Here is a 97,919-nt window from a genome sequence, read left to right on the forward strand (position 1 = left end):
TCCAGGTCGATCAGCATCAGGGCGGAACGCGCACCGATGCGTTCGGCATCGTCCAGAGCCGTCCACGTACGTTCAAGCAGCCACTGCCGGTTGGGCAGCCCGGTCAGCGGGTCGCGCAGTTGCTCCTCGGCCCGTGCGCGGGCTATCCACAGCGTGGAGTCGAGAGCGATCAGCGGGATCGAGAAGAGCGGCAGCAGCATCGGCTGCGCGGTCGCGACCACGCAGATCAGTGGCGTGATACCGAGCAGCGCCACCGCTACGAGCCCCTGTCTGACCAGGGCCGTGCGGGCGACGGTCGGCAGACCGCCGGTGCGCGGCGCATGGACGTACCAGAGCAGAGTGCGGGTGGCGGCGAGATAGGCGGTGGCGACCAGCACCACCTCGGGTACCGCGGAGACGGTCCAGGTCTCGGGATTCCAGGGCGTCTCGACGGACGGGAACCGCCCGAACGCGGCCAGGACCAGCGCCCCGGCTCCGATGCCGAGGATGTCCACCGCGCCGTGCAGTATGCCCTGGCGCCAGCGGTTGCGGCGCGCGATACCGACCAGGACGACGACGGTCAGGCTGACCATTCCGGCGGGCACCCAGCCGTACAGCAGCAGGACCGCGAGGGTGAGCGCGGCGCCGGAGCCCGTGCCGCCCCACCAGCGGGAACGGCCGAGGGCGACCAGATGGCCGACGATGACGCCGGTCAGCAGGGCGAGCGACCAGCCGACGGCGCCGGAGGGGAAGAGTGCGTGGTCCCCGCTGAACGCCCGGTAGAAACCGGCGCCGAGGACGAACCCGGCTGTCGCGACGACCGCCGCGGGCAGCGCGGGCCAGGATATGGGCCGTTCGGGCTCGTGGCCCGCCATGCCGGGGCCGGGGCCGAGACCGCCGACACCCACACCGCCACCGACCGTGCGGGGCGCGGCGCCGGGGCGCTCCGCGGTCCGCGCCGTCCCCCGGCCTGCCCCAAGCCATGCGCCGGCCATCCGGCGCAGGCGCAGCCGTGAGTCAGGGGCGGCGCTCTCGGTCGGTTCCATTCCCGTCCCTCTCACAGCCGGCGGTGCCCACGCCACGCGACCCGAGCCCGAAGACAACTGGCCACGGACGCCGCGTCTGAAAACCATTCCCCGCACTCCCGAGGAGCAGGGGTTGCCCCAACCGCAGCTGGGCACGGCAGGCGCACACCTCAACAGTAGGCCGCAGAAGGCTTCCACGGGCAGCGGTCGTCCACGGTTGCCCGAATGCGACCCGGCCACCCGTATGCATCTGATATGCGCCGAACGGGTGGCCTTCAACCGCTAATCCTCGGTCGGAAGCTCCACCGGAAGCGCGACTTCCGCTGCCGCCTCCGGTCCCTGTTCGAGCAGGACAGCGAAGCCGTCCTCGTTCAGAACCGGAACCTTCAGCTGCATGGCCTTGTCGTACTTGGAACCGGGATTGTCTCCCACTACGACGAAAGATGTCTTCTTCGAAACAGAACCGGTCACTTTCGCTCCCCGGCTCTGCAGGGCCTCTTTCGCGCCATCCCGCGTGTGGTGTTCGAGCGTTCCGGTGACGACAACGGTGAGCCCTTCGAGCGGACGGGGCCCTTCGTCCTCTCCGGAACCCTCTTCCTCCAGGCGGACTCCAGCGGCCTTCCACTTCCGGATGATCTCGCGGTGCCAGTCCTCCGTGAACCACTGCTTGAGCGAGGCGGCGATGATGGCGCCGACGCCCTCGGTGGCGGCGAGCTCCTCCTCGGTGGCCGCCTCGATCCGGTCGATCGAGCGGAACTCGCGGGCCAGCGCCTCGGCCGCGACCGGCCCGACATGACGGATCGACAGCCCCGTCAGAATGCGGGCGAGCGGACGCTCCTTGGCCGCCGCGATGGTGTCCAGCATGGCGATCGCGTTCTTCTTCGGCTCGCCCTGCTGGTTGGCGAAGACCGTGGCGATCTTCTCCTCGCCCGTCTTCGGGTCGCGCTTGGGCAGTCCGCTGTCCTGGTCGAGGACGTACGCCTTGATGGGCAGCAGTCGCTCGATGGTGAGGTCGAAGAGGTCGCCCTCGTCCACGAGCGGTGGCTCGGCCGGCTCCAGCGGCTTGGTGAGCGCCGCGGCGGCGACGTACCCGAAGTGCTCGATGTCCAGCGCCTTGCGGCCCGCCAGGTAGAAGAGCCGCTCGCGCAACTGGGCCGGGCAGGTGCGGGCGTTCGGGCAGCGCAGGTCGATGTCGCCCTCCTTCATGGGCCGCAGCGGCGTACCGCACTCGGGGCACTCCGCGGGCATCACGAACTCCCGCTCGCTGCCGTCGCGCAGATCGGTCACCGGCCCGAGGATCTCCGGGATGACGTCACCGGCCTTGCGCAGCACGACCGTGTCCCCGATGAGGACGCCCTTGGCCTTCACCACGTCCTGGTTGTGCAGGGTCGCGAACTCGACCTCGGAGCCGGCCACCGTGACGGGTTCGACCTGCGCGTACGGCGTGACGCGGCCCGTGCGGCCCACACCCACCCGGATGTTGATCAGCTTGGTGTTGACCTCCTCGGGCGCGTACTTCCAGGCGATCGCCCAGCGCGGGGCACGGGCCGTGGAGCCCAGGCGGCCCTGGAGGCGGATTTCGTCGAGCTTGACGACCACCCCGTCGATCTCGTGCTCCACGGAGTGGCGGTTCTCCCCGTAGTACGCGATGAACTCCCGTACGCCGTCGAGGTCGTCGACCACCTTGGCGTACTGGGTGGTCGGCAGGCCCCACTCGCGCAGCAGGTCGTAGGCCTGGGAGAGGCGATCGATGTCGAAGCCCTCGCGGGCGCCGATGCCATGGACGACCATGTGCAGCGGACGGCTCGCGGTGACGCGGGGGTCCTTCTGGCGCAGGGAACCCGCCGCCGCGTTGCGGGGGTTGGCGAAGGGCTTGTCGCCGCCCTCCACCAGGCGGGCGTTGAGCTCCTCGAACTTCTCCATCGGGAAGTAGACCTCGCCGCGGATCTCCACGAGGTCCGGGACGCGGTCGCCCTTGAGACGGTCCGGGATCTCCGCGATCGTGCGGACGTTGGGCGTGATGTCCTCGCCCGTGCGGCCGTCGCCGCGGGTGGCCGCGCGCGTGAGGCGACCGTGCTCGTACGTGAGGTTGACCGCGAGGCCGTCGACCTTCAGCTCGCACAGGAGGTGGTAGTCGGTGGTCCCCACGTCTCTCGCGACACGCTCCGCCCAGGCCGCGAGCTCCAGGTCGTCGAAGGCGTTGTCGAGCGAGAGCATGCGTTCGCGGTGCTGGACGGACGTGAACTCGGTCTCGTACGCGCCCGAGACCTTCTGGGTCGGGGAGTCGGGGGTGCGCAGCTCGGGATACTCGTCCTCGATGGCCTCGAGGGAGCGCAGGAGTTTGTCGAACTCCGCGTCGCTGACGACCGGTTGGTCCTTCACGTAGTACCGGAAGCGGTGCTCCTCGATCTGCTCGGAGAGCAGCGCGTGCTTCTCCCGCGCCTCGGCGGGTACCGATGTGGGCTCTGCGTGCTTTTCGCCGGCCACCGTGTTGTCCTCCCGTTACTCAGGGTTGTCCGCGAGGGATCTCGCCGCCCGGACGCAGTGGGCGAGTGCCTTGCGCGCATGGTCGGGGGAAGCCCCCGCAAGCCCGCACGACGGAGTGATGGTGACCGCCTCCGCGAGAAGCCCCGGATGCAGCCCCAGCCTGCGCCACAGCGTCCTGACACCCATGACGCTACCGGCAGGGTCTGACAATGGACCGTCCACACCGGGGTCGACACCGGCGAAGAGCCGGGTCCCGCCTTCCACTGCTTCCCCGATCACATCGTCGTCACGCTCGGTGAGGAGCGAGAAGTCGAAGGAGACGGCCGCGACGCCCGTTCTGCGCAGGAGTGCGAACGGCACGTCGGGCGCGCACGAGTGCACCACGACCGGCCCGCCGCTGTGAACCCCGATGACGTCCCGCAGGGTGGCCTCGATCAGCTGCCGGTCGACGGCCCGGTGGGTCCGGTAGCCGCTCGCGCTCCTCACGTGCCCGCGCAGTACGGCGATGAGGGACGGCTCGTCGAGCTGGAGGACGAGCTGTGCTCCCGGAATGCGCCGCTGGACTTCTTCGAGGTGGACGCGCAGCCCCTCGGCGAGCGAACCGGCGAGATCCCGGCAGGCCCCGAGATCGGACAGCGCCACCTCGCCGTTCCTCAACTCCAGCGCGGCTGCCAGCGTCCAGGGGCCCACCGCCTGCACCTTCAGCGGCCCCTCGTACCCCTGGGTGAACTCCTCGATCGCGTCGAGGTCCTCGCCCAGCCACGACCTCGCCCTCCGGGTGTCCCGCCCCGGCCGGTCCCCGAGCCGCCATCCGCTGGGCTCCACGCGCGCGAACAGCTCGACGAGCATCCCGGCGGTCCGCCCGATCATGTCCGCGCCGGGCCCCCGCGCGGGCAGCTCGGGCAGATGGGGGAAGTCCTCGAAGGACCCGACGACCATCTTGGCCGCCTCCCGGGCATCCTCGCCCGGCATTGACCCGACCCCGGTGGCGGAACCGAACCTGAACTTGCTGTTTTCGCTCACTCCGGAAGCGTACGGAATGGTTCTCGGGAGGTCAGCGGCCCGGTCGCACCGTCAGGTCGTTGACCTCCGCGTCGCGCGGCAGGTCGAGGGCCATGAGGATCGTCGTCGCTACGGACTCGGGGTCGATCCACTTCGACGCGTCGTACTTCTTGCCCTCCTGCTGGTGGACCTTGGCCTGCATGGGGCTGGCTGTGCGGCCGGGGTACACGGAGGTGACGCGGACACCGTTGCCGTGCTCCTCGTGGCGCAGGGAGTCCGCGAGGGCCTTCAGGCCGTGCTTGGAGGCTGCGTAAGCGGACCAGTCGGCGTGGGCGTTGAGGCCGGCGCCCGAGTTGACGAACAGCACGTGGCCCTGGGCGACGCGGAGTTGGGGCAGGAAGTGGCGGGTCAGCTCGGCGGGGGCGATCAGGTTGACGTTGAGCTGGTGGCGCCAGGACTTGGGGGTCAGCTCGCCGACCGGACCGAGGTCGACCACGCCCGCGATGTGCAGGAGTGAGTCGATCCGGTCGGGCAGCGTCTGGTGCGAGAACGCCCAGGAGAGCTTGTCCGGGTCCGCGAGGTCGCCGACGAGCGTCATCGCTCCCGGGTACGCCGCGGCGAGCTCCTTCGCGCGGCCCGCGTCGCGCGCGTGCAGCACGATGTCGTCCCCGCGCGCGTGGAGGCGGCGGGCGACCGCCGCGCCGATGCCGGAGCCCGCCCCGGTGATCACATGTGTAGCCATGCGCGCCATGCTCGCATCACTGCTGGCCCCGGCTCTCCTCGAGGTAGGCCAGGGCGCCCACCGGCTCCTCCGCGAAGAACACCAGCTCAGTGAGCGGAAGCGGCAGGAAACCCTCGTCCTCCATACGCCGGAACTGCTCCTTGAGGCCGTCGTAGAAGCCCGCCGTGTTGAGCAGCACCACCGGCTTCCGCGTCTTCCCGTGCTTCTTCAGCTCCAGGATCTCGGTCGCCTCGTCGAGCGTCCCCGTTCCGCCGACCATGACCACCACCGCGTCGGCCTTCTCCAGGAGCAGCGCCTTGCGCTCGGCGAGGTCACCCGCGATGACCATCTCGTCGGCGTTCGGACGGACCTTGGCCGCCAGGAAGTCCACGGAGACGCCCAGCAGGCGCCCGCCCGCCTCCTGCACACCATCGGCGACCACCTTCATGAGACCGACGTCCGAACCGCCCCACACCAGGGTGTGACCGCCTTTGCCGAGCAGTTCCGCGAACTCCCGCGCGGGGCGCGTGTAGCGGTCGTCGAGGTCGGCGGCGGAGAGGAAGACGCAGATATTCATGCGTCCACGGTACGGGGGAAGAACTCCCGGCCCGCCGGTGCTGTCCAGGTATGGCTGAAGGACACACGATCACCATCGAGCAAGGCACGGAGCGCGTACGCGTCGTGCACGGCGACCAGGTCCTGGCGGAGAGCGACCGCCCCCTGTTGCTGCGCGAGACCGGCTGTCCCGTGCGCTACTACCTACCCCCCGAGGACGTCCGTCTCGATCTCCTGGCGGCTTCCGAGACCCACACGTACTGCCCGTTCAAGGGCACCGCGTCCTACTGGTCGCTCCCCGACACGGCGGACCTCGTCTGGGCCTACCCCGACCCCAAGGCCGAAGTCACCCAGATCAAGGACCACCTGTGCTTCTACGAAGTGGAAGTGGTGTGACCCGCAGGCGCCCCTAGACCGACGCCGTCGCGCGCGTGGTCGTCGCGATCGTCGCGGAGCCCACCACGCGCGTGCCGTCGTACAACACGACCGCCTGGCCGGGGGCGACCCCGCGGACCGGCTCGGTGAAGCTGACCTCGAGGGTGCCGTCGACGAGTTCCGCCGTGACCGTCGTCTCGCCGCCGTGGGCGCGGAGTTGGGCGGTGTAGGTGCCGGGGCCGGAGGGGGCCGTGCCGCACCAGCGGGGCTTGATCGCGGTCAGGCCGTTGACGTCAAGGGCGGCCGCCGGGCCGACCGTGACCGTGTTGTCGACCGGGGAGATGTCCAGGACGTAGCGCGGCTTGCCATCGGCGGCCGGGGTGCCGATGCGGAGCCCCTTGCGCTGGCCGATCGTGTAGCCGTACGCGCCCTCGTGGGTGCCCAGCTTGGTGCCGGACTCGTCGACGATGTCGCCCTCGGCCTTGCCGAGACGGTTCGCCAGGAAGCCCTGGGTGTCGCCGTCGGCGATGAAGCAGATGTCGTGGGAGTCCGGCTTCTTGGCGACGGCGAGGCCGCGGCGCTCGGCCTCCGCGCGGATTTCGTCCTTCGTGGTGACCGTGTCGCCGAGCGGGAACAGGGCGTGCGCGAGCTGGCGGTCGTCGAGGACACCGAGGACGTACGACTGGTCCTTGGCCATGTCGGAGGCGCGGTGCAGCTCGCGCGTGCCGTCCTCGCGGACGATCACCTGCGCATAGTGGCCCGTGCAGACCGCGTCGAAGCCGAGCGCGAGCGCCTTGTCGAGCAGCGCGGCGAACTTGATCTTCTCGTTGCAGCGCAGGCACGGGTTCGGGGTGCGCCCCGCCTCGTACTCGGCGACGAAGTCCTCGACCACGTCCTCGCGGAAGCGCTCGGCGAGGTCCCACACGTAGAAGGGGATGCCGATGACGTCGGCCGCGCGGCGGGCGTCGCGCGAGTCCTCGATGGTGCAACAGCCACGCGCGCCGGTGCGGAACGATTGCGGGTTGGCGGAGAGCGCGAGGTGCACGCCCGTCACGTCGTGGCCGGCTTCCGCCGCGCGGGCGGCGGCTACGGCGGAGTCCACTCCACCCGACATGGCGGCGAGTACGCGAAGGGTACGGGGGCGCTGCGAGGTCTCAGTCATAACCCCTCCAGGGTACGGGGCCCTGGGAACCGAAGCCCGCGAGTATCCGTTGAAGATCGCATGGGGGAGAAAAAGGCGGACGCGAAGGCCCGGACGAAGGGCCGCAGGGCCAAGGACGGCGACCGGCGGGTCGGGCGCCGGGCGCTGCTCATCGGCGGTGCGGCGGCCGCCGTGGGCAGTGTCGTGCTGGCGCGGGACGAGCTCGCGCGCCTGTGGTGGCGGCTGCCGAGCGTGGAGAAGCCGCGCAAGGAGGGCGAGGTCGACTTCACGGGCGCCCAGTGGGTGGCCGCGTCGTCGGCGAACTGGCGTCGGGCGGACCGGCCCGACGACTACGGGATAGACCGGGTGATCATCCATGTCACCCAGGGCAGCTTCGACAGCGCGGTGAAGGTCTTCCAGGACCCGGGGCACGGCGCGGCCGCGCACTACATCGTCCGCAAGGACGGTCACATCACCCAGATGATCCGCGAGCTGGACGTGGCGTACCACGCGGGGAACCGGCAGTTCAACGAACGGAGCGTCGGCATCGAGCACGAGGGCTTCGTGGACCGTCCGCAGGATTTCACGGACGCGATGTACGCGGCCTCGGCACGGCTGACGGCCCGGATATGCGCGCGGTACGACATCCCCGTCGACCGGGAGCACATCATCGGGCACGTGGAGGTGCCGGGAACCGATCACACGGACCCGGGGCCGCACTGGGACTGGGACCGGTACATACCGCTCGTACGGCAGGCGCTGTCCGCCCAGAAACAGACTCAGGCGGCCGGGACCCCCGCCGCCTGAGTCCCGTCGGCCGGGTCCCGCTAGCTGAGTCCCGCCGTACGCGCCCGTTCCACCGCCGGTCCGATCGCGCGGGCCACCGCCTCGACGTCCGCCTCCGTGGAGGTGTGGCCGAGGGAGAAGCGGAGGGTGCCGCGGGCCAGGTCGGGGTCGGTGCCGGTGGCGAGGAGGACATGGCTGGGCTGGGCCACTCCGGCAGTGCACGCGGAGCCGGTGGAGCACTCGATGCCCTGCGCGTCCAGGAGGAGGAGCAGGGAGTCGCCCTCGCAGCCGGGGAACGTGAAGTGCGCGTTGGCCGGCAGCCGCCCCCCGTCGGCCGGGTCGCCGCCGAGGATCGCGTCGGGCACGGCCTTGCGCACGGCCTCGACCAGTTCGTCGCGCAGGCCGCCGATCTCCCGGGCGAACCACTCGCGCTGCTCGGCGGCGAGCCGCCCGGCGACGGCGAACGACGCGATCGCGGGCACGTCGAGCGTGCCGGAGCGGACATGGCGTTCCTGGCCACCGCCGTGCAGGACGGGTACGGGGCTGTACTCGCGGCCCAGGAGCAGCGCGCCGATGCCGTACGGGCCGCCGATCTTGTGGCCCGAGACGGTCATGGCGGCGAGGCCCGAGGCGCCGAAGTCGACGGGGACCTGGCCGAAGGCCTGGACGGCGTCGGCGTGCAGCGGGATGCCGAACTCGGCGGCGGCGGCGGCCAGTTCGCGGACCGGCATCACGGTGCCGATCTCGTTGTTGGCCCACATCACTGTGGCGAGGGCGACGTCGTCGGGGTTGCGGGCGATGGCCTCGCGCAGGGCGTCCGGGTGGACACGGCCGTAGGGGTCCACCGGGAGGTACTCGACGGTGGCGCCCTCGTGTTCGCCGAGCCAGTGGACGGCGTCGAGGACGGCGTGGTGTTCGACGGGGCTCGCGAGGATGCGGGTGCGGGCGGGGTCGGCGTCGCGGCGGGCCCAGTACAGGCCCTTCACCGCGAGGTTGTCGGCCTCGGTGCCGCCGGAGGTGAAGACCACCTCACTGGGGCGTGCGGCGAGGGCGTCCGCCAGGGTTTCGCGGGCTTCCTCGACGGTACGCCTGGCTCGGCGGCCGGCGGCGTGGAGGGAGGAGGCGTTGCCCGTGACGCTGAGCTGGGCGGTCAGTGCCTCTACCGCCTCAGGGAGCATCGGGGTGGTCGCGGCGTGGTCGAGGTAAGCCATGGTGGGCCCGATTCTACGGGCCCTTCCTCCACTGCCTCGGCCCCCACCCGGGGGTGGGCCTCGTCCTGGCCGTCACCCGGGGGCATGTCGCGCCCTAGAAGCTCCAGGACACCGTGCTGTCGAACTGCATGAGTGTCACGAGCACGACCAGGTCCGCGATGCCCAGGCCGAGGCCCAGGAACGCGCGACCCTTGCGGGCCGTGCCGCGGTAGAGGGCGGCACAGGCGAGGACGATGGCCGTGGGGCCCAGGAGGATGTTGAGGACCAGGAGGCCGAGGAGGCCGAGGATGAAGGAGGCGACGGCCATGCCGTCGGCGTCCCGCCCGGCGGTCCTGCGGGTCGGCGCGGGCGTACGGGAATCGGCGGGCGTGAGTTCGGTGAGTTCCATGGTGTGAGTCCGCTCCCAACAGTTGAGTTGGTGGAGGTGTGGCGCGGTCAGTTGGTGGAGGTCGGGCGTCGGCGGGCGTGCCGCTCGCGTACCGCGAAGACGGCCAGCCAGATGCCGATGACGACGGCGGCGACGAGGCTGACGGGCAGCGGCGCGTGGGCCACGGAGCCCATCACGACACCCATCAGCAGGAGGGCGGCGACGAGGAAGAGCATGGGATGCCTCTCGTGAAGTCTCGAAGTCCGGTCCAGGAACCTGTCCGGGTCTCGACGGTGAGACCCGTTGCGTTTCCGGGACTTGACGACTCAGTGAACGGTTGTAGTAACACTTGTTCACTGACTCCAGAGTCTAGCGCGTCTCCCGGCTTTCCAATTACAGAGAACAGTTGTTAACTGCATGGCATGAGTCACACCCTCGGCATCCGACAGGCCCAGAAGCAGAAGACCCGACAGGCCCTCCTGGACGCGGCGTTGGGGCTGCTGGAGGAGCAGAGCCTGAGCAGTCTGGGTCTGCGTGAGGTCACCCGTGCCGTCGGTGTCGCTCCGACCGCCTTCTACCGGCACTTCCGCTCGACGGCGGATCTCGGTGTGGCGCTCGTCGAGGAGGCGCTGGGCAGTCTGCACCCGATGATCGGGGACACCGTGTCCGCGGCCGGTGACAGCGACGAACGCATCACACGCGCCGTCGATCTGATCGCCCATCATGTGGCGACCCACCCCGCGCACGTCCGCTTCATCGCGCGCGAGCGGCACAGCGGAGTCCAGCCGGTGCGGGAGGAGATCCGCGAGCAACTGGCCCGGTTCGCCGTGGAAGTGAAGGACGAGCTGGCCAAACAGCCCGAGTCGCAAGGGTGGAGCGACGACGACCTGCTGATGCTCGCGGGCCTGTACGTCGACCAGATGCTGATGACGGCCTCGCTCTTCCTGGAGGCGCTGGAGGCCTCCGAGGAGGAGCAGGACCGGGTGGCCCGCGTGGCGAGCCGCCAGATGCGGCTGATCAGCATCGGCCGCCGCAACTGGCTGGGGTGACGCCCTCGTTCACCGAGCACGTCACCCCACAAAGCCGTCGGCCGCCGGCCTTCGAGCGAAAGCGGCGGGAACAGTCAGCCCGCCTGCTGCGCCTGACCGCCCTGGCCCCCCTGACCACCGCCGAAGCCGCCACAGCCACCGCCGCCGGCCCCACCGGTCGGCATACCGGACGGCCTGCCCGAGCCGGCCGCACCCGAGGGCATCCCGGAAGGAGCACCGGAGGGAGCACCGGAGGGCCTGGCCGACCCCGCGGCATCGCTGGGCCGCCCGGACGGGCCTCCACTCGGCATTCCCGACGGCCGGGCGCATTCGGTCTGCCCGGTGCTGCCGCTGTCGGAGGACGACGAGTCGCCAGAGCCACAGGCCGCGAGCAGCGGCGCGAGTGCGAGCAGTGCGACGGCGGGGACGAGTCGTACGCGACGGTTCATGAGTCTTACTCCCAGTCAAGTCCCAGGCCCGGTTTATGAATGCCGGATGAGTACGGGATGAGTGGGGGCAAGAGCACCAGACGCAGGTAGGGCCGCGCTGTGCCGAAGCTGTGGCTAGCTGTGGATCACCGCCTCCGGCGGGGGACGCGTTCACCCTCGTACAACGCGCTGATGGCAGCCGCTGTACCGGCCAGCTCCTCCCGCACCTCGGGCGGCGTGAGCACCTCCACGGCCTCCCCGAAGGCCAGTAACGTGCGTGCTTCGCGGATGAAGCCGTACGACAGGTGAGCGGTCACCCACGCGCTCTCGCCGTCGTCCTCCGGCAGGGCCGTGAGCGAGGCGGCGTTGAGGCGGAGGAACAGGTCGAGGCGGGAGCGCTGTACCCGAACTGTGACATCGAGACCGCCGGGCCGCTCCTCCACCCGGCGCCGCAACACCTCCCAGACGTCGACGAGTTCGACGCCCGGCCGCCGCCGTACCGGATCGGGCAGGAGCGTGGCCGAGCTCACCCGGTCGACCCGGAACAGCCGCGGTCTGCCGCGCCGGTCGGCGACCAGGTACCAGACGCCCGCCTTGGAGACGAGCCCGTAGGGGTCGACGGTGTAGGTGCTCGGCTCGGCGGCGCCGCTGTGCCGGTAGCGCAGCCGCAGCCGGCGGTCGGCGAAGACGGCGTCCTGCAACACGTCCAGATCGACGGCCGGTTGGGGCCCGCCCTTCCAGCGCGTGGCGTCGACCAGGACGCGGCGGCTTGTCGCCTCGGCGGCCGGCCGGTGCGGGGCGGGTAGCGCGGCCATCACCTTGCGCAGTGCGGAGCCGAGCGCCGCGTCCAGACCGAGCGCGGCGTGCGCGCCCTGGGCGGCCAGGATGAAGAGCGCACGGGACTCGTCCGCGGTCAGCCCCGTGACGTCCGTACGGAATCCGGCGAGCAGTTCGATACCGCCATGCCGCCCGCGCTCGGCATACACCGGGACGCCGGAGGCGGACAGCGCCTCCACGTCCCGGTAGATGGTGCGCACCGACACCTCGAGCCGGTCGGCGAGTTCACGTGCGGGAACGCGGCCGCGGGTCTGGAGCAGCAGCAGGATCGAGAGCAGCCGGTCAGACTTCACAGGCCCCAGGGTCGCGTACGACTGGTTCGCCGACCGCGCGCGGTCGGCGATCCACCCGGACAGCCGGGCGTTCAGCCGATCCGCACCCGCGCGAGCTGCCGGGACTGCGCTACCAGCCGGTCCTCGCTGTCCCACACCTCGGCGTCCTCCTCCAGGAAGCCGCCGGCGAGGTTGCGGGTGGTGATCGACACCCGGAGCGGGCCGGGCGCCGGGCGGGCGCGGACGTGCACCGTCAGTTCGACGGTCGGCACCCAGCCGGACAGGCCGAGTTCGAAGGCGGTCGGCGGGAGCGCGTCGACCGCGAGGAGCAGCGAGAAGGGGTCCGCGTCGCGGCCGTCGGCGAGACCGAGCCAGGCCCTCATCTCGCCCTTCCCGGAGGGTGATCCGAGGGCCCAGCCCAGGGTCGCCGGGTCGAGCTTGAGCATCAGCCGGTCGGCGATCGCCGAGCTGCCGGGCACCGGAGCGGGCGCGTCCTGGGGGCCGAAGCACTGGTCCACGGGCGGGAGCGCGGGCGGTTTCGCCGTCGTACGGACGTCCTCGGGAAGGGCATCGAGATCGCCGTACGAGGCGAGGACGCGGATCCGCTCGACCTCGCGACCCTCGTCGTCGTACTGGAAGAGGGACGCCTGCCCGGTGGAGAGGGTCCGCCCTGTGCGTACGATGTCCGTGCGGACGACCGCCGGTCCCGGCTGGGAGGCGGTCAGGTAGTGCGCGGAGATCGTGAACGGGTCGGTGTGCGGCAGGGCGTCCGCGAGGGCGCGGCCCAGGACGGCGAGGAGATAGCCGCCGTTGACCGCGCTGATGATCGTCCACCCGGCGGACAGATCGATGTCGTAGACGCCGGGTTCGCGCAGGGTGACCGCCGTGTCGCGGTCGAACTCGCTGTCGCCGATCGTGGCCCGCAGGGCCCCTATCGAAGCTGCTTCTGACATGCCTGAACGGTACAACAGGAAATTACTAAGCGGTAGCTTTTACTGTTTCGGGCACATGAAGTCCGTTGAAACGTTCACGGCGTCTCCGGTTCCGTCGCCGTCGAGCGGCGGTGCCAGGCGCGCGGTGCCCGCCAGTGGAACCGCATCGCGAGCAGCCTCAGCACGAAGGCCGTGACGACCGCCAGCCCGCTGGTGAACGTGGTGAGCATGTCGTAGCGGATGCACACGACGACCATCGCGGCGCCGACCATCGCCGGCACCGCGTACAGGTCGCGGTCCCAGCGCAGCAGTGAGGGCACCTCGTTGGCGAGGACGTCGCGCAGCACACCGCCGCCGACCGCGGTGGCGAGGCCGAGGGCCGCCGACTGGGTCAGGCCGAGCCCGTACTCGTACGCCTTCATCGTGCCGGCGACGCAGAAGAGGCCGAGTCCGGCCGCGTCGAAGACGTTGACGGCGACCTGGGTCCGCTCCACCTCCGGGTGGAGGAAGAAGACGAGCAGGGCGGCGAGCAGCGGGGTGCTGAAGTAGCCGAGGTCGGTGAACGCGGCCGGGGGTACGGCCCCGATGACCACGTCCCGGAACAGCCCTCCGCCCAGCGCGGTGACCTCGGCGAGTACGGCGATGCCGAAGACGTCGAAGTTCTTGCGGACGGCCAGCAGGGCGCCGGAGATCGCGAAGACGAAGATCCCCACGAGGTCGAGGACATGCTGGACGGAGGGGGTGAACAGTTCCTGGAGCACCCGACATTTTTACCTACGCCGACGGGAGAGCGCGCATGCGCTCTCCCGTCGCTGGTCGTTCGGCCCGGCTCCCCGGTGACTACTCCTTCGACGGAGCATCCTCGGCGGGGACGTCCTTGGAGGCCTCTTCCGAAGCTACGGCCTCGACCGAAACCTCATCCGAAGTCGCGGCCTCAGCCGGAGCCTCAGCCTCATCGGCGACAGCCTCGGCCTCGACCGAAACCTCGGCCGGAGCCTCCCCCGACACCTCGGCCGCATCCACCGCGGGCACCAGCTCGACCGTCTCCAGGGCAACCTTCGCCGCCGACAGCAGCACCGTGTCCTGCGGCGCCTGATCCTCCGCGTTCTCCGGGTGGTGGCAGGCCACCTGCTGGCCGGGCTTCAGCTCGATGAGCGGCGGCTCGGCCGTCTTGCAGATCGCCGTGGCCTTCCAGCAGCGGGTGTGGAAGCGGCAGCCGCTGGGCGGCGAGATCGGCGAGGGCACGTCACCCTTGAGCAGGATGCGGTCGCTCTTGGCGCCCCGGCGCTTGGGGTCCGGGACCGGCACCGCGGACATCAGGGCCTTGGTGTACGGGTGCATCGGCGCCTCGTACAGCGAGGTGCGGTCGGCGAGTTCGACGATCTTGCCGAGGTACATCACCGCGATGCGGTCCGAGACATGGCGTACGACGGAGAGGTCGTGCGCGATGATCACGTACGTCAGGCCCAGTTCGGACTGGAGGTCGTCCATCAGGTTCACGACCTGCGCCTGGATCGACACGTCGAGCGCGGAGACCGGCTCGTCCGCCACGACCAGCTTCGGCTTCAGGGCGAGCGCGCGGGCGATGCCGATGCGCTGACGCTGGCCGCCGGAGAACTCGTGCGGGTAGCGGTTGAAGTGCTCGGGGCTCAGGCCCACCAGCTCGAGAAGGCGCTGGACCTCCTTCTTCACACCGCCCTCGGGCTCGACGCCCTGGAGCCGGAAGGGCGCCGAGACGATCGAGCCGATGGTGTGCCGCGGGTTCAGCGAACCGTACGGGTCCTGGAAGATCATCTGGATGTCCCGGCGCAGCGGGCGCATCTTCCCCGCGCCGAGCCGAGTGATGTCCTGGCCCTCGAACTCGATGGTGCCGCCGGTCGGGTCCTGGAGGCGGGTGATGACCCGGCCCATGGTCGACTTGCCGCAGCCGGACTCGCCGACCACGCCCAGCGTCTCGCCCTTGCGCACCTCGAAGTCGATGCCGTCGACCGCCTTGACGGCCGCGACCTGGCGCTGGAGGACGCCCTTCCGGATGGGGAAGTGCTTCTTCAGCCCCTGGACCCTGAGCAGCACCTCGCGGTCGTCGGGGGCCGTTGCCTGCTGCGGGATCACCGCCGCTTCGGTGGCGTCGCTCTTCTTCGTCTCACTCACAGCTTCGGCGCAATCTCTTCGGTCCAGATCCGCGTACGGTCCTCCTGCGAGAGGTGGCAGGCGGAGTAGTGCCCGCTGCCGACCAGTTGCAGTTCGGGGCGCACGGTACGGGTGACATCGCCCTTGGGGAGATCCGCGTACGGGCAGCGCGGGTGGAAGGCGCAGCCCGAGGGGACGTTGATGAGGCTCGGCGGCTGGCCCTTGACGGGGATGAGCCGCTCGGACGTCTCCCGGTCGATGCGCGGCATCGAGCCCAGCAAGCCCCAGGTGTAGGGGTGCTGCGGCCGCTCGAAGATCGTGTCGACCGGACCGCGCTCCGCGCACCGGCCGCCGTACATCACCAGGACGTCGTCGGCGATCTCGGCGACCACACCCAGGTCGTGGGTGATGAGGACGACGGCGGAGCCGAACTCCTTCTGCAGATCGCGGATGAGGTCGAGGATCTGCGCCTGGACGGTCACGTCCAGGGCGGTCGTCGGCTCGTCCGCGATGAGCAGTTCGGGGTTGTTGACGAGCGCCATGGCGATCATCGCGCGCTGGCGCATACCGCCGGAGAACTCGTGCGGGTAGCTGTCGACGCGCTTGCCGGGCTCGGGGATGCCGACCCGGTCGAGCATCTCGATGGCCCGCCTGCGCGCGGTCTTCTTGTCGACCTTGTGGTGGACGCGGTACGCCTCCACGATCTGGTTACCGATCGTGTAGTACGGGTGCATCGCCGAGAGCGGGTCCTGGAAGATCATCGCCATCTCGCGGCCGCGGAGCTTGCGCACCTCGTCCGGGTCGGCGCTCACCAGTTCCTGGCCGTCGAGCCAGATCTCGCCGGACATCCGGACGTGCTTGCCGCCCGCGCCCAGCCGGTGCAGGCCCATGATCGCCAGCGAGGTGACGGACTTCCCGGATCCCGACTCGCCCACGATGGAGAGGGTCTTGCCCTTCTCCAGCGAGAAGCTGAGCCCGTCGACGGACTTGACCACGCCGTCGTCGGTCGGGAAGTGCACCTTGAGGTCGCGTACTTCGAGGAAGGCGCTCGGTGCGTCCGAGCGCGCGGTGACGGGTTCGCCTACCGCGGCGCCGGTCTTGGACAGTTCGGTCACGAGAGCCTCACCCGAGGGTCGGCGGCCGCGTAGAGCAGGTCCACCAGAAGATTTGCGATCACGACGAAGAGTGCGGCGACCAGGGTGACACCGAGGATCTTGGGCAGGTCGTTGTCGGTGATGCCCTGTACCGCGTACTGGCCGATGCCGGGCAGCGAGAACACGTACTCGGTGATCACGGCTCCGCCGAGCAGCAGACCGAGGTCCATGCCGAAGATGGTGATGATCGGCGTCAGCGCGGCCCGCAGCCCGTGCCGCACCACGACCTTGCTCTCACGCAGGCCCTTGGCGCGGGCCGTACGGATGTAGTCCTCGTTCATCGTCTCCAGCATGCCCGAGCGGGTGAGCCGCGCGTAGATGGCGGAGTAGAGGAGTGCGAGCGAGCACCACGCGGGGAAGAGGGTGTTGGCCCACTCCGCGGGATTCTCGGTGAACGGGACGTACGTCTGGCCGAAGATCGGCCACTGGAAGGTGAAGAGCAGCAGCGCCAGGTTGCCCGTGAAGAACATGGGCAGCGAGACACCGGCGAGGGCGATGCCCATGAAGGTGCGGTCGAGGAACGAGCGCGGCTTGAGCGCGGAGACCACACCGGCCGTGACACCGGACACCAGCCAGAGCACGGCGGCACCGGCGGCCAGCGAGGCCGTCACCGGAATGCGGGAGGTCAGCTCCGGCCAGACCGCCTGGTGGGTCTTGAAGGAGTAGCCGAAGCAGGGCGCGTCGCAGTGCGCCGTGGTGGGGCCGAGGTCATAGGTGGATCCGACCACGATCCCCTTGATGAAGTGCCAGAACTGGAGATAGAGGGGCTGGTCCAGTCCGAGGTTTTGCTTGACCGCGGCGATGTCGGCCGCCGTCGGGCTCTTCCCGATGTACTGCTGGGCCAGCGAGTCGGCGGTCTGACCGGCGAACCGCGGCAGTACGAAGAAGATGGCGAAGGTGACCGCGGTGACGACCAGCAGCAGGATCACTGCCGCGGCCATCCGGCGGAGGATGTACGAGATCACGGGGATCGGCGCTGGTGCCCGCGGGCCGCGAAGCCCGCGGGCACCAATGCCTTCACCTGCCTTCCGGGGCTACTTCTTGGTCGTACCGATGTTGAGGTAGTCGTACTGACCGCTGAAGGCCGCCGTGGACACCAGGTTGGTGAAGCCGGCCGGGCGGTACAGCAGGACCTTGAAGTAGGTCAGCGGAACGAGGGCCGCCTCTTCCATGGTCTTCTTGTCGACCTCGGTGTACATGGCGTCACGCGTCGCCTTGTCCTCCGTGCCGATCGCCTTCTCCAGCGTGGTGTTGACGTCGGCGTTGTCGAACTGCGACAGGTTGGTGTTGCCGGACGCGCCGATCGCGTCACCGTGCAGGATCTGCTGCAGGAAGCCGTAGCCGGACGGCCAGTCGGAACCCCACTGCATCATCATCAGACCGATGTTGTTCTTCTTGTCGAACTCGGGGACACCCGCGTTGTCGGTGAAGTACTTGCCCGACGGGTACTGCTTCAGGCTGGCGTTGATCCCGGCGGCCTTCAGCGAGTTGATGATCGCGGTGGCCGCGTCGATCTCCGCCGGGCGGTCGCTGCGCGCGGAGATGTTCGTGGTGATCGACGTCTTGCCGCAGGCCGTCAGCTGCTCCTTGGCCTTGGCCACGTCGCCCTTGTTGCCGGCGGAGGCGTAGATGTCCGACTTCTCGTAGCCCGGGATGTCCGGCGGGAGGACGGTGGTGGCGATGTCACCGCGGATCGGGCCGCCCTCGGCGGTCTGCACCGAGACCTTGTCGATCGCGTACTCGACGGCCTTGCGGCAGGCGACGTTGTCGAACGGCGCGAGCTTGGTGTTGATCGCCATGTAGACGAGACGGCCACCGTAGGTGTTGTCGGTGTTGGCCTTCAGGTCGGCGGAGTTGACGACCTTCGCCTGCGTCGCGGCCTGGACACCCGTACCGCCCAGGTCTATGGCGTTACCGGCCAAGACGTCCTGGTCGATCGTCTCGGCGTTGACCTTCAGCTTGACGACGATCTTGTCCGGGTACTGCTTGCGCAGCGGGTCGGTCGACGCGTCCCAGTTCTCGTTGCGGACGAGGACGGCCTGCTTGCCATCCTCGTAGCTCTCGAACTTGTACGAGCCCGAGGACACGATGTTCTTGACGTAGTCGACGCCGGTGTCCTTGGCCTGCGGGACCGGAGCCGTCTGCGGCGTGGCGACCAGGTAGTCGAACTCCTGGAAGGCGCGGTTGAGCTTGAAGACGACCGTGGTGTCGTCCGGCGTCTCGATCGACGACAGACCCTCGGCGCTCTTGTCCTTGTAGGGACCCTTGTACTTGTCGCCGCCCTCGAGGAACTGCTGGAAGTAGTTCGGGCCGAGGGAGAGCACGTCACGCGCGAAGTTGGAGCGCTCCACGGCGTACTTCACGTCCTTCGACGTGATCGCCGTGCCGTCCTGGTACTTCAGGCCCGAACGCAGCTTGTACGTCCAGGTCTTGCCGCCGTCGCTCGGTACACCCGCGCTCGCGGCGAGGTCCGGGACCAGCTCGTTGCCCTTGTCGCCCGCAGCGGGCTTGAAGGTCATCAGCGGGCGGGCGTACAGCCGGCTGAAGTTGTACATGTACGCGTAGTACGTGTTGCCCGGGTCGAAGGAGTCCGGGACGTCGGAGTACTCGTAAGTGACCGTCCCGCCCTTCTGGGTGGAGGCGTTGACGACGTCCTTGGTCGCCGCGTTGGCGCCGGCCGACTTCGTTCCGTCATTGTTCTCGTTGTCATCGGCTTTGCTGCAACCCGCAAGTAGCAGGCTCACAGAGCCGATGGCCGCAACCGCGGCCAGCGCTGACCTTCGCATGATGGTCTGCTTCCTCCATTGTTGGAAACTTGATGGACTCTCGGCGCGGCCCATGTCAGCGGCTGCGCGGGTCGAGAGCGTCGCGGAGACCGTCGCCGAGCAGGTTGAACGCCAGCACGGTGACGAAGATCGCGAGGCCGGGCACGATCAGGAACTGCGGATCGACCTGGTAGTAGGTGACCGCCTCACTGATCATCCCGCCCCAGGACGCCTGCGGGGGCTGGATACCGACGCCCAGGAAGCTCAGGCTGGCCTCGAACAGGATGTTGGTCGGGATGAGCAGCGTCGAGTAGACGATGATCGGGCCGACCAGGTTGGGGAGCAGCTCCCGGAAGAGGATGTACGGCCCCTTCGCGCCCATCCCCCGGGAGGCGTCGACGAACTCGCGCTCCCGCAGGGCCAGGGTCTGGCCTCGGACGATGCGTCCCAGGTAGGGCCAGTTGAAGAAGCCGATGATGAAGATCAGCACGCTGATGTGGAGCGGCAGCCCTTCCAGGCCGAACGCGCCGCCCTGCAGCGTGGCGGAGATGGCGATCGCGAAGAGCAGGAGGGGAAAGGCGAGGAAGGTGTCCATCAGGCGGCTGATGATCGTGTCGACCCGCCCGCCGTAGTACCCGGCGACCACACCCAGGACCGTACCGATCACGTTCGAGAGGATCGTCGCCCCGAACGCGACGACCAGCGAGACCCAGGAGCCTTCGAGGATGCGGGTCGCGATGTCGCGCCCGAACTTCGGCTCCACGCCGAGCGGGTGCGCCCAGCTCATCCCGCCGAAGTCGCCCAGGGGCAGCGAGGTGTTGGGATCGATCAGATCCTGGTTGAAGGCGTTCGGGTCGAGGCCGAGCACCGCCTGGATAGGGCGCGAGAGCGCCGCCAGCAGGATGAGCAGCACCACGATGACACCGCCGGCGACCGCCACCTTGTCGCGCTTGAAGCGCGTCCAGGCGATCTGCCCCAGGGAACGGCCCTCGATCTGCCCCTTGTCGACTCCGGCCAGCACAGCTTCCGGCTGTGCTTCCGTTTCCGACCCGGTGGTCTCGATCGGTGCGGTCACAATGACCCGACCCCTCTGACCGGTGGTGACCGGCCTACGCCTGCCGCTGTCTGCGGCTTGGTTCACTTGCATGCCGGGAGCGGCCGCAGATGATGCGGCCTGGAATCCCGGGCTGATCCGACGACTTGCACTCGCTCACAGGATCGATGACCCCATGTCTGACACGGGAGTCTTCATGGCCGCCACGATCACGTGCCAGGTCTGATGGAGAAAGTATGCGCAACCGTGATGCGGTTAAGGGGATTCCGTTATCCGAACAGCGGGTAACGCCCGGCGGACAGGGGGCAGTTGGGGTGGAAGCGGCCATGCAGGGCCCTTTCGGCCAGTGTCAGCCTCAAAGGGGACATGCAGCCCTTACATCTCCTGATACGCAGGTCAGACGCGACGTTGCGACGGACAGAATCAGGGCGCGGCGGGGCGGAGACCAGGTCGTGATGATGGTGTGGAGATCAGTATGACCGGGACTGCGGGTAGCCGTAGCCACCCGCCACCGGGGCCTGCGCCTGTGCCGGGGCCGCGTGCGCCTCACGGTCGTAGAAGGGCCGCGCGTTCGACCGCAGCCACATCGCCACCGGGTCGTACTCGTCGGACATCGCGACGGTCGAGACGGGCAGCCCGTCCGGCACGGCGCCGATGGACTGCTGCATCATCGCCCGCACGGAGTCGACGGCGGGCGGCGAGGTGTCGTACACATCGAGGCCGATGGCCAGATAGGGCGCTCCGAGCGCGGGCTGCACCCAGGCGCGGCGCAGCGAGCGCACGGCGGACGTGCGGTGCGCGTTCTGCGTGAGCAGGGCGTAGAACTGCGGGATCTCGATGCCCGGCTCGGAGAGCCTGAGCGGACCCGCGGGCTGGCGCTCCAGGCCCGTGGCGATACGCCGCAGGTCGAGCCAGGGGATGCCGACGCCGCCGCCGGGGGCGTGCGGGTTCAGCCAGAGGCCGAACTGGTCGGGGTACAGGGTGCGGGCCACGTCGAGGCCGTCGACGACTTCGTAACTGCGGTTCCAGCCACTGGCCGAGAGCTCCTGGGCGGAGGTGACACAGGGGGCGTACCCGAAGCCGTCCACCTCCATGTTCCCGTACTGCGCGTCCGGGGAGCCGGACTGGCCGTGCCAGAGCAGCATCCAGACCTGGCCTGCCGACGGGGCCGCGAGCGCGCGCAGGAGCGCCTCGTAGGCGTCGTAACGCCCGGGCGTCACCTGGCGCAGCATGTGCTCGACCTGCCCAGCCGCGGCTGTGCCAGCGCTCACCTTTACAGCCCCTTCGTGTACAACACCTCGACCGACGTTATGAAACCAGCTTAAGCGGCGACCCTGACAGCGACGTGGACGCTCCGCTGGGAAAGCCGTGTGAGAGCTCGGGACTTGCTGTCGTTCTGTGGCCGCGGGCCCGTTGTGGTTGCTCGCGCCGTTCCCCGCGCCCCTGTCGGGGCGCCTTCAGTGGCCGTGCTGGTAGAAGGGCCGCACCCTCTGGCGCAGCCAGTCGCAGACCGGGTCCTGGGCCACGTCCAGGAGGACCAGGTTCACCGGCCACGGGGCCGGGACCCGGCCGAGCGCGCGGCCCAGGGCGTCCAGGGGGAGGGTGCGGGCCTCGCCCTCCCAGAGGGAGAGTTCGACGCCGATGAACATCACGGGGGCGCCGCCCTCGATGCTGGCCAGGCAGCGGCGGGCGGTCAGCACGACGCCGGTCCCGGCGAACTCGGCGGAGGCCGCGGACAGGAAGTCCACCGGGTCGTCCTGCCAGTCGGGCTCGAAGAGCCGCACCCGGCCGCCGCTCGCGGATCCGTCGAGAGGCGTACGCCCGGCACGGCACAGCTCGGCGACCGCGGGGGGCGGCAGCGGTACGCCGACCACACCGTCCGGGTTCACCGCGATGCCGATCTGCGGGGGCAGCCCGCGGGCGAACTCGACGGCGGGGGCGATCGTGTACGACATGTGCCCGCCGGTGACCTGGCGGAACTGCTCCTCGGAGCTGAAGACAGGGACGTACGCCTGACCGGCGATCTCCAGCGTGGGCAGGTCGAGCGGGCCGCTGTTCGGGCCGCCGCCGTTCGGCAGCGGGACCCAGACGAAGCTGCGGCCGAGGACCTCGACGATGCGGGCACCCGAGGAGGGGCCCGCGGGCACGCCGAGGGACGCGGCGAGCACCTCCTCCAGTTCGTTGCCCGGCCATCCGCCGTGCGGATGGGGGTACGCCTGCGCCGGGAGGCCAGGGAATTCGGGGAAGGCTGGGAAGTCCATCTGTCTACCGCCTGCTGTGAACCACTGTTCCGGTGTTCCGGTGTTCCGGTGTTCCGGCTGGCAAGGTTAGTGCGCTTGTACGGCATCCCGGCCGCTCTCGCCGCCCCCGGCCGCGCTCGATCGCGCTCGGCCACTCTCGGCCGCTCTCAGCCTCCGAAGTCGATCCGGCGCAGTACGTCGGCCGCGTCGCGGTCGATGAGCACCGCCGAGCCGCAGCCCTCCGGCAGGTCCCCCTTCTCGACGGAGCGCAGCAGCCGGGTGACCGCGCCGCGGTGGCGCGAGAACGCGTACCGCGAGACGCCGCGGCCGCGCTCGCGCTGGCCGTCGAGGGCCGTGCCCGGCGTGACGTCGAGCAGCAGCAGGTGCAGGGTGCCGCCCCGGCGGCGCGCCTCGCGGGCGAGCCAGCGGCGCACCCAGGCCTGGGTGCCGCAGTCGTGTACGACCACTCCGGCGCCGGAGCGCAGCGCGCGGTGCAGCCCCGTGTAGTGCGCGAGGCGGACGAGCGGGCGGTAGACCGCGTACGGCAGCCAGCGGGACACGTGTCCGTCCCAGCGGTCGCGGGTGTCCTGCGAGTCGATGCGCGGCCCCGAGACGGCGCGGCGCATCAGGGTCGACTTGCCGCTGCCGGGGAGTCCGGTGACCACGACGACGTCGGAGGTGCCGAAGTGCAGACCGTGCGGGCTGTGGCCCGCGCGGTCCCTGAGGTCGCGGACGACAGCCGTCGGGAACGGGTCGCACGCCTCCCGGGCCGGAGCGCCGGGCTGCTTGGGCAGCGCGAGGCCTGCGGTCGTCGCGTACGCCGTGGTCCTGTTCACCGTGATCGTCCTCCCCATGGGTCTGGAGTCCCATCCCCGCCGAGTGTAAAGAGAAGGTAATGCGCGGTGCTTCCTGTTTCCGTAATCGGTCTGCCACAAGGCGGTTACAGATGCGGACTGCCAGTATCGGACGGCGCGTGCAATGATGTGCCCGCCAACTGCATACCGGCCGCTTGAATCCGCGCGGGAGAGTCCCAGGTCATGTCACGTGACCCTGGGCGCCGAAGGAGCAAGTCCCTCCCTTGAATCTCTCAGGCCCCGTACCGCGCGGGCGAGGCACATCTGAAAAGCGGGCCGCTGACCAGTGGCTCCACCCAAGGTGCAAATCATGACCACCGTTTCGCGGGGTCGTGATGAACCTCTCAGGTTCCGATGACAGATGGGGAGGAACGACCTCGCCGTCATGCCTTGGGAGCCCCACCGATGAGCAGCAACGCACCCCGTCACACCGCGCTCGATGCCCTGCATCGCTCGCTCGGCGCGACGATGACCGACTTCGCGGGCTGGGACATGCCCCTTCGTTACGGCTCCGAACGCGACGAGCATCTCGCCGTCCGTACGAAGGCCGGCCTCTTCGACCTCTCCCACATGGGCGAGATCACGGTCACCGGGCCCCAGGCCGCCGTGCTCCTCAACTACGCGCTGGTCGGCAACATCGCCTCGGTGGGCGTCGGCCGCGCCCGCTACACCATGATCTGCCGGGCGGACGGCGGCATCCTCGACGACCTGATCGTCTACCGGCTGGCCGAGACCGAATACATGGTCGTCGCCAACGCCTCCAACGCCCAGGTGGTGCTGGACGCGCTCGTGGAGCGTGCGGCGGACTTCGACGCCGTCGTGCGCGACGACCGTGACGCGTACGCGCTGATCGCCGTGCAGGGTCCCGAGTCGCCCGGCATCCTCAAGTCCCTCACCGACGCCGACCTCGACGGCCTGAAGTACTACGCCGGTCTGCCCGGCACGGTCGCGGGCGTCCCGGCTCTCATCGCCCGCACCGGCTACACCGGTGAGGACGGCTTCGAGCTCTTCGTCTCCCCCGGCGACGCCGAGAAGGTGTGGCAGGCGCTGACCGAGGCGGGCGCCCCGGCCGGGCTCATCCCGTGCGGTCTGTCCTGCCGTGACACCCTGCGCCTGGAGGCGGGCATGCCGCTGTACGGGCATGAACTGAGCACCTCGCTCACCCCCTTCGATGCCGGCCTCGGCCGGGTCGTGAAGTTCGAGAAGGAGGGCGACTTCGTGGGGCGCGAGGCGCTCTCCGCGGCCGCCGAGCGTGCGCTCGAGAACCCCCCGCGGGTGCTCGTCGGCCTGATCGCCGAGGGCCGTCGCGTGCCGCGCGCCGGCTACTCCGTGGTCGCCGACGGCAAGGTGGTCGGCGAGGTCACGTCGGGCGCCCCGTCCCCGACGCTGGGCAAGCCGATCGCGATGGCGTACGTCGACGCCGCGCACTCCGCTCCGGGCAGCGCCGGAGTCGGTGTGGACATCCGGGGCAGCCACGAGCCGTACGAGGTCGTGGCGCTGCCGTTCTACAAGCGCCAGAAGTGAGACTGACCCGAAAGCCGGGCTTCGGGCTCCACGGTCACCAGTCGTGACACCGGGCACATCCGCCCTGCTCATCACCCCTCCCCCCGTCATCAGCACTCCCCCGCGTACAGGAGAATTCAGGCCATGAGCAACCCCCAGCAGCTGCGCTACAGCAAGGAGCACGAGTGGCTGTCGGTCGCCGAGGACGGCGTCTCGACGGTCGGCATCACCGAGTTCGCGGCCAACGCGCTCGGCGATGTCGTCTACGCCCAGCTTCCGGAGGTCGGTTCCACGGTCACCGCGGGTGAGTCCTGCGGTGAGCTGGAGTCGACCAAGTCGGTGAGCGACCTGTACGCGCCGGTCACCGGCGAGGTCGTGGAGTTCAACCAGGACGTGGTGGACGACCCGGCCCTGGTGAACTCGGCCCCCTTCGAGGGCGGCTGGCTGTTCAAGGTGCGCATCGCGGACGAGCCGGACGACCTGCTCTCCGCCGACGAGTACACCGCTTTCACCGCCGGCTGAGGAGTCGTAGCCCCTATGTCTGAATCCAAGTCGCTTCTCAACACACCCCTGCACGAGCTCGACCCGGACGTCGCCGCCGCCGTCGACGCCGAACTGCACCGCCAGCAGTCCACCCTCGAGATGATCGCCTCGGAGAACTTCGCTCCGGTCGCCGTCATGGAGGCCCAGGGCTCGGTCCTGACCAACAAGTACGCCGAGGGCTACCCCGGCCGCCGCTACTACGGCGGCTGTGAGCACGTCGACGTCGTCGAGCAGATCGCCATCGACCGTGTGAAGGCGCTCTTCGGTGCCGAGCACGCCAACGTGCAGCCCCACTCGGGCGCCCAGGCCAACGCGGCCGCGATGTTCGCGCTGATCAAGCCCGGCGACACGATCATGGGTCTGAACCTCGCGCACGGCGGGCACCTGACCCACGGCATGAAGATCAACTTCTCCGGCAAGCTCTACAACGTGGTCGCGTACCACGTGGACGACGCCACCGGCCAGGTCGACATGGCCGAGGTCGAGAAGCTCGCCAAGGAGTCGAAGCCGAAGCTGATCGTGGCCGGCTGGTCGGCGTACCCGCGTCAGCTGGACTTCGCCGAGTTCCGCCGGATCGCGGACGAGGTCGGCGCGTACCTGATGGTCGACATGGCGCACTTCGCCGGTCTGGTGGCGGCGGGCCTGCACCCGAACCCCGTACCGCACGCCCATGTCGTCACGACCACCACCCACAAGACGCTGGGCGGTCCGCGCGGTGGCGTGATCCTGTCCACGGCCGAGCTCGCCAAGAAGATCAACTCGGCGGTCTTCCCGGGCCAGCAGGGCGGTCCGCTGGAGCATGTGATCGCCGCCAAGGCCGTCTCCTTCAAGGTCGCCGCGACGGACGACTTCAAGGAGCGCCAGCAGCGGACCCTCGACGGTGCGCGGATCCTGGCGGAGCGCCTCGTCCAGGACGACGTCACCTCGGTCGGCGTCTCGGTGCTCTCCGGCGGTACGGACGTGCACCTCGTCCTGGTCGACCTGCGCAACTCCGAGCTGGACGGGCAGCAGGCCGAGGACCGCCTCCACGGGGTCGGCATCACGGTCAACCGCAACGCCATTCCGAACGACCCGCGCCCGCCGATGGTGACCTCGGGTCTCCGCATCGGTACGCCGGCCCTGGCGACCCGCGGCTTCACGACCGAGGACTTCACCGAGGTCGCGGACATCATCGCGGAGACGCTGAAGCCGTCGTACGACGCGGACTCGCTGAAGGCCCGGGTGTCCGCTCTGGCCGACAAGCACCCGCTGTACCCCGGCCTGAAGTAGTTCGTACGCTTCGCGCGCTTTCTGCGTTTCCTCATTGGATTCGCACGGAACGTACGATTCTTCGGGGCGCCGCGCACACTGGAACTCAGCCGTGTGCGGCGCCCGCCCCATGCACCACCCCTGTTTTGCCTGTTTTGAGGAGTTCCCGTGGCCATCTCGGTCTTCGACCTGTTCTCGATCGGCATCGGCCCGTCCAGCTCCCACACGGTCGGCCCGATGCGCGCGGCACGCATGTTCGCCCGGCGGCTGCGCAATGAGGAGCTGCTGGAGTCGGTGGCGTCGATACGCGCCGAGCTGTACGGCTCGCTGGGCGCGACCGGGCACGGGCACGGCACCCCCAAGGCGGTGCTGCTCGGCCTCGAGGGCGCCTCGCCGCGGACGGTGGATGTGGAAGGGGCCGACGCCCGGGTCGAGGAGATCAAGTCGGCGGGCCGCATCAAGCTGCTGGGCGAGCACGAGATCGACTTCTCCTTCTCCGACGACCTGATCCTGCACCGCCGCAAGACGCTGCCGTACCACGCGAACGGCATGACGGTCTTCGCGTACGACTCCTCCGGCGAGCTGGTCCTCGAGAAGACGTACTACTCGGTCGGCGGCGGCTTCGTGGTCGACGACGACGCGGTGGGCGAGGACCGCATCAAGCTGGACGACACGGTCCTGAAGTACCCCTTCCGCACGGGCGACGAGCTGCTCCGGCTGACCCGCGAGACCGGCCTGTCGATCTCCGCGCTGATGCTGGAGAACGAGCGCGCCTGGCGCACCGAGGAGGAGATCCGCGAGGGGCTCCTCGGCATCTGGCGGGTGATGCAGGCGTGCGTGTCGCGCGGCATGGCCCGCGAGGGCATCCTGCCCGGCGGCCTCAAGGTCCGCCGCCGCGCCGCCATGTCCGCGCGCCAACTCCGCGCCGAGGGCGACCCGTTGGCCCACGCGATGGAGTGGATCACCCTGTACGCGATGGCGGTGAACGAGGAGAACGCGGCGGGCGGCCGAGTGGTCACCGCCCCGACGAACGGCGCCGCCGGCATCATCCCGGCCGTCCTGCACTACTACATCAACTTCGTGCCGGGCGCCGACGAGGACGGGGTCGTACGCTTCCTGCTCGCCGCGGGCGCCATCGGCATGCTCTTCAAGGAGAACGCCTCCATCTCCGGCGCCGAGGTCGGCTGCCAGGGCGAGGTCGGCTCGGCCTGTTCGATGGCCGCCGGCGCCTTCGCCGAGGTCCTCGGCGGCAGCCCCGAACAGGTCGAGAACGCCGCCGAGATCGGCATGGAACACAACCTCGGCCTCACCTGCGACCCGGTCGGCGGCCTCGTCCAGATCCCCTGCATCGAGCGCAACGGCATGGCCGCGGTGAAGGCCGTCACGGCCGCGAAGATGGCCATGCGCGGCGACGGCTCCCACAAGGTCTCCCTCGACAAGGTCATCAAGACCATGAAGGAGACGGGCGCGGACATGAGCGTCAAGTACAAGGAGACGGCGCGGGGCGGGCTTGCGGTGAACATCATCGAGTGCTGAGGGGGCGGGTCCGGCCTCTGGTTTCCTCCGTTTCGCGGTCCGGTGCGGAGTAGACGCAACGTCAAGTCTCTGTGGACCCATGGGGAACGACATCCCCAGCAGCCCCTTCTATGGTGATCAGGCAGTTCCAGCGGAACCACACTGACCGGTGGGCCGCCTGGATGGACTCGACGACGCACTGGGGGATGCGTCTTCCCATGCTCATGGTTCGCTCGCGACGCCGTGCCTCGGCACGGCCGCGCTCGTAGCGCCATTCCATTTCACCGAAGGACGTCCGGCGCGCACTTTTTGACGCGCGCTCTTCCTCGTTCCTCGGTCGGCGCTGCGCGAATCGTTCTCCCCCGCTGACATCCGGATCCGTCAAGAGGTAGGGACACGCATGCGATTACGTACGAGGAACAACAAGGGCCCCGGGCGCAGGAGATCCCGGAGAACGACCGCGGCCACCGTACTTCTGACTCTCGGTCTCGCAGCGCTCGGCGGCGCTCCCGCTCAGGCGGAGGAGCAGCCTGCGGCGAAGCAACTCGTGTACCAGGGACACCGGTTCACGGTACCGAGCTCCTGGCAGGTCGTGGACCTCGCCGAGAACCCGACGGCCTGCGTGCGGTTCGACCGGCACGCGGTGTACCTCGGGCAGCCGGCCGCCGACCAGGACTGCCCCAGCCACGCGGTGGGACGCACCGAGGCCCTGCTGGTCGAGCCCGCGGCCAACCCGGCGGACCGGCGGGGCACCTTGGCCAGGCCCGAGGAGCGCGAGTACCGCGCCAAGTCGGCCGACGTGAGCATCACCGCGACCTACGACACGAACCCGGCGCTCGTCCGCTCCATCCTGACCGGCGCCGACATCCCGACGGCGGCGCCCCGCGTCCAGGAGCCGCAGGAGTCCCCGGGGCTCCTCACAGCGGCGGCCGCCCTGCCCGCGACCGCAACCAACTACACCGGCAAGGGCTTCGACACCTGTGCCGCTCCCTCGTCCGGGGCCATGAGCAGCTGGCAGGCGAGTTCGCCGTACAGCGCGGTCGGCATCTACATCGGCGGCTCGCAGCGTGCCTGCAGTCAGCCGAACCTTACGGCGAGCTGGGTGCAGCAACAGGCCGACGACGGCTGGCGGTTCGTGCCGATCTACGTCGGCACGCAGGCCTCCGGCATCACCTCGCCCGCGAGTCAGGGCATCAGCGCCGCGAACGACGCCATCAGCAACGCGACCGCGCTCGGATTCGGGCCCGGGTCAACGCTGTACTACGACATGGAGGCGTACTCCTCGTCGTACACCTCCAGGGTGCTGTCCTTCGAGTCGGCCTGGACCGAGCAGCTCCACGCCCGGGGTTACCACTCCGGGATCTACAGCAGCAGCAGTTCCGGCATCAAGGACCTGGTCGACAACTACAGCGGCTACACCATGCCGGACGTCATCTTCGACGCGCTGTGGAACGGGGTCGCGGACACCGCCGATCCGGTCGTGCCCAGCTCCCGCTGGAGCAACCACCAGCGGATCCACCAGTACTCGGGCGGCCACAACGAGACCTGGGGCGGTACGACGATCAACATCGACCAGGACTACCTGGACGTCCAGATCTCCACGGACACCGCCACTCCGCACGGGCGGGTGTGGGACCGTTCGCGTCCGGACGGCGGCCCGTGGGACGGGACCGCCGACCTGATCGACGAGGGCGGAGCCGTCAACGCGGTCGCCGCGGCCGGTCTCCCCAACGGCACGATGCACGTCCAGGCCCTGGTCAACGGCGAGATCTGGGACCGCACCCGCTCCGCCACCGGCACCTGGGGCGCCAGCACCATGATCGACGGCCAGGGTGCCATCACCGACGTCGCCGGCGCCGCGCTGCCCGACGGGACCCTGCACGTGCAGGCCGTCGTGAACGGTGAGATCTGGGACCGTACGCGGGCCGCCAACGGCACGTGGGGCAACAGCACGAAGATCGACGCGGGCGGAGCCGTCACGGACGTCGCCTCGGCCGCACTGCCCGACGGGACCCTGCACGTCCAGGCGCTCGTCAACGGCGAGATCTGGGACCGCACCCGCTCCGCCGCGGGCACCTGGGGCGCCAGCTCCATGATCGACGGCAATGGCGGCATCAAGGACCTCGCGTCGGCCGCGCTGCCCGACGGGTCCCTGCATGTGCAGGCGCTCGTCAACGGCGAGGTCTGGGACCGCACCCGCTCCGAGGGCGGCACGTGGGGCAACAGCACGAAGATCGACGCGGGCGGGGCCGTCACGCAGATCTCCTCGGCCGGTCTGCCCAACGGCGACCTCCACGTCGAGGCCGTCGTCAACGGCGACGTCTGGGACCGGGTCCGCAAGGGCACCACCGGCAACTGGAGCGTCAGCAGCCTGGTGGACGACAACGGCGCCATCTTCGGCACCTACGCCACGGCCACACCCGACGGCACCCTCCACGTCGGCACCAACGCCTGACCGGCGTCCGTCACTTCACCTCACTTCGTTCACCGACACCCGTAGGAGAACTGTGTCCTTCAGCATGCTCAAAACCCGCGGCAGACTCACCGCCGTCGGCTTGGCCGTCGTGACGGCCTGCCTCCTGGGCACCGTCCAGACCGCCGGCGCGGCAGGCGTTTCCGCCACCGCGGACTCCGACCACGGCAGCAGCGGGCAGGGCCCGGTCACGCCCGCGGCCGGCAGCACGTCCGGCGCGCTGGCCGCGGCCGTGGCCTCCCCGGCCATCACCCGTACCGAGGTCATCAGCCGGGCCAAGTCGTGGGTCGGGATAGGCCTGGACTACAACCAGGGCGGCTACTACCAGGGTTGGCGCACCGACTGCTCCGGCTATGTCTCGATGGCCTGGAACCTGGGCTCGTCGCTCACCACCAACACGTTCATCCCGGAGGGCGTGGCGGAGTGGAGCACCAAGGACAGCCTGCTCGCGGGTGACGTCCTGCTCAACGACGACACCGGCAACAGCGGCCATGTGGCCATCTTCTCGTCGTGGACGGACTCCTCCCACACCCAGTACATGGGCTACGAGTTCACCAGTTCCGGCGTCCACTACCGCCCGATCCCCTACCCGTACTTCGCGGGGTACGGGACCTTCAAGCCCGCGCGGCTGAAGAGCATCGTCGGTGAGACGAGCCGTCCCGCCGGGCGGGTCTGGGACCGCTCGCGACCGGACGGCGGCCCGTGGGACTCCACGGCCACCCTGATCGACGCGGGCGGCGCCGTCAACGCGGTCTCCGCGGCCGGTCTCCCCAACGGCACGACGCACGTCCAGGCGCTGGTCAACGGTGAGATCTGGGACCGTGCCCGGTCCGCCTCGGGCACCTGGGGCAACTCGGCCAGGATCGACGCCAACGGCAACATCAGCGATGTCGCGGCCGCCGCGCTGCCCGACGGCACCCTGCATGTGCAGGCCCTGGTGAACGGCGAGATCTGGGACCGTACGCGGGCCACCAACGGCACCTGGAGCAACTCCACGAAGATCGACGCGGGCGGCGCCATCACGGACATCGCGTCCAGCGCGCTGGCCGACGGGACGCTGCACGTGCAGGCGGTCGTGAACGGCGAGATCTGGAACCGCACCCGCTCCGCCGCCGGTACCTGGGGCGGCAGTTCCCGCATCGACGCGGGGGGTGCCATCACGGACCTCTCCTCGGCCGCGGGGCCGGACGGCACTCTGCACGTGCTGGCGCTGGTGAACGGTGAGATCTGGGACCGCGCGCGCTCCGAGGCCGGCACCTGGGGCGCCAGCACGAAGATCGACGCGGGCGGCGCCGTGAAGCAGCTCTCCGCCGCGGGTCTGCCCAACGGCGACCTCCACGTCGAGGCCGTCGTCAACGGCGACGTCTGGGACCGGGTCCGCAAGGGCACCACCGGCAACTGGAGCGTCAGCAGCCTGGTCGACAACAACGGCGCCATCTTCGGCACCTACGCGACCGCCACGCCTAACGGCACCCTCCACGTCGGCACCAACGCCTGACGGTTCGTCAACTCCCGGGTGCAGCAAGGTGCCTGAGCCATTCACGGCGGGCTTGAAGCATCCACAGGTCGTCCGAACCACCACCCCGGTGCCCGGCACCGTCCGGGCACCGGGGTTTCGCCTGCCCTTTTTCCCTTCATCTCCCCGGAGGCCTTCTTGTACATCCGCAGACTCACCGCCGCCCTCCTGGTGTCCGCGGCCGCCCTGGCCCTGACCACCGCGCTGCCGAGTCCGGCACAGGCCGCTTCGGTCGCGACCTGGGACAAGGTCGCCGAGTGCGAGAGCGGCGGCGACTGGAGCATCAACACCGGCAACGGCTACTACGGCGGGCTGCAGTTCAGCCTCAGCACCTGGAACGCGTACGGCGGCGGCACTTACGCGGTCTATCCGAACCAGGCCACCAAGAAGGAGCAGATCCTGATCGGCGAGAAGGTGCTCGCCGGGCAGGGCGAGGGCGCCTGGCCGGCGTGCGGGCCGCAGGCCGGGCTCGGCAGCGACCACGCGGATCCCTATCCGCCGGTCACCGTCCCGCAGGGCCGCGTGTGGGACCGGTCCCGTCCGGACGGCGGCCCCTGGGCCACGAACGCGACGCTGATAGACGACAATCCGGCCATTAATCAGGTCGCGGCGGCCGGGCTGCCGAGCGGCACGGTGCACGTCCAGACCCTGGTCGGCGGCGAGATCTGGGACCGTACCCGTGCCACCAACGGCACCTGGGGCAACGCCACCAGGATCGACGCGGGCGGCGCCGTCACCGAGGTCGCCTCGGCCGCACTGCCCGACGGCACCCTGCACGTACAGGCCCTCGTCAACGGCGAGATCTGGGACCGTACTCGCGCCACCAACGGCACCTGGAGCGCCAGTTCCCGCATCGACGCAGGCGGAGCGGTCACCGATGTCGCCTCGGCCGCACTGCCCGACGGCACCCTGCACGTACAGGCCCTGGTGAACGGCGAGATCTGGGACCGTACGCGGGCCACCAACGGCACCTGGAGCGCCAGTTCGCGCATCGACGCAGGCGGCGCCATCAAGGACGTCGCGGCCGGCGCCCTGCCCAACGGCACACTGCATGTGCAGGCCCTCGTCAACGGCGAGGTGTGGGACCGTACCCGCGCCGCCAACGGCACCTGGGGCGGCAGCAGTCGGATCGACGCGGGCGGGGCCGTCACGCAGATCTCCTCCGCCGGTCTGCCCAACGGCGACCTCCACGTCGAAGCCGTCGTCAACGGCGACGTCTGGGACCGGGTCCGCAAGGGCACCACCGGCAACTGGAGCGTCAGCAGCCTCGTCGACAACAACGGCGCCATCTTCGGCACTTACGCCACTTCCACGCCCGACGGCACCCTGCACGTCGGCACCAACGCCTGACAGGTCACCGCGGGGCACCCGTGCGACAGCGGTGCCCCGCGGGCTGCGGAGCGGGACCGTGGGGCGAGCCCTGTCGGGCACCTGTGGATCTCGCCGATGTGGCCATTGGCGGCAGGCGTTGTCGTACCCCTGTGAAATTATGAGGGCAATGGGGAAAGCGCCGTCGGCTCCGGTATTGTCCGCGACCATGGTGTGCCGGAAACGGGTACGGGGGTGCCGTCGTTTTGTCGCTGTTTTCGGAGGGGATCTTCACTCCGCACACACTTCTGGACGAACGAGCGATCGACATTCTCTCGGCGGCAACTCAGCGCTGCTCGGGGACAGTTCGGCCGAGTGACATCCTCTACGCCGCGATCGACTCCGGCGACCAGGGGGTTCTGTCGGTCCTCGCGCTCACGCTCGCCGAAGGCGCCCAGCCGCGGCATCTGCTGGAAACCATCGCGGTGTACAACCCGGGGAGCCAGGACGGGCAGGACTTCGACTTCGACGGACGGCGTGAGCGGTTCACACCGGAGACGCTGACCGCCCTCGACGGCTTTGCCGCGGAGTTCGCCCAGGACGAGGACCGGCTTCGCCCGGTCTGCCTCGAACTGCTCATCGCCTCCGTGCTGGACCATCCCGACCCCGGTGACCGGCAGTTCCTGCGGATTCTCGACACGGCGGCCGCCGCGCGGACCCTGCGGGACCAGGTGCGCGTCAGCACCGAGCCGCTTCCCGCCCTCCTCGACGACACCGGGCGGCTGCGCTCCGAGGAGTTCTCGGCGGACGCCTGGGCGGTTCTGGAGCAGGCGGCGGAGCGCGCGGGTGAGCTGGGGTACGACCGCCTGCTGCCACCGCACTGCTTCCTCGCCCTGCTCGGCGAGACGGAGGGGCTCACCGAGCGGCTGGTCCGGCTCCAGATCCCGCCCCAACTGGGCCTGGCGAAGGTCGCGGAGATGCTCAGCGGCGCCTTCCGGCTGTCACAGCACGGCAAGGACGCGCCGCCGCTGCACCGTGACGGTCTGGGCGAGCCACTGCTCGCCCTGCTCCGGCGGGCCCAGCGGGCAGCCGTCGTCTGGGGCGCCGAGCTGGTCGACACACCGCATCTGCTCGACGCCTTGCTGGAGGATCCACCGCCGAGGCTGGCGTCGGTGTTCGAGGCCGAGCCACTCCGGGTGGACCTCGCCCGCATGCGCGAGCTGCTCGCCCAGGCCGTCAGGGAGGCACGCACCACGGGACCCCGCGAGGTCTCCTTCCGCTTACCGCCGGAATTACCCCCCGCCGAGGACCTCACCTGGCTGGCGCGGACCCAGGGGATCACACCCGCCCGGCATCTGGAGCGCTACTTCGACGCGCTGGGCCGGGCCCTGCACCGTACGACCGACAACCATGTGCTGATCACCGGGCCCACCGGGGTCGGCACCACCACCCTGGTGCGCGAACTGGCCAGGCGCGCGGCGGCCGGAGAGCTGCCCTTCCTGCGCCGCAAGCGCCTGCTGCACGTCGACTGCCGTGACGTACCGGAAATCGAGAGCGGCGCCAAACTCGCCAGGATCATCGCCCATGTGGCCGGGCGCACCGATCTCATCGTGTGCCTGGACGGGCTCGGGGCCATGCTCCGCGGCCCCGGCGGCACCGATCACGTACCGGCCCTGCGCAGCGCGCTGAAGGAGCGCCGGATCCACCTCATCGGGGTGCTGTCCGGCCAGGAGTACGACGATCTGCTGGCCACCGACCACGCCCTGCGGGAACTCACCACCCGTATCGACATGACCGAGCCGGACCGTGCCTCCGCGCGGGACATGGTCCGTCAGGCGGCGGACGCGCTGGAGGCGGAGTTCAGGACCGAGGTGGAGGACCGTGCCGTCGACCGGGCGGTGGTGATGTCCGGGGACTACATCCTCAACCAGCGGCTGCCGCTCGCCGCCGTCAAGGTGCTCCGCCGGGCCTGCGAGGACCTGGACTACCGCCGTACGCAGCTCGGCGACACCCGGGCCGTGGTGGACACCGAGGACGTGGTGCGGGTCATCGCGGAGGTGTCGGGCGTGCCCGCCGGGCAGATCGCGGGCACGGGCGGTGAGCGGACCGACTACGAACAGGCGCTGGGCGGCTCGGTCTTCGGCCAGCAGGAAGCGGTCGAGGTGGTCGCGAGTGAGCTGCGGCGCATCAAGTCGGGCCTGGCCGGGGCGAGCAGCGGGCCCGCCTCGGTGATGCTCTTCGCCGGGCTGACCGGCACGGGCAAGACGGAACTGGCGAAGACCGTCGCGAGTTTCTACTCCTCGTCCAAGCGCCTGCAGACCTACCCCATGGAGAACTTCTCCGAGCCGCACAGCGTGTCGGGCATCATCGGCTCCCCACCGGGATACATCGGTTTCGAGCGCGGCGGCCGTCTCATCAACGAGCTGAACGCGGACCCGTACTGCGTCTTCCTGCTCGACGAGGCGGAGAAGGCGCACCCCGAGGTCTGGCGGCCCTTTCTCAACCTCTTCGACGAGGGCTGGATCGTCGACCAGCGTGGCGTCAAGGCCCATGGCGACCGGGCGATCTTCATCCTCACCAGCAACGCGGGCCAGGAGATCATTTCCCGGATGACCCGGGAGGGCCGGTCCGACGAGGAGATCGTCGCCGGCGTGAAGGAAGCATTGCCGCAGATCGGGAACCACGTGCGGGGCGGCCCTGTCTTCACTCCCGAGTTCGTGGCGCGTATCCGCCGGATCATCGTGTTCCGCCCGCTGGACCTGGACGCGATGACCGGCATCTGCCGCAAACTCGTCGGCCGGCAGCGCGAGTTCTGGCTGGACAAACGGGAGAAGGAACTCATCGTCCCCGAATCGTTGATCCTCTATGCCGCCGATCGCGGGCATCTGATGAACGAGAAGTCGGGCGGCAAGGAGGGCGGCCGCATCATCGCGAAGATCCTTTCGGACCTGATCGAGAATCCCATCCTCCTCGAACAGGAGCGCCGGGAGGAGGAGTTCAGGCAGTGCGCCCGCATCGAACTCGACTTCCGCCCCGTCGGACCCGGCGGGGGAGCACGGACGGACGTCCGCTTCACCCCGGCGGCGGAGGCGGGACCAGGCCATGAGTGACGGAGCCGGGACCGACCTGCGGTCGTTCGAGGGCCGGGTGATCAACGACCGCTATCTGCTCACCAAATGGATCGGCGGCGGTGCCTTCGGCGCGGTCTTCCTCAGCGAGCAGCGCATCCTCGGCCGCCCCGTCCGGCGGGTCGCCTGCAAGATCTCCCGGGACGCGGGGATGACCGAGGAGGACGCCCAGGAGAAGTTCGCCGACATCCTGCGGCTGGCCGAGGCGATGGACGGGATGACCGATTCCGAGGCACGTCGCCACCTCGTCCATGTGTACGACGGGGGGCTGGCCCACGACGCGGGCGGCCGGGCGTTCCTGGTGATGGAGTTCGTCCAGGGCACCACGCTCGCCGCCCAGTTCGCGACCCTGAAGACGGTCCCCGCCAAGCTGCTGTTCAACTGGGCGCGGCAGATCTGTGTGGCGCTGCGCGGACTGCACGCCCTGGACCAGCCGTTGCTGCACCGGGACCTCAAGCCGGACAACGTCCTGCTGGGCTCGGACCTGACCGTACGGCTGATCGACTTCGGCCTCGCCGCCAGGCTGCTGGAGTCCGGAACCGTCCCCGGAGTCGCCGGCACGCTCACGTACATGGCTCCCGAGACCTCCCAGGGCCAGAGCGTGCCCGCCTCCGACCTGTACTCGCTCGGGGTGCTGATGTACGAGGGGCTGACCGGCCGGCTCCCCTACGAGCACCTCATACCGCCGCCTGGCATGCCCGACACGCTGCACGGCGACTGGCTGTACCAGCAGAAGAAGGTGGGCCGCGCGGTGGCCCCGCCGTCACGGCTCAACAACACCGTGACGCGTGAGACCGACGCCGTCGTCCTGCGCTGCCTGGAGTTCGACCCCGCGAGGCGCTTCCGCAGCGCGGCGGAGCTCCTGGACGCGCTGGCCGTGGCCGAGGCCGGTGCCCATCGCCCACCGCCCGGCGAAAGCGCCCTCGAGCAGGCCCGCAAGCAGGCCGCCGACGGCGATCCGGCCGCCGCGTGCCACACCCTGCGCACCTGCCTGGACTCCCCCTCGGAGAAGCTCCCGCCCGCGGTCAGGCTCGCCCTGCTGAACGAACTCGCCCGCCTGCTCGACGCACAGGGCGACCCTGCCGACTCCGCGCGGCGGCTCGCCGAAGCCTGGCAGCTGGTGCGCAACAGCGCCCTGCTGCGGACCCGGAAGGAACGCTGCGCCCTGCTGTCGCGTGCGGCGGACGCCTACCGGCGGGCCGGGAACGTCTATCAGGCAACGCACTTCGAGGATCTCCTGCGGCGCGAGAGGGACAGGGGGTGAGCACAGCGGCATGAGTCCGCCATCATCCTTCGGCGACCTCCTCAGTCCTTCGGGGCGGCTGCGCAGGCAGTGGAAGGCGGCACTCGAAGACCCCGACCCGCACAGCGCCCTGGAGCGGCTGCGCGAAGTCCGCGTGCGGCTGGAGAAGCGCCCCGACGCGGCGGCCGAGATGTGGACCGAGTTCTTACGGTCCGTCGTCGGTCAGCCGTTCCGGCCGTTGCTCACCGAGCCCGACTTCGAAGCGCTGGAGAGGATCGGCGGGCTCGTCGCGGAGGCCGGTGCCCTCCCGCTCGACCAGGCGGTCCGGCCGCTGGCCACGGCGCGCTCCGGGCGCGGCGAGGGCCGGCAGGCCAACGAACTGCTGACCCGGCTGTACTGGGCGGAGTCGGTCCAGGACCAGGCCAGGGCCTCACTGGCGGACGACCTGGCCCGCTCCGGCGAGCGTGACGACGCCCGCCTCAAGGTCTACGCGGACCTGCTGGGCCGGTCCGGTCCGCGGCCCCCGGCGGTCGTCGAGCTCGCCACCGATGTGCTGCGGGTGGACTTCTCCTCGGACCCGGCACAGCTGCGGCAGGCGTTCGCGCTGGCGGCGGCCGGGCTGCCGGGGGCCGACCGCGCGGCCGGGCTCTACCGGTTGCTGGTCACCGCGGAACTCGACACGGCCCGGGACTGCTTCCTCGCCGCCTGCGCGGCGGACCCCCGCGACGAGACCGCCCTCCTCGGACTCCTGCTCGCGTACGTACGCGACGGTCGGGCCGCGAACATCCCGGAGTGGGCGTTGACCACCGCCCACAAATCCGCCCCCAACGTCGCCGCGACAGCCGAACTCGCCCTCGTGCTGGCCTGGTTCGACTCCGACACCGACACACCTCCCCCGTCCGCAGGCCGGCTTGTCGCACTCGACCTGACCCGCGAGGCGGGCCCCTGGCTCGCCTACGCCCTCGGCCGCCTGCATCTGCTGGACGGTGACGCCACGCGGGCCCGCGATCTCCTCGTACCCCTGGCGTCGGGCGACTCCTCCCTCCCGCAGTGGCGTTACCACGCCGCCTGGGCGCAGCTGCTGTCCGGCGACCGGGCCGGGCTCCGGGCGCTCACCGGCGCGATGACCCAGGGCCCGGACGACTGGGCGCTCGCCTGCCTGCTGCTGGACGCCGAGCCGGACGCGGTGCCCAGCAGCAACGCGGCGCACGCGGCAGCGGCCGTCCCGCCCGGCTACGAGCGGATCGCCGAGGTCCGCGGCGAGCTGGGCGGAGGCGGCCGACCGGCCGGCGCCCCGGACCGGACCGCGCTCGGGATGCCCGTGGGCGGCGGTGGCCCACCGGAGCGGCTGGAGGCGTTGCGTACGGCACTGGGCGAGGCGTACGGCCGGGCGGCGGGGACGGCGGACATGGCGGAGCTGCTGAGGGAGCCGCTGTACCGGCGGCTGCCGCGGGCCGACCGGCTGTTGTGGTCGGGGCTGCTGGCGCTGCGCGAGGAGCCGCAGGAGGGACGGCGGCTGCTCGAAGCGGCCCTGGCGCTCGGGCACGAGCGGGCGGCGCTGGTGCTGGCGGCGCACCACCTGGAGGAGCGCCGTCCGGCCAGGGCGCACCGGCTGCTCGCCGGGCGGACCGGCGCGAAGGCGGAGCTGCTGAGGGCGTGGGCCGAGGCCGCCGGGGGCGGGGCGGACGAGGCGATCGCGGACCTGCTGGAGCAGTTGAAGGACCGTCAGCTGCCGCAGGTGCCATACGTGTTGGGCGCGGTCTGGCTGCACCAACTGGCCGGGGAGGGTTCGACCCTGGACCCCGACGACGCCCCGTACCACGCGCGGCGGGCGGCCAGGGATCTCGGCAGAGCCCTCGCCGCCGGGCCGGACGCCCTGCCCCCGGACGCGGCCGAACTGCTGCTGGCCGCCCGGACGGTCGCCTACGGGACCGCCCCTGCGCCGGACGACGGGACGCCGCCCTCCGTACGGCAACACCCCTGGGCGGAATGGGTCCTGGGCCTGGCGCTGCTGGCCGAGCACCCGGAAGCCGCCGGCCTGGGGCTGTTCGGGCGGCTGATCGCCCTGGTCGAGGAGGCCGACGAGCCGCACCCGCCGACCGTGACCGCGCTGGCCGCCGCGCTCACCCGTGCGGGCATGCTCAGTCAGGACCCCGGCCGCCGGAACGCCCTCGCCCTGCTGGTGCGGGATCTGGCGGACCGGCACGCCTCGCCCGAAGTGCAGGCGCTGGCCGGTCGGATCACGGCCGCCGCGATGGCCCTGCCGGCCGCCGGACGTCCACCGGTCGAGGCAGCGCGACCGTCGGGCACCGTACCGCCGGTGCTGGCGCTGGCCTCCGCCGCCGGTGACCTCTCGCGGGGCGACCGGGCCGCCGCCGTACGGCAGTTGAGGGCCGCACCCGCGGACAGCGCCGTGTGCGCCCTGCTCGCCGACGTGCTGGACGGCCGTCCGCCCGCGACGCCCCCGCCCGACGGGGCCGGGGAGCAGGCCGCCCTGCTCCGGGTCATCCATGCGGCGGGGCTCGTCGAGAGCGATCCGAACCGGTGCCTGGGCCTGCTCTCCGCAGCCGCCGCCGACTGCGATCTGGCCGCCCTCACCGACATCAACAAGCTGCTGCCCGCGCTGCTTTCGGCCACCAACGGCAAGCCCGGCGGCAGCGGCAAGTCGGGCAAGTCCGCTGGTGCCAAACCCCGTTCCGGCCGGGGCCACCCGCTGGCCGTCCTCGTCAAGCGGCTGATCAGCAATGGCGGGTCCGGATTCGACCCGGTGATCCTGGCGGGCTGCGCGACCGCCATCGGGGAGTATGAACTGGCGGAGGAGCAGTGGATGCTCGCGTACTACGAGGCGGACCCGGAGGAGCGCGACTCCGGCCCCGTCCCCGCGCAGTACGCCCGGCTGCTCTGCTACAAGGCCGTGACCGCCCGCAACGCGGAGGATCCGCTGCGGAGCGCGAAGCTGCTGCGCCAGGCCGCCGACCTGCAACCGGCGGCGGGCCCCAAGCTGAAACGCGTCCCGTCCCGCGGCGGAGCCGAATCGCTCGCACGCGGCCTGGAACTCGACGTCCACATCGACCGCCTCCTTGGCCACCTCTTCCCCGAAGCCGAGCAGGAGCAGGTCCCCTGGGAGCGCCCCGGCCGTTACGCGGCCCTGGAAGCGGCCGTCGAGGCCCACCCCGGGCTGCACCGCGCCCTGGGGGCCGACGCGGCCGGCCGGGTCGAACAGAGCTGGGCGGACTGCCTGCACACCCTGGAATACGACGTCGGGCTCCACCACACCCTGGCCCTGCTGTACCGGGGGATGGCACTCGGCGCGCCCGCACCCACCGCGCGAGCGGGCCGGTACCTCGCCCGTGCGACCGTGCTGTGGACCCTGCTGCTGGCCTCGGAAGGATTCTGGGAGCAGCACGGCGAGGCGCCCGTCGGGCCCGAGGCGGAGACCCGGCTGCGCGGCACCGTGTGCCAGGAGCTGTTCGGCATGCACCGCAAGCTCGGTGCCGAGGCCCTCCAGGCGGGCGAGCGGGACACCGCCCGGCTGCATCTGAAGGTGCTGGACGCCGCCCGTCAGGGCGAGTCCGCCGTCCGCGAGCTCCTGCGGGGCTACGGCATCCCGTGGACCGTGGCGGTCGACGCGGAGCGCTGGGACGAGATCTCCGCCCTCGCCGGTTCGGTCACCGACGACTGGTGCGCCGAGGTCATCCAGACCGCCGAGAAGGCGGTCAGGGACCCGGCCGCCATCGCGCGACTGTCCGAGGGGATCGACAAGGACTACGAATCCGGCATCCGCAGGCTGGAACCGCTGATCGGTCTCGGCGTTCCACTGCCCCGTCTGCTGCAGACCGGACTCGACTGGTACAACGGGCTGCAGACCTGCCTCTACCAAATGCGCGAGACCGAGGAAATGCGGAAGGTGGTCGGCAGAGCGCGCAAGTTCGCCGACGCGCTCGCCCCGCTCTGCACCCCGGGCCAGGGGTATCTCCCGGCCAACAGTGCGCTCGGCGCGCATTTCGTGGACTGGGGACTGTACGTCGCGCAGAACAACCGCACCGCCGTCGTGGCGTACGAGACGGCGCTGAAGTGGGATCCGGGCAACGCCAGCGCTCCCCAACTGCTCGCCCGCACAAGGTTCGAGGACGCCCTGACATCGGTCAGACAGCTCATCGACGCGGCGCGCTATCCGGCCGCGTTGGCCGCGGCGAAGCAGGCGTACGAAGTGGCCGACAACGACCAGAACCGCTCGGTGGCCCTCGTCTACCAGGGCCTGAGTCACTTCGGTACCGGAAATCGCCCCGAAGCCCTCGCGTGTGCCACCCGGGCCATGAGCCTCGACCCTTCCTCCGACGCGGCCCGCACGCTCTACGACCGCTACCGCACTTGACCGTGAAAGGAGACCTATGAAGCCCAATCCCTTCCATGTCCTCGGACTTCCCGTGTCGGCGAGCGACGAGGAGGTGGCAGAGCGCTTCCGGGAACTCGCCGTGACCGGGGCGCAGGACGCGGGTGAGCTCGCCGAGTGGGCCAAGGACGAGTTGATGGGCCTCCCGGAGACCCGGGAGCTGCACGTACTCCTTGAGGCGCCGGGTGCGGACTACCGCGGCGAGCGGTGGGAGGACTTCGCCAGGCAGTACGGGCGCCCTCCCGCCGCGTTCGACGCGGCGGCCGGGCGGGCGGAGGCGCCGCAGGCGACGGACTTCGACCTCGCCGCCGTGGCCCGGCGGCTGCTGGACGGGATGCTGACTCCGCCCACCGTCGACATCCGGCCCGCCCTGGACAACGCGCCGGTGCCGCTGCGTCTCGAGCGGTCGCCGCTGGAGGTACGTGATGTCCTCTTCGGCTGATTCCACTTCCGCCGACTCGGCTTCGGCTGAACCGGCCTCGACTGACCCGACTTCTGTTGACTCGACCACGGCCGACTCGACTTCCGCTGACCCGGCTGCCGCTGACTCGCTTTCCGCTGAGGCCGGGGCCCTGGCTGGGGCCGGACCCGTCCAGCCAGCGACCGTCTCCGACTGGGACGCGTTCGAGGAGCGCCCGTTGCCGGAAGGTCTTGGCGGGCCCGAGCAGCCGGACCCCGTCAGTCCGGGCCGTGAGATGGCCGCCCTGCTCCAGCGGTACTGGGCCGACCTGCAGAGCGAGCGCAACAGGGTGCAGAAGGAGTCGGCGGCGGCGCGCAAGATCCTCACCGAACTCGCCGTCCACGTCGCCCGGTTGGACGGTCTGCTGGGTGAGGCGGCCGGCCCGCTGGAGGCTTCGGGCGCCAAGTCGCTGGGCCGCCGTCTGCACGTGGCCAGAAAACAGGTGCTCGAACCGCTGCACGCGATGGACATCACCACCCAGGACCCCACCGGCAAGCCCTACGAGTCGGTCGCGGACGAGGTCGACATCGCCGGATGGCGCTACGGGCCCGAGTTCACCGCCGAGGTGGTGGCGGAGACCCTGGAGCCGATCGTCCTCGACCGCGGCACGGTCGTACGGCTCGGACAAGTGATCATGGGCGCCCCGTTGAGCGCCGGAACGGAGAACGACGCATGACGCAGTACGTGAGCAAGGCCGTCGGGATCGACCTGGGGACCACCAACAGCGCGGTGGCGGTGATGAATCCGACCGACACCGACATCGTGATCCACAAGGGCGGCATGAACGCCCGCACGACGCCGAGCTGCGTGTGGCGCAACCCGGGCAACGGCGAACTGGTCGTCGGGCGTAAGGCGTTCGCGAGGGTGGGCAGCGAGCCGGAGCCGATCACCTCCGTCAAACGCCTCATGGGATCCCGCAGGACGGTGACCCTGGCGGGCGAGGAGCGCACCCCCGTGGAGATCTCGGCCGAGATCCTGCGGGAGATGAAGCGGCAGATCGAGGAGGACGTCGCGGAGTTCGACACCCCGGACGTGACCTGGGTGGTGGACCGGGCCGTCGTGACCGTACCCGCGTACTTCGACCAGCCGCAGATCGACGCCACCCGCAAGGCTGCGGAGGCCGCCGGTCTGCGGGTGGTGGACCTGCTGCACGAGCCGACGGCCGCCGCGAGCTACTACTGCTGGCGGACCGGCACCCGGGACGGCACCTTCCTGGTCTACGACCTCGGCGGCGGCACCTTCGACGTGAGCGTGGTGCGCTGCAAGGCGGCCGACTTCAGGGTGCTCGGCATCAGCGGCAACACGATGCTCGGCGGGGACGACATCGACACAGCGCTCGCCCGCCACCTCCAGCAGCTGATCCAGGGCGACGACTGGGCGATGGACCTGGACCTGGAGAACGACGCGGAGGACCGGCTGCGGTTCCGGCGGCTGAAGTCCCTCGCGGAGTCCGTGAAGAAGGGCTTGTCGAACAGCGAGGAGTTCATGCTCCGCGACTCCGGTGGGCTGACCGACAAGGAGGGGCAGCGGGTCGTCATCGACACCGTGATGGAGCGCGCCCAGCTGGAGAAGATCGCCCGGCCCCTGCTGGAGCGCACCTTCCAGTACTGCGACGAGGCGCTCGACCAGGCGACCAGGGAGGCCGGGGTCACGCTGGCCGATGTGGACCAGATCATCCTGGCCGGCGGGTCCACCCACCTGCCGCTCGTCCGGGAGATGGTGCGCAGCCGGCTCTGCTCGCCCGCCCCCGGGTCCCCCGCCCCCGACGGCCCCCGGGCCAAGTGCACCGAGCCGGTGTACGAGCAGGTGGACACGGTCGTCGCGCTGGGCGCCGCCGTGCGCGCCTCGGCGGTGGGCGGCCTGGACATCCTGAACGAGGAGCGGACGGTCCGGGTGGGCTTCCGCGGCACCGTGGTCACGGCCGCGGACCGCACCGTGGTCGGCGGCACGGTCGAGGCGCTCGACCCCGATCTCGATCTCACCGGCGGCTCGGTGCGGCTCAGCACCGAGGAGTACGAGGACGAGGCACAGCTCAAGCCGGGCGGCAGCTTCGCGTTCACCCGCATTCCCGTACAGCCGGACGCGCAGAGCCTGCTCACCATCGAAGTGCTCGACGCCGACGGGGAGTTGCTGGCGACGGTCGGACGCGCGGTCGTCCACGACCGGGAAGCCGGGGCCAAGCCGGTGGGCAACCCGGTCCGCGCGGCGATCAACGCCAAGCCGATCCTGCTGGAGGTGTCCCGCGAGGGGCGTACGGAGCGCGAGGAGCTGATCCCCGCACTGCGGTCGCTGCCGTTCAAGGAGCGCTACGACTTCAGCCACCCCGGTGACACCGACACGGTGGAGTTCCGGCTGTACCAGCAGGCCCGCCAGATCCAGGTCATCACCGTGCCGGTGCCGTCCTCCACCCCCAGGGGCACGGTCATCGACGTCGACGTGGAGATGGACGTGCACTCGCTCATCACCGTGCGCGGTTCCATCGGCGACCACCCCTTCGAGGCACTCGTCGAGGTGCCGCCGGAGGCCGAACTGCCCAGTGAGGAGCAGGTCGCCGACCTGACGCGCGCCTTCGAGCAGGGCGTCGAGTTCCTGGCGGCGGGCGAGAAGAGCGTGAAGAAGGCCAAGATGGAGATGGCGCACACGGCCTTCACCGACGCCCTCGCACGCGGCGAAAAGGCGGTCGCAGGTCACGAGTTCGAGCAGATGCAGGCGATCGCCGACTCCGTCGGCAAGCCGGAGGACGGGGCCCTGCAGCCGCCCAGGGCGGACTTCGAGGAACTCGTGAAGGACTGCGGCCAGCTCAACCGGTACGTGGCCACGATCAGCGCAAAGACCGAAGCCCCGCACGACGAACGGGAGATCGCCGCGGCCGTCGAGGTCCAGCGGGAGCAGGGCGAGCGGGCCCTGAGCGCCGGTGACCAGCGGTCGTACTCGGAGGTCATCACCCAGCTGCAGCACATCTTCGACCACCTCCGGACGGTGGCGTACCGGCACCAGCAGGAGAACGAGCCGGTCGCCCCGGCCGATGTGGCCGCGTCCCGGCTGCAGAGCGCCCTGGAGATGCTCGCCGAGGTACGCAGGCTGGTCCAGGCCTCCCGCACCGCCACGGCCCAGCACCGGCAGGACGTCGAGGACATCGGGCAGCGGCTCGCCGGCCTGCAGTCCCTCATCGCCCAGGACCCGAACCGGGTCCAGCAGGAGGCCGCGCAGGAACGCCAGCGCCTGATCCAGGTGAAGAGCATCATCACGCCCGGTTCGCGCAACGAACCGGGCGGCGGTGTGCTCCCCGAGGCACTCAACCGCGGGCCGCGGCGATGAGCGTCCGCTGCCCGGTGGTCCTGTGCCGCGAGGAGAACGCGTACGGGGCGGAGGTCTGCGCGGGCTGCCGTACGCCGCTGTCCGGCTACGCGCGCCTGCACACCTATCCCGCGTACCTGTTCAACCAGGGGCTCGCCGCGGCACGTGAGGGCCGCCTCGCGGCCGCACGGGACTGTTTCGCCGCGGTGGTGCACTGGTGCCCCGGCGACACCGAGGCGCGCAACGCGCTGGCCCTGGCCGGCCTGCGGCTCGGTGACCGCTCCGAGGCACACCGGCAGTGGACGGAGGTGCTTGGCCGCAGACCGGGCGACCCGAAGGCGACTTGGGGGCTGGCGCAGCTCGCAGAACCCTCGGAGCCCGCAAAGCCCGCGGAGTCCTCAGAGCCCGCATTGCCCGCAGTGCCCTCACAGTCCGCAGAGCCCGCCGAACCGAGTGGGATCAGCGTGCCCGGCGAAGTCAGTGAGCCCGCCCCAGGGCCTGGATGAGCTGTTCGGGGTCGATCCCGAGCTTCCGCATCAGCTCACGCGCCGACGACTCCTCGTCCTCCAGAAGGGCGAGGAGGATGGCGGCCTCGCCGACGCGACCGGAGGACGTACGCCCGGCGGCGCTGCGTCGGCGGGCCTGGTCCAGTACGTCGTGGACACGGGGGGACAGATCACGGCGCCGGGGGGTGAGCATTCCGGAGAGCTGCCGGAAGGCTCGCTCCCCGGTCGCCCCCTGCTCGTGCATACCGCGGCGCAGCACCTCGCTGCCCATCGCGCCGAAGGCGAGCAGGAGCGTGTAGGTGCTGATCACCTCGCCGCGTCCGTCGGCCAGCAGGTTCGCGAGCCGCACGATGCCCACGGCGCTGCGGCTCAAGTCGTCCATCGGCAGCCGCTCGTCGCCGTTCAGCGGCGCTGGGTCACGGGGCAGGGCCGGTGAGTCGTCCTCCAAGGTGTCCTGACCGGGGGTGATCGGATCGAGGGAGCTCGGGTCTAGGGAGCTCGGGTCTAGGGTGCTCTCGTCCGGCAGCAGCCGGGCGAGCGGAACCCCGCACAGTTCCAGCAGCCGGGCGGAGACGCCGCCGCCCACGGCGACGAAGGCCGCGGTGATGTCGGCCGTGGTGATGGTGCTCCTGCCGTCGGCGGCGACGCGGGTGGCCGCTTCCGTGAACACGCGGTTGACGGTGTCGGAGAGGACACCGCCGAGTCCCGTACCGGTACTGGAACCGTCGTCGTCCGTACCGGAGTCGCCGTCCGCAGCGGAGTCGCCGTCCGCACGCGAGGGGGGCCTCAGGACCTGGTCGATCACCTGGTCGAGGGCTTCCATCGCGTCCGCTCCGATGCTGCCCTCGATCCGCTGCCGGATGTCCTCCTCGCCGAGCAGCCCTTGCAGCAGATCGACGGAGGCGACCCCGCCGCGGTCGGCGGCGGACTCGTACACCCGCTGCATCAGCTGCCGCGCGTCGGGGGCGAGAGCGATCATCGGGTCTTCGTCGTGCGGTTCGGGGAGTTGGGGGCTCTCCGTCGTCTCGTCCTTGGTGATGCCCACGGCCGGGTCGCCGTACAGGATGAAGGACGCCCAGGCGGCGTCCGGCCGTTCACGGAGCGCGGCGCGGGCCGCCCGGACCCCGGCACCGGCCGGCTCGCCCGCGAGCAGCCGTCCGTAGAACTCGGCGGCGAACTGCCAGGCGCCCTCGTCGGCCACCTCGGTGCGGGTGCCGACGACCGTCTTCGCGCCCAGGGACATGAAGGACATGCACATGCTGGCCACTTCGCCGCCACCGGCGGAGGCGCAGCCGTTGATGAAGGCCACCGGTGGCGCACCGCACGACGAGAGGGTCTGCAGGGCGACCGCACCGAGCAGTTGACGGCCGTGCATCATCAGCCCGGTCGTGCCGTCGCCGGTCGCCACATGACCGCAGAAGTGGAAGAGGTCGTACGGCGTCTCGTCCGAGGCCAGTTCGGTGACGACGTCGAGCACGGTGGCCTCGTGTCCAAGGAGCACCTTGCACTCGATACCACGGCCGCCCAGCCACGCCGCGACCTTCGCGACCTCCTCGCGGGCGGAGGGAAGATCGCCGATGGTGTCGCCCACGATGAGCGCACGGCCCACCCGGCTGATGCTGCGCCCGCCGACGACAGGGCGTTTGCCCACCAGCCGGCGCCCGAGGTCATGCCTGAGGCCGAGGAAGTCCCTGCCGTCGTGCAGCAGTTCCCACGGGACCTCCTGCTCGTTCGTACGCACCAGGACGGGGCCGGTCGACGCGTGCAGCCGGGTCACCAGCTCGGCCGCGTTGCCCTGCACCCGAGGGAACAGCTGGTCGTAGAGCAGCTTGCCCCACCTGGCCAACTCCTTGACCAGACCGGGTTCCGGGACCGATTGAGCGTCGGCCGCCTTGGTCAGGGCCGCGTCGATCCGGTCGCGGCAGCCCTTCACCAGCCCCGGGTCGACCTCGACCGTGTACTCCATTTCGAGTGGAGGACTCTCACCGACGGTGCTGCCGACCCGCAGGTCGTATTCGTAGCGAGCGGTCATGCCCTGTGCGGTGACGCGGACGTTCAGCGTGGCCGGCTCGATCATGACGCCTCGCTCATGACGGGCTGTGCCGCCGCACGAACGCCTCGACGAGCCGCTCCTCGGCGGCGGTGGAGGGCTGGATGATCTCCACCCGGTCGTCCCCCATGATCACCGTGATCGAGGTGACGCCACCGGTTCCGCCCGCCGCGCCCGTGCCGTTCCCCGAGGATGCGCTTCCTGAAGTGGCGCTCTCCGAGGGGGAGTTGCGCTGCCCGGTCAGCCAGCCCCGGATCGTGTCGATGACCGCGACCAGGGTTCCGGCCGAGGTCACCACGAGGGTGGCCACCTCGACGAGATCGCCCGCGCGCCGTCCGGGTGCGGGCTGTGCGACGTAGACCGGGACAACCTCCGAGGCCGCCCCCTCCTCGAACAGTTTCCGGCCCAGAGCGGCGGGCGCATCCGCTCGCACATCCCCGTTGATGACGAGTTCGCATGCGAACCGTCCGTCGGGCTTCCGCTCCACCACGTACGACCTCCATCTTCTGCCTACAACCCTATGGCGCATGGTCGTTGCACGGGAGTTCTTCGGCCACATGCGTCCCGTGCGGGGAGCCCGAACCCGACTCGGGGTTCCGTCGCGGAACCGGCCCTTCCGCAAACCGGCGCGAGCAGGGATGAGGGCCCGCCCATGGGGAAGGCTGAAGATCAGCCCCTCCACTCCCCCACAGCCCGGAGGCCCCCCTCATGCTGCGAGGCATCGACGTCAGCGCCTACCAGTCGTCCGCCTACGACACGGACGGCGTCTCCTTCGTCTTCATCAAGGCGACGGAGGGCCGTTCGTACATCAATCCCAAGCTCACCGCCCAGGTGAAGACGGCCCGCGACAGCGGATGCGTCGTCGGCTTCTACCACTTCCTGTGGCCCGGCAACATCACGGCCCAGGCCGAGTACTTCGTCGGCAAGGCCCCTGAGAAAGCAGGCGACTTGCTCGCTGTCGACTGGGAGACGACCGGCGACGGCACCCATGCGAGCAACGCGGAGAAGGACCGCTTCATCCGCAAGGTGAAGGAACTCCGGCCGGACCACCGGGTCGTGCTCTACACGAACCGGAACTACTGGCTCAACGTCGACACCACCTCGTACGCCGGGGACGGCTTGTGGATCGCCGACTACGTCACGGCGGGCAAGCCCCGAATCAAGGCCAAGTGGCGCTTCCACCAGTACACGGACGAGCCCCTGGACAAGAACGTGGGGGACTTCGCCACCAAGGCCGCGCTGCGTTCGTGGGCCGAGGGCGCCTGACCGACCCACGCGACGAGGTGGCCTGTTCCGGCCGGAGCCGCCGCGGGGACTAGGCCCACCACCGGAACGCGTCAGCCACCGCCCGTGCGCTGCGCGGCACGGTGGCGTCCCCGCCTTCGGACAGCATCAAGGGGACCAGCAGCGGCAGGCAGGACACAATTGCCGAGCGGCCCTTGTCGGTTGCCCTCCGCAGGGCGCTGTCCAGCAGCACGGTTCTGTCCTCGTCCGGCAGGTCCGCCAGCGTCCGGCCGGCCTGCACGACGTGGTCGGCCCGATTGCGCGCGTTGTCGAGCGTCAGACACTCGACCAGCACCTCGGCGAGCAGCTCGGCCCGGCCTTCGGGTCGTGCGTGGGCGGCCAGCGCCGCAAGTGAGAGGGTACGTTCCGCGCGCTTCTTGATGCCCTTGCAGGTGACCAGGAGACGGCCCTGCAGCTCCAGCAGTTCGGCCTCGTCGTGCAGGAGCGGCGCCACCGCCATGACCGTGGTCACTCTCGGCCCGGGCCGGACGATCCGCATCGCCGCATCCATGATCCTGGCCTGTACGGCGGGGGCACGGCCCGGCGCCAGTTCGGCCAGCAGTACGCCCTGAAGGTGATGCTGTTCGCTGAGCCCTTCGATGATCTCCAGGACGTGGTCGATGTCCTGCGTGTCGGGAATCAGGCGTCTGACCGCGAGCGCCCGTTCCCTCGGGTTGGCGATGTCTTTGACGTGCGCCAGGGCGAACGCCCGTTCCGCGGGGCCGACTTGGCCTCTGAGCCGGGCCAGGACCAGGGCCCTGCTCGCGTGATCGAACTTCTTGGCTTCCTTGACCAGCGATTCCGCCAAGGACGGCGAATCCACTTCAGCCAGTTGGGCGCAGGACGCCACCTTGAGCCTGTCGCTCTCGAGTCCCAGGGCGGCGACGAGAATCCGGCGGCCGATACGGCCGCGTTCGGCCTCCTCCAGGACGAAGGACAGCTTCGCCAGCGCCTGGGCCGCTGTCAGGGGGTCCTCCCGCTCCGCGGCGGCGGTCACCGTCTCGACGGCGGCGCGGCTCGCCACCCGGGACGGCAGCCGCGGGCAGACCGCGGCGACCGCGTGCACCCGCATGGAGGTGACGGCGATCCGACGGGCCGTGTGCAGGACGAATCCGGTCAACGGCGGCGGCACCACGTTCGCGAGGGCGGTGACGGCCCGGCACTTTCCCAGGGCGTCCTCGAGGGCCTCGGCGCTCTGCAGCAGGGAGTAGCTGGTCGGCAGTTGTACACGGGCGGGTGCGAGCGGCAGGAAGTTCGCCGCGACGCGGATGTGCGAGCTGCGGTCCTGCAGCGACAGACGGTTCTCGTACGCCTCGGCCAGCAGCGCGTTCCGCTGCGGCCCCCGCACGCTGTCGGCCATCGCGTGCAGCGTCTGCGCCCGCAGCGCGCGGTCCTCGAGATGGCGGGCTCCTGCCGCCGCTTCCGGAACAAGCGCCGGGGACAGCGCGGCGGCGACGTCGGCCAGCGCCCCGGCCCTGCGTTCCTCGTCGGTCGCCGCCATGGCGAACGCCAGCTTCCGCTTGGGCGAACCCGTGATCTTGAGCAGCGCCGCGGCGGAGCGCTCCGGGTCCGGGGCCGCGGTCGCGTTCACCTCGGCGTGTGTCTCCAGGGCCGCGATGGTCTCCGTCGGTTCCGGACCCGGCGTGCGCCGGATGAGTGCGAGCAGCGCGGCCGCGGCCTCGGCGCGCAGTCGCGGCTCCCCCACTGAGGCGAGCGCGGTCAGCGCGGAACTCAGCGCCCGCGGTCTGGTGGTGGGTGAGGTCGCGGACACGATGGTGAGAACGAGCGCGAGCCGCTCGCCGGACGACCGGACCTGCTCGAGAGCCGTCAGGGCATCGGACAGCAGAGGGTCACGCTGCGTGGGCGGCAGCACGAAGGAGAGGTCCACGAGGCATCGGATACGCAGGCCAGGACTGCTGATTCGAGGCACCAGCTCGGTCGCCGACGCGAGGAGGGACGCACGCCGTCCGGCGATCCCGAACGGCATGAGGGTGGTGAGCGAGGACAGGGCCAGGTGTACGTCGGCGAGTGTTCCGCTCAGGGCGGTGACCGCCAACAGCTGGTCCTTGTCGAGGTGTTCGCTGACGGCGTCGATCCGCGCCGTCAGCTCCTTCTCCGTGCCGGCGGCCAGGATGTCGGCGACGGTCTCCTCCATCAGCCGGTGCCGGTCGGCGGGAGGAACTCGGGCGGCCAGCGCGGCGACGGCGCGGTAGCGCTGGGACCGGTCCTCCGCCTCGCGCACCAGCTCCAGCGCCGCCTGCGCGGTTGCCGCGTCCATGTGCGGGGCGATCCTCTGGAGCATCTTGCACCGGTCCGCCGAGGACTCGCTGGACTCGATGACCGACAGCGCCTCGGGCATCAGGGCCGCGGGGAGGAAGGGGTAGACCAGCGGCAAGAGGTACGGAATCGAGGGAGTCACCCAGGGAACTCTGCGAGCGTGACGCAGGAACCGACGGAGCTGCTCCTCCCCGAGCCTGTGCAGAAGTGCCCAGACAGCCGTTCCCGCCTGGTATCTCACCAACCACGCCGCGTCGACCGCCCGGTCGAGCAGTTCGTCCGGAAGGTGCGGGCACAGGAGACGGAACGCTCGGGGCTGCACGTCTCCCGCCCGCCGCGCGGACGCGATCGATGCCTCCAGTGCCTCACGGAAAGCCGCAGAGTCGCCGCCGGTGATCGCGGCGGCGGCCAACGCGTAGGCCTTGAACTCCGGTTTGGGCACTTCGAGGGCCGCTTGGCGGGCGGTCCCGACCAGAGTGTCCCGGTCGGCTCCCCCGGTCGCGGCGGCGAGCGCCGACAGGCTCAGGGAGCGTTCGAAGGGCATGTGCAGGTCGGTGGCCAGGGCAAGTGCGTCGTCCCGTACAACCCGGTGGTTGGCCTCACCGAGCAGGGGCAGCACGGCACACGCCAGGGCGATCCGCAGGGTGGGCCGCACGTCGGGGGACCGACGGCGCAGGACGTCGAGGATCTCCTCGTCGTCCATGTTCCCGGGGAGTGCTTCGGTGATCTTGGCCCTGACCTCATTTCTGAGCGGCGCTGCCGGAAGCCCTCCGTACGCGGTGTCGCACAGGGCGTCGAGCAGGACGGCCCGGCGTTCGCCGGCGGGCAGAAACTGCGCGAGGGCGGCTCGTGCCCTGGCTCGGTAGGGTCCGAACGGGACGGAGGTGCCGGACTGGAGGGCTTGCCGCGCCAACGGCTCGGTGAGCGCCGGGAGAAGTGCCTGCACCACATCGGCGAAGATGTTGGCGGACGGTCTGATCTTCGGAAGCGCGTCCAGCACCGTCCGGATGTGTTCGGGAGTCAGCCGGTCGGCGAGCGTGCCGAGCAGCGGGGCCCACCGGGCCTTGTTGATGTTCGGAAGCCCGGTGAGCACCTCGGTGATCACGCTGTCGACGTCCGCCTCGGCCAGGTGCGGCAGCAGGAGGGTGAGGGCCTCGGCCCTGCTCGTCGCGTCGGGGATCCTCAGGGCCTGGTGCATGGACCGGTCGACGGGCCAGGCACCGGTGCTCGCGAGCCGGAACAGCAGCCACGGCGAGAATTTGGCGGCGATGCTGCTCAGCGAAGCGGTGATGAGCGCGTACTGCAGGCAGAGCGCCGCCGACTCCCCCTGTGCGGCGTCCTGACGCGTCGCACGGCTCTCGGCGGCGGCGTCCCAGGCCTCCCGGACGTCCTTGAGGTAGCCCTTGTCCTGGTGCATCGTGCTGCGCACCGTGTACCAGACGTTGGCGCCGCCGTCATCGGCCGCACCGCGCGCGGCATCGAGCGCGAGCAGGCGGTGCATCTCGTCGGCGCGGCCCCCCTCCTTCAGATGGAATACGAGGTGAGCGATGCCGTAGCGCTGCCCCTGGTCCAGATCCGGTGCGGGCCGCAGCCCGGAGAGGTTGTTGTCGAGCCCGCCCCAGAGGCCGAGGTAGCTGTCCGCCAGGGCGCGGTGTCTGTCGCGCAGGTCGGCCGGCTCGATGCTCAGGGCGATGTAGTCGTACAGGAGGGCGTGCACGGTCACACGTTCGCTGTCCGCGTCCAGCGTGAGCAGCGATCTGCGGTCCAGAAGCACGAGCATGTCCTGGACCTCGTACTCGCTGAGGTTCCTCGTGCTCCAGAACTGCGACAGCGCCGCGCAGGGCACGGTGCCGGCGTGCTTGAACACCGCGAGGCTCAGGTAGCAGTCGAGTTCGTCGGGGCTGAGTTCCTTGGTGCTGGCGTCCAGTGCCTTGAGCAGGCTGGGATACGGATAGTCACGCAACCGTGCGCCGAACTCCAGCTCGCCGTCCCGCAGTCGCTCCAGGAGGCTCGGGGCCCGCCACCGGTTCCGCCCCCTGATGAAGCCGCCGGCCACAGCCAGGGCCAGCGGCAGTCCCGCACACTCGCGCACGATGCCGAGCTCATCCGCCGTCAACTCCTGCACCTCGACGCCCAGATGCCGCGAGAAGAGGGCGAGCGCCGCCGACTCCTCCAGGACGTCCAGCGTCTGTTCCTCGACATCCGTCTGCAGCAGTTCGCGGTCGCGGGTGGTCACCAGGACGGTGACGGTGGGGTGATGGATCTCGAACGCCCTGAGGTCCTCCGGTGTCCATACGTCGTCGAGCACCAGGAGCAGGGACTTGTCGCGCAACAGGTAGTTGATGCGGGCGTTGGCCTGCTGCTGGTCCGCCGAGACGCCGACCTTGCCGCCGAGCGCCTCGATGAGCTCGTTCTGGCGGGTCTGGATGTCGGGCTTCTTCCCCAGGTCGAGCCAGACCACCCCGTCGACGAAGTGGCCGACCACGCCCGGTGTCCTGGCGACAGCACGCGCGGTCACCGACTTCCCCACCCCCGCCATGCCGGTGAGAGTGACGATGCGGGCACCGGACGCAGGCGTGGAGGCGAGTAGCGAGGCCTCCAGCGCGGTGATCACATCGGTGCGCTCCACATAGTGGGAGGGCAGTCCTGGAACGTTCGTGTACGGGCTGGGCGAGGGGGTGTTCGTGAGTAGCTGGGCGTGGCCGTGCAGAAGGCCGGCGAGGTCCCCGCGCCCGATGCGTGTCAGTTTCTCCGGCAGTTCGCCGAGCCGGCCCGTGTCCTCCAGCCACGCCCAGATCCGCCTCGCCTTCTCGCCCTGGGGAAAACCGTCCTGGGTGTACGAGGGGATTCCCAGCAGATCGGCGAGGTCATGCCAGTCCTCCCCCAACCGACGGCAGAACTGGACCTTGGCCCACCCGAGGTCGCCGTCATTCTCCGGCACCTGGTTCACCTGCCAAGGACGGGGCGTCGGCCAACGCGGCTCATGTGTGCGCTCCCGGACCGAAGAATTTCGGGAGGTCGGGGTGGACCTCCTGGAGGGCCTGCGGCAGAAGGGGCAGCTTGTGCCGTACCTCCAGCCATTCCCAGACTCCACGCGGCTCGTTGCCGGTCTGGAAGCGGCGCTTCGTGTGGAGCGGGATCCCGAAGTAGTCGGCGAGTTCCTCCCAGTCGTCCACGAGCCCTCGACAGAACTGCACCTTCACCGCACCGGGAAAGCTGTCCGGCGCGTCCAGGGGAACGGCTTGTGGACGTTCCGCACCCGCTGTCGCGCCGTGCTCCCCCGCGTAGCGGCGCAGCACGGCGACCGAGAAGCGGGCGGCCGCAGCAGCGGCGTAGTCGTGCCAGTCGTCGTTCTTCTCGCTGTCGGCGAAGTCGCAGACCGCCTTCACCATGAGGAACCCCGGCCCGCCGCGGTAGGCGGCGAGGGCGACGCCGAGGCTCTCCATCTCGACCCCCAGGGCCTTGGGCCACGCCGTCCGCAGCCCGTCGACGGTGTGGTCGTCCGCGATGACCTTCTCGCCGCTGAGGACCGGACCGAAGTGAGCCTTGGGCCCCCTGCTCGTCGTCGGCAGCGGGTCGACGCCGGCAGGCGCGGTCCCGGAAAGGAGCCATTCCGCGGGCTCCACCGATCCTGCCATCGACAGGAGCCCGTAGTCGGGCCGGTAGGTCTCGTAGCGCGGCTTCGGCCCCTCGACGGTCAGCTTCGAGAGTTCGTAGCCGACGACCTGATCCGGGACCAGCACGTCACCCAGACGAAGGTCGTCACCGCCCCCGCGGACACCTCCGGCGATGCCCACCAGCAGGAGCTGGGCGGGATTCCACACACCGATGGCCCGCGTCGCGAGCGCGGCGATGCCGACGTTTCCCATGCCCGACGGCGGAAGAACCAGAACGCGAGACCCGTCGACGTCGCAGACGTTCAGGTCCTGTCCCTGCCAGCGGTACCGGACGGAGGGGCCCAGCGCGTCCAGCAGCGCCTGCCTCTCGACAGGGAGCGCGGTGAAAACCGCGATGTCCGGCGCAGGCTCGGTGATTCCCAACTTTTGTCCCACGCCGCCACTTTGGCACGCGCGGGCGTCCTGCGCCCCGGGTTCCGCCACTGAACCGGGCTCGGGCCAGGGGCGCGGGGCTGTGACATATGCGGCTCCGCCGCGTGGGCGCGACCAGCCCCCACCGGCCCGCGGCGAACGAGTCGCATGTCCGGCGGGCGCTCAGGCGGAGTCAGGAATCAGGCGCGGTGGCCTGCCGAGCGCTCCCGAGGCGCCTCCGCGAGTGCCTTCGTCACCGCGGCGGTGCCCTCCGCGAGGCCGTACACGGGGGTGCCGGGCTGCTGGCGCCAGGAGTCGTCGAGGCCGCCGGCGTCCACGGTGTCGAAGCCGAGTTCGTCGATGAGGGCGCGGACGACGCGCTCGGCGGCCTCGTCGTCGCCGGCGACCGGGAGGGCGACGCGGTCGGGGGCGCCCTCCGGTCGGGGGCGGTCCAGGATGTCCTGGGCGTAGGTGCCGTTGAAGGCCTTGATGACGGTGTGGCCGATCTGCTGCGCCGTCCAGCGGCTCTCGGTGAGGCCGTCGTCCTCGATGGCGGCGATCCTGCCGTCGCGCCGCTGGGGGTAGTAGTTGCCGGTGTCGATGACGACGGCCCCGTCCGCCGCCTCGTCGAGCAGCCCGGACGGCAGATTCGGCACCGCCTTCAGGGGGACCGTGACCACGACGACCTCCGCGCCGCGCGCCGCGTCCTCGACCTTGACGGGTGTCGCCCCGGTCTCCTCGACCAAGGCGGCGAGGGTCTCCGGGCCGCGCGAGTTCGCCACGGAGACGTCGTGGCCGAGGGCGGTGAGGCGCCGGGTGAGGTTGCCGCCGATGTTGCCCGCGCCGATGATGCCGATCTTCATGAGACAGACCCTCTGGGGTTGATTCGCCCGATATGGATCATCAACCCCAGATCCGGAACCGCTATTCCGCTCGCATACGGCGAACGGGTGGCTCGCGTCAGGGCCTCACCACGATCTTGCCGGTGTGCGTGTTCCTCTCCATCAGGCGGTGGGCGTCCCCGATGCGGTCGAGGCCGTCGAAGACCTCGGCGACGACCGGACGCAGGGGGCCGTCGGTCAGGCCCGAGTTGAGGTAGTGGGAGGCGCGGTGGCGGCCCTCGGCGCTCCTGGTGACGTCCGGGTTGGCGTAGCCGTGGACGGTCAGAGGCCAGTTCCAGGACAGCTCGGCGGGGCGCCGGTCGAGAAAGCCGTAGAGGACCAGCGTGCCGCCCGGTACGGCGGCGTCGCCCAGGGCGCGGAAGCCGGGGCCGCCGATCGCGTCGAAGACGATGTCGACGCCCCGCCCGCCGGTCAGCCGCTTGGCCTCCTTCACCACGTCCTCCTGCTCGGTGACGATGACGTGCTCCGCGCCCAGGTCGAGGAGGCGCTGCCGCTTGGCCTCGGTGCGGGTGGTGGCGATCGGGACCGCGCCGGAGCGGCGGGCCACCTGGAGGGCCGCGGTGCCGACTCCGCTGGACGCGCCCGTGATCAGCACCTGGTCGCCGGGTGCCATGCCGGCAGTCCGGACCAGGGCGCCGTACGAGGTCGAGTACGTGACCCAGGAGGCCGCCGCGGTGACCGCGTCGACTCCGGCGGGCCGGGGTACGACGGAACTCTCGTCCAGCAGCACCAGTTCGCCGTAGACCCCGTGAGCGCTCAGTTCGAAGTTGCCCGCCGCCATCACGAGGTCGCCGGGGGCTAAGGCGGTCACCCCTTCGCCGACCGACTCGACCGTGCCCGCCGCCTCGTAGCCGTTGCGGGAGGCGGGAAGGGTCGGCTGGTAGTAGTAAGTCCCTGCACGGAAAAGGGCCTCGGCACGATTGAGGCCCAACGCCTCGACGTGCACGCGGACTTGACCGGGGCCAGGCGCGGGAATCTCGACGTCCTCGGTCTTCAGGACGTCCGGGCCGCCGAGTTCGTGAAAGAGCACCGTACGTGCGGTGGTTGATGTCATACGGGCGACGCTATGAGGCGGCCGGTCGACGATCCATGCCTGCCGGTCTCCCTTTCATGTCCGAACGTCTCGCCCGGAAGACCACGCGCTACCGTACGGGCATGGACGTACTCAGCGACGCCATCGCGGCGATGCGCACCGGGCGCCCGCACTCCGCGCGCCAGGACAAGTACGCGCCCTGGGGCATACGTTTCGAGGCCTCGGCCGGGGCGGGTTTCCACGTGGTGCTCCAGGGGTCGGCGTGGCTGATCCCCTCGGACGGCGACCCGGTGGCGCTGGGCCCGGGTGACGTGGTGTTCCTCGCCCACGGCCGCGGGCACGCGCTGGCCGGCGCCGTCGACGTACCGCTGGAGGAGGTACGACTGGATCCGGGCACCACCTGGCCCGAACTCCCGCCCGTACAGGGGTCGTCGAAGGCAACGCCCACGGTGCTGCTGTGCGGCGCGTACTGGCTGGACCGGGCCCGCGCCCACCCCCTGCTCACGGAGCTGCCCGAGGTGGTCCACCTCCCTGCCCGGGTCGGCGCGCACCGCTCGCTGCGGGCGGCGGTCGAGCTCCTCGGCGTGGAGCTGGAGGAGCCCCAGCCGGGCTCCGACACCATCGTGACGTCGCTCCTCGACACGCTGCTGCTGTACATCCTGCGCGCCTGGTGGCAGCGCGAGCGCCATGGGCAGGGTCATCCGACGGGCTGGTCCGCGGCCCTCGCCGACCCCGGTGTCGCGGCGGCCCTGCGCGCCATCCACGGCGACCCGTCCCACCCCTGGACGGTCGAGGAGCTCGGCACCCGCGGCGGCCTCTCCCGCGCCGCCTTCGCACGCCGCTTCGCCACCCTGGTGGGCGAGCCCCCGCTCACCTACCTCACCTGGTGGCGCATGACCACCGCGGGCCGCCTCCTTCGAGCCGAGGACATGCCGCTCCGCCTGATAGCCCAACGCACCGGCTACACCTCGGAGTTCGCCTTCGCCAAGGCCTTCAAGAGGGAGTACGGGGTGGCGCCGGGGCAGTACCGCAAGGGGACCTCCCAGGGCACCACGCGCACCGCATGACCGAGGGGCGCCCACCGGATCACCGGTGGGCGCCCCTCTCCGCTCGGCTCACTTGTTGAGGTGGGCCCAGAACTCGTCGAACGACAGGAGCTTGTCACCGTTGAGGTCGCGGTTGGCGATCAGGGCCTCCGCGACCGACTCGGTGACGTTCCAGTCCCCGCCCTGGGCGAGGGCGGTCTTGAACTCGGCGGGCGTGATGAACCCGTCCCCGTCCGTGTCGATCCGCTCGAACGCCTTGCGTGCTTCCTCGATGTCCGCCACCGGATCCGCCCCTTCGTAGTGCATTCCTGCCATGTATACGGAGGTCAGATTAACCGGCCACCCGAGCACGCAGTGCGGCGACCACCCAGGCGAACTCCTCACGGTGCGCGCCGGCGGGGCTCCCGCCCTTCAGCGTGGACAGCAACTCCCGGTACCGGGCGAGCCGGTCGTTGGACGCCGACTCCATGCGTTCGAGTACGACGGTCAGGTCGCCGCCCCCCAGTACCTCCCGCACGATCGCCTCCGCCTCCGGCGACTCGGGGGCGATTCCCCGCTTGCGGGCGTCCGCCCCCAGCTGGAGCAGGCGCATGGGGAACCACGTGGCCCGCCCGGCGGCGGCACCGCGGTTGTAGTCCGCCGAGTTGAAGTCGAAGACGTTCCGCATCTGCGCCCGGAACTCGGGGTCCTGGACCATCTCGGCCAGCTCCACCCAGGCGTCCACCTGCTCGGGGGTCGGATCGTCCGGCAGGCCCACCGAGATGGAACGCATCCGCTCCTCGATGCCCGGGTCCACATAGTCGAGCCCGTGGAACAGCTCGTCCACGAACTCCTCCATGATCCGCTTCCGCTCGGCTGCCGACAGCCGCGCCAGCTTGTTCATGAGTGTCATCTCCTCTGCGGTCGAACCGCGTCGCGCCACGGTCGACAGCACCGCACGGGTCACCTTCAGCTGGGGGCACCTCCCAGGCCCTTAAGGCACTGGGGGAGGATCTGCGCGTCCAGCGCCGCCACGTGCGCCGCCGCGACCTCCGCGACCGTCATCTCGCCCGCCAGCACCTTGCGTACGTCGTCCAGGCCGAGGCCCAGCTCGCGCAGGGTGTGGATCAGTTCCAGGCGGGCGACGGACTCGGCGTCGTAGAGGCGGTAGCCGCCGGCGGAGCGGGTCACCGGGGTGAGGACGCCCTCGTCCGACCAGTACCGGATGGTGCGCACGGTCAGTCCGGTGGCCCTGGCCAGCTCTCCGATGGTGAAAAGTCCGGTGCCGTCGTCGATCATGTCTGCGAGTGTGGGCCTTCCAGTGGGTGGAGACTCAAGGAGCGCGGGAGCACGGTGGTGGAGACTCTTCGGGACATTCTCGAAGCTGCGGGGCGCGGTGTCCTCCCGCCTGCGGACGGCCGTACGACCGTCGTGGCGCAGGCGTCCCACCGGGACGCGGGTGTGCTCGCCTTCACCGCGCACGCGGTGGTCTTCACGGACGAGGATCCGCAGTGGGTGTACGACACCCTGGCCGCCGTGGAGTGCGACGCCCTCGCGGCGCCGATGAACGCGCGGTTCCTGACGGCCTTGCTGGAGCGGACGGGGCGTACGTCCGAAACGATCGACGCGATGCTGGTGGGTTCTCCCCTGCCCGGCGAGCCGCCGCTCCCGCTGAAGGAGATCACGGACGGCGGACATCCGCGGATCGTGTACGCCCGCAGGCGGCGCGACGACGTGCGCGCGTGGACCGCGGAGGGCGGCGTGCTGGTGATGGGGCGCGGCATCGCCGGCCGCCTCGAGGTCTCCGTCGAGGTGGACGAGGAGGTACGGCACCGGGGGCTGGGCCGGCTGCTGGTGACCGCCGCCCGGCATCTCGTCACGGAGCCGCTGTGGGCCCAGGTCGCGCCGGGGAACGCCCGCAGCATGCGGACGTTCCAGGCGGCCGGCTACCGGATCGTGGGCTCGGAGGCGCTGCTCATCGCCCGATAGGCGTCAGTGCCAGGGCTCGTAGTACGGGTTGCTCTCGCAGTCGCTCATGATCTCGGTCTTGGTCTTCTTGTCGACCGGACAGACACCGATGATGTACTGGCGCGCGATGCCGCCGGGGAAGGCGACCTCGACCTGGTCGGCCCACTTGTGGGTGTCGCCGATGGTCTTGTTGACGTCGACGCCGCCGGGCGCGTCGATGTAGTAGTTGTAGCCGCTCTTCCACCACGTCTTGTAGAGGTCGTGGTCGTAGCTCGTGGAGACGTACGGGGAGGGCTGGTTGACGAGGACGTAACTCTCGATGTCGTACTGGCCGGTGAGGACGTCCTTCGGGTAGAAGCCCTGCTCGAAGACGGCCGCGGGGCCTCGGCCGTCACTGCGGTAGAGCGTGTCGCAGGTCTTGCGCCAGACGGGCTGCGGGGTGATGCGGTCGACGTCCACGCGGTGGTCGGCGGCGGCCTCGACCGGGTCGGCGAACTGGGGGCAGGCGGGGGCGGCGGCCTTGGCCGGGGTGGACGCGGGGACGGTGGCGGCGGAGGTCGCGAAGACGGCGGCCAGGGACAGGACGACGGCAGCGGCCCGCCGCCGCAGGCGAGTTGTGATCATGGTGATCACCATCTCGGTTCTGCGGCGGCGGGCCGGGGACCGTCACTCGTACGAGGCGTGTCCCAACTGGTCTGTGGTCAGCGGAAGATGCCGGTGTGGCCGAGCGAGTAGCGGCCCGGCTGCGGGTACACGGCGAGGCCGTGCGGGCCGCTGCCGACCTTGATGCGGGCGAGCTGGATGCCGGTGCGGGTGTCGATGGCGTACACCTCGGCGTCGTAGCGCCCGGACAGCCACAGGACCTTGCCGTCGGCCGAGACGCCGCCCATGTCGGGGCTGCCGCCGTCGGGCAGGCGCCACTTCTTGGTCAGCTTGTTCAGGGTGAAGTCGAAGATGGAGATGGAGCCCTCGCCCCGGTTGGAGATGTACATCTCGCGCGAGTCGCGGCTGACGTACAGGCCGTGGCAGCCCTTGCCGGTGCGCAGGAGCTTGGGCTCGGTGAACTTGTCGCCGTCCAGGACCCAGATGCCGTCGGCCATCATGTCGGCGATGTAGAACTTCTTGCCGTCCGGCGAGATCTTCACGTCCTGCGGCATCGCGCCGTCGAACGGGAGCTTCTGCTGACCGATCACCTTCATCTTCTCGGTGTCGACCTTGAGCAGTTCGCCGCTGAACTCGCAGGAGACGATGAAGTAGCGGCCGTCGGCCGAGAAGTCGGCGTGGTTGACGCCGTAGCAGCTGACCGGTTCGGTCTTGACGCGCTTCATGGTGTGGGCGTCGCGGAAGACCAGCTCGCGGTCGAGGGAGGCCATGACGATGGAGTACTTGCCGTTGGGCGTGAAGTAGAGGTTGTACGGGTCGTGCACCTCGACCTCCTTGCCCACCTTCCCCGTCTTCGGGTCGATGGGGGTGAGCGTGTGGCCGCGGTTGTTGTTGACCCAGAGCGTCTTCATGTCCCAGGAGGGGACGACGTGTTGGGGCTGGCGGCCGACATGGAGGGTCTCGACGACCTTGTACGTCTTGGGGTCGATGACCGAGACGGTGTCGGACTCGGTGTTGGGGACGTAGACGCGGGACGGGAAGTCCTTGACCACCGGGGAGAGTTTGCCCGCACGGTCGGCCGCGTAGACGTCCGTCGGGTCGAGCACGGGGGGCATGCCGGGCAGGCCCCTGGCGGCCGGCGGCTTCGTGGGCTGGGCCGGCTGCTGCACGCCCTTGGTGCCGAGCGCTTCGTTCGCGTGATCCTTGGGCTCGGTGCCGCAGGCGGCCAGGGCGGCGAGGACCGCGCCCGCGACCAGGGCGCGCTTCGTGAGGTTCGGGTGCATCAGCTCAGCAGCTCCGTGGTGGTGACCGCGCGCAGGCCGCGACGGTTCAGTTCTTCCAGGACGGCGGGCAGCGCGGCGACGGTGTCCGCGTACCCGAAGTGCAGGCTCACCACGGATCCGTTGCGGATCTCGCCGGTGATCTTGCGAGTGACGGCGGGGGCGCCCGGCGAGGTGAAGTCGAGCGAGTCGACGTCGTAGGAGAGGACGTGCGGGTAGCCCGCGCCGCGGGCGAGGCGTTCGACGAGCGGGGAGGCGCGGGCGGTACGCGACGGTCTGAACCAGCTGCCGATGGACCCGGTCAGCCTGCGCAGCCGCTCCGCACAGCCCCGGATCTCAGCGTCCGCCTCCGTCTCCGTCATCGCGTTGATGTCGAGGTGCCGGAGGGTGTGGTTGCCGAGGTCGTGGCCCCCGTCGAGGATGCGGCGCGCCAGATCGGGGTGCTCGTCGAGCCAGCTCCCCACGGCGAGCACGGTGATGTGGGCCCCGCCCTTCTCCGCCTCGCCGAGGACCGCCCTGGTGATGGCGGGATCGCCCTGGCCGTGGAAGGTGAGGGCGACTTGGGGCCGGGTGCGGGGTCCGTGGGCGATCTCCACGGGCTGGTCCGGGAACCGGCGCGGCGCGGGTGCGGCGGGGGCGGCAGGGGGTGCGCCGCTGCTGCGAGCGCGGGCGACCGGGTGCGCGACGGCCCCGCTCGCGGAACACCCGGCGACGAAGGCCCCGGCCGCGAACGCGCCCCCCGAACGCAACACCGCCCGCCGATGGGGCGCGGCACGCGCGGCGATTCCTTCGGGGGGCGGCTGAGGGGGGTGATCGGGCGTGGTCACCCGCACCATTTAAGGGGAGTTGCCCACAAAAAGGGCGATTGCACCTATTGGGGGGCGGGTCGCGGGGGCGGGGATGCCTGGGGATGCCCAGAAACTCCACGTCACCGCCCCGCAAGCGGCAACACCCCGTGCCGTAACCAGCCCCCACCGCCTTTTGGATCACTCAACGGCGTCTGAGATAGTCAGCGGTGCGACCTCCACCCATTGACCCGGGCGTTGGTTGTCGCCGGTGCCGTGGTTCACACCCCAAATAGTTCCGCGGCGCCTCCGGAAGCCCCGGCCGTTGAGCGGCCGGGGTTTCTGCGTGAGCGGGGCAGGGCGGGGATCAGCGGTCGGCGACGCGCATTTCGAACCAGGTGGTCTTGCCGCGGGGGAGGAGGTCGACGCCCCAGCGGTCGGAGAGTTTGTCGACGAGGAAGAGGCCGCGGCCGCTCAGGTCCATTTCCTGGACCGGCATAAGACAGGGAAGGCCGCGTGAGGGGTCGCGGACCTCGATGCGGATCCACCCCCGGCGGCGGCGCATCCGGAGCCCGAAGACGCGGGCGCCGGTGTGCCGTACGGCGTTGCCGACGAGTTCGGAGACCAGTAACACGGCGTCTTCCGTCATCTTCGGCGAGAGGCCCCAGTGCCGCAGGACCACGACCTGGGTGAGCCGCCGCGCGGTGGCCGCGGACTCCGGGCGGGAAGGTAAGGGCACCTCCGCCTCGGTCGGATTGCCGAACAACTCCAGCGCCTTGAGCGCCTGTTCGTCCTCGACCGCAGGCGTCCAGCGCGCCGCGGTCGCACCCCCGTGCCGCCGCGGCGGTTCGATACCCTCCAGCCCCGCCATGACCCCATCATGGCCGCCCAAAGCGCCCTTCGGGGCCGTTCCGAAGGAATACGCCCCCCGGAACCCCCTGTTCCGCAGCATCCGATCGGCATATGCCACAGGCAGTTCGGCGCTCACCAGAGCCCGTCTGACCTGCCAGAACAGCCCACCGCAGGGCAATCCCCGGCCTCCCCCGACAAGGCAGCCTTAAGGTTGCCTTAAGGCTCGCATAAACCAGCCCTTCGGGGGACGCCGGGTAAGACATCGCGTCAACTGCAAGTGGATCAGCGGAACTTGTGGTGTGAGATTCAACCAACTCGGGTGCGGGATTCAGTGAACCCGAGGTGTCGGACTCAGTGCATCCGAGCCGCGGGAGTCAGCGGAACTTCGCCTTCCCCGGCCCCTCCTCCACGAAGCTCCGCATCCCCCGCTCCCGGTCCTCCGTCGCGAACAGCCCGGCGAACCAGTTCCGTTCGATCGCGAGCCCGGTCTCGATGTCGGTCTCAAGACCCGCGTCGATGGACTCCTTCGCGGCACGCAGCGCGATCGCGGGTCCCTGCGCCAGCTTCGCGGCCCACGCGTGCGCCTGGGCGTACACCTCCTCGGTGGGTACGACCCGGTCCACGAGGCCGAGGGACAGCGCCTCGTCGGCCTTCACCATGCGCCCGGTGAAGATGAGGTCCTTCGCCCGCGAGGGGCCGATCAGCCGGGACAGCCGCTGGGTGCCGCCCGCGCCGGGGATCACACCGAGCAGGATCTCCGGCTGCCCGAGCTTCGCGTTCTCGCCGGCGATGCGGTAGTCCGCGCACAGCGCCAACTCGCAGCCCCCGCCCAGCGCGTAACCGGTGACCGCCGCGACGACCGGCTTGGGGATACGGGCGACGGCGGTGAAGGAGTCCTGCAGCGCCCGGGACCGTACGACCATCGCCGCGTGGTCCATGGCCTGCATCTCCTTGATGTCCGCGCCCGCCGCGAACACCTTCTCCCCGCCGTACAGCACCACCGCGCGCACGTCGTCGCGGCCCGTGGCCTCCTCGGCGAGCTCCTTGAGCCGGTCCTGTGTGGCGACGTCCAGCGCGTTCATGGGCGGACGGTCGAGACGGATGGTGCCGACGCCATCGGCCACTTCGAGATGCACAGTCATGGCAGCAGGTTAGCGGCGGTTAACGACAATGGGCCCGGTGTGCTGAGTCACAGCACACCGGGCCCGTACGTCGGAAGGATCCAAAGGAACTACCGGTCCGAAGGAACCATCGGAACTACCGGTCCGAAGGAACCATCCGAAGGAACCTACGCCTTCCACTTCTCCCAGGACATGTTCCAGCCGTTGAGCCCGTTGTCCGGGTCGACGATCCGGTCGTTGGAGTTCTTCACGACCACCACGTCACCGGTCATCGACTGGTTGAAGAACCAGGCCGCGGCCACCTTGCCGTCGTAGCCGCCGCGGACGTCCTTCAGGCCGATGCAGCCGTGACTGGCGTTGTAGTTGCCGAAGGCGCTGCCGCCCCAGTAGTTGCCGTGGATGAAGGTGCCGGAGGTGGTCAGGCGCTGGGCGTGCGGTACGTCCTTGATGTCGTACTCGCCGGCGTAGCCGACCGTCTCGCCGTTCATCCGGGTCACTTCGAGGCGGTCGGTGATGACCATCTGGCCGTTCCAGGTGTCGTAGCCGGGCTTGCCGGTGGTCACCGGGATGGTCTTGATGGTCTTGCCGTCGCGCTTGACCGTCATCGTCTTGGTCTTGACGTCGACGGTGGAGACCTGGCTGCGGCCGATCGTGAAGGACACGGTCTTGGCCTGGTCGCCGTAGACACCGGGCCGTCCCTCGACACCGTCGAGGTTGAGCTCCACCGTCACCTTCGTACCGGGCTTCCAGTACTCCTCGGGACGGAAGTCGAGGCGGTCGTTGCCGAACCAGTGGCCTTCCACTTCCACCGCGGGTTCGGTCTTGATGGTGATCGCCTTCTCGACGTCCTCGGGGTGCGTGATGCCCCGGGTGAAGTTGACGGAGAACGGCATTCCGACGCCGACCTTGGAACCGTCCTCCGGCGTGAAGATGCCGACGAAGGTGTTCTTCGGGGTCAGCGTGGTGAACGCGGACTCCTCGGCGGCCTCACGACCGCCGGAGTCCTTGGCCACCGCGTGGACCTTGTACTTGGTGGATGAGGCGAGGTGCGTCGAGGGCGTCCAGGTGGCGCCCCCGCCCGTTATCTCGCCCTCGACATCGTTGCCCTTGGTGTCTTCGACAGTCACCTCGGTCAGCTTGCCCTTGGCCGCTGTCACCTTGAGGGCGCCGCTGGTGGCCACGCCGCCCGCACCGTCCTTCGGGACGATGGACACGACGGCCTCCGAGACCTTGGTGTCCGCCGTCTCCGAGCTCCCGGTGCTCTTGCCCTTACCGTCCCCGGACCCGGAATCCGAGTCCCCTCCCCCGCCACACGCGGTCACGACGAGCAACAGCACCCCCAGCAGCAGCGCCAGGATCCCCTTGCTTCCGCGTGTCCGCGCGCCAACCGACGGCCCCGATATCGGTCGCCCGTTCAAGTTCGTTCTCCCCTCGCACGGCCTGGTCCAGGCCCGCACCCCAACGCGTCCCACGCGCACATCGCGCTAATTAATCACACGGCCTGAAGCGATGGCTCCCCGGGACTGTCACTGTTCAGTCCCAACTTCAGCCGTGCGTGGGCGAGCCGGGGCCCGTCGTGCGCGTACCCCTTTGTCGCCCTACTTCACCGCGCCGCCCGCCTTCCACTGCTTCCAGGTCATGTTCCACCCGCCGAGCCCGTTGTCGGGAGCGACCTTTTTGTCTTTGCTGTTGACGACCTCGACGACGTCACCGATGAGGCTGCGGTCGAAGAACCAGCCCGCCGGGGTGTCCGAGCTGCCGCCCTTCACGTCCCTGAGGCCCACGCAGCCGTGGCTGACATTGGTGCTGCCGAAGACGCCCTCCGCCCAGTAGTTGCCGTGCAGGAAGGTCCCGGAGCTGGTGAGGCGCATCGCGTGGGGGACGTCCGGGATGTCGTACTCGCCCTTGCCGTTGGCCTTCTTGAAACCGACCGTGGCGCCGTTCATCCGGGTCACCTCGAGCATCTCGGTGACCACCATCTTCCCGTTGTACGTCGTGCTCTTGGGGGCGCCCGCGGTGATCGGCACGGTGGCCAGGAGCTCGCCGTCGCGACGTACCTCCATGGTGTGGTCGGCGGCGTCCACGAGACTGACCTGACTGCGGCCGACGGTGAACGAGAAGGTCTTGTACTGCAGCCCGTACACGCCCGGGGCCGCCTCGACGTCCCGCAGCCCCAGCGTGACCGTGACCTTCGTCCCCGGCTTCCAGTACTTCTGGGGCCGGAAGTCGAGGCGGTCCTTGCCGAACCAGTGCGGGCGGACCTCGACCGCCGGCTCCGCGACCACCTTGACCGCGCGCTCGACGGCGGCCCGGTTCTCGATCTCCCGGTTGAACTCGAGGGAGACGATCATCCCGGTGCCGACGGTGGAGCGGTCCTCCGGGGTGACGTATCCGATGAACCGCTCGTCGGGGACGAACGTCGTGAACGTCGTGTGCCGCGCCGAGCGCCGCCCGTACCCGTCGAGGGCCACCACGTCGACGGTGTACCGGGCGGCGAGGGCGAGCCGCTCGTCGTCGGGCCGCCAGCGCAACCCGTCCTCGGAGATGCTCCCCGGCACCGGGGACTCCTGCGCGTCCTGCTCCTTGACCACCTGCACTGACTCCAGGCGCCCGCTGGACACCCGTACCCGGATCGACTTCTCCGGGCCCACGGCCTTGCTGTGGTCGTCGGGCGAGACGCGGATGACGTCCTCGGGCGACGGTGGTTTGCCCAGCACCTCGTCCATCCCGTTCGAGGTGCAGCCGGAGGCTCCGGCCAGCAGGCCGGCCCAGGTCAGTACGGCGGCCAGCGCGGCCCCTGCGCGCCGCGCGCGTGTCTGTACGTGCTTCACGAGGGGCCCAACGACTGCGCCTCTCTGGGGAAACGTGAGTGCGAGCCAAGCGCTGGGCAGAACAGTGGGGAGAACGACTCGACGGAGAGCGGTGGCCGGGACGCCAACGGCCCTTTTCGCGTCGTTCCATCGAGCCGCAGGAGGCTGACCGGTGTCGAGCGCACCCGAGCAGGAGGCAGTACAGGAGGGGCGTACGGCGGGCGACGTGCTGCCCGCGCAGCCCGCCCCCCTGATGAACGGCGCGTCGCGTGCGGCGCCCGCCGTGTCCGTGTGGCCTGGCGCCCCGACCCCGCTGGGCGCGCGCTTCCGCGTCGGCCCCGACGGCGTCACGGGCACCAACTTCGCCCTGTGGGCGGGTGGCGCGGAGGCCGTCGAGCTGTGCCTCTTCGACGAGGAGGGCGCCGAGATCCGGGTCCCGCTGACCGAGCTGACCCACGAGATCTGGCACGGCTTCGTGCCCGGCGTGCTCCCGGGCCGCCGCTACGGCTTCCGGGTGCACGGCCGCTGGGACCCGTGGACCGGCGCCCGCTGGAACCCGGCGAAACTGCTCCTGGACCCGTACGCCCGTGCCGTGGACGGCGACTTCAGCCTGCCGCCCGAGGTGTACGGGCACGTCCGCGACTGGCCCCAGCAGCAGGTCGCGGACACCGTGCGCGACGACCGGGACTCGGCGCCGTACGTCCCCAAGGGTGTCGTCGTCCATGACGACGAGGACTGGTCGGACGACCACCGCCCCAAGACCCCGTGGGCCGACTCGGTGATCTACGAACTGCATGTGCGGGGATTCACCCGTCTGCACCCCGGGATCCCGCAGGAACTCCGGGGCACCTACGCCGGGTTGGCGCACCCTGCCGCCATCGACCATCTGGTGCGGCTGGGGGTGACGGCCGTGGAGCTGCTTCCGGTGCACCAGTTCGCGCACGAGGACCATCTGCTGCGCAAGGGCCTCAAGAACTACTGGGGCTACAACTCCATCGGGTACTTCGCGCCGCATGCCGGATACGCCGCCTCCGGCACCACCGGTCAGCAGGTCGGCGAGTTCAAGCGGATGGTACGGGCGCTGCACGCCGCCGGTATCGAGGTGATCCTCGACGTGGTGTACAACCACACCGCCGAGGCGGGCGAGTTGGGGCCCATGCTGTCCCTGCGCGGTATCGACAACCGCGGGTACTACCGGCTGCAGTCCGACGCCCGGCGGTACGCGGACTACACGGGGTGCGGGAACACCCTGCACGTGGTGCAGCCGCATGTACTGCGGCTGATCACGGACTCGCTGCGGTACTGGGTGCAGGAGATGGGGGTGGACGGCTTCCGTTTCGACCTGGCCGCCGCGCTGGCCCGGTCGATGCACGACGTCGACATGCTGTCGCCGTTCCTGGCCGTCATCGCGCAGGACCCGGTGCTGCGGCGGGTGAAGCTGATCGCGGAGCCCTGGGACGTGGGGTCCGGGGGCTATCAGGTGGGGGCCTTCCCACCTCTGTGGACGGAGTGGAACGACCGCTACCGCAACGCCGTACGGGACTTCTGGCGGGGGGCGCTGCCGGATGTGCGGGATCTGGGATACCGGCTTTCGGGGTCGAGCGACCTCTACGCGTGGGGCGGGCGGCGTCCGTACGCCTCGGTGAACTTCGTCACCGCGCACGACGGGTTCACGCTCCGGGATCTCGTCTCGTACGAGCGCAAGCACAACGAGGCGAACGGGGAAGGGAACCGGGACGGCTCGGACGACAACCGGTCGTGGAACTGCGGGGCCGAGGGAGAGACGGACGACGAGCGCGTACGGGCCCTGCGGCGGCGCCAGTTGAGGAACCTGCTGACGAGTCTGCTGCTGTCGACCGGGGTGCCGATGCTGGTCGCAGGGGACGAGTTCGGGCGGACCCAGCGGGGGAGCAACAACGCGTACTGCCAGGACAACGAGATCAGCTGGGTCGACTGGTCGTATCTCGACGACCCCGGGTGGCGGGCGCTGTTCGAGTTGACCTCGCGACTGATCGCGCTGCGGCACGAGCATCCCGTGCTGCGGAGGCGGGCGTTCTTCTCCGGGCGGGCGCATTCCGTGGACGGGCTGCGGGACCTGGCGTGGTTCACCGCGCGGGGGACGGAGATGACCGAGCAGGACTGGTACGCGCCGGCCGCGACGCTGGGGATGTATCTGTCCGGGCGGGACATTCCCGGGCGGGACGCGCGGGGGGTGCCTGTCGTGGACGACAGCTTTCTCGCCGTGCTGCATGCCGGGGACCGGCCGGTGAGTTTCGTACTGCCCGGGCCGCCGTGGGCCTCGCGGTACGAGGTGGTGGTGGACACCTCGCGGGAATCGCAGGCGGAGGCTCCCGGGGTGGTGCATCGGGCGGGGGCGGGGGTTACTGTGCCGGCTCGGGCGGTGTTGTTGCTGCGGGTGGTGGGGTGATGTTCTTTCGCCCCCTCCGCCCCTTCCCGTCCCGTTCCTGGGGGCTCCGCCCCCAGACCCCCGTGTCGCGCTGCGCGCTCGTCCTCAAACGCCGGACGGGCTGACTTGTCCAGCGCTTGGACGGCTTCTTGACGCTCAACCTCACCGCTGGCAACGTCCGTCGTCATGAGGATTCCCGCTGATCACCCGTGCGCGCTCGTCGCGCTCGTGGAGCGGCGTCACGTCGATCTGTGCCGGCAGTCCAGCGCCATCTGTCGCTGAGCCCGCGGTCTCCGCTGCCCTCCTTTCTCCTTAATTCCCCTGAATCCTTTCTGCGTGTCCCGTCGTGGGACACGTCTGTTCTGAGGAACCCGCATGTCCGAAATATCCCGTCGGGTCTTCGGTGGTCTGATCGGTGGCGGTGCCGTGACCGCCGTCGCCGGTACGGCCGCCGCCACCGAAGCAGCCGCCGCCGAGCGCCCGTTCCGGGCCAGGACCGCCGCCTCCGGTTCGGGTCGGCGTCCCAACCTCCTCGTCATCCTGGGTGACGACCTCGGCTGGGCCGACCTGTCCTCGTACGGCGCACCGCACATCAAGACGCCGAACCTGGACCGGCTGGCCCGGCAAGGGGTGCGGTTCACCGACGCGTACTCCGGGTCGGCCACCTGCTCGCCGACCCGGTTCAGTCTGTACACCGGGCGCTATCCGGGACGTACGAAGGGCGGTCTCGCCGAGCCCATCGCCAACAGGACCCAGGGGCTCGACCCCAGCCATCCCACTCTCGCCTCCCTGCTGAAGAAGGCGGGATACGCGACCGCGCTCATCGGCAAGTGGCACTGCGGCTTCCTGCCGGACTACGGGCCCACCAAGTCGGGCTGGGACGAGTTCTTCGGCAACTTCGGGGGCGTACTGGAGTACTTCTCCAAGCTCGGGCAGCTCGGCGCCTACGACCTGTACGAGGGTGACGCGGAGTACAAGGACCTGCGCTACTACACGGAGGTGCTGACCGAGCGGGCCGTGGAGTACGTGAGCCGCGAGCACGACAAGCCGTGGCTGCTCAACCTCAACTTCACCACCCCGCACTGGCCCTGGCTCGCGGAGGACGACGCGGAGACCGGCGCCGAGATCGCGGCGAAGATACGGGCCGCGAGCAGCCAGGCGCAGGTGACCGCCGCGCTCCTCCACAACGACGGCGGCTCGGTCGAGAAGTACACGCAGATGGTGGAGAGCCTCGACGCCGCCGTCGGGGAGGTGCTCAACGCGCTGCGCCGGGCCGGTCAGGAGGAGAACACGGTGGTGCTGTTCGCCAGTGACAACGGCGGCGAGCGCTTCTCGTACAACTGGCCGCTCAGCGGAGAGAAGGCCTCGCTGCTCGAAGGCGGTATCCGGGTGCCGACCATCGTGCGGTGGCCCGCCCGCCTCGACGGCAAGCAGGTCAGCCACGAGCCGGCATTCTCACCGGACTGGACGGCGACCCTGCTGGAGCTGGGCGGGGCACGGCCGGACCCGGCGTACCCGCTGGACGGCACCAGCCTCGCCGGGTACCTGCTGCGCGGCGAGGAGGTGGCCGAGCGCGACCTCTTCTGGCGGGTCCGGGGCAACCGGGCGCTGCGGCGCGGGGACTGGAAGTACCACCAGGCCTCCGACGGCGTCGACCACCTGTACGACCTCACCGCGGACTCCCGCGAGCAGGCCGACCTCGCGGCGGACCGGCCGGAGTTGCTCGCGGAGCTCAAGGCCGCCTGGGAGAAGACGGCGGCCGGCCTGCTGCCGTACCCCGCCTCCTGATCAGCTTGGCCTTCACGGTCGCCTCGCTGATGCCCGCCGCCATCGGCCGGTCGTAGGACCAGCGGCCGATCCTGGTACGGCCAAAACTCAGTGGGCGTTGTCAGTGCCGATCCGTAGGCTCCGTGCTGATGGCGACAACACCTGTAACCACCAAGGACCCTGAGAAGACCGGTGGCCGGTCGGCCGTGCGCACGCTGCTGCGGCTGTGGCCGTACGTCCGGCCGGTGCGCGGGCGGCTGTTCACCGCCGCGTTCGTCGCGGTGCTCGCCTCCTGTACGGGGCTGGTGATTCCGCTCGTGCTGAAGTGGATGGTGGACGGGCCGGTCGCCGACCGGGACTCCGCGGGGGTGTGGCTCGGTGCGCTGTATCTGCTGCTGTTCGGGCTCGCGGAGGCGCTGCTGTTCGGGCTGCGGCGGTGGCTGGTGGCACGGCCCCTGGCGGGTGTCGAGGCGGCGATGCGGGCGGATCTGTACCGGCACCTGCAGCGGCTGCCGGTCGCCTTCCACGACCGCTGGGCCTCCGGTCAGCTGCTGTCCCGGGGCACCACGGACCTGATGCTAGTGCGCATGTTCCTGGCCTTCCCGCTGACCTTCCTGTTGGTCAACTCCGTGACGATCCTCGCGGGCATGGCCATCATGCTGGCCCAGGAGTGGACGCTCGGGCTGGTGCTGCTCGCTCCCGCGGTCCCCGTGATGTTCGTCTGCTGGCTCTTCGAGCGGCGGTACTCGAAGGTGGCGCGGCGGGCGCAGGACCAGGTGGGCGACCTGACGACGGTCGTCGAGGAGAGCGTGCTCGGCATCCGCATCATCAAGGGCTTCGGGCGCCATCGCAGCCAGGCCCGCGCGTTCCGCGAGCTGTCCGGGACCCTGCGCGGCACGGAACTCGCCAAGGCCCGCCTCCTCGCCTCCATCTGGGCCGTCATCGTCACCCTCCCCGAACTCGCCATCGGCACCGCCCTCGTCCTCGGCACCATCCAGGTAGCCGACGGCCACCTCTCCGCCGGCACCCTGGTCGCCTTCCTCTCCACCGCCCTCGCCCTGCGCTGGCCGGTCGACTCCATCGGCTTCCTCCTGGCAATGAGCCAGGAGGCAGCAACAGCGACGGAAAGGTACTTCGAGGTAAGGGACGAGAAGCCGGAGTCCGTCATAGCTGTGGGCATGCGTGCCGCTAGGGGCGGCACGGGTGGGCACAGCGGCACCTCGCAAGCGCCGAGCAGCGCACCCACCCCAAGCCCAGCCCCCACCCCGCCGGCAGATTCAACAGGCCCCGGCGGACTCCAGTTCCACAACGTCCGCTTCCGCTACCCCGACGCCCCCGAGAACACCCCACCCATCCTCGACCGCATCGACCTGCACATCCGCCCCGGCGAATCGATGGCGCTGGTCGGAGCAACAGGCACCGGCAAAACCACCCTCACCGCCCTGGTCCCCCGCCTCCACGAGGTAACGTCCGGCCGCATCACACTGGACGGCGAGGACATCACGGCAATCCCCCGCGAGGAACTCCGCACCCGCGTAGCCATGGCCTTCGAGGAGCCCACCCTCTTCTCGGCAAGCGTCGGCGAGAACGTACTCATGGGCGCCGAGGACGGCGCGGGCGAAACAGAGTTGGACCAGGCGCTAGCCGTCGCGCAGGCGGACTTCGCACACGCGCTGCCCCACGGCACGGACACCCAGGTAGGCGAACAGGGCCTGAGCCTCTCCGGCGGCCAGCGGCAGCGCCTCGCCCTGGCGAGAGCGGTCGTAGGCAGCCCCCGCTTCCTGGTCCTCGACGACCCCTTGTCGGCCCTGGACGTGCACACGGAGGCCGCGGTAGAGGCGGCACTGCGCCGCGTACTGGCGGACACGACCGCCCTGATCGTGGCGCACCGCCCGTCCACGGTCCTGCTCGCGGACCGAGTGGCCCTGCTCTCCGCCGGCCGCATCACCGCGGTGGGCACCCACCACGAACTACTGCGCACGAACGCCGAGTACGCCCACCTGATGTCAGGCACCGAGGGCACAGAGGGCACAGAGGAGGACGACCGATGACGGCGCCCACGACGACCGCGCCGGGCAAGGACAAGGGCAGGGACAAGGCCAAAGGCAAGGGCACGCCCGCACCACAACCCCCGCAGCACACGGACCCCTTCGACCGCGACGCCCTCCCCACGCCTCCGGGCGCGACCGCCGCACTACTGCGCTCGCTGCTCGCCCCGCTCAGGTCCCGCGTGGTCCTGACCTCCGTCCTGCTCCTGCTCCAGCAGGCCGCGGTCCAGGCGGGCCCGCTGCTCGTCGCGTACGCCATCGACCGCGGCGTACCGGCGTTCAGGAGCCACGACAACGGCCCGCTGATCGCGGTGGCGGTCGCGTACCTGCTCTGCTCGGTGGCCTCCGGCGCGCTCCAGTACGCCTTCATCCTCGCGTCCGCCCGCGTCAACCAGGACGTGCTGCTCGACCTGCGCGGCCGTATCTTCCGGCACGCGCAGGCGCTCAGCATCGACTTCCACGAGCGCTACACCTCGGGCCGGCTGATCTCCCGTTCCACGACGGACGTCGAGTCACTGCGTGAACTCCTCAGCGAGGGCCTGCAGGAGCTCGTCACGGTCATCCTGTCCTTCGTCTACATCTCGGCGATGCTGCTCTGGCTCGACCTCGGTCTGGGCGCCGTGGCGGTCGCGTCCTTCGTGCCGCTGTATCTGCTCATCCGCCTCTACCAGCACCGCGCCGGCCGTATCTTCGCGATGCGCTCGACCGCCATCGCCGCCGTCATCGTGAAGTTCGCGGAGACGATGAACGGCATCCGCCCGGTGCGCGCGTTCCGCCGCGAGGCCACCAACGACGCGGAGTTCGGGACGCTCAACCGGCACCACGAGCGGACGAACGGCGACGCCATCCTGGAGATGGCCCGCTATGTCATCGGCTCCCGCCTGGTCGCCAACACGGCCGTCGCGGGGATCGTGCTGTGGGGCGCGCACCGGGTGGTCACGGACTCGCTGGCGCTGGGTGTGCTGGCCGCCGCCGTGCTGTATCTGCGCCGCCTGTACGACCCGATCGACCGCCTGGGCATGTTCCTCAACTCCTACCAGTCCGCGGCGGCTTCGCTGGAGAAGATCGCGGGCCTGCTGGCCCAGGACCCCTCAGTGCCGGAGCCGGCCGCGCCGAAGCAGCTGCCCGCCCTCGCCTCCGAACACCCCGGCCGCGAGGTCGTCTTCGACGGCGTCCGCTTCGCCTACCGCACCGGCGGCGAGGTCCTGCCCACCTTCGACCTCACCGTCCCGGCCGGGCAGACGGTGGCCGTCGTCGGCTCGACGGGCGCGGGCAAGTCGACGCTCGCCAAGCTGCTGGCCCGCTTCTACGACCCCACCGACGGCCGGGTCCTCCTCGACGGCGTCGACCTGCGCGAGCTGTCCGTGCCGGAGCTGCGGCGCGGGGTGGTGATGGTGACCCAGGAGGCGTTCCTGTTCTCCGGCACCGTCGCCGAGAACATCTCCATCGGCCGCCCAGACGCGACCCGTGAGGACATCGAGCGCGCCGCGAAGGCGATCGGCGCCCACGACTTCATCAGCTCCCTGCCCGAGGGCTACGACACGGACGTACGCAAACGGGGCGGCCGTATCTCGGCGGGCCAGCGCCAACTGGTCGCCTTCGCGCGGGCGTTGCTCGCCGACCCGGCGGTCCTCATCCTCGACGAGGCGACCAGCTCCCTGGACGTCCCCGGCGAACGGGCGGTCCAGCGCGCCATGTCGACAGTCCTGCGCGGCCGTACGGCGGTGGTCATCGCGCACCGGCTGTCGACGGTGGAGATCGCCGACCGGGTCCTTGTGATGGAGCACGGCCACATCGTCGAGGACGGCACTCCGGCCGAACTCGTCGCGGACCGCGGCAAGTTCGCCGATCTGCATCGGGCGTGGCAGGACAGCCTCGTATAGCGCGTCGGAAAGCTCGAGTCAGAGGATGGAACGGATGATCGACGCGTACGAGGACCCGGGCACGCCCGACTGCCGTGGCGGCGGCCGGTATCTGTGGTGGCTGTGCACCAGACAGGCGGGCCGGTCGGTGGCGGGGGCACTGCTGGCGAGCGTCTGGATGGGGCTGCTCGCGCTGACTCCGTATCTGCTGTCGCGCGCGATCGACGACGGTCTGGAGCCGGGCGACGAGGCGGCGCTGGTGGGCTGGGCCGCGGCCATGCTGGGCGCGGGGGTGTTCAACGCCTTCCTGGGCGTCCTGCGGCACCGCACGATGACCAAGGTCCGGATGGACGCCCACTTCCGTACGGTCAAGGTCGTGGTGGGGCAGGCGACCCGGCTGGGGGCCGCGCTGTCGCGCCAGGTGGGGGCCGGTGAGGTCGTCACGATCGGCGTCGGCGACGTCCAGACCATCGCCACCTCGCTGACCGTCGTCGGCCCCGGCGTGGCCGGGGTCCTCACCTACGGCGTGGTGGCCGCGCTGCTGCTGTCGGTCTCGGTCCAGCTGTCCGTGGTGATCCTGCTCGGCGTGCCGGTGATCACCGTGCTCCTCGGGCCGATGATGGGGCGGCTGCAGGGCGCGGAGACCGAATACCGCGAACGGCAGGGTGTGCTGACCGCCCGGATCGGTGACCTCGCAGGCGGCTTGCGTGTCCTCAACGGGCTTGGCGGCAAAGGGCTGTTCGCCGACTCCTTCCGCCGCGACTCGCAGGAGCTGCGGGCGCAGGGGTACCGGGTCGGGGCGGTGACCAGCTGGATCCAGTCGCTCGGGCTCGGGCTGCCGACGGTGTTCCTCGCCGTCGTGACCTGGCTGGCGGCCCGGCTGGCCGCTCAAGGGTCCATCACCATCGGCGAGTTGGTGTCCGTGTACGGCTATGTCGCGGTCCTCGTGATGCCGGTGGCGTTCCTCATCGAGTGCGGCTATCAGGTCAGCCGGGGGCTGGTGGCCGCCCGGCGCGTCGTACGGTTCCTGGCCCTGGAGCCGCTGGCCACCGACGGCGCCGCACGGGACGCCCCGGCGGAGCCGTCGGCACTCCTCGATCCGGAGTCCGGTGTGCGGGTGGCGCCGGGGAAGCTGACCGCGCTGGTCGGCGCCCGCCCTTCGGACTCCGCCGCGGTGGTCGACCGGCTCGGGCGGTACGCGGAGTCGGCGGCGACCTGGGGCGGCGTACGCCTGGACGAGATCGACCTGTCCCAGGTGCGGCAGCGGATTCTGGTCGCGGACAACGAGGCCGATCTGTTCGCGGGCACCCTGCGCGACCTGGTCTCCGGCCGGCGCGACCACGAGGAACAGGCCATCTCCCGGGCCGTGCACGCGGCCGTCGCGGACGACATCGTCCTCGGACTGCCGGACGGACTCGACTCGGCCGTCGACGCGCAGGGCCGCAGTCTCTCCGGGGGCCAGCGGCAGCGCGTACGCCTGGTGCGGGCGCTCCTCGCCGATCCCGAGGTACTGCTCGCCGTCGAGCCCACTTCCGCGCTCGACGCCCACACCGAGGCGACCGTCGCCGCCCGGCTGCGGGTTGCGCGCCGCGGCCGTACGACGGTGGTGACCAGCACGTCACCGCTCATGCTCGACCAGGTGGACACCGTGTCCTACCTGGTGGACGGCAAGGTCGCGGCCAGCGGCAGTCATCGCGAACTCCTCGACGGGGAGCCGGAGTACCGCGCGCTCGTGGCCCGCGACACGGACGTAGAAGACGCAGAGGACGCAGAGAACGAGGAGGCCGTGCGATGAGCGGGCAGCTGCCGGTCGCCGCGGAGGCCGACGTGCGCCGGGCCTCGGTCCGGCTGATCAGGGCGGACGGGCGGGCCTTCGCCGTCGTGCTCGCCCTCAACGCGCTGGCCGCCGGGGCCGGTCTGGTCGGGCCCTGGCTGCTCGGCCGGATCATCGACGAGGTGCGGGGCGGGGCAGGGGTGGGCGTCGTGGACCGGCTGGCGCTCGTCATCCTGGGGTGCGCGCTGACGCAGGTGCTGCTGGCGCGGGCCGCCCGGTATGTGGGACACCGTTTCGGGGAGCGGACGCTGGCGCGGGTGCGCGAGGAGTTCGTCGAGCGGGCGCTCGCGCTGCCCGCCTCGGTGGTGGAGCGGGCCGGCACGGGCGATCTGACGGCGCGCGGCACCGCGGACGTCGCCATGGTGGGCACCACCCTGCGCGACGCCCTGCCCGAACTGCTCATCTGCTCGGTGCAGTCGCTGTTCATCCTCGGCGCGGTCTTCGCCATTGACCCGCTGCTCGGCGGCTGCGGGGTCCTCGGCCTGGTCGGCATCTGGTTCGCCACGCGCTGGTATCTGCGCCGGGCGCGCACCGCCTATCTCGCCGAGGGCGCCGCCACCTCGGAGGTGGCGGAGATCCTCGGGGCCACCGCCTCGGGCGCCCGCACCGTCGAGGCCTTCGGACTGCAGCGGCGCCGGACTCTGGCGAGCCGGGACGCGATCGAGACACTCCGCCGCACCCGGATGCGGACGCTGTTCCTGCGCAACGTGTTCTTCCCGCTGGTGGAGACCTCGTACGCCGTCCCCGTGGTCGCCGTGCTCCTTGCGGGGGGCGCGCTGCACGCGCGGGGTGCGATGAGCCTGGGTGCGGTGGTCGCGGCGGCGCTGTATCTGATGCAGCTCGTCGACCCGCTGGACACGATCCTGAACCGGGTCGAGCAGTTGCAGAGCAGCAGCGCGTCCTTCGCCCGTGTGGAGGGGCTCGCACAAGCCCCGAGGGCCACCTCTTCGGCCGGCTCGCCCGCCCCGGTGGACGACCGGATCGACGTGACGGACGTGCGCTACTCGTACGACCGCGGGGGTGAGGTGCTGCGCGGGGTCGACCTGACCGTGCGGCCCGGGGAGCGGCTGGCCGTGGTCGGCCCGTCCGGCGCCGGGAAGACCACGCTGAGCAGGCTGCTCGCGGGTGTCGACGCGCCGAGCTCGGGCTCGGTGACGGTGGGCCGGGTGCCGATCGTCGGCCTCGATCCGGAGCAGTTGCGGCGGCAGGTCGTCCTCGTCACCCAGGAGCACCACGTGTTCCTGGGCACGGTCCGCGACAATCTGCTGATCGCCGAACCGGCCGCCACCGACGCCGAGTTGTGGGCGGCGCTCGCGGCGGTCGGCGCGGACGACTGGGCCGGGGAGCTGCCGGACGGCCTGGACACCGAGCTGGGCCCGGCCGGACACCCCACGGACGGCTCGCGCGCCCAGCAACTCGCCCTGGCCCGCGTCGTCCTGGCGGACCCGCACACCCTCATCCTCGACGAGGCCACGGCGCTCCTCGACCCGACGACCGCCCGCCACACGGAGCGCGCGCTGGCCGCCGTACTCGAGGGACGCACCGTCATCGCCATCGCGCACCGCCTGCACACCGCGCACGACGCGGACCGGGTGGCCGTCATGGAGGACGGCCGGCTCACCGAACTCGGCACGCACGACGACCTGGTGGCGGCGGATGGCGCGTACGCGGCGCTGTGGCACTCGTGGCACGGCGAGGGGCGGCCCGCCGGCTGAGGTCCGCCCACCGAGGCCTGCCGGTTGAGTTCCCGGGCCCGCGTCCGCGTGAGGAGAAGCGTGCGCCTGCAAGGCTCAACCAACCCTCCGTATACCGAACATGACCACCCGGACAACGAACGATTTCCGGCCAACTTCTTGATGCGCTCCTGACAGACAGCGCATTCCACTGCCACTCTTCCCACGGCTACTTCACAGCAACCCCACAGCAACACCAGCAACATCGCTGTGCCGTGCCGCAACACCTCCGCACCTGCACATGGTTCCGCGTACCGCCCTGTTCTGCCCGGACGGTCACCCTTCGTCCGGTCTCCCCTGGCCGTGCGACCCGCGGCCACGCAGAAGGAGTCAGTGTTGAGAAGCAGCTCCCCTCACAGACGCACCCCCCACACCCAGCGGCGTCGCGCCGCAGCCGTCGCCCTCGCGGGCGTCGCCGCCCTGATCGCCACGGCCGTCCAGTCGGGCGCCGCGACCGCCGCCCCGGAGAAGGCACCGTCGGCCGCGGGCAAGGTCAACCCGGGCGCCGTTCCCGTGAAGCTCTCCCCCGCCCAGCGCGCCGCGCTGATACGCGACGCCGAGGCGGCCAAGGCGGACACCGCCGCGGACCTGAGCCTCGGCGCCAAGGAGAAGCTCGTCGTCCGGGACGTCGCCAAGGACGCGGACGGCACGGTCCACACCCGCTATGAGCGCACGTACGACGGACTCCCGGTCCTCGGCGGCGACTTGGTGGTCGACACCGCCAAGTCGGGTGCGACCGAGGGCGTCGTCAAGGCGACCCGGTCCGCCATCGAGCCGGCGACGACCACCGCCGCGCTGCCCGCCGCCGGCGCCAAGACGCAGGCCCTGGCCGCCGCGAAGGCGGAGAAGGCCAAGAGCCCCGACGTCAACCGGGCGCCCCGCAAGGTCGTCTGGGCCGCGAGCGGCACGCCGACCGTGGCGTGGGAAACGGTCGTCGGCGGCTTCCAGCACGACGGCACCCCGCAGGAGCTGCACGTCGTCACGGACGCCACCACGGGCAAGAAGCTGTACGAGTGGGAGGCCATCGAGACCGGCACCGGCAACACGGTGTACTCCGGCACGGTCACGCTCGGCACCACTCAGTCCGGAACGACGTACAACCTGACCGACGGCGCGCGCGGCGGCCACAAGACGTACAACCTGAACCGCGGCACCTCCGGCACCGGCACGCTGTTCTCGGGCTCCGACGACGTGTGGGGCAACGGCCTCGCGTCCAACCTGGAGTCGGCCGGCGCCGACGCCCACTACGGCGCGGCGCTTACCTGGGACTACTACAAGAACGTGCACGGCCGCAGCGGCATCAGGGGCGACGGAGTGGGCGCGTACTCGCGGGTCCACTACGGCAACAACTACGTCAACGCCTTCTGGTCCGACAGCTGCTTCTGCATGACGTACGGCGACGGGTCGGGCAACGCCAACCCGCTCACCTCGATCGACGTCGCCGCGCACGAGATGACGCACGGTCTCACCTCCGCCACCGCGGGGCTCGTCTACAGCGGCGAGTCCGGCGGTCTGAACGAGGCGACCTCCGACATCTTCGGCTCCACGGTCGAGTTCTACGCGGCGAACTCCTCCGACGTCGGTGACTACCTCATCGGCGAAGAGATCAACATCAACGGCAACGGCACGCCGCTGCGTTACATGGACCAGCCGAGCAAGGACGGCGCGTCCAAGGACAGTTGGTACTCGGGGATCGGCTCGATCGACGTCCACTACTCCTCGGGTCCCGCGAACCACTTCTTCTATCTGCTGAGCGAGGGCAGCGGCACCAAGACCATCAACGGTGTCACCTACAACTCGCCGACCGCCGACGGGCTCCCGGTCACCGGGATCGGCCGCGCCAAGGCGGAGCAGATCTGGTTCAAGGCGCTCACCACGAAGTTCACCTCGACCACCAACTACGCGGCGGCCCGCACCGGCACGCTCGCGGTGGCGGGTGAGCTGTACGGCACCACGAGCGCCGAGTACGCGGCGGTGCAGAACGCCTGGGCGGGCGTCGCGGTAGGCGCCCGGGCCGGCGGCGGTGGCGGCGGTACGTCGTTCGAGAGCACGACCGACGTATCAATTCCGGACAACGGAGCGGCGGTCACCTCCTCGATCGCGGTCACCGGGCGTACCGGCAACGCGCCGACGAACCTCGCGGTCGCCGTCGACATCGTGCACACCTACATCGGTGACCTCCAGGTGCAGCTGGTCGCCCCCGACGGCACGGCGTACACGCTGAAGGCGTACGGCACCGGCGGGAGCGCGGACAACATCAACACCACCTACACGGTGAACGCCTCCTCCGAAGTCGCCAACGGAACCTGGCTGTTGAGGGTCCAGGACAACGCGGCCGTGGACACCGGCTACATCAACAGCTGGAAGCTCACGTTCCCGTAGAGGGTCCCGAAGACAGGGCGCCGTCCCGGAGGTTCAACTCCCCGGGGCGGCGCCCTCTTTTGCCCGGCCAGGGGTTTGCTTTGACGTCTCCTTTACGAAGATCGAGTCCGCATTACGTACAGCGATCTTCACCCAACGGACGTTTTTCGGCCAAGATTTAATCGGCCTCCTGACATGTACGCGCCCCAGGTGTCACTCTTCCACCGCACGGCTCACCCGCACCGCAACTTCACCTTCCGTTCGGCCACCCCATGCCGTTCGGTCGCCCCCACGAAGGAGTTCGTTGTGACCCCCCTCTACGCGCGTCACAAGCGCACCACTCTGGCCATCGCCACCGCTGTCGCCGCCGGAGCCCTGCTCGCCACCGGTATGACCACCGGTGCCTCCGCCGAGGTCGCCGCGGCCCCCACCGCCAAGCCGACGCTTCCCGGCGCCCAGATCCAGCTGTCCGCAGCGGCACGCACCTCCCTGATCCAGGAGGCCGACGCCGCAACTCCCCAGACCGCCAAGGAGATAGGCCTCGGCGCCAAGGAGAAGCTCGTCGTCAGAGACGTCATCCAGGACGCGGACGGCACGCTCCACACGCGCTACGAGCGCACGTACGACGGACTCCCGGTCCTCGGCGGCGACCTGGTCGTCCACGAGACCGCGGCTGGCAAGACCGAGGGCGTCACCAAGGCGACGAAGGCGACCATCAAGGTGGCCTCCCTCACGCCGGCCGTCACCTCCGCGAAGGCCGAGAAGCAGGCCCTGACCGCCGCCAAGGCCGCCGGCTCGGAGAAGACCACGGCCGACGCGGCGCCCCGCAAGGTGATCTGGGCGGCGAACGGCACCCCCGTGCTCGCCTACGAGACGGTCGTCGGCGGCCTCCAGGACGACGGCACCCCGAACGAGCTGCACGTCATCACCGACGCGGCCACCGGCGCGAAGCTGTACGAGTACCAGGGCATCGAGACCGGCACCGGCAAGAGCCTGTACTCCGGCACGGTCACCCTCGGCACCACGCTGTCGGGCTCGACCTACCAGCTGACCGACACCTCGCGCGGCAGCCACAAGACGTACAACAAGTCGCACACCACCACCTCGTCCGCGGGCACCCTGTTCACCGACGCGGACGACACCTGGGGCACCGGCGCGGCCTCCAGCTCGACCACCGACCAGACCGCGGCCGTCGACGCCGCGTACGGCGCACAGGTGACCTGGGACTTCTACAAGAACACCTTCAACCGCAGCGGCATCAAGAACAACGGCGTCGCCGCGTACTCCCGCGTCCACTACGGCAACGCGTACGTCAACGCCTTCTGGGACGACAGCTGCTTCTGCATGACGTACGGCGACGGGTCCGGCAACGTCAAGCCGCTCACCTCGCTGGACGTGGCGGGCCACGAGATGACCCACGGCGTCACCTCCAACACCGCTGGCCTCAACTACAGCGGTGAGTCCGGCGGTCTGAACGAGGCCACCTCCGACATCTTCGGCACGGCGGTCGAGTTCTACGCGGCCAACTCCTCCGACGTCGGCGACTACCTCATCGGCGAGAAGATCAACATCAACGGCAACGGCACGCCGCTGCGCTACATGGACCAGCCGAGCAAGGACGGCGCGTCGGCCAACTACTGGTCCTCGACGCTGAAGAACCTGGACGTCCACTACTCGTCCGGCCCGGCCAACCACTTCTTCTACCTGCTGAGCGAGGGCAGCGGCGCGAAGACCATCAACGGGGTGAGCTACAACTCCCCGACGTCCAACGGCGCCACGATCACCGGCATCGGCCGGGCCAAGGCCAGCCAGATCTGGTACAAGGCGCTGACCGAGTACATGACGTCGACGACCACGTACGCGGGCGCCCGCACGGCGACCCTGAGCGCGACGGCCGCGCTGTACGGGTCCACCAGCACGGAGTACACGACCGTGGCGGCGACCTGGACCGCGATCAACGTGAGCTGACGCTCCGGCACCGGCTGACTGGGCGGTACCCGGCGGGAAGGCGACTCCGGGTACCGCCCTACGCTGTGCCCCATGCCCTACACGTACGAGGACGTGGGCGCGACCCGCGAGGACCGCTGCCCGCCGGGTTTCCACCGACTGCATGTCCGCACCAGGATCGGCGAGGGCGAAGCCGTCTTCCGTCGCGCCTCCGAAGCCCTCATGACCTGGGAGATGCACCGGGAGATGAGCGGCGTCAGCATCACCTCCGACGCCGACAAGGCGGCCCCCGGCGTCGACGTCATCGTCGGCCTCGGCCCCCTCAAGGCGCCCTGCCGCGTCGTCTGGACGGTCGAGGAGTACCGCCGCACCGCCTGGGCGTACGGCACCCTGACCGGCCACCCGGAATGCGGCGAGGAAGCCTTCGAGATCACCCGCACCGGCGACGGCACCGTCTGGCTCACCATCACCGCCTTCAGCCGCGGCGCCAAGTGGTACTCCCGCGCGGGCGGCCCGGCGACCCGGGGGCTCCAGCACGCGTACGCCCAGCGGTGCGGGAAGGTGCTGCGGCGACTGTGCGCGCCGTTCGAGCAGATCTGACCGGCACCGGACCCCCGACGGTCACAGCAGCCGGGCCACGAGCACCGTCACGCCGGCCGTGCCCCACGCCGCCACGACGCCGAAGACCAGTTGGACGAGGTCCCACTGGACGCGGGGCACCCAGCGGCCGGCGCGTCTGCGCAGGGTGGCCCAGCGGGCGATGTCCGGCCTGCCGGTGAAGAACGCCGCCGCGGCCGTGCCCAGGACGAGCCCGGCAGCGGCGGCGGGCACGTCCGGAAGCGGGGCGTACGACGTCGCCACGACGGCCGCGCCCAGCCCGCCGAACAGCCAGGCCCCGCACCCGATGAGCAGCACCAGCGTGGCGCCCCTCTTGTCGAGGATCACTCGCTCACCTCATCAACACCCCGGCCGCCTCCACCAGTTCCTCCGACGGAACCGCCACAAGACCCAACTCCGCGCTGGATGCCAGCAGTCGGTGCGCGGGCAGGATCCGGACGGTGTATCCGAAGGGCCCGGTCCTGTCCAGGGACAGCGGCCCCTCGTACACCCAGCGTCCCTCCAGGTCCGGGCCGCCCGCGGGCTTCAGCGGCACGGCCACCGCGTCCGCGATGCGGTCGTCGGAGTCGACGCGGCCCGCGACGGCCTGGACCTCGACGTCGTCGGGGCCGAGGTCGCCGAGGCCGACGCGGACCCGGACGGAGAGGGTGGTGCCGAGTTCGGCGGTGGTCGTGGCGGAGGCGGCCTCGACGTGGTCGACGGTGACGTGCGGCCAGGCCGCGCGGACGCGGGACTTCCAGGTGGCCAGCTCGCGGGCCGTGTCCGCGGTGAGGGAGCGGTGGGCGCGGGCGGCCGGGGCGTACAGGCGCTCCACGTACTCACGCACCATCCGGCCGGCGAGGACCTTCGGGCCGAGGTGGGTGAGCGTCTGGCGGACCATCTCGATCCAGCGGTCGGGCAGGCCGCCCTGGCCGCGCTCGTAGAAGCGCGGGGTCACCCGCTGCTCCAGCAGGTCGTAGAGCGCCGCCGCCTCCAGTTCGTCACGGCGGTCGTCGTCCTCCCCCACTGCCGAAAGCGTGGGGGTGCCCCCAGCCGTGCCGTCGGCGGTCGGGATCGCCCAGCCGAAGTCGGGCTGGAACCACTCGTCCCACCAGCCGTCCAGGACGGACAGGTTGAGGCACCCGTTCAGCGCCGCCTTCATGCCGGACGTACCGCACGCCTCCAGCGGGCGCAGCGGATTGTTCAGCCAGATGTCGCAGCCCGGGTACAGCTTCTGCGCCATCGCCATGCCGTAGTCGGGAAGGAAGACGATGCGGTGGCGTACGCGCGGGTCGTCCGCGAACCGGACGAGTTCCTGGATCAGGCGTTTGCCGCCGTCGTCGGCGGGGTGGGCCTTGCCCGCGATGACGATCTGGATCGGCCGCTCGGGATGCAGCAGCAGATCCATCAGCCGGTCGCGGTCCCGCAGCATCAGGGTCAGGCGTTTGTACGAGGGGACGCGGCGCGCGAACCCGATGGTGAGGACGTCGGGGTCCAACACCCCGTCGATCCAGCCCAGCTCGGCCGTACCCGCGCCGCGCTGGCGCCAGGAGGCGTGCAGCCGTTCCCGTACCTCGACCACCAGCTGCTCGCGCAGCACGCGCCGCAGGTCGAAGATCTCCTGGTCCGCGATGTCGGCCACGGCGTCCCAGCGCTCCGAGCCGCCGACCGTCATCGCGTCCTCGGCGCGCTGGGCGCCGATCTGCCGGGCACCGAGCCGGAAGACCTCCGGCGCCACCCAGGTCGGCGCGTGTACGCCGTTGGTCACCGAGGTGATCGGGACCTCGTCCGGGTCGAAGCCCGGCCACAGGCCCGAGAACATCTCCCGGCTGACATGGCCGTGCAACAGCGAGACGCCATTGGCCCGTTGGCCGAGCCGCAGCCCCATCACGGCCATGTTGAAGAGGTTCGGCTCGCCGCCCGGGTAGGTCTCCATGCCCAGGCCCAGGATGCGTTGGACGTCGATGCGCGGGAGTTCGGCGTCCGGACCGAAGTGGCGGGCCACCAGCTCCCGGTCGAAGCGGTCGATCCCGGCGGGCACGGGCGTGTGCGTCGTGAAGACCGTGCCGGCCCTCACCGACTCCAACGAGGCCTCGAAGTCCAGCCCCCCGTCGGCCAGTTCGGCGATCCGCTCCAGGCCCAGGAACCCCGCGTGCCCCTCGTTCGTATGGAACACCTCGGGCTGCGCATGGCCGGTGAGCCTGCAGTACGTCCGTACCGCGCGCACCCCTCCTATGCCGAGCAGCATCTCCTGCAGCAACCGGTGCTCGCTGCCGCCGCCGTACAGCCGGTCGGTCACCCCGCGTTCGCCGAGGTCGTTCTCCTCGACGTCGGAGTCGAGCATCAGCAGCGGCACCCGGCCGACCTGCGCCAGCCAGACGCGGGCCCGCAGCGCCCGCCCGCCGGGAAGGGCCAGCGAGACCTGGGCCGGTGAGCCGTCGCTCTCGCGCAGCGGCACCACCGGCAGCTCGTTCGGGTCCAGGACCGGATAGTGCTCCTGCTGCCAGCCGTCCCGCGACAGGGACTGCCGGAAATAGCCGTGCCGGTAGAGCAGCCCCACGCCGATCAGCGGAACGCCCAGGTCACTGGCGGCCTTCAGATGATCGCCCGCGAGAATGCCGAGGCCTCCGGAGTACTGCGGCAGCGCTGCCGTGATGCCGAACTCGGGCGAGAAGTAGGCGATGGCGGCGGGCAGTTCGAGGGTCCCGGTCTGGGTCTGATACCAGCGGTCGCCGGTCACGTAGTCGCGCAGATCGTCGGCGGCCGCGGCGAGCCGGCGCAGGAAACGCCGGTCCTCCGTGAGCTCCGCGAGACGCCCGGGCGACACGGAGCCGAGCAGGCGCACGGGGTCGCCGTCGGAGGCGGCCCAGCGCTCGGGGTCGACGGACTGGAAGAGATCACGGGTCTCGGCATGCCAGGACCAGCGCAGATTGCGCGCCAGGTCACTGAGCGGGTGAAGGGCTTCGGGGAGTACGGGTCGGACGGTGAACCTGCGGATTGCCTTCACTGGTGTGCACCTCTTTGCGCCTAAACCGGCGCCGCTCTCGCGGACCCGGTTGCTCGCCGTCGGGGTACCTCAACTGATGGTTGCGCCGAGTGGTCCTCAATGAAGCCACCGCCCTCGACGGTAGCGGTCAAAGGCCTCCGTAACCACGGCGCATCGAGGGTCTCGAAGGCCGGGCCCCGGCAATCACTCCCCCGGTTACTTCTGCGGAAATTCGTCGCAACGTTCACGTGTACCCCACGACGGATATGGCTGATTCCGCCTGCATGGGCGGCCTTGTGGCTATTCGCACCGCACGAGAGGCTGCCCACTGGCGTACCTCCCGACCTCGGCCCGCACCGGGCCGTCCCCGGCCGCGTACGCCGAATTGAGGAGGGGAACTCAAGTCATGGCACAGACGGAAAAGAGGCGTCTGCGCTGGGCGGGAGGTCTCACCGCGGTTGCGACGGCCGCGGTGCTTTCGGCCATCACCCTGCCCGCGCACGCCGCCCCGGAGGGGCAGATAGTCGGCGCCGGCGCTCCCGGCTCCGTCAGCGGCAGTTACATCGTGACACTCAAGGGGGGAACCAACGCTCCGTCCCCAGCGGGCAGAAGCATCGCGGAGAAGTACGGGGCGAGAATCAGCCACGCCTACGGCACCGCCCTCAACGGCTACGCGGTGACGGTGGACGAGAAGCAGGCCCGGCGGCTCGCGGCCGACTCCCGCGTGGCCTCGGTCGTGCAGGACACCAGGGTGGCGCTCGACCACAGCCAGAAGAACCCGCCTTCCTGGGGCCTCGACCGCATCGACCAGCGGGGCCTGCCGCTGAACAAGAGCTACACATGGCCGGAGTCGGCGGGCAAGGGCGTGACGGCGTACGTCATCGACACCGGCATCCGGATCACGCACAAGGACTTCGGCGGCCGGGCCAGCTACGGCTGGGACTTCGTGGGGAACGACAAGACCGCCAAGGACGGCAACGGCCACGGCACACACGTCGCCGGCACCATCGCGGGCGCCAAGTACGGCGTCGCCAAGAAGACCAAGGTCGTCGCCGTCCGCGTCCTCGACAACAACGGCGCCGGCACGACCGCGCAGGTCATCGCGGGCATCGACTGGGTGACGAAGCACGCCAAGAAACCGGCGGTCGCCAATATCAGCCTCGGCGGGTACGCCAACGCCCAGCTCGACGCCGCCGTACGCAACTCCATCGCCTCCGGTGTGACGTACGCGGTGGCGGCGGGCAACGACGGACTGCCGGCCGGTCTCTACTCCCCCGCCCGGGTCAAACAGGCCCTCACCGTCGGCGCGAGCGACAGGACCGACGCGCGGGCGAGCTTCTCGAACACCGGCGCCATCCTTGACCTGTTCGCGCCCGGAGTGGCGATCACCTCGGCGTCGTACGCCAGTGACACGGGGAAGGCGACCTACTCGGGTACGTCGATGGCGAGCCCGCACGTCGCGGGCGCGGCCGCGCTCTATCTGGCCGACCACACCAGGGCCACCCCGGCACAGGTGGGCAAAGCACTGGTCAAGCAGGCGGTTCCAGGCAAAATCTCTGGCGCGGGTCTGGGTTCGCCGAACAGGTTGCTCCAGGTCGGCACCCCCTAGCACGCTGCGGGAACAGGCACCGGCCTCGCCCTCACCGGACGAGGCCGGTCCTGTGTGTAGACATACGCGTGAGTAGTTAACAAAGTGCCGGTTGCCCACCCGAATAGGGTGGGAAGGCTCCCCCGGTACGCCCCGCAGACCTCACCTCCCCACACCCTCATCCGCCCACCCACGTTGACGCGGACAGGAGCGGTCATGCCCGCCACGCACCACACGTCGCCACCCCCGACGACCAGCCCTGACACATCCCCCATACGCACGGCCGACGCCGGTCGCCGCAAGCCGGAGAAACCCTCCGCCGGCACCGACACCGGGCCCGGCACCGGAAGCAGCAGCACCGCAGCCGCCGCGATCCCGGAGACCGAAGAGACCACGGCGCCCGTCACACCCGTGGCCCCCGTCGCACCCGTCGCACCGATCAAGACCACGGAGGCCAGGGAGACGGTCGCGCCCGTCCCACCCGTCGCGACCATCGGCCGCATCCCCCTCCTCGACGTGCACCCGGTCGTCGACCACGGCCGATGGCCCGCCAAGGCGGTGGTCGGTGAGGCCTTCGAGGTGTCGGCCACCGTCTTCCGCGAGGGCCATGACGCGGTCGCCGCGAACGTCGTCCTGCGCGACCCGGAGGGCCGCACAGGACCCTGGACCCCCATGCGCGAGCTGGCCCCCGGCACCGACCGCTGGGGCGCCACGGTGTCCGCCGGGAAAGAGGGCCACTGGACGTACACGGTGGAGGCATGGGGCGATCCCATCTCCACCTGGCGCCGGCACGCGGGGATCAAGATCCCGGCCGGCATCGACACCGAACTGGTCCTGGAGGAGGGCGCGCGTCTCTACGAGCGGGCGGCCACCGGAGTGCCGAAGAGCAAGGGGCGCCGGGAGACCCTCCTCACGGCGGCCGACGCGCTGCGCGACGTGGAACGCCCCGCCTCGGCCCGCCTAGCCGCCGCCCTCACCCCCGAGGTGGACCGGGTCCTGGCCCGCCATCCACTGCGCGAACTCGTCACGTCCTCCGAGCCGTTGACGCTGAAGGTGGAGCGCGAACGGGCGCTGTACGGCGCCTGGTACGAGTTCTTCCCGCGTTCCGAGGGAACGCCCGAGCGACCGCACGGCACGTTCCGTACCGCCGCCGAGCGCCTGCCCGGCATCGCGCGGATGGGCTTCGACGTCGTCTACCTCCCGCCGATCCACCCCATCGGCAGCACCTTCCGCAAGGGCCCCAACAACACGCTGTCCGCGGGTCCGGAGGACGTCGGCGTGCCCTGGGCGATCGGCTCCCCGGAGGGCGGGCACGACGCGATCCACCCGGATCTCGGCACGATCGACGACTTCGACGCGTTCGTACGCCGGGCAGCGCGCGAAGGGATGGAGGTCGCCCTCGACTTCGCGCTCCAGTGCTCCCCCGACCACCCGTGGGTGCAGAAGCATCCGGACTGGTTCCACCACCGGCCGGACGGCACGATCGCGTACGCCGAGAACCCGCCGAAGAAGTACCAGGACATCTACCCGATCGCCTTCGACAAGGACATGCCGGGCCTGGTCCAGGAGACGCTGCGGGTGCTGCGGTACTGGATGAGCCATGGTGTACGGATCTTCCGCGTCGACAACCCGCATACGAAACCGGTGCTGTTCTGGGAGCGGGTGATCGCCGACATCAACCGCACCGACCCGGACGTGATCTTCCTGGCCGAGGCGTTCACCCGGCCCGCGATGATGCACACCCTCGCCAAGACCGGTTTCCAGCAGTCGTACACCTACTTCACCTGGCGCAACACCAAGGAGGAGCTGACCGAGTACCTGACCGAGCTGTCGGGTGATGCGGCCGCGTACATGCGGCCCAATTTCTTCGTGAACACCCCCGACATCCTGCACGAGTTCCTCCAGCACGGCGGGCGCCCGGCCTTCGAGCTGCGGGCGGTGCTCGCCGCGACTCTGTCGCCGACGTGGGGTGTGTACAGCGGTTTCGAACTCTGCGAGGGCACCCCGCTGCGCACCGGAAGCGAGGAGTATCTGGACTCCGAGAAGTACCAACTCCGGCCCCGGGACTGGGAGTCGGCGGAACGTGAGGGTCGTAGCATCGCGCCCCTGCTGGGCAGGCTCAACGCGATCAGGCGCCGCAGTCCGGCCCTTCGCCAGTTGCGCGATCTCCACTTCCACCACACGGACCAGGAGTCGGTGATCGCGTACTCGAAGTCCGTCACGGATGCCGGGGACGACACGGGCGCACGCGGTTCGAACACGGTTGTGGTGGTGGTCAACCTCGACCCCCACCACACCCAGGAGGCGACGGTCTCGTTGGACATGCCGCAACTCGGCCTGGACTGGCACGAGTCCGTGCCGGTGCGCGACGAGCTCACCGGCGAGACCTACTACTGGGGCAGGGCGAATTATGTGCGCCTCGAGCCAGGGCATAGTCCCGCGCACATCCTCACCGTCCTGCGACCGTCCTCACCGCAGATCGGAGGGTCACCCACCACATGATCGTCAACGAGCCCGTCCCGGATACGTTCGAGGACACCCCGGCCAAGGACCGCGATCCCGAGTGGTTCAAACGCGCCGTCTTCTACGAGGTCCTGGTCCGCTCCTTCCAGGACAGCAACGGCGACGGCATCGGCGACCTCAAGGGCCTGACCGCGAAACTGGACTACCTCCAATGGCTGGGCGTGGACTGCCTCTGGCTTCCCCCCTTCTTCAAATCCCCCCTGCGCGACGGGGGCTACGACGTCTCCGACTACACCGCCGTCCTCCCCGAATTCGGTGACCTCGCCGACTTCGTGGAATTCGTCGACGCCGCCCACCAACGCGGCATGCGCGTGATCATCGACTTCGTCATGAACCACACCAGCGACCAGCACCCCTGGTTCCAGGAATCACGCGCCAACCCCGACGGCCCCTACGGCGACTACTACGTCTGGGCCGACGACGACAAGCAGTACCAGGACGCCCGCATCATCTTCGTCGACACCGAAGCCTCCAACTGGACCTTCGACCCCGTCCGCAAGCAGTACTACTGGCACCGCTTCTTCTCCCACCAGCCGGACTTGAACTACGAGAACCCGGCCGTGCAGGAGGAGATCACCAGCGCGCTGCGTTTCTGGCTCGATCTGGGCATCGACGGCTTCCGGCTCGACGCGGTGCCGTACCTCTACCAGGTCGAGGGAACCAACTGCGAAAACCTTCCGGCAACGCACGAGTTCCTCAAGCGGGTCCGCAAGGAGATCGACACGCACTACCCGGACACGGTGCTGCTTGCGGAGGCGAACCAGTGGCCGGAGGACGTCGTCGACTACTTCGGCGACTACTCCGCCGGCGGCGACGAATGCCACATGGCGTTCCACTTCCCGGTCATGCCACGCATCTTCATGGCGGTACGCCGCGAGTCCCGCTACCCCGTATCCGAAATCCTCGCCAAGACGCCGGCCATCCCGTCGGGCTGCCAGTGGGGCATCTTCCTGCGCAACCACGACGAGCTCACCCTCGAAATGGTCACCGACGAAGAACGCGACTACATGTACGCGGAATACGCCAAAGACCCGCGCATGCGCGCCAACATCGGCATCCGCCGCCGCCTCGCCACCCTCCTGGACAACGACCGCAACCAGATCGAACTCTTCACCGCCCTGCTGCTCTCGCTGCCCGGCAGCCCGATCCTCTACTACGGCGACGAGATCGGCATGGGCGACAACATCTGGCTCGGCGACCGCGACGCGGTGCGCACGCCGATGCAGTGGACACCGGACCGCAACGCAGGTTTTTCCTCCTGCGACCCCGGTCGCCTCTTCCTCCCCACCATCATGGACCCCGTCTACGGCTACCAGGTCACCAACGTCGAAGCCTCCATGTCCTCCCCCTCGTCACTGCTGCACTGGACCCGCCGCATGATCGAGATCCGCAAACAGAACATGGCCTTCGGCCTCGGCTCCTACACCGAACTCCAGTCGACCAACCCCGCCGTCATCGCCTTCCTCCGCGAATACAAGGACGACCTCGTCCTGTGCGTCCACAACTTCTCCCGCTTCGCCCAACCCACCGAACTCGACCTGAGCGCGTTCAACGGGAGGCATCCCGTCGAGCTGATCGGCGGGGTCCGCTTTCCCGCCATCGGTGACCTGCCGTACTTGCTGACTCTGGCGGGTCACGGCTTCTACTGGTTCCGGCTCCGCAAGGACGCCGCCTAGAACCCAGGCGGGGCGGTTTCCCCCGCCCCGCCCGGGGCACGCATGAGTAACACCCCGACTCCCCCGGCCTCCGGGTCCCGAGTTCCCTGGGGAAAGGACGCGACGTCATGTCGGAAGCCGTAACCCACTCGTCCACGGCCCCGGTCGCACATTCCGAGCTGCTCGCGTCCCTCGATCCGCTGCTGCGGGAATGGCTGCCACGGCAGCGCTGGTTCGCGGGCAAGGGTCGTCCGGTGACCGGATTCTCGCTGGTCGCGGCCACCGAACTGCTGCCGCCGACCGGCCAGTTGGGTCTGCTCCATCTGCTCGTACGCGCCCATCAGCCGATCACTCCGACACAGGGCGCGCTCCCGCACCCGAGCGACTGCTACCAACTGCTGATCGGCGTACGCGAGGCGCTGCCACCGAGGCTCGCGCCCGCGCTGATCGGGCATCTGGAGGAAGGCCCGCTGGCCGGCCGCACGGTGTACGAGGCGCTGCACGACCCGCGCCCCGCCGACGTACTCCTGGAAGCCCTGCGCGCTCAGGCCCGTATCGGCGAGCTCCGCTTCGAGCACGACCCGGGCCAGGAGTTCCGGGACGATCTGGTGCCGCGCCTGGTGACGTCGGAGCAGTCCAACTCCTCGATCGTCTACGGAGATACGTTCATCCTGAAGCTGTTGCGGCGGATCGTGCCGGGGATCAACCCCGACCTGGAACTACCGCTGGTGCTGTCCCGGCAGGGCTGCGCGCGGGTGCCGGAGCCGGTGGCGTGGATGGTGGCCGAGCTGGGCGAGGAGACGTACACCCTGGGCGTGCTGCAGCCCTTCGTCCAGGGTGCGACGGACGGCTGGGAACTGGCCCTGCGCGAGCTGGCCAAGGGTGAGGACTTCGGTGCCGAGGCGCGGGCGCTGGGCCGCGCCACCGCCGAGGTGCACACGGCGCTCGCCCGTGCGCTGCCCACGGTCACCCTGGGCCACGCGCAGATGAAGCCGCTCGTCGACGGCATGACCCAGCGCCTGGACGCTGCCGTACAGGCGGTACCCGCGCTGCGTCCGTACGCCCCCGGCCTGCGCACCGCCTTCGAGGCACTGGCCGGCCTGGCCGCCGAGGGCGCCACCTGGACCGCGCAGCGCATCCACGGCGATCTGCACCTCGGGCAGTGCCTGCGCTCCCCGTCCGGGGAGTGGTCGCTGATCGACTTCGAGGGCGAGCCGTCCAAGCCGCTCGCCGAACGCCGGATGCCGCAGCCACCGGCGCGGGACATCGCGGGGATGCTCCGCTCCTTCGACTACGCGGCCCACTCGCACCGCCCCCTGGTCCCCGGCTGGGCCGACACCTGCCGGGCCGCGTACTGCACCGGTTACGCCGAGGTCGCCGGGCTCGACCCGCGCACCGACCCCGTACTCCTGCGCGCCTACGAGACGGACAAGGCGGTGTACGAAGTCCTGTACGAGGCCCGGCACCGCCCCGACTGGCTCCCGGTACCGCTGTCGGCGGTGCGCAGGCTCGCGGCGGACGCCACCGCCCCCTGACCGCCCCCGCCCTTCCACCTCTCGAGGAGGCCCTGCCCGTGACGCCCCGCCCCCCGTCCGACGACAGCCCGAAGAAGACCAGCGCGAAGAAGCCCGGTGCGGAGAAGACCGGCGCGAAGAAGTCGGATGCCTTGAAGAAGACGGCGACTCCCGCGAAGGAAGCCGCCTCCGCCGAGGGGAAGCCCACGGCCAAGAAGACGAAGGCGGCCGGCGACAAGAAGGCTGGGGGCAAGGCGACCGTGAAGGCATCGAAGAAGACACCGGAGTCCGTTCCGGAGACGGTTGAGGTGGGTGCTCCGGAGTCGGTCGAGGTAGGCGCTCCAGAGTCGGTCGAGGTGAGCGCTCCGCAGTCGGTCGAGGTGAGCGCTCCGCAGTCTGTCGAGGTGGGCACTCCCGTGTTCGCCGGTGTGCACCCCGGCGACCGCGAGCGGCTGCTCGGCGGCACGCATCACGATCCGCACGGGGTGCTCGGGGCACATCCCGTACCAGGCGGTGTGGCTTTCCGGGCCTTCCGTCCGTACGCGCTGACGGTGACCGTCGTGACGGACGAGCTGCGGGCCGAACTGCACGACGACGGGGACGGTTTCTTCTCGGGCCTGCTGCCGCTGCGCGCCGTACCGTCCTCGTACCGCCTGCTCGTGGCGTACGAGGGGACGGTCCAGGAGACCGAGGACCCGTACCGTTTCCTGCCTGCGATCGGCGAGTTCGATCTGCATCTGTTCGGCGAGGGCCGCCACGAGCAGCTGTGGCGGGCGCTCGGCGCGGAGCCGATGGTGCACCAGGGCGTGACCGGCACCCGCTTCACGGTGTGGGCGCCGAACGCGCGCGGCGTCCGGGTGGCCGGCACCTTCAACTTCTGGGACGGCACGGGATATCCGATGCGGTCGCTCGGCTCCTCCGGGGTGTGGGAACTGTTCGTGCCCACGATCGGAGAGGGCGAGCTCTACAAGTTCGACATCACCCGCTCCGACGGCTCCCGGACCCTGCGGGCGGATCCGATGGCCCGGCGCACCGAGGTGCCGCCGAACACGTCGTCGATCGTCACCGCGTCCCACCATGAGTGGAGCGACGAGGCGTGGATGGCCGAGCGGGGTCTCAGGGCGCCGCACGAAGCACCCTTCTCCGTGTACGAAGTCCATCTGGCGTCCTGGCGGCCGGGCCTGACCTACCGCCAACTCGCCGAGCAACTCCCCGCGTACGTCTCCGACTTGGGCTTCACTCATGTGGAGCTGATGCCGGTGGCGGAGCATCCCTTCGGCGGGTCGTGGGGCTACCAGGTCACCGGCTTCTACGCCCCCACCGCCCGACTGGGCACCCCGGACGACTTCCGACACCTCGTCGACGCGCTGCACCAAGCCGGCATCGGCGTCCTCATGGACTGGGTCCCCGCCCACTTCCCCCGCGACGACTGGGCCCTCGCCGAATTCGACGGCCGCCCCCTCTACGAACACGAGGACCCGCTACGCGCCGCCCACCCCGACTGGGGCACCCTCGAGTTCGACTACGGACGCCGCGAGGTCCGCAACTTCCTCGTCGCCAACGCCGTCTACTGGTGCGAGGAATTCCACATCGACGGCCTCCGCGTCGACGCCGTCGCCTCCATGCTCTACCTCGACTACTCCCGCGAACCCGGCCAGTGGACCCCCAACGAACACGGCGGCCGCGAAAACCTCGACGCCGTCGCCTTCCTCCAGGAAATGAACGCCACCGTCTACCGCCGCAACCCCGGCATCGTCACCATCGCCGAGGAATCCACCGCCTGGGACGGCGTCACCCGGGCCACCCATCACATCGGCCCCGGCGGATTCGGCGGCCTGGGCTTCGGCCTCAAATGGAACATGGGCTGGATGCACGACTCGCTCGACTACGTCTCCCACGAGCCGATCCACCGCAAGTACCACCACAACGAGATGACCTTCTCGATGGTGTACGCCTACAGCGAGAACTACGTCCTGCCCATCTCCCACGACGAAGTCGTCCACGGCAAACGCTCACTGGTGTCGAAGATGCCCGGCGACTGGTGGCAGCAACGCGCCACCCTCCGCGCGTACTTGGCCTTCATGTGGGCCCACCCCGGCAAACAACTCCTCTTCATGGGACAGGAATTCGCCCAGGGCGCCGAATGGTCCGAAGCCCACGGACCCGACTGGTGGCTCCTGGACCCCGCCTACCCCGCCGAACCCGACCACCGCGGCGTCCGCGACCTAGTCCGCGACCTCAACACCACCTACCAGCACGAACCCGCCCTCTGGCAACGCGACACCGATCCGGCAGGGTTCACCTGGATCGCCGGCGACGCCGCCGACGACAACGTCTTCGCCTTCCTCCGCCACGACGCCGACGGCACGCCTCTGCTGGCGGTGTCCCACTTCTCCCCGGTGGTCCGCCACGGCTACCGCTTCGGCATCCCCGAAGACATCCCCGCCTGGCACGAAATCCTCAACACCGACACCGCCCAATACGGCGGTAGCGACATCACCAACCCCGACCCGGTCAAACCCGAACCCCACGCAGCCCACGGCCGCCCCGCCAGCATCCAACTGACCCTGCCCCCACTGGCAACGATCTGGCTCCGCCCCGCG

The 97,919-nt window shown here is 70.2% G+C and carries 71 protein-coding genes, 2 pseudogenes and 1 riboswitch (1 of these 74 running past the window's edge); of the genes and pseudogenes, 35 read left to right on the forward strand and 38 right to left on the reverse strand.

Going from position 1 to position 97,919, the window contains the following annotated elements:
- The 5 genes from OG246_RS42370 to OG246_RS42390 all read right to left on the reverse strand — a co-directional run.
- On the reverse strand, positions 1–1,025 hold the beginning of the coding sequence (locus OG246_RS42370; RefSeq protein ID WP_266474788.1) for a bifunctional diguanylate cyclase/phosphodiesterase. Its footprint begins 1,198 nt before the window's first position; the window shows 1,025 of its 2,223 coding nt (coding positions 1–1,025); it begins with the start codon at positions 1,023–1,025; its stop codon lies beyond the left edge, outside the window.
- A 261-nt stretch (positions 1,026–1,286) separates the two neighbouring features.
- The gene (ligA, locus tag OG246_RS42375) at positions 1,287–3,491 is read right to left on the reverse strand and encodes an NAD-dependent DNA ligase LigA (protein WP_266474789.1); all 2,205 of its coding nucleotides are present in this window, start codon (positions 3,489–3,491) and stop codon (positions 1,287–1,289) included.
- A 15-nt stretch (positions 3,492–3,506) separates the two neighbouring features.
- A complete protein-coding gene (locus OG246_RS42380; RefSeq protein WP_266474791.1) occupies positions 3,507–4,514 on the reverse strand; it encodes a methionine synthase in 1,008 nt (335 codons plus the stop codon).
- A 31-nt stretch (positions 4,515–4,545) separates the two neighbouring features.
- Positions 4,546–5,235: an SDR family oxidoreductase gene (locus OG246_RS42385; protein WP_266474792.1), complete on the reverse strand. Its 690-nt coding sequence runs from the start codon at positions 5,233–5,235 to the stop codon at positions 4,546–4,548.
- 16 nt (positions 5,236–5,251) lie between these two features.
- Complete coding sequence (locus OG246_RS42390; protein WP_266474793.1) at positions 5,252–5,791, reverse strand: TIGR00730 family Rossman fold protein; 540 nt, start codon at positions 5,789–5,791, stop codon at positions 5,252–5,254.
- 50 nt (positions 5,792–5,841) lie between these two features.
- Between OG246_RS42390 and OG246_RS42395 the strand changes: the two genes are divergently transcribed.
- On the forward strand, positions 5,842–6,165 hold the full coding sequence (locus OG246_RS42395; RefSeq protein WP_266474794.1) for a DUF427 domain-containing protein: 324 nt from the start codon (positions 5,842–5,844) through the stop codon (positions 6,163–6,165).
- Between the two features lie 13 nt (positions 6,166–6,178).
- Here OG246_RS42395 and mnmA read toward each other — a convergent pair whose 3' ends face one another.
- Complete coding sequence (mnmA, locus tag OG246_RS42400) at positions 6,179–7,306, reverse strand: tRNA 2-thiouridine(34) synthase MnmA (RefSeq protein WP_266474795.1); 1,128 nt, start codon at positions 7,304–7,306, stop codon at positions 6,179–6,181.
- Positions 7,307–7,366: 60 nt separating this feature from the next.
- Here mnmA and OG246_RS42405 point away from each other — a divergent pair, with 60 nt between their 5' ends.
- The gene (locus tag OG246_RS42405; RefSeq protein WP_266474797.1) at positions 7,367–8,092 is read left to right on the forward strand and encodes an N-acetylmuramoyl-L-alanine amidase; all 726 of its coding nucleotides are present in this window, start codon (positions 7,367–7,369) and stop codon (positions 8,090–8,092) included.
- 20 nt (positions 8,093–8,112) lie between these two features.
- Here OG246_RS42405 and OG246_RS42410 read toward each other — a convergent pair whose 3' ends face one another.
- The 3 genes from OG246_RS42410 to OG246_RS42420 form a co-directional block, all read right to left on the reverse strand.
- Positions 8,113–9,282, reverse strand: coding sequence for a cysteine desulfurase family protein (locus OG246_RS42410; protein WP_266474799.1), 1,170 nt, complete (start codon positions 9,280–9,282; stop codon positions 8,113–8,115).
- 94 nt (positions 9,283–9,376) lie between these two features.
- Positions 9,377–9,670 carry a DUF4190 domain-containing protein gene (locus OG246_RS42415; protein WP_266474801.1) on the reverse strand — a complete coding sequence of 98 codons (294 nt, stop codon included), beginning with the start codon at positions 9,668–9,670 and terminating at the stop codon, positions 9,377–9,379.
- Positions 9,671–9,717: 47 nt separating this feature from the next.
- On the reverse strand, positions 9,718–9,885 hold the full coding sequence (locus OG246_RS42420) for a hypothetical protein (protein ID WP_266474803.1): 168 nt from the start codon (positions 9,883–9,885) through the stop codon (positions 9,718–9,720).
- Between the two features lie 186 nt (positions 9,886–10,071).
- Between OG246_RS42420 and OG246_RS42425 the strand changes: the two genes are divergently transcribed.
- A complete protein-coding gene (locus tag OG246_RS42425; RefSeq protein ID WP_266474806.1) occupies positions 10,072–10,698 on the forward strand; it encodes a TetR family transcriptional regulator in 627 nt (208 codons plus the stop codon).
- A 74-nt stretch (positions 10,699–10,772) separates the two neighbouring features.
- Here OG246_RS42425 and OG246_RS42430 read toward each other — a convergent pair whose 3' ends face one another.
- From OG246_RS42430 to OG246_RS42485, 12 genes are all read right to left on the reverse strand, one after another.
- Positions 10,773–11,126: a hypothetical protein gene (locus OG246_RS42430; RefSeq protein ID WP_266474807.1), complete on the reverse strand. Its 354-nt coding sequence runs from the start codon at positions 11,124–11,126 to the stop codon at positions 10,773–10,775.
- Between the two features lie 125 nt (positions 11,127–11,251).
- Positions 11,252–12,235, reverse strand: coding sequence for a YafY family protein (locus OG246_RS42435; protein WP_266474808.1), 984 nt, complete (start codon positions 12,233–12,235; stop codon positions 11,252–11,254).
- A 71-nt stretch (positions 12,236–12,306) separates the two neighbouring features.
- The gene (locus OG246_RS42440; protein ID WP_266474809.1) at positions 12,307–13,167 is read right to left on the reverse strand and encodes a thioesterase family protein; all 861 of its coding nucleotides are present in this window, start codon (positions 13,165–13,167) and stop codon (positions 12,307–12,309) included.
- A 74-nt stretch (positions 13,168–13,241) separates the two neighbouring features.
- The gene (locus OG246_RS42445) at positions 13,242–13,907 is read right to left on the reverse strand and encodes a trimeric intracellular cation channel family protein (protein WP_266474810.1); all 666 of its coding nucleotides are present in this window, start codon (positions 13,905–13,907) and stop codon (positions 13,242–13,244) included.
- 79 nt (positions 13,908–13,986) lie between these two features.
- A complete protein-coding gene (locus tag OG246_RS42450; protein ID WP_266474811.1) occupies positions 13,987–15,297 on the reverse strand; it encodes an ABC transporter ATP-binding protein in 1,311 nt (436 codons plus the stop codon).
- On the reverse strand, positions 15,294–16,391 hold the full coding sequence (locus tag OG246_RS42455; protein ID WP_266474812.1) for an ABC transporter ATP-binding protein: 1,098 nt from the start codon (positions 16,389–16,391) through the stop codon (positions 15,294–15,296). The genes OG246_RS42450 and OG246_RS42455 overlap by 4 nt, the downstream gene beginning before the upstream one ends.
- Positions 16,388–17,395: an ABC transporter permease gene (locus tag OG246_RS42460; RefSeq protein WP_266474814.1), complete on the reverse strand. Its 1,008-nt coding sequence runs from the start codon at positions 17,393–17,395 to the stop codon at positions 16,388–16,390. Before OG246_RS42460 ends, OG246_RS42455 begins: the two co-directional genes overlap by 4 nt.
- Before the next feature lie 69 nt (positions 17,396–17,464).
- Positions 17,465–19,216 (reverse strand): ABC transporter substrate-binding protein, encoded by a 1,752-nt coding sequence (locus tag OG246_RS42465; RefSeq protein ID WP_266474816.1) that lies wholly within the window; start codon positions 19,214–19,216, stop codon positions 17,465–17,467.
- A gap of 55 nt (positions 19,217–19,271) precedes the next feature.
- Positions 19,272–20,270 (reverse strand): ABC transporter permease, encoded by a 999-nt coding sequence (locus OG246_RS42470; protein ID WP_266474819.1) that lies wholly within the window; start codon positions 20,268–20,270, stop codon positions 19,272–19,274.
- A 449-nt stretch (positions 20,271–20,719) separates the two neighbouring features.
- Positions 20,720–21,520, reverse strand: a complete 801-nt coding sequence (locus OG246_RS42475; protein ID WP_266474820.1) for an enhanced serine sensitivity protein SseB C-terminal domain-containing protein — start codon at positions 21,518–21,520, stop codon at positions 20,720–20,722.
- A 186-nt stretch (positions 21,521–21,706) separates the two neighbouring features.
- Positions 21,707–22,510 (reverse strand): enhanced serine sensitivity protein SseB, encoded by an 804-nt coding sequence (locus tag OG246_RS42480; RefSeq protein WP_266474822.1) that lies wholly within the window; start codon positions 22,508–22,510, stop codon positions 21,707–21,709.
- A gap of 146 nt (positions 22,511–22,656) precedes the next feature.
- Positions 22,657–23,331, reverse strand: coding sequence for an AAA family ATPase (locus OG246_RS42485; protein WP_266475074.1), 675 nt, complete (start codon positions 23,329–23,331; stop codon positions 22,657–22,659).
- A 168-nt stretch (positions 23,332–23,499) separates the two neighbouring features.
- Positions 23,500–23,601: riboswitch (glycine riboswitch) on the forward strand.
- Positions 23,602–23,748: 147 nt separating this feature from the next.
- On the opposite strand from OG246_RS42485, the gene gcvT reads away from it, so the two are divergent.
- From gcvT to OG246_RS42555, 14 genes are all read left to right on the forward strand, one after another.
- Positions 23,749–24,867, forward strand: a complete 1,119-nt coding sequence (gcvT, locus tag OG246_RS42490; RefSeq protein WP_266474824.1) for a glycine cleavage system aminomethyltransferase GcvT — start codon at positions 23,749–23,751, stop codon at positions 24,865–24,867.
- A 123-nt stretch (positions 24,868–24,990) separates the two neighbouring features.
- The gene (gene gcvH / locus OG246_RS42495; RefSeq protein ID WP_266474825.1) at positions 24,991–25,368 is read left to right on the forward strand and encodes a glycine cleavage system protein GcvH; all 378 of its coding nucleotides are present in this window, start codon (positions 24,991–24,993) and stop codon (positions 25,366–25,368) included.
- Positions 25,369–25,383: 15 nt separating this feature from the next.
- On the forward strand, positions 25,384–26,658 hold the full coding sequence (gene glyA / locus OG246_RS42500) for a serine hydroxymethyltransferase (RefSeq protein WP_266474826.1): 1,275 nt from the start codon (positions 25,384–25,386) through the stop codon (positions 26,656–26,658).
- A 147-nt stretch (positions 26,659–26,805) separates the two neighbouring features.
- On the forward strand, positions 26,806–28,173 hold the full coding sequence (locus tag OG246_RS42505; RefSeq protein ID WP_266474827.1) for an L-serine ammonia-lyase: 1,368 nt from the start codon (positions 26,806–26,808) through the stop codon (positions 28,171–28,173).
- 379 nt (positions 28,174–28,552) lie between these two features.
- On the forward strand, positions 28,553–30,607 hold the full coding sequence (locus OG246_RS42510; protein WP_266474829.1) for a DUF1906 domain-containing protein: 2,055 nt from the start codon (positions 28,553–28,555) through the stop codon (positions 30,605–30,607).
- A gap of 64 nt (positions 30,608–30,671) precedes the next feature.
- Positions 30,672–32,123 carry a hypothetical protein gene (locus OG246_RS42515; RefSeq protein WP_266474831.1) on the forward strand — a complete coding sequence of 484 codons (1,452 nt, stop codon included), beginning with the start codon at positions 30,672–30,674 and terminating at the stop codon, positions 32,121–32,123.
- A gap of 156 nt (positions 32,124–32,279) precedes the next feature.
- The gene (locus OG246_RS42860; protein WP_323178376.1) at positions 32,280–33,491 is read left to right on the forward strand and encodes a transglycosylase family protein; all 1,212 of its coding nucleotides are present in this window, start codon (positions 32,280–32,282) and stop codon (positions 33,489–33,491) included.
- A gap of 224 nt (positions 33,492–33,715) precedes the next feature.
- The gene (locus OG246_RS42525) at positions 33,716–36,559 is read left to right on the forward strand and encodes an AAA family ATPase (protein WP_266474832.1); all 2,844 of its coding nucleotides are present in this window, start codon (positions 33,716–33,718) and stop codon (positions 36,557–36,559) included.
- On the forward strand, positions 36,552–37,841 hold the full coding sequence (locus tag OG246_RS42530; protein ID WP_266474834.1) for a serine/threonine-protein kinase: 1,290 nt from the start codon (positions 36,552–36,554) through the stop codon (positions 37,839–37,841). The genes OG246_RS42525 and OG246_RS42530 overlap by 8 nt, the downstream gene beginning before the upstream one ends.
- Before the next feature lie 10 nt (positions 37,842–37,851).
- Complete coding sequence (locus OG246_RS42535; RefSeq protein WP_266474835.1) at positions 37,852–42,195, forward strand: hypothetical protein; 4,344 nt, start codon at positions 37,852–37,854, stop codon at positions 42,193–42,195.
- Between the two features lie 16 nt (positions 42,196–42,211).
- The gene (locus OG246_RS42540) at positions 42,212–42,655 is read left to right on the forward strand and encodes a hypothetical protein (RefSeq protein WP_266474836.1); all 444 of its coding nucleotides are present in this window, start codon (positions 42,212–42,214) and stop codon (positions 42,653–42,655) included.
- A gap of 196 nt (positions 42,656–42,851) precedes the next feature.
- Positions 42,852–43,349: a hypothetical protein gene (locus OG246_RS42545; protein WP_266474838.1), complete on the forward strand. Its 498-nt coding sequence runs from the start codon at positions 42,852–42,854 to the stop codon at positions 43,347–43,349.
- Entirely contained in the window at positions 43,346–45,991 is a 2,646-nt protein-coding gene (locus OG246_RS42550) for an Hsp70 family protein (RefSeq protein WP_266474840.1), read from the forward strand. Before OG246_RS42545 ends, OG246_RS42550 begins: the two co-directional genes overlap by 4 nt.
- Positions 45,988–46,476, forward strand: coding sequence for a tetratricopeptide repeat protein (locus tag OG246_RS42555; protein ID WP_266474841.1), 489 nt, complete (start codon positions 45,988–45,990; stop codon positions 46,474–46,476). Before OG246_RS42550 ends, OG246_RS42555 begins: the two co-directional genes overlap by 4 nt.
- On the opposite strand, the gene OG246_RS42560 is transcribed toward OG246_RS42555, so the two are convergent.
- Both OG246_RS42560 and OG246_RS42565 read right to left on the reverse strand, forming a co-directional pair.
- Positions 46,448–48,553 carry a CHAT domain-containing protein gene (locus tag OG246_RS42560; protein ID WP_266474843.1) on the reverse strand — a complete coding sequence of 702 codons (2,106 nt, stop codon included), beginning with the start codon at positions 48,551–48,553 and terminating at the stop codon, positions 46,448–46,450. The two genes, OG246_RS42555 and OG246_RS42560, sit on opposite strands and share 29 nt — an antisense overlap.
- A gap of 10 nt (positions 48,554–48,563) precedes the next feature.
- On the reverse strand, positions 48,564–49,016 hold the full coding sequence (locus tag OG246_RS42565) for a hypothetical protein (RefSeq protein ID WP_266474845.1): 453 nt from the start codon (positions 49,014–49,016) through the stop codon (positions 48,564–48,566).
- 218 nt (positions 49,017–49,234) lie between these two features.
- Here OG246_RS42565 and OG246_RS42570 point away from each other — a divergent pair, with 218 nt between their 5' ends.
- Complete coding sequence (locus tag OG246_RS42570; protein ID WP_266474846.1) at positions 49,235–49,792, forward strand: glycoside hydrolase family 25 protein; 558 nt, start codon at positions 49,235–49,237, stop codon at positions 49,790–49,792.
- Between the two features lie 49 nt (positions 49,793–49,841).
- Here the strand turns inward: OG246_RS42570 and OG246_RS42575 are convergent, their stop codons facing one another.
- From OG246_RS42575 to OG246_RS42590, 4 genes and pseudogenes are all read right to left on the reverse strand, one after another.
- Positions 49,842–55,028 carry an NB-ARC domain-containing protein gene (locus OG246_RS42575; protein WP_266474847.1) on the reverse strand — a complete coding sequence of 1,729 codons (5,187 nt, stop codon included), beginning with the start codon at positions 55,026–55,028 and terminating at the stop codon, positions 49,842–49,844.
- 40 nt (positions 55,029–55,068) lie between these two features.
- The gene (locus tag OG246_RS42580) at positions 55,069–56,139 is read right to left on the reverse strand and encodes a hypothetical protein (protein ID WP_266474848.1); all 1,071 of its coding nucleotides are present in this window, start codon (positions 56,137–56,139) and stop codon (positions 55,069–55,071) included.
- A gap of 176 nt (positions 56,140–56,315) precedes the next feature.
- Positions 56,316–56,984 (reverse strand): annotated as a pseudogene (locus OG246_RS42585) (NADPH-dependent F420 reductase); the annotation flags it as partial.
- Between the two features lie 91 nt (positions 56,985–57,075).
- Entirely contained in the window at positions 57,076–58,071 is a 996-nt protein-coding gene (locus OG246_RS42590) for a zinc-dependent alcohol dehydrogenase family protein (RefSeq protein ID WP_266474849.1), read from the reverse strand.
- Between the two features lie 101 nt (positions 58,072–58,172).
- Between OG246_RS42590 and OG246_RS42595 the strand changes: the two genes are divergently transcribed.
- Positions 58,173–59,117 (forward strand): AraC family transcriptional regulator, encoded by a 945-nt coding sequence (locus OG246_RS42595; protein ID WP_266474850.1) that lies wholly within the window; start codon positions 58,173–58,175, stop codon positions 59,115–59,117.
- Between the two features lie 48 nt (positions 59,118–59,165).
- Here OG246_RS42595 and OG246_RS42600 read toward each other — a convergent pair whose 3' ends face one another.
- Positions 59,166–59,378 (reverse strand): EF-hand domain-containing protein, encoded by a 213-nt coding sequence (locus tag OG246_RS42600; RefSeq protein WP_266475076.1) that lies wholly within the window; start codon positions 59,376–59,378, stop codon positions 59,166–59,168.
- A gap of 49 nt (positions 59,379–59,427) precedes the next feature.
- Positions 59,428–60,374: pseudogene (locus tag OG246_RS42605) on the reverse strand (MerR family transcriptional regulator).
- 57 nt (positions 60,375–60,431) lie between these two features.
- Here OG246_RS42605 and OG246_RS42610 point away from each other — a divergent pair.
- Positions 60,432–61,064: a GNAT family N-acetyltransferase gene (locus OG246_RS42610; protein ID WP_266475078.1), complete on the forward strand. Its 633-nt coding sequence runs from the start codon at positions 60,432–60,434 to the stop codon at positions 61,062–61,064.
- Positions 61,065–61,067: 3 nt separating this feature from the next.
- On the opposite strand, the gene OG246_RS42615 is transcribed toward OG246_RS42610, so the two are convergent.
- The 7 genes from OG246_RS42615 to OG246_RS42645 all read right to left on the reverse strand — a co-directional run bounded on the left by OG246_RS42615 (position 61,068) and on the right by OG246_RS42645 (position 68,515).
- Positions 61,068–61,667 carry an ADP-ribosyltransferase gene (locus OG246_RS42615; protein ID WP_266474851.1) on the reverse strand — a complete coding sequence of 200 codons (600 nt, stop codon included), beginning with the start codon at positions 61,665–61,667 and terminating at the stop codon, positions 61,068–61,070.
- Between the two features lie 77 nt (positions 61,668–61,744).
- Positions 61,745–62,929 carry a YncE family protein gene (locus OG246_RS42620; RefSeq protein WP_266474852.1) on the reverse strand — a complete coding sequence of 395 codons (1,185 nt, stop codon included), beginning with the start codon at positions 62,927–62,929 and terminating at the stop codon, positions 61,745–61,747.
- Complete coding sequence (locus tag OG246_RS42625; protein ID WP_266474853.1) at positions 62,929–63,762, reverse strand: polysaccharide deacetylase family protein; 834 nt, start codon at positions 63,760–63,762, stop codon at positions 62,929–62,931. Before OG246_RS42625 ends, OG246_RS42620 begins: the two co-directional genes overlap by 1 nt.
- Before the next feature lie 316 nt (positions 63,763–64,078).
- Positions 64,079–64,582 carry an ATP-binding protein gene (locus OG246_RS42630; RefSeq protein ID WP_266474855.1) on the reverse strand — a complete coding sequence of 168 codons (504 nt, stop codon included), beginning with the start codon at positions 64,580–64,582 and terminating at the stop codon, positions 64,079–64,081.
- 355 nt (positions 64,583–64,937) lie between these two features.
- Positions 64,938–65,705 carry an enoyl-CoA hydratase/isomerase family protein gene (locus OG246_RS42635; RefSeq protein ID WP_266474856.1) on the reverse strand — a complete coding sequence of 256 codons (768 nt, stop codon included), beginning with the start codon at positions 65,703–65,705 and terminating at the stop codon, positions 64,938–64,940.
- Positions 65,706–65,851: 146 nt separating this feature from the next.
- Complete coding sequence (locus OG246_RS42640; RefSeq protein ID WP_266474857.1) at positions 65,852–67,102, reverse strand: Ig-like domain-containing protein; 1,251 nt, start codon at positions 67,100–67,102, stop codon at positions 65,852–65,854.
- Positions 67,103–67,282: 180 nt separating this feature from the next.
- Complete coding sequence (locus OG246_RS42645) at positions 67,283–68,515, reverse strand: Ig-like domain-containing protein (protein ID WP_266474858.1); 1,233 nt, start codon at positions 68,513–68,515, stop codon at positions 67,283–67,285.
- A 151-nt stretch (positions 68,516–68,666) separates the two neighbouring features.
- Between OG246_RS42645 and glgX the strand changes: the two genes are divergently transcribed.
- The 10 genes from glgX to OG246_RS42690 all read left to right on the forward strand — a co-directional run bounded on the left by glgX (position 68,667) and on the right by OG246_RS42690 (position 85,053).
- Positions 68,667–70,922, forward strand: coding sequence for a glycogen debranching protein GlgX (gene glgX, locus OG246_RS42650; RefSeq protein ID WP_266474859.1), 2,256 nt, complete (start codon positions 68,667–68,669; stop codon positions 70,920–70,922).
- Between the two features lie 165 nt (positions 70,923–71,087).
- Positions 71,088–71,183, forward strand: a complete 96-nt coding sequence (locus tag OG246_RS42945) for a putative leader peptide (protein ID WP_353962481.1) — start codon at positions 71,088–71,090, stop codon at positions 71,181–71,183.
- Between the two features lie 93 nt (positions 71,184–71,276).
- Positions 71,277–72,689, forward strand: a complete 1,413-nt coding sequence (locus OG246_RS42655; RefSeq protein ID WP_266474860.1) for a sulfatase — start codon at positions 71,277–71,279, stop codon at positions 72,687–72,689.
- Positions 72,690–72,817: 128 nt separating this feature from the next.
- The gene (locus tag OG246_RS42660) at positions 72,818–74,719 is read left to right on the forward strand and encodes an ABC transporter ATP-binding protein (RefSeq protein ID WP_266474861.1); all 1,902 of its coding nucleotides are present in this window, start codon (positions 72,818–72,820) and stop codon (positions 74,717–74,719) included.
- On the forward strand, positions 74,716–76,599 hold the full coding sequence (locus tag OG246_RS42665) for an ABC transporter ATP-binding protein (protein WP_266474862.1): 1,884 nt from the start codon (positions 74,716–74,718) through the stop codon (positions 76,597–76,599). The genes OG246_RS42660 and OG246_RS42665 overlap by 4 nt, the downstream gene beginning before the upstream one ends.
- 34 nt (positions 76,600–76,633) lie before the next feature.
- A complete protein-coding gene (locus OG246_RS42670; RefSeq protein WP_266475079.1) occupies positions 76,634–78,373 on the forward strand; it encodes an ABC transporter ATP-binding protein in 1,740 nt (579 codons plus the stop codon).
- Positions 78,370–80,127, forward strand: a complete 1,758-nt coding sequence (locus tag OG246_RS42675) for an ABC transporter ATP-binding protein (protein WP_266474863.1) — start codon at positions 78,370–78,372, stop codon at positions 80,125–80,127. The genes OG246_RS42670 and OG246_RS42675 overlap by 4 nt, the downstream gene beginning before the upstream one ends.
- A gap of 354 nt (positions 80,128–80,481) precedes the next feature.
- A complete protein-coding gene (locus OG246_RS42680) occupies positions 80,482–82,527 on the forward strand; it encodes a M4 family metallopeptidase (protein ID WP_266474864.1) in 2,046 nt (681 codons plus the stop codon).
- Positions 82,528–82,812: 285 nt separating this feature from the next.
- Positions 82,813–84,474 carry a M4 family metallopeptidase gene (locus OG246_RS42685; protein ID WP_266474865.1) on the forward strand — a complete coding sequence of 554 codons (1,662 nt, stop codon included), beginning with the start codon at positions 82,813–82,815 and terminating at the stop codon, positions 84,472–84,474.
- A 72-nt stretch (positions 84,475–84,546) separates the two neighbouring features.
- Entirely contained in the window at positions 84,547–85,053 is a 507-nt protein-coding gene (locus OG246_RS42690; protein WP_266474867.1) for a DUF1990 family protein, read from the forward strand.
- Positions 85,054–85,074: 21 nt separating this feature from the next.
- Here the strand turns inward: OG246_RS42690 and OG246_RS42695 are convergent, their stop codons facing one another.
- A complete protein-coding gene (locus OG246_RS42695) occupies positions 85,075–85,398 on the reverse strand; it encodes a hypothetical protein (RefSeq protein WP_266474868.1) in 324 nt (107 codons plus the stop codon).
- 4 nt (positions 85,399–85,402) lie between these two features.
- Positions 85,403–88,057, reverse strand: coding sequence for a glycosyltransferase family 1 protein (locus tag OG246_RS42700; RefSeq protein ID WP_266474870.1), 2,655 nt, complete (start codon positions 88,055–88,057; stop codon positions 85,403–85,405).
- Between the two features lie 385 nt (positions 88,058–88,442).
- Between OG246_RS42700 and OG246_RS42705 the strand changes: the two genes are divergently transcribed.
- The 5 genes from OG246_RS42705 to glgB form a co-directional block, all read left to right on the forward strand.
- Positions 88,443–89,645, forward strand: coding sequence for a S8 family peptidase (locus OG246_RS42705; RefSeq protein ID WP_266474872.1), 1,203 nt, complete (start codon positions 88,443–88,445; stop codon positions 89,643–89,645).
- 195 nt (positions 89,646–89,840) lie between these two features.
- The gene (locus tag OG246_RS42710) at positions 89,841–92,126 is read left to right on the forward strand and encodes an alpha-1,4-glucan--maltose-1-phosphate maltosyltransferase (protein WP_266474873.1); all 2,286 of its coding nucleotides are present in this window, start codon (positions 89,841–89,843) and stop codon (positions 92,124–92,126) included.
- On the forward strand, positions 92,123–93,823 hold the full coding sequence (treS, locus tag OG246_RS42715) for a maltose alpha-D-glucosyltransferase (RefSeq protein WP_266474874.1): 1,701 nt from the start codon (positions 92,123–92,125) through the stop codon (positions 93,821–93,823). The genes OG246_RS42710 and treS overlap by 4 nt, the downstream gene beginning before the upstream one ends.
- Positions 93,824–93,930: 107 nt before the next feature.
- Positions 93,931–95,337, forward strand: coding sequence for a phosphotransferase (locus tag OG246_RS42720; protein WP_266474876.1), 1,407 nt, complete (start codon positions 93,931–93,933; stop codon positions 95,335–95,337).
- Between the two features lie 38 nt (positions 95,338–95,375).
- Positions 95,376–97,919: 1,4-alpha-glucan branching enzyme (glgB, locus tag OG246_RS42725; RefSeq protein ID WP_266474878.1), on the forward strand; the 2,544-nt coding region annotated here is incomplete at its 3' end.

It is taken from the genome of Streptomyces sp. NBC_00620 (genome assembly GCF_026341825.1).
Taxonomy (GTDB): Bacteria; Actinomycetota; Actinomycetes; order Streptomycetales; family Streptomycetaceae; genus Streptomyces.

Coding starts and splice junctions, on each gene's coding strand:
- OG246_RS42385 (WP_266474792.1), bottom strand. CDS start 5,235: ATGGCTACACATGTGATCACCGGGGCGGGCTCCGGCATCGGCGCGGCG.
- OG246_RS42390 (WP_266474793.1), bottom strand. CDS start 5,791: ATGAATATCTGCGTCTTCCTCTCCGCCGCCGACCTCGACGACCGCTAC.
- OG246_RS42395 (WP_266474794.1), top strand. CDS start 5,842: ATGGCTGAAGGACACACGATCACCATCGAGCAAGGCACGGAGCGCGTA.
- mnmA (WP_266474795.1), bottom strand. CDS start 7,306: ATGACTGAGACCTCGCAGCGCCCCCGTACCCTTCGCGTACTCGCCGCC.
- OG246_RS42405 (WP_266474797.1), top strand. CDS start 7,367: ATGGGGGAGAAAAAGGCGGACGCGAAGGCCCGGACGAAGGGCCGCAGG.
- OG246_RS42410 (WP_266474799.1), bottom strand. CDS start 9,282: ATGGCTTACCTCGACCACGCCGCGACCACCCCGATGCTCCCTGAGGCG.
- OG246_RS42415 (WP_266474801.1), bottom strand. CDS start 9,670: ATGGAACTCACCGAACTCACGCCCGCCGATTCCCGTACGCCCGCGCCG.
- OG246_RS42420 (WP_266474803.1), bottom strand. CDS start 9,885: ATGCTCTTCCTCGTCGCCGCCCTCCTGCTGATGGGTGTCGTGATGGGC.
- OG246_RS42425 (WP_266474806.1), top strand. CDS start 10,072: ATGAGTCACACCCTCGGCATCCGACAGGCCCAGAAGCAGAAGACCCGA.
- OG246_RS42430 (WP_266474807.1), bottom strand. CDS start 11,126: ATGAACCGTCGCGTACGACTCGTCCCCGCCGTCGCACTGCTCGCACTC.
- OG246_RS42440 (WP_266474809.1), bottom strand. CDS start 13,167: ATGTCAGAAGCAGCTTCGATAGGGGCCCTGCGGGCCACGATCGGCGAC.
- OG246_RS42465 (WP_266474816.1), bottom strand. CDS start 19,216: ATGCGAAGGTCAGCGCTGGCCGCGGTTGCGGCCATCGGCTCTGTGAGC.
- OG246_RS42480 (WP_266474822.1), bottom strand. CDS start 22,510: ATGGACTTCCCAGCCTTCCCCGAATTCCCTGGCCTCCCGGCGCAGGCG.
- gcvT (WP_266474824.1), top strand. CDS start 23,749: ATGAGCAGCAACGCACCCCGTCACACCGCGCTCGATGCCCTGCATCGC.
- gcvH (WP_266474825.1), top strand. CDS start 24,991: ATGAGCAACCCCCAGCAGCTGCGCTACAGCAAGGAGCACGAGTGGCTG.
- glyA (WP_266474826.1), top strand. CDS start 25,384: ATGTCTGAATCCAAGTCGCTTCTCAACACACCCCTGCACGAGCTCGAC.
- OG246_RS42510 (WP_266474829.1), top strand. CDS start 28,553: ATGCGATTACGTACGAGGAACAACAAGGGCCCCGGGCGCAGGAGATCC.
- OG246_RS42515 (WP_266474831.1), top strand. CDS start 30,672: ATGCTCAAAACCCGCGGCAGACTCACCGCCGTCGGCTTGGCCGTCGTG.
- OG246_RS42530 (WP_266474834.1), top strand. CDS start 36,552: ATGAGTGACGGAGCCGGGACCGACCTGCGGTCGTTCGAGGGCCGGGTG.
- OG246_RS42535 (WP_266474835.1), top strand. CDS start 37,852: ATGAGTCCGCCATCATCCTTCGGCGACCTCCTCAGTCCTTCGGGGCGG.
- OG246_RS42540 (WP_266474836.1), top strand. CDS start 42,212: ATGAAGCCCAATCCCTTCCATGTCCTCGGACTTCCCGTGTCGGCGAGC.
- OG246_RS42550 (WP_266474840.1), top strand. CDS start 43,346: ATGACGCAGTACGTGAGCAAGGCCGTCGGGATCGACCTGGGGACCACC.
- OG246_RS42555 (WP_266474841.1), top strand. CDS start 45,988: ATGAGCGTCCGCTGCCCGGTGGTCCTGTGCCGCGAGGAGAACGCGTAC.
- OG246_RS42560 (WP_266474843.1), bottom strand. CDS start 48,553: ATGATCGAGCCGGCCACGCTGAACGTCCGCGTCACCGCACAGGGCATG.
- OG246_RS42570 (WP_266474846.1), top strand. CDS start 49,235: ATGCTGCGAGGCATCGACGTCAGCGCCTACCAGTCGTCCGCCTACGAC.
- OG246_RS42590 (WP_266474849.1), bottom strand. CDS start 58,071: ATGACATCAACCACCGCACGTACGGTGCTCTTTCACGAACTCGGCGGC.
- OG246_RS42595 (WP_266474850.1), top strand. CDS start 58,173: ATGGACGTACTCAGCGACGCCATCGCGGCGATGCGCACCGGGCGCCCG.
- OG246_RS42615 (WP_266474851.1), bottom strand. CDS start 61,667: ATGATCACAACTCGCCTGCGGCGGCGGGCCGCTGCCGTCGTCCTGTCC.
- OG246_RS42620 (WP_266474852.1), bottom strand. CDS start 62,929: ATGCACCCGAACCTCACGAAGCGCGCCCTGGTCGCGGGCGCGGTCCTC.
- OG246_RS42625 (WP_266474853.1), bottom strand. CDS start 63,762: ATGGTGCGGGTGACCACGCCCGATCACCCCCCTCAGCCGCCCCCCGAA.
- OG246_RS42630 (WP_266474855.1), bottom strand. CDS start 64,582: ATGGCGGGGCTGGAGGGTATCGAACCGCCGCGGCGGCACGGGGGTGCG.
- OG246_RS42635 (WP_266474856.1), bottom strand. CDS start 65,705: ATGACTGTGCATCTCGAAGTGGCCGATGGCGTCGGCACCATCCGTCTC.
- OG246_RS42945 (WP_353962481.1), top strand. CDS start 71,088: ATGAGGATTCCCGCTGATCACCCGTGCGCGCTCGTCGCGCTCGTGGAG.
- OG246_RS42655 (WP_266474860.1), top strand. CDS start 71,277: ATGTCCGAAATATCCCGTCGGGTCTTCGGTGGTCTGATCGGTGGCGGT.
- OG246_RS42660 (WP_266474861.1), top strand. CDS start 72,818: ATGGCGACAACACCTGTAACCACCAAGGACCCTGAGAAGACCGGTGGC.
- OG246_RS42665 (WP_266474862.1), top strand. CDS start 74,716: ATGACGGCGCCCACGACGACCGCGCCGGGCAAGGACAAGGGCAGGGAC.
- OG246_RS42670 (WP_266475079.1), top strand. CDS start 76,634: ATGATCGACGCGTACGAGGACCCGGGCACGCCCGACTGCCGTGGCGGC.
- OG246_RS42675 (WP_266474863.1), top strand. CDS start 78,370: ATGAGCGGGCAGCTGCCGGTCGCCGCGGAGGCCGACGTGCGCCGGGCC.
- OG246_RS42690 (WP_266474867.1), top strand. CDS start 84,547: ATGCCCTACACGTACGAGGACGTGGGCGCGACCCGCGAGGACCGCTGC.
- OG246_RS42705 (WP_266474872.1), top strand. CDS start 88,443: ATGGCACAGACGGAAAAGAGGCGTCTGCGCTGGGCGGGAGGTCTCACC.
- OG246_RS42710 (WP_266474873.1), top strand. CDS start 89,841: ATGCCCGCCACGCACCACACGTCGCCACCCCCGACGACCAGCCCTGAC.
- treS (WP_266474874.1), top strand. CDS start 92,123: ATGATCGTCAACGAGCCCGTCCCGGATACGTTCGAGGACACCCCGGCC.
- OG246_RS42720 (WP_266474876.1), top strand. CDS start 93,931: ATGTCGGAAGCCGTAACCCACTCGTCCACGGCCCCGGTCGCACATTCC.